The following is a 112,536-nucleotide window of genomic DNA, read 5'->3' on the forward strand; positions in this document are numbered from 1 at the left end:
GGCCGACAGCACCGTGGCGATGGCCGCCGTCAGCGTGGTCTTGCCGTGGTCGACGTGACCGATCGTGCCCACGTTCACGTGCGGCTTGGTGCGGGTGAATTTACCTTTTGCCATTTTCTCGACTCCGAAAAAAACGAGATCAACACATTCACATCAGGCCGCACGCGCGATGGCTGCAACCCCGAAATCTGGTGCCCTTTGCGGGAATCGGACCCGCGACCTCTCCCTTACCAAGGGAGTGCTCTACCACTGAGCCAAAAGGGCATTCAACACCGAAGACACCAACCACGAACCAGGTCCCATGGAGCGGGAGACGGGAATCGAACCCGCGTCATCAGCTTGGAAGGCTGGGGTTCTACCATTGAACTACTCCCGCATCGGGGGCACTTCAAGGCACCCAAAGCGCTAGATCCAATCGCTCCTAGAAACCAAATTCATCGCTGGTGGAGAGGGCTGGATTCGAACCAGCGTACTCGTAAGAGGGCAGATTTACAGTCTGCTGCCATTAACCACTCGGCCACCTCTCCGGCGAACCTCGAAATATAGCACGGTTTGATGTCGGTTCCGAAGACGTCGCATCATGCCAAGGCGTGGAAACCCGTGTTTTCATCCCTGCCACCGTTGCACGCGTGCGACGGGCTACAGAAAAAGGAGCAGCACTTTCAGCCGGCGTGCCGCTCCCGCCAGGCACGCGCCTGGCCGAAGTGACCGCACCCGATGAAAGGCAGCGGCGGCCGCAAGGCCGACAGTGGCGAGGGATGGTTGGCCGTCAGCACGAGATGGCGGTCGGCATCGATCAGCGCCCGCTTGCTCTGCGCGTGCGCGCCCCAGAGCATGAACACGATCGGGCGATCACCGCTGCCGACCTTTCGGATCACCGCATCGGTCAGCACCTCCCAGCCACGCCCCGAATGGCTGGCCGCCTGCCCCTCCTCCACCGTCAGGCAGGTGTTGAGCAACAACACGCCATGCGTGGCCCAGCGCGCCAGGCTGCCGCCCGGCTCCGGGAAGCTGGGAGGCGGCGTGCCGAGGTCGCGCTGCAGTTCCTTGAAGATGTTGCGCAGCGACGGCGGCAGCGGCACGCCGGGCGCCACCGAGAAGGCCAGCCCCTCGGCCTGCCCGCGGCCGTGGTACGGGTCCTGCCCCAGGATCACGACGCGCACCTGCTCGGGCGGCGTGAGTTCGAGCGCGCGCAGCGGCTGCGGCGGGAAGACCACCGCGCCTGCCTCCAGCCGCTCGCGCAGAAAGCCCTGCAACTTGACTCCCACAGGGCTCTCGAAGAAGTCGTCGACCAGCGCCTGCCAGCCCGGCGCGACCGGCCAGTCCGCCGGGTCGGCACCGGCGAGTTGCGTGAGTTGCGTCGCCGCCATCAACGGAACAGATCCGCCAGCGCCTCCCCGGGTTCGGGTGCGCGCATGAAGGCTTCACCGACCAGGAAGGCATGGATGTCCGCAGCACGCAACCGCGCCACGTCCTCGCGTGTCGCGATGCCCGATTCGGCGACCAGCAGGCGCTCGGCCGGCACGCGCGAACGCAGGTCGAGCGTGGTCTGGATCGACACCTCGAAGCTGCGCAGGTTGCGGTTGTTGACGCCGATGAGCGGCGTCTTGAGCTTCAGCGCACGGTCGAGCTCCGCGCCGTCGTGCACCTCGACCAGCACCGCCATGCCCAGGCCGAGCGCGATCGCCTCGAAGTCCTTCATCTGCGCGTCGTCGAGGCAGGCGGCGATCAGCAGCACCGCGTCGGCGCCCATCGCGCGCGACTCGTAGATCTGATACGCATCGACCATGAAATCCTTGCGCAGCACCGGCAGGTCGCACGACGCACGCGCCTGCTTCAGGTAGTCGATGCCGCCCTGGAAGAACTGGCGATCGGTCAGCACCGACAGGCAGGCCGCACTGATGGCGTCGTCGCCCTCCGCGTAGCTCTGCGCGATGTCGGCCGGGATGAAGTCGGCGCGCAGCACGCCCTTGCTCGGACTGGCCTTCTTGACCTCGGCGATGACGGCGGCTTGGCCCGCGGCGATCTTGCTGCGCAGGGCGCCGACGAAGTCGCGGGTGAGGACGCGGCTCTCGGCGTCGAAGCGCACAGCCTCGAGCGGGCTGCGCTTCTTGGCAGCAGCGATCTCCTCGTGCTTGACGGCCACGATCTTGTTCAGGATGTCGGACATGGGTCGGTCTTTCGGTCTCTGGTCAGAAGGCGGCGGTCGTGGCCACGAGTTCGGCCAGTTTGGCCTTGGCCGCGCCGCTGTCGAGCGCAGCGCGCGACTTCGCCACGCCATCGGCGATCGAGGTGGCCACATTGGCCGCATACAGCGCGGCACCCGCGTTGAGCAGCACGATGTCGCGGGCCGCGCCGGTCTCGTTGTCGAGCACGCCGCGCAGCATCGCCATCGACTGCTCGGGCGTCTCGACGCGCAGCGCGCGGTTGCTCGACATCGCGAAGCCGAAGTCCTCAGGATGCAGCTCGTACTCGCGGATCTGTCCGTCCTTGAGTTCGCCGACCATCGTGGCCGCGCCGAGCGAGATCTCGTCCATGCCGTCGCGGCCATAGACCACGAGGGCGTGTTCGGCGCCCAGGCGCTGCAACGCACGCACCTGGATGCCCACGAGGTCGGGGTGGAACACGCCCATCAGGATGTTCGGCGCGCCGGCCGGGTTCGTCAGCGGCCCGAGGATGTTGAAGATGGTCTTGATGCCCAGCTCCTTGCGCACCGGCGCGACGTTCTTCATCGCCGGATGGTGGTTGGGCGCGAACATGAAGCCGATGCCGACGTCGGCGATGCACTTCGCGATCTGCTCGGGCTTCAGGTTGATGTTGACGCCCAGCGCCTCGAGCACGTCGGCACTGCCCGACTTGCTGCTCACGCTGCGCCCGCCGTGCTTGCTCACCTTGGCACCCGCTGCGGCGGCCACGAACATCGAGCAGGTCGAGATGTTGAAGGTGTGCGAGCCGTCGCCACCGGTGCCGACGATGTCGACCAGGTGCGTCGTGTCCGCCACCACCACCTTGGTCGCCACCTCGCGCATCACCTGCGCGGCCGCGGTGATCTCGCCGATGGTCTCTTTCTTCACGCGCAGGCCGGTGATCAGCGCGGCCATCATCACCGGCGAACACTCGCCGCTCATGATGAGGCGCACGATGTGCAGCATCTCGTCGTGGAACACCTCGCGGTGCTCGATGGTGCGCTGCAGCGCTTCCTGGGGGGTGATGGGCATGGTGTCTCCCGTGTCAGTGTGTTGGCGAAGAAAGCGGGTTGTCGGACAGCGCGAGCTTGATGCCGAAGCCGATGAACAGGGCCCCGGCCACCCGGTCGAGCACGCGCATCCAGTGACGCACCGTGCCGCGGCGCGCCAGCCAGCCGGCCGCCACGGCCCAGCCGGTGTTGACCGGGATCGCGTTGAGGTTGAACAGCAGGCCCAGGAGCATGAAGGCCAGCGTCTTGTTGGCAGCGTCGGGTGCGATGAACTGCGGCACGAAGGCCAGGAAGAACAGCGCCACCTTGGGGTTGAGCACGTTCGTCCAGAAACCGCCCATGAAGATGGCCTTCAACCCGCGTGGTGCATCGACCGCCGGTACGGCATCGGTCACCACGTTCGGCGCCGGCTTCGCGAACAGCATGCGCGCGCCCAGGTACAGCAGATAGCCCGCGCCGAGATACTTGAGCACCGCGAAGGCTTCCGTCGAGGCGGCCAGCAAGGTGCCCACGCCCACCGCTGCCGCCACGATGTGCACGAAGCAGCCGGCGGTGATGCCCAGGCCGGCCACGACGCCCGCACGCACGCCTGAGCGCAACGCGTTGCTCACGATGTACAGCACATCGGGGCCTGGCGTCAGGTTGAGCAGCCAGCCGGCGAGGATGAAGCCGATGAGGTGCGCGGTGTCCGGCATGCGCGAGGCCCTCAGTGCGCGAAGAAGTCGCGGATCGCGACCAGCGCGCGATCCACCCCACCCGCGTCCACGTCGAGGTGCGTGACGAAGCGCAGCCGGTACAGGCCCGTCGCCAGGATGCCGCGTGCGTTCAGATGCGCCATCAGCTCGGTAGCGCGCGATGCCGCAGCGCCTTCGAGGTCGACGAAAACGATGTTGGTCTGCGGCGCCTCGACGCGCAGGCCCTCGATGCCGGACAGGCCGGCCGCGAGCCGCTGCGCCAGCGCATGGTCGCTGGCGAGCCGGTCGATGTGGTGGTCGAGCGCATGCGACGCGGCCGCGGCCAGCAGCCCGGCCTGGCGCATGCCGCCGCCCGCCATCTTGCGGATGCGGTGCGCCCGCGCGATCAGCTCGCGCGAGCCGCACAGCGCCGAGCCGACCGGCGCGCCCAGGCCCTTGCTGAAGCACACCGACACGCTGTCGAAGCACTGCGCGATGCGGCGTGCCTCGGCGCGCACGTCGGTGCCCAACGCCGCGGCCTGCGCCGTCGCCGCGTTGAACAGGCGTGCACCGTCGAGATGCCGCTGCAGCCCGCGCGATTGGGCGAGATCGGTGGCCGCCTGCACATAGCCGAAGGGCAGCAGCTTGCCGCCCAGCGTGTTCTCCAGCGCCAGCAGCCGGGTGCGCGCGAAGTGCGCGTCGTCGGGCTTGATGGACGCCTCGATCTGCGACAGCGGCAGCGTCCCGTCGGGCGCATGGTCGAGCGGCTGCGGCTGCACGCTGCCGAAGACCGCCGCACCGCCGCCTTCCCAGCGGTAGCAGTGCGCCTGCTGGCCGACGATGTACTCGTCGCCGCGGCCGCAATGCGCGAGGATCGCGCAGAGGTTGCTCTGCGTGCCGGTGGGCATGAAGAGCGCGGCCTCGAAGCCGAGCATCGCCGCGATCTTCTCTTGCAGCGCATTGACGCTCGGATCGGCCCCGAACACGTCGTCGCCCAGGGGCGCGGCGGCCATCGCCGCGCGCATGGCGGGCGTGGGCTGGGTGACGGTGTCGCTGCGCAGGTCGACGGTGGTATCGGGCATGGGCTAGCTCAGTTCAGAAAGTTCTTCAGCATGGCGTGGCCGTGCTCGGTGAGGATGGATTCGGGATGGAACTGCACGCCCTCGATGCGCACGTCGTGCGCGAAGCCGGTGTGGCGCACGCCCATGATCTCGCCGTCATAGGTGCTTGCCGTGATGGCCAGCTCGGCCGGACAGCTGTCGCGCTCGATCGCCAGCGAGTGGTAGCGGTTGACGACGAACTTCTCGGGCAGCCCGGCGAACACGCCTTCGCGGGTGGTCGTGATCTCGCTGGTCTTGCCGTGCATGAGCTGCTGCGCGCGCACGATCCTGCCGCCGAAGGCCGCGCCGATCGCCTGGTGGCCCAAACACACGCCGAGGATCGGGAGCTTGCCCGCGAAGGCCTGGATCGCCGCCACCGACACGCCCGCCTCCGCCGGCGAGCACGGGCCGGGAGAGATCACCAGCCGCGTCGTGCCAGCCGCGATGCGCTCGCCGATGCCGGCCACGTCGATCTCGTCGTTGCGCACCACCTCCACGTCGGCCCCCAGCTCGCCGAAGTACTGGACGATGTTGTAGGTGAAGGAGTCGTAGTTGTCGACCATCAGCAGCTTCATGGCTTGGCTCCGATCCGATGCACGCCCTTCACCACGGGAAAGACGTTGAAGTTGATGAGCAGGCCGAGCCGGTGGCCCGACAGCCGCACCGCGGCCTGCGCCTGCGCGCGGTGCAGGTCGTCGAGCGCATCGACCGCCCGCACCTGCACCACCATCGCCTGTTCGATGACGAAGTCGGCGCGGCACACGTCGCCCAGGGCGCGGCCCTTGTAGCTCGCGGCAACCGGCACGTCGCGCTCGAAGCCGATCTCGCGCTCGGCCAGCTCGATGGCGAGCGCAGCGGCGTACACCGCCTCGGGCAGGCCGGTGCCGAGCACGCGCTGCACTTCGACGGCGGCGCCGATGATCTCGTGCGAGAAATCGTTGTTCGGGGTGTTGTCGTCGGCCATCATTCCAATCCCTCTTCCACCAGTTCGGCCGCGCGCAGCAGCGCACGGGCCTTGGCTTCGGTTTCTTTCCATTCCAGTTCCGGCACCGAGTCGGCCACCACCCCGGCCGCGGCCTGCACGTGCAGCACCTGGTGCTTGATGACGCCCGCGCGGATCGTGATGGCGACGTCCATGTCGCCCGCGTAGCTGATGTAGCCGCAGGCGCCGCCGTAGAGGCCGCGCTTGATGGGCTCGAGCTGGTCGATGAGTTCCATCGCATGCACCTTGGGCGCGCCGGTCAGCGTGCCGGCCGGGAACGTCGCCTTCAGCACGTCGATGGCGGTCATGCCGTCCTTCAGCGTGCCTTCGACGTTGCTCACGATGTGCATCACATGGCTGTAGCGCTCGACCGCGAAGGCCTCGGTCACCTTCACGGTGCCAGTCTTCGCGATGCGCCCGATGTCGTTGCGCGCCAGGTCGATCAGCATCACGTGCTCGGCGCGCTCCTTCGGGTCGTTGATGAGTTCCTGTTCGGCCGCCTTGTCCAGCTCCATCGACGCGCCGCGCGGCCGCGTGCCGGCCAGCGGGCGGATGGTCACCTTCTGCTCGCCGTCGGCCATGCGCTCCTGGCGCACCAGGATCTCGGGCGACGCCGCCACCACGTGGAAGTCACCCAGGTGGTAATAGAACATGTAGGGCGAGGGGTTGAGCGAACGCAGCGCACGGTAGAGAGACAGCGGCGACTCGGTATAGCGCTTGCTGATGCGCTGGCCGATCTGCACCTGCATGAAGTCGCCGGCGGCGATCAGCTCCTTGGCGCGCTCGACAGCGGCGATGTAGTCGGCCTTGGCGAAGCTGCGTTCCGCCGGGTGCGCCTGCGACGGCTTCACCTGCGGCGCGCTGACCGAATACTTCAGTTGCTCGCGCAGTTCACGCAGGCGGCGCTTGGCCACCGCATACGCCTCGGGCTGCGCCGGGTCGGCGTAGACGATGAGGTAGAGCTTGCCCGACAGGTTGTCGATGACGGCCAGTTCCTCGCACTGCAGCAGCAGGATGTCGGGGCAGCCGAGCGTGTCGGGCGGGCAGCTGGCTTCGAGCTTCTTCTCGACGTAGCGCACCGCGTCGTAGCCGAAGTAGCCCGCCAGGCCGCCGCAGAAGCGCGGCAGGCCGGGCCGTAGCGCGACCTTGAAGCGCTTCTGATAGGCCGCGATGAAGTCCAGCGGGTTGCCTTCGGCCGTCTCGACGACCTGCCCGTCGGTCACGACCTCGGTGCGCGCCGCGGCGCCGAAGCCGCTCGCGCGGATCAGCGTGCGTGCCGGCAGGCCGATGAAGCTGTAGCGGCCGAAGCGCTCGCCGCCGACCACGGATTCGAGCAGGAAGCTGTACTTGCCGCCGTCCTTGGTGTGGGCCAGCTTCAGGTAGAGCGAGAGCGGGGTTTCGAGGTCGGCAAAGGCCTCGGCCATCAGCGGAATGCGGTTGTAGCCCTGCGCGCTGAGGCTTTTGAATTCGAGTTCGGTGATCACGGTGGGGGTCTCCGTCGGCCAGCGGACACTTCATTCGGTCGCTGGCGGGTCATTCAAGGATCTGGCGCCGGGTCGTTCGGACCGGGGCCGCGGGCGCACGGCGTGCGCCGTGACATCAAACAGGCAATGACGATGGCGTGCGCCAAAGCCAGGCTCCCCGGCAGCCTTGCCCTGTCTTGTTGACGTGATGAATGAACATGGAGCGGCGAGTTTAGCCGAGCGTCGCCCCGCCGGCCAACACGGCCAGTTCGGCCAGCGAATCGACGATCGCATCGGCATCGACCTCGCGCACAGGCTGGCCGTGGTTGTAGCCGTAGCTCACCAGCACCACCGGGCAACCGGCCGCGCGCGCGGCCTGCGCGTCGTTGCTCGAATCGCCCACCATCAGCGTGCGGGCCGGTGTCGTGCCGAGCGCCTCGCAGGTCTTCAGGAGCGGCAGCGGGTCGGGCTTCTTGCGCTCGAAGGCATCGCCGCCGAACACCACCTCGAAGAACCCGTCCAGGCCTTTCTGGGCGAGCAGCGGCTGGGCGAACGCGGTCGGCTTGTTGGTCAGGCAGGCTAGCCGCCAGCCGCGGTCGCGCATCGCCTGCAGGCCCTCGTGCACGCCAGCGTAGACCGTCGAGTGCTCGCCGTTGATCTCCAGGTAGTGGTGCTGGTAGCGCGCATAGGCCTGCGGGTAGCGCGTGTCCGGTGCCCCGACGTGATGCAGCACGGCATGGATCAAGTGCTCGGACCCTTTGCCGACCATGCGACCGACGGCAGCAGCGTCCACCGTCGGCAGGCCGAGATCGGCGAGCATGGCGTTCAGGGCCGCGACGAAATCGCCCACGGTGTCGACCAGGGTGCCGTCGAGGTCCACGATGGCCGCGTCGAAGGCCGAGAGTTCGAGTGTCATGCCCGCGAGGATAGCGGGCGCCGGAGGCGCCGCCGGACAGCACGCCTTCAGGTTTCAGGCTTCCGTGAGCGCCTGCGCCGCCACCACCGCCTCGGTGCGGTTGCGCACGTTGAGTGCCCGGAAGATCGCCGCCAGATGGATCTTGACCGTGCCCTCGCTGATGCCCAGGCTGCGCCCGATCAGCTTGTTGGGCTTGCCCTGCGACAGCAGTTGCAGCACCTCGACCTGTCGGTCGGTGAGCACGTTGCGCAGGTGGTCGAGCGTGTGGCCGGCGCCACCCGCTGGCCGCGCCACGTCGGCTGCCGGCACGCCGGCCACGATGCCGGCGGGCACGGCCGACAGCATCATCGGCGGGACGTAGACGCCACCGGCCAGCACCAGCCGCACGGCGGAGATCATCACGTCGGGCGAATAGGCCTTGGGGATGAACCCCAGCACGCCACGCTCGATGGTCGCGCGCATCACCGCCGGGTCTTCCGTGCCCGACAACACGATCACCGGCACGGCGGGGTGGCGTCGGCGCACCTCGTCGACATGGCCATGGCCTTCGGCGCCCGGCATGTTCAGGTCGATCAACGCCAGATCCAGGTCGTCGGATGCCGCCGCCAGCAACTCGTCGACGCTGGTGGCCAGCACGAATTCGATCCCCGGTTCGAGTTCGGCCAGCTTGGCCTTGACCGCTTCCATGACGAGCCGGTGATCGTCGGCGATCAGGATTTTCATGACGTGACCCCAGGGTTCGGGTGAACTCGGAAACGGCAGAAGATAACGGCGTTCGACCGGCACGGCAAGGGATGACCGGCTGCCGAATGGCATAGCCCCCAAGCGGTATTGGCGCGCGTCGAGCCCGGTGGGATGGTTTTCCTCCGAGCCACGAGAACGGGGACAGCATGGGCCATCGATTCCGGCACACGCCTGACCGGCCCTGCGCGCCGGCATGACAGCCGTGGCACGCCTGCTCGACGCGTTTGCCGATTTCTTCGCGTTCGGGTTGCGACGCGCAGCAGCGCGCGAGGCCGGCGCGGCCTTGACAGAACCGGCGGTGGCGCGACAGCAGGCGCGCGCGCTGCTCGATGCCGCGCGCGACGCCGCGCGGTCGGCCGGCTGGGCGGCAGCGTCGGTCGAATCGGCCAGCTTCGCAGCCGTGGCCTGGTTCGATGAACTCATGCACCGGCTGTCCGGTGAAAGCCCCGTCGGCGACACGCTGCAGTCGACGCTCTTCAACTCCGACAACGCGCAGACGGAGTTCTTCCACCACCTCGCCACGCTCGGCCCGAACGACGGGTCGGTGCGGGAGGTGTACTGGTACGCGCTGGCCCTGGGCTTCCGCGGCCAGTACTACTTCGAGGACGCTGACACCGGCGAGTGGGGCAAGCTCAAGCGCCTGCACGGCCAGCAGTTGCCGACGCCACCGATCGAGCGCGACACCCTGGCATGGACGCAGCTCACACCGCAGCCCTATGCCTCGCCAGACCCACCGGCGCGACGTCGGCCCCAGCGTCGTCGCCGCGCGCTGGTGCGGGCCGGTGCTGCCGTCGCGCTGCTCGTGCCCAGCATTCATCTGATCAGCCTGCTGCTCGGCGACCGCGCCGGGCCGCCCCCCGGCCCCTCCGAACGTCTGGCCGAGCAGCTTCAGCGCTACGCGTGCGCCGACCTGACGCTGGCGACCGGTGCCGACGGCAGCGCACACGTCAGCGGCTTCGTCGCCAGCTCCGAAGACGGTGCGCGGGTGCGGGAGGACATCGCCGCCCTGCCCCGGGGCAAGGCGCCGGACGTCGACCTGCAGATCCGCGCCTGGCCTTACTGCGAGGTGGCGGCGATCCTCAAGCCCTACCAGTTGCGCAACCAGGACAGCAAGACCGGGTTGCGGATCGAAGCGCCCTCTGCACCCTCGGGCCGGCTGCGCGAGGGCGACCCGGTGCGCCTGAAGGTCACCGGCCCCGCCTACCCGAGCCACGTGCGCGTCGACTACTACACCAGCGATGGCGCCGTGCTGCACCTGATGTCGGCCTCCCCGCCCATGCGCCTGCCGGCCCGACAACACGTGACGCTGGGCGAGCACATGCCCAGCAGCTGGCTCGTCAGCCCCCCCTTCGGCACGGTGCTGGTGGCCGTGGTCGCCTCGCCCGAGCCCTTCGAGCATCTTGCCGACCGACCGCCTTACGAGCTCGCGTCGACCTATCTGGCCGCGTTGCGGGAATCGATCGCGACGAACTTGGGAAACCAGCGTCTGGTCGCGGATTTCCTGTTTCTCGAAACCACGACGCGCTGAATCGGCGCGACCCAGGAGAACCGCCATGACCACCCTGTCCTCCCTGCCCGTCAGCTTCTGGCAATTGGTGGCCCTCTGCGGCATCGCCTTCCTCGCGCTCTGGTGGTGGCTGCTCGGCGCACCGCAGGCCGCAAGACGACGGGCTTTGCGTGCGCGCATCGCCGCCCTCGGGCCGGCGGAGTCGGCGTCGGAGCTCGCGGCGTTGACGGCCATGCGTGAAGCCATCGCGCAGGCACGAAGCGGGTGGCGCCGGACCGGCACGCCGCACCACGCGTCGCACGACGGGCTCTACGGCATCCCGTGGTTCCTTTTCATCGGCGACACCGCCGCCGACGTGCCCGGCCTGCTGGCGGCGGCGCACAGCGTGTCGCCGCTGCCGGTGGCGCACGACCGCGACACGAGCGGGCGCGCCTTCTGGCGCTGGTGGTTCTTCGAGACGATGACGGCCATCGAGACCAGCTCCGCCGCCGTCTGCGACGCGGGCTCACGCCGCACGCGCAACCTCTGGTACCAGGCCCTCATGGAGCTGGCCGAACAGCGCGAGCGGCTGCCGCTCAACGGCGTGGTGGTCTGCGTCAGCGCGGCCAGCCTGCTGGGCGATGCGGCGGCGGTGATGCCGGGCACGGCGCGCCTGCGGCACGTGGTCGACGAGGCAGCGGAGCATCTGCAATTGCGCCTGCCGGTCTACCTGATCGTCACGGGTCTGGAGGGGCTGTCCGGCTACGACACCGTCTGTGGCGCGCTGCCACCCGAGGTGCTGGCACAGGCCTTGGGCCACCGCCTACCGCTGCAGGACCGCAGCGCACCACCGGCGGCCGGCGATCGCCTCAGCGAGCTGTTCGAGCCCATCGCGGCACGTTTGCAGGCGCTGCGGCTGCGACTGATCGAAGAGGCGACCCGCGACACGGACCGGCTCGCCATCCACGCCTTCTTCGATCAGGTGAGCGCACTGCAGCCGGGGCTGCGCGGCGTTGTCGATCGGATGTTCGAGGAAAGCCGCGGCCGGCGCTCACCGTACTGGCGCGGCCTCTACCTGACCGGGGTGCAGGCCGAGGGCGGCCCGGCGTTCGTGTCGGACCTGTTCCAGCGCTTCCTGCCGGCCGACCAGCCGCTGGCGCACGGCTGAGGCCGACGCACCGACCTATGAACGCGGCGTTCGGGCCGAGCCAGCCACCATGTCGAAGCGGAACAATCGGCATTCGATCGGCCCGTTCCACATCGGCACCCGGCGCGACTCCTTCAGGCGCATGCGCTTGGGCAACTGCAGGTCGGGCGTGAGCATCCACGCGGTCCAGCCGGCGTAATTCTTCTTCCAGTGGCTGGCCAGCTGGCTGAAGAACTCGCCGCCGTCTTCGGTGGCCGCCTGCTCGCGGGCACCGATGCGCGCCACGCCGCCGACCTCGATCCGCTCGCCATAGGGCGGGTTCAGCACGATCACGCCGCCGTGTGCCGCGCCTTCGGGCGGCATGCGCTGCAGCGCGTCGCCGCCGCGGAATTCGATGGCCGCGGCGACCCCGGCGCGTTCGGCGTTGCGCTCGGCGAAGTCGACCATGCGGTGCGACACGTCGCTGCCGAAGATGGCCGGCGCGGTACGGGCCGGCGCGTCCGCCGCCTCGTTCTGGATCGACTCCCACACGTGCGGCTGGAAGGGCAGCAGCTTCTCGAAGCCGAAGCGGCGCAGCGCACCGGCCGGGATGCCCAGGCCGATCTGCGCCGCCTCGATGGCGATGGTGCCGCTGCCGCAGCAGGGGTCGTACAGCGGCGCATCGGACACGGCGCCGGTCTCCGGGTTCCACCAGCCGCTGGCGGCCAGCATGGCCGCAGCCAGGGTTTCCTTCAGCGGCGCGTCGCCGGTGTCCTGGCGCCAGCCGCGCTTGAAGAGCGGCTCGCCCGAGGTGTCGATGTAGAGCGTGCAGGTGTCGGTGGTGAGGTGCGCGAACACGCGCACGTCGGGCCACTGCGTCTCGATGCTCGGCCGCACGCCGCCGGCCTTGGCGCGGAAACGGTCGGCGATGGCGTCCTTGATGCGCAGCGTGGCGAAGTTCAGGCTCTGCAGCGGGCTGTGCTGCGCCGTGGTCTCGATCTTGAAGGTCTGCTTCGGCGTGAACCAGATCTCCCACGCCACGCCGCTGGCGATGGCGTAGAGGTCGTTCTCGCTGCGGTACGGCGCGTGCGCCAGTTCGATCAGCACGCGCTGCGCGAGGCGGCTGTACAGGTTGAGCTTCATGGCGTCGCGCCACGAACCGCGCACGAAGACGCCGCCACGCGAGGCCATCAGGTCGTCGCCGGCCAGGCCGGTGAGGCCGTGCACTTCTTGCGCAAGAAAGTCCTCGACGCCGGCGGCGCAAGGCAGGAAAAGATGGAGCTGGTTCATGAACGGACTTGCTTACAGCGCCTTGCGCAGATTGGCCGGCGCGATGCGCAGCGCCTCGCGGTACTTGGCCACGGTGCGCCGGGCGCATTCGATGCCCTGCTCTTTCAGCATCTCGGAGATCTGGCTGTCCGACAGCGGCTTCTTGATGCTCTCGGAGCCGACGAACTGCTTGATGAGCGCGCGCACCGCAGTGCTGGACGCGTTGCCGCCGGTCTCGGTGCCCAGCGCGGAGCCGAAGAAGTACTTCAGCTCGACCGTGCCATAGGGCGTCGACATGTACTTCGCCGTGGTCACGCGGCTGATGGTGGATTCGTGCAGCCCGAGTTCGTCGGCGATCTCGCGCAGCACCAGCGGCCGCATGGCCAGCTCGCCGTGCACGAAGAAGCTCTTCTGCCGGTCGACGATGGCATTGCTCACGCGCAGGATGGTGTCGAAGCGCTGCTGGATGTTCTTGATGAACCAGCGCGCCTCCTGCAGACGCTGCGACAGCGCCTGGCTGCCCTCGCCCTTGTGCTGCTTGAGCGCGCCGGCGTAGATGTCGTGCACCCGCAGGCGCGGCATCACGTCGGGATTGAGCATCACGCGGAACTTGATGTTGGTGCCAGTGCCGATGCGCGTGACGATCACGTCGGGGATCACGACGTTGCGCTCCACGTCGACGAAGCGCCGACCCGGCTTGGGCTCGAGCGTGGCGATCAATTGCAGCGCGCTGCGCACCTCTTCCTCGTTGCTGCGGGTGAGCGTGGCCAGGCGCTTGAAGTCGCGCCGCGCGAGCAGCTCCATCGGCTGCTTGCAGATCGCGATGGCGGTCTTGCGAATCTGCGCCTCTTCGGCACTTTCGTTCGCACGGGCCAGCGCCTTCAGCTGGATGGCCAGGCATTCGCCGAGGTCGCGCGCGCCCACGCCGACCGGCTCCAGGCTCTGCAGCAGGCCGAGCGCCACCTGGAAGTGGTGCACCAGGCCGTCGAACTCGTCGTTGTCGTCGCCGGCCAGGCCCGAGGCCAGGGCGGGCAGCGACTCTTCGAGGTAGCCGTCGTCGTTGAGCGACTCGATCAGGAAGCGCAGCGCGGCCTGGTCGCTCTCGTTCAGGCGCAGGCTCAGCGCCTGGCGGTGCAGATGCGACTGCAGCGATTCCTGGCTGCGCGCCAGCTCGGTGGCGTCGGCGCGATCGTCGTCGCCCAGGTTGTTGGCGCGCGGAGGCGCGTCGCCGCCCCATTCGCTGTCGTCGGGCGCCATGTCGACGGTGCCGTCGCCTTCCCAGTCGGGCGTGGCTTCGGTCGCGTCGACCGCCGGGGTGTCGGCCTCGGTCGTGCTGGTGGTGCTGTCGCTGGTGGCGGCGGGCCCGGGCGAAAAGTCGTCGTCACGCGGTGGCGGTGCATCGGCGGCGTCGACGCCGAACTCCTCACGGGCGGCCTCTTCGGCGGTGCGCTCGAGAAACGGGTTCTCGTCGAGCATCTGCTCCACTTCCTGGCTCAGTTCGAGCGTGGACAGTTGCAGCAGCCGGATCGACTGCTGCAACTGGGGCGTGAGCGCGAGATGCTGCGAAACGCGCAGCGACAGGCCCTGCTTCATGGAGAGTTCCGTCCTCCCCTTACATGCGGAAGTGTTCGCCCAGGTACACGCGGCGTACCTCGGCGTTGTCGACGATCTCCGAAGGCGTGCCTTGTGCCAGCACTTGCCCGTCGCTGATGATGAACGCGTGATCGCAGATGCCCAGCGTCTCACGCACGTTGTGGTCGGTGATGAGCACGCCGATGCCGCGGCTCTTGAGGAAGCTGACGATGCGCTGGATCTCGATCACGGCGATCGGGTCGATGCCGGCGAAGGGCTCGTCCAGCAGGATGAAGCGCGGCTGCGTGGCCAGGGCGCGGGCGATCTCGACGCGGCGGCGTTCGCCGCCCGACAGCGCCAGCGCCGGCGAATCGCGCAGGTGCTCGACGCGCAGGTCCGACAGCAGCTCGTTCAGGCGATCGTCGGTGCGCTTCTTCGACAGCGGCACCATGCGGCCCTTGTCATCGGGCTCGCGCTGGAGCTCGAGCACCGCGCGCACGTTCTCTTGCACGCTCAGCTTGCGGAAGATCGAGGCCTCCTGCGGCAGGTAGCTCAGGCCCATGCGGGCGCGGCGGTGGATCGGCATGTGCGCGATCGGCTCGCCGTCGATGCTGATCTCGCCGGCGTCGGCCCGCACCAGGCCCACGATCATGTAGAACGAGGTCGTCTTGCCGGCGCCATTGGGCCCGAGCAGACCGACGACTTCGCCCTTCTGCACGTCGAGCGAGACGTTCTTGACGACTTGTCGGCTGCCGTAGCGCTTCTGCAGACCGCGCACCTGGAGCCGGCTGCCTTCGACCGCACCGGCACCGGCCGGGACGGCCTGCTTCGCCATGTCCACGCGGTCGTTCACGGGCGCGCTTCTCCGCCGAGCGTGGTGCTCGGGCGCAGGCCGCGGCCGGGTGCCGGCGCGGCGGGTGCACTCGGCTGGGCGGCATCCGCACCGGCTGACTTGGGCGTCAGGATGGCGCGCACACGGCTGCCCTTGTCGCCGGTCGCCACGCTGGCGCCCGGCGGCAGCGGCGCGCCATTCACGGTGAAGGTGTCGTTGCTCTGGTCGTAGACGATCAGGGCACCCGTTGTCTCGTCGTTGACCTTGGCGCCGATCAGCCGCCGCATGATGGCGCGGCGGATGAACTTGACGTTGTCAGCGCGGCTGTCGTACTCGATCACCTCCGACTCGCCCTCGGTCCATTCGTCGACGCCGGAGTCGCGCTTCTGCTTGTAGTAGGCCAGCTTGCCGGGCGCGGCGGTGACCACGCCGTACTGGTAGCCCTCCGGGTCCTGGCGCACGTCGATGCGCGCACCGCGGATGATGATGGTGCCCTTGGTCACCACCACGTTGCCGGTGAACACGCTGGTCTGCTTCAGGTCGTCGTAGCGCATGGCATCGGCCTCGATGTTCATGGGCTTGGTGCGGTCGGCCCTTTCGGCCAGCGCCGGCACGGTAGCGACGGCGAGCAGCAGCGCGGCAAAGCCGGCGCGCAGGAGGGAGGAGAAGGGAGTGTGGGATCGAAGTGTCATAAAGGCACGAAACTTGCTCGACGATTGTATGCGCCGGACCAGTGCATCCGGTCGCCCGGACGAAAAAGCCCGCCAAGGCGGGCTTTGAGAAGGTGGCACGGCCGGGTCGAACGGCCGCAGGCTCAGCCTTTTCGCGCTTCGGCGGTCAGCAGGCTGACCACCTCGAGGGCGCGGTCGAGCGAACCGGCGGTGTCGCCGTCCACGTACCAGCGGCCCGCCACACCCAGCGCCGGCACGCCGGCCACCTGGTAGTCGCTGGTGAGCTGGGTGGCGCGCTTGGCCTTGCCGGCCACCGAGAAGGACTTGAACAGGTCCGCGAACTTCTTGCCGTCCAGATCGGGCTGCTTCTCGGCCCAGGCCAGGATCGCGGCATCGCCGACCAGCGGCTGGCGCTGCTGGTGGATGGCCTGGAACAGCTTCATCTGGAAGGAGTCGACCTTGCCCATGGCTTCCAGCGTGTAGTAGAGGCGCTGCTTCGCTTCGGTGTCGTTGCCCACGAACGGCACCGGGATCCGCTTGAACACCACGTCGGCCGGCAGCTTCTTGACCCATGAGTCCAGGCGCGGCTCGAAGGCCGCGCAGTGCGGGCAGTTGTACGAGAAGAACTCGACCACTTCGACCTTGCCGGCAGGCGTGTCGACCGGCGCGCGCTTGCCCAGCACGATGTAGTCGGTGCCGGCCTTCGGCGTGCGGGCCTGGGCGTGCACGCCGGTGGCGGCGAGGGGGAGCAGCCCGAGGGAGGCAGCGGTCAGCGAAAAGTCACGGCGGTTCATGGTCATCAAAATTTCTCCTGTGCGGCTGACAGAGCCGGGCAGCGGCTGCGGAGTTCCCGCAGCCAGGGATGGGCGCCCGAGGACGCCGATTCGGTCACGCCCTGTGCGGCGCTCAGCGCTGGACGCGCACGAGGTTGGATTCGAGGCCGCCGCTGTCGAGCCGCGACTTCAGACGGTCGGCGTCGTCCTTCTTGTTGAAGGGGCCCGCGCGCACGCGGTAGACGGTGCGACCGGCCTGCTCGCGCTCGGTGACGCGCGCCTCGACGCCCATCAGCGACAGCTTGGCGCGTTGTGCCTCGGCATCGTCGTTGCTGCGGAAGGCCCCGGCCTGCACGAAGTACACGAAGGGGTCGGCGCCGTCGGCCGCGGCAGTGGTGGTGGCCGGCGCGGTGATGCCGGCACGCGCACGCGCCAGGTCGCCCAGCGGGTCGGACGACGCCGCCGGCACGCTGGTGTCGGGGCGGGCGCGGGCGGCCGAGGCGGCGGCGCTGCGCGCGTCGGGCGCGACCACGGCCGGCACCGGGCTGGCGGGCGCGGCCGGGTTCAGCGGGCCGACCGAGGCGGGCTGCTCGGGCGGGGTGCGCGCCGACGGCTTGCCGGCGAGCGGTGCGTTGGGGTTCCAGTCACGGTTCTTGCGGGCCTCGGCCTCGTCCTGCTCGGCGCCGCCGCGCTGGGTCTTGGTCATGAACGGAATCGGCACCTTGGTGACGTAGACCGCGATGCCGAGCGCCACGCCCAGGCCGAGGACGATGCCGATGATCAGGCCGATGACCGTGTTGCCGCGTTGTCTTGTTTTCATGGTGAGGGAAAGAAGGTCATCACATCTTGCGCGGCGCGCTCACGCCGAGGATCGCGAGGCCATTGTGCAGCACCTGCGCGGTGGCGGCGACCAGCGCCAGGCGCGCCTTTTTCACCGCCTCGTCGTCGACCAGGATGCGTTCGGCGTCGTAGTAGCTGTGGTAGCTGGCGGCCAGCTCGCGCAGGTAGAAGGTCACGTCGTGCGGCGCGAAATCCTTGGCGGCGGCGGTGAGCATCTCGGGGTACTTCGCCAGCATCAGCATCAGCGCCTGCGCGGCCGGGCTCTCGAGCGCCGACAGGTCGACCGCCTTCAGCGCGGCCTCGTCGCCACCCCAGGCCGTCAGCACCGAGCAGATGCGCGCATGCGCGTACTGCACGTAGTAGACCGGGTTGTCGTTGTTCTTCGCGACCGCCAAGTCGACGTCGAAGGTGTATTCGGTGTCGGGCTTGCGCGAGAGCAGAAAGAAACGGACCGCGTCGGTGCTGGTCCATTCGATCAGGTCGCGCAGCGTGACGTAGCTGCCGGCGCGTTTGCTGATCTTCACTTCCTCGCCGCCCTTGACCACCCGCACCATGGTGTGGAGCACGTAGTCGGGATACCCGGCCGGAATGCCGACGCCGGCGGCCTGCAGGCCGGCGCGCACACGGGCGATGGTGCCGTGGTGGTCGGTGCCCTGGATGTTCACCACCCGGTGGAAGCCGCGCTCCCACTTGGCGATGTGGTACGCCACATCGGGCACGAAATAGGTGTACGTGCCGTCCTGCTTGCGCATGACGCGGTCCTTGTCGTCGCCGTAGTCGGTCGACTTGAGCCACAGCGCGCCGTCCTGCTCGTAGGTCTTGCCAGCGTCCACGAGCTTCTGCACCGTCGCCGCCACGCGGCCGCTGGTGTACAGGCTCGACTCCAGGTAGTAGTTGTCGAATTTGACCTGGAAGGCCTTCAGGTCCAGGTCCTGCTCGCGGCGCAGGTAGGCCACGGCGAACTGGCGGATCGAGTCGATATCGTCCACGTCGCCGCTGGCGGTGTATTCGCGGTCGTCGGCGCTGACGGTCTTCTTGGCCTTGAAGTCTTCCGCAATGTCGGCGATGTAGTCGCCGTTGTACGCCGCGGCCTTCTCGCCGCTCGGCCATTGCGCGTCGCCCGGCTTGAAGCCTTGCAGCCGCAGCTGCGTGCTGCTAGCCAGCGTCTGGATCTGCACGCCGGCGTCGTTGTAATAGAACTCGCGGTAGACGTCGGCGCCCTGGGCCGCCAGCAGGTTGCAGATGGCGTCGCCCAGCGCGGCCTGGCGACCGTGGCCCACGTGCAGCGGGCCGGTCGGGTTGGCGGAGACGAACTCCACCAGCACCTTGTCGCCGCGCGCCGGCTGTTGGCCGAAGGTGTCGCCGGCGGCCAGCACCTCGCGCACGATCTGTTGCTTGGCTGCAGTCTTCAGCCGGATGTTGAGGAAACCGGGACCGGCGATCTCGATCGCCTCGACCCACTGTGCGAAAGCCGGCATGGCGAAGAGCGCGGCACTCAACTGCTCCGCCAGTTCGCGCGGCTTGCGGCCGAGCGGTTTGGCCAGCTGCATGGCGGCCGTGCTGGCGAAATCGCCGTGGGCCGCCACCTTGGGCGATTCGAAGGCGGCCTTGGCACCAGCGCCGGGCGAGAAGGATTCGAGCGTGTTCGCGAGTGCCGCGAGCAGCTCCTGTTTGACCAATAGCATCGCGGGATTTTACCGGGGTGAACCCGCAGGGCCGTCTGCCCGGTCATCCGCAGCGTGGGATCGGCCGTTAGCATGAACGGCCCGGCGGTCGCCGGGTTGCTGTCACCCGATCAACCTTCGAGGAACCACATCATGAAAAAAATCCTTTCCCTGATCGCACTGGGCGCCTGCCTGTCCTTCGGCGCCGCACAGGCCCAGGACAAAGCCGCCACGCCCGAGAAAGCGCCGACGGCCCAGCAGGGCAAGATGGCCACCTGCAACAAGGACGCCGGCGACAAGAAGGGCGACGAGCGCAAGGCCTTCATGAAGGGCTGCCTGTCGGCCGACGGCGGCGGCAAGGTGACCCAGCAGGAGAAGATGAAGAACTGCAACGCCGACGCCAAGACCAAGGCGCTGGCCGGCGATGCCCGCAAGGCCTTCATGAAGACCTGCCTCAGCAACAAGCCGGCCTGACCCGCTGCCCACCGAAGAAAAGCCCCGCTCGCGGGGCTTTTCCTATTTGCCGAAGCCGCGCGCGAGAAACACGGCGACCAGCGGGATCAGCGCGATCAGGTGGGCCTGCACCATCACCAGCTTGCGGGTCTTCTGGATATCGTTCTCGGTCGGCAGGGCGCCGTTGGCGCGCAGGGCCTTGCGCCAGCGTAAGTAGGTCAGGGTCGGGAAGATCGAGATCACGCCCACCACGATGAAAAGCGTGAGCTTCACGTGCAGCAGCGGGTTGGTCCAGTACCAGGACGTGCCCTTCACGCCCCAGACGGTGCGCGCCACGCCGGTGAGCAGCACCATGATCGCCGCGATGCCGTAGACCCGATCGACCTTGGCGAGCCGCTCCACCACTGCAGCATTGAGCCACTGCACGCGGCACAGCGCCGCTTCGCTGGAGATGAAGACGACCATCGTGAGGATGGCCAGCAGGTGCAGGTAGGCGAGGATGGCTTCGAAGGTCATGGCGCGATTGTGCCGGCCCAGAACTCCGGGCGCCCGTACTCAGCCTTCAAGAAATCCAGCCAGAGGCGCACCCGCAGAGCCAGGTGCTTGCGCTGCGGAAACACGGCATAGATGCCGTTCGGCGGTGCCGCGAATTCATCAAGCACCGGCACCAGCAGGCCGGCCTCGACCTCGGCCTCGATCTCCCAGCCGCTGCGCCAGGCGATGCCGTGACCGTCCAGGCACCAGTCGTGCAGCACCTGGCCGTCGGAGCAGTCGAGAGGGCCGCTGGGCTTCAGATGGATGGTCTCGGGCTCCCCGCCGGCCGACGGAACGCGGAACGCCCAGCCGCGGGTCTGCGAAGCATCGCTGGACAAGGTGAGGCAGGCGAAGCGCGCGAGGTCGGACGGATGGCGCGGCGTGCCGTGGCGGCGCAGAAATGCCGGCGTCGCCACGCAACGGCGGCGGTTGTCGGCCAGGCGCAGGCTCACCAGCGACGAGTCGGGCATGTCGCCCACCCGCACCGCGCAGTCGAAGCTCTCGCCGGTGACGTCGACCACCCGGTCGCTCAGGTTCAACGAGATCGTCACCTCGGGGTGCAACGCGTGGAAGCGCGGCACCAGCGGCGCGACATGGCGGCGCCCAAAGCCGGCCGGCGCCGTCACCCGCAGGTGGCCGCTGGCCTTGACCCCACCGGCACTCACGCTGGCTTCGGCATTGGCGAATTCGACCAGCAGACGCTGACAGTCCTCGAGGAAGGCGCTGCCCTCGTGCGTGAGCGTGAGGCGCCGCGTGGTGCGCACCAGCAGCTTCACGCCCAGCCGCTCCTCTAGCGCGTCGATGCGCCGGCCGATGACCGCCGGCGCCACGCCCTCGGCCCTGGCCGCCGCGGTCAGGCTGCCGCGGGTGGCGACCGAGACGAAGGATTCGAGTTGGGTGAGGCGGTCCATGCGCGTCCAGGCGCGCTCAGGCGACCGACTTCGCCGCCTTCAACGCCGCGATGGCCGCATCGTCGTAGCCCACCTCGCGCAACAAGGCTTCGGTGTGCTCGCCCAGCAGCGGCGGCTGCAATCGGATGCCGGGGCGCTGGCCGCCGAGCGTGAAGGGCATCAGCGGCACCTTCGATTCGCTGCCGTCGTTCATGCGCACCGGCGCCAGGCCGCCGGTCGCGTTCAGGTGCGGGTCGTCGAACAGGTCCTGCGGACGGGTGATGGGCGCGAAGGGCAGCTCGTTCTTCTCGAACACCGCGCTCAGGTCGGCGGCGCTGGTGTCGGCCAGGTGCGAGCGCAGGATGGGCATCATCCATTCGCGGGCGCGCACGCGGTCGTTGTTGGTGGCCAGGCGCGGGTCGGCGTGCATCTCCTGCAGGCCGAAGGCCTGGCAGAAGATGGCCCATTGCTTGTCGCTCACCACGGCCAGGAAGATCTGCTCGCCGTCCTTCACCGTGAACACGTCGTAGATGCCCCAGGCCGAGATGCGGCTGGGCATCGGGTCGGCCGCGCGGCCGGTGGCGGCGAACTGCATCATGTGCTGCGCGACCAGAAAGATGTTGTTCTCGAACAGCGCCGACTGCACCTCGCAGCCCTCGCCGGTCAGCTCGCGCTGGCGCAGCGCGGCCATCGCGCCGATGGCGCCGAACATGCCACCCATGATGTCGTTCACGCTGGTCCCGGCGCGCAGCGGGTCGCCGGCGCGGCCGGTCATGTAGGCCAGGCCGCCCATCATCTGCACCACCTCGTCCAGCGCGGTGCGGTGGTCGTACGGGCCGGGCAGAAAACCCTTGTGGCTGACGTAGATGAGGCGTGGGTTGAGCTTCTTGAGCGTGTCGTAGTCCAGGCCCAGCTTCTTCATCGTGCCGGGCTTGAAGTTCTCGCTCACGATGTCGGCGCTGGCGACGAGCTTGAGCGCAGCTTCCAGGCCCTCGGGCTTCTTCAGGTCGAGCGCGATGCTCTTCTTGTTGCGGTTGAAGGTCGGGAAGAAGCCCGCGCCCGAGCCGAGCAGGCGGCGCGTGTCGTCGCCGGCGATCGGCTCCACCTTGATGACCTCGGCGCCGAGGTCACCCAGCAGCATGCCGCAGGTCGGGCCCATGACCATGTGGGTGAATTCGACGACACGGATGTTCGCGTAGGGCAGTGGCGTGGGCTCAGACATGCTTCATTTCCTTGGCGAATCCTTGGGCAAAGCCCCTGGGCAGGCCGGCCTCCGGCGTCATGCCGTACACCGATTCGCCCGGCAGGCCGGCCATCAGCGGCGCGCGCGCCGCGATCAGCCGTTCGATGTCGATGCCGGTGCGCACGCCCATGGCCTCGAACATGAAGACCAGGTCTTCGGTGACCACGTTGCCCGACGCGCCGGGCGCATAGGGGCAGCCGCCCAGCCCGCCGAGCGAGGCATCGAAGGTGCGCACGCCCTCCTCGTACGCCGCCAGGCAGTTGGCCAGGCCGAGCCCGCGGGTGTTGTGCATGTGGGCGGCGCCGGCGTGTTCGCCGATCTCCGCGCGCAGGCGGCGGAACAGGCGGCGCACCTGGGCGGGGTTGGCGTAGCCGACGGTGTCCGACAGGCCCGCCTCGTCGGCGCCCGCCTCGATGCACTGCGCGGCCAGGCGGATGACCTCGTCTTCGGGCACCTCGCCCTGCAGTGTGCAGCCGAAGGCCGTCGACAGGCCGGCCTCGAAGCCGACGTGCGGCGCGATGTCGCGACGCAGCGCGGCGATGGCGCGCACTTCGTCGACCATCTGCTCGCGCGTCTTGCGCACGTTGGCGAGCGAATGCGCCTCGCTGGCCGACACCGGCACGGTCAGCTTGTGCACGCCCGCGGCCAGCGCCGCTTCGGCGCCGCGCAGGTTGGGCACCAGCGCCATCACGGTGAGGCCGGGCAAGGTGATGGCGTGGCGCACGACCTCGGCCGCGTCGGCCATCTGCGGCAGCAGCCGCGCGGGCACGAAGGACGCGACCTCGATCTCGCGCACGCCGGCGGCGTGGAGCGCGTCGATCCAGCGCAGCTTGTCCGCCGTGGGCATGGTGGCCTTGACCGATTGCAGGCCGTCGCGCGGGCCGACTTCGCTGATCAGCACATCGGTTGGGGGCATGGCAGGGATATCCGTGAACAATTCGTGGAAAACATCGATTGTCGCCATGCAGTGCCGCCCCGCTGCCAACGATTACCCGCATTTCAGTCATTAATCAAAGGATTTCTGGCGGATTAATCTTTGTCCAGGGATGCAATAAAGTAGATGCCAAGTGCACTGCGCTGCATGCCGACCGTTCCTTCTCCCCACCGTTCCACCGTCGAGGTTTCCATGACCGATCGCACTACCGTCCACGGCCTCCAGGTCGCCAACGAACTCCACCGCTTCATCGAAGACAAGGTCTTGCCCGCCACCGGCGTGGCGAGCGCCAGCTTCTGGAAGGGCTTCGACGCCATCGTGAGCGACCTGGCGCCGAAAAACATCGCGCTGCTGGCCGAGCGCGACCGCCTGCAGACAGAGATGGACGCCTGGCACAAGGCACACCCTGGTCCGATTTCCGACATGCCGGCCTACCGCGCCTTCCTCGAGAAGATCGGCTACCTGCTGCCACAACCGAAGGACGTGCAGACCACGACGTCGAACGTCGACGCCGAACTCGCGCAGCAGGCCGGTCCGCAGCTGGTGGTGCCGATCCTGAACGCGCGCTATGCGCTCAACGCCGCGAACGCGCGCTGGGGTTCGCTGTACGACGCGCTCTACGGCACCGACGCCATCTCCGAGGCCGACGGCGCCGAGAAGGGCAAGGGCTACAACCCGGTGCGCGGCGCCAAGGTCATCGCCTTCGCGCGCAACGTGCTCGACCAGGCGGCGCCGCTGGCCAACGGTTCGCACAAGGACGCGACGGGCTACCGCGTGAAGGACGGCCAGCTGGTCGTCACGCTGCACAGCAGCGATACATCGCTCAAGGACCCGGTTGCCTTCATCGGCTACCAGGGCGACGCGGCGGCACCGTCGTCGGTGCTGCTCAAGCACAACGGCATCCACATCGACATCCAGATCGACCGCAGCACCGTGATCGGCAAGACCGACCCGGCCGGCATCAGCGACGTGATCATGGAAGCCGCGCTCTCGACCATCCTCGACCTCGAAGACTCGGTGGCGGTGGTCGATGCGGCCGACAAGGTCACGGCTTACTCGAACTGGCTGGGCATCGTGCAGGGCACGCTGACCGAGGAAGTCGCCAAGGGCGGCAAGACCTTCACCCGCGGCCTCAACGCCGACCGCGAATACACCGGCGCCGACGGTAAGCCGCTGAAGCTGCACGGCCGCTCGCTCATGTTCCTGCGCAACGTGGGCCACCTGATGACCAATCCGGCCATCCTGTATGCGGGTGGCAAGGAAATCCCCGAAGGCATCCTCGACGCCGTGGTGACCACCACCATCGCCACCATCGACCTGAAGCGCAAGGGCAACTCGCGCACCGGCAGCATCTACATCGTCAAGCCGAAGATGCACGGCCCGGCCGAAGTCGCCTTCGCGAGCGAACTGTTCGGCCGCGTCGAGCAGCTGCTCGGCCTGCCCGCCAACACGGTGAAGCTCGGCATCATGGACGAGGAGCGCCGCACCAGCGTCAACCTCAAGGCCTGCATCGCCGAGGCCGCTGCGCGCGTGGCCTTCATCAACACCGGCTTCCTCGATCGCACCGGCGACGAGATGCACACCGCCATGCAGGCCGGCGCGATGCTGCGCAAGGGCGACATGAAGACGACGCCGTGGATCGCGGCCTACGAGAAGAACAACGTGCTGGTCGGCCTCGCGTGCGGCCTGCGCGGCAAGGCGCAGATCGGCAAGGGCATGTGGGCCATGCCCGACCTGATGGCCGACATGCTCAAGCAGAAGATCGGCCACCCCAAGGCCGGCGCCAACACGGCCTGGGTGCCCTCGCCCACCGCCGCCACGCTGCATGCGCTGCACTACCACCAGGTCAGCGTGGCGGACGTGCAGAAAGAGCTGGAGAAGATCGACGCCAACGCCGAGCGCGACGCCATCCTCAACGACCTGCTGCAGGTGCCGGTGGCGCCGAAGCCGGTGTGGAGCGACGAAGACAAGCAGCAGGAGCTCGACAACAACGTGCAGGGCATCCTGGGCTACGTGGTGCGCTGGATCGACCAGGGCGTCGGCTGCTCGAAGGTGCCCGACATCCACAACGTCGGCCTGATGGAAGACCGCGCAACCCTGCGCATCAGCAGCCAGCACATCGCCAACTGGCTGCTGCACGGTATCGTGACGAAGGAACAGGTCAACGCCACCTTCGAGCGTATGGCCGCGGTGGTCGACGGGCAGAACACAGGCGACGCGATCTACCAGCCGATGGCCGGGCACTTCAAGACCAGCGCCGCCTACCAAGCTGCGCAGGACCTGGTGTTCAAGGGCGTCGAGCAGCCGAGCGGCTACACCGAGCCGCTGCTGCACGCGTGGCGGTTGAAGGTGAAGGGCGAGGCTTGAGCGGCTACGCCGCCCCGGCACGAAAAAGGCACCCACGGGTGCCTTTTTCCATGGTCCGACGTGTGCGCCCTCAGTAGCCGCGCGCCGGGTCGACCAACCCCGCCGGCGCCTCGCCGCGCTGCACCGCCTGGATCTTCTGGACCATCTGCGCAATGGATTCCGACACCACGGTCTGCGCCGAGATATGCGGCGTGATCGTGACCTTCGGGTGTGACCAGAACGGGTGGCCTTCGGGCAGCGGCTCGGTGCGCGTCACGTCGAGCATCGCGCCCGCGAGGTGCCCGCTGTCGAGCAACGCGATCAGGTCGTCCTCGACCAGGTGCGCACCGCGCGCCACGTTGATCAGGTAGCCGCCGGGCTGCAGCTTCGACAACGACGCCCGGCACAGAATGTCGCGCGTATCGGGCGTGAGCGGCACCATGCACACCAGGAAGCGGCTGGCGGCAAGAAAGTCGTCGAACTGTGCGGTGCCGCTGAAGCAGCGCACACCTTCGATCGCCTTCGGCGAACGGCTCCAGCCGCGCACGGGGAAGTCGAAGTGCTGCAACGCGCTCACCACGCGCTGGCCGAGCACGCCCAGGCCCATCACGCCGACAGGGAAGTCGCTGCGCGACCGGTCCGGGCGCTGCACCCACTGGCCAGCGGCCGCCGTGCGGTCGTAAACATCGAACTCGCGGAAGTGCCGCAGCACCGCGTGGCAGACGTAGTCGGCCATCTGCACGGCCATGCCGCCGTCCTCGATGCGCACGATGCGCGCCTTCGGCGGCAGGCGCAGCTTCAGCAGCGCATCGACGCCCGCCCCCATGTTGAAGATCAGTTCAAGCGCCGGGTGCGCGTCCATGAATGCCTGCGTCGGCGTCCAGACGATCGCGTGCCGCGCTTCGGGCGAGGCCTCAGGCCACAGGTCGATCCGCGTGCCGGGCAGCGCCGCACGCAGGCCGTCGGCCCAGGCCGACGCCTGCGCCTGGGCGCAATAAAGGGCGATGCGGTGACCGCTCATTTCGCGAACAGCGATTCGAGGCTCGCGAAGGCCTTGATCTCGACCGCATTGCCCGACGGGTCGCGGAAGAACATCGTGGCCTGTTCGCCCGGCTCGCCCTTGAAGCGGATGTAGGGCTCGATGACGAACTCGGTGCCGGCGGCCTTGAGCTTGGCGGCCAGTGTTTCCCACTGCGGGATCGACAGCACGGCGCCGAAGTGGCGCACCGGCACGCCGTGGCCGTCGACTTGGCTGAGCGCCGAGTTCGCGCACTCGTCGGGCGCCAGGTGGGCCACGATTTGGTGGCCGTAGAAGTTGAAGTCGATCCAGTCCGGCGAGCTGCGGCCCTCGGGGCAGCCGAGCAGTTCGCCGTAGAAGGCGCGCGCGGCCGACAGGTCGTGCACCGGGAAGGCGAGGTGGAATGGCGGGATCGTGGCGGCGATGGTCATGGGGTGTTCGTTGGAAAGGGAAACCGGAAGTCTAGGAAAATCTGTTAACTCTGAAAAACGATATATTTTTCTCTGACTCATCACGTTCATCGATCGGTACCGATGCTCAAGGAACTGCGCACCTTCATCGCCGTGGCGCGCCACGGCACCTTCTCGCGCGCCGGTGAACACATCGGGCTCACGCAGTCGGCTGTGAGCGCGCAGATCCAGCGGCTCGAGGCCTCGCTGGGCTTCGCGCTGTTCGACCGCGCGGGCCGCACCGCCACGCTCAACGACGCCGGCCGCGACACGCTCGCGCGCGCCGAGGCGCTGGTGCTGATGGCCGACCAGCTGCACGCCGGGCCGGGCGCGGCGGACTTCTCGGTGGCGCTGCGCATCGGTGCCATCGCCTCGGTGCAGGCGGGCGGGCTGCCGGCCGCGCTGGTCGCGCTGCGGCGCAGCGTGCCGCAGGTGCGGCTGCGCGTGGTGCCGGGCGTGTCGCTGGCGCTGCTGGGCATGGTGGATGCGGGCGAGCTCGATGCCGCCGTGATGATCCGGCCGCCCTTCAGCCTGCCGCCCGAACTGGTGTGGGAACCGTTGTGGCAGGAACCCTTCGTGCTGCTGGCGCCGCCGCAGGCCCGGGGACGCGACTGGCGCCGCATCCTCGCCAGCGAGCCCTTCCTGCGCTACGACCGCGCGTCCTTCGGCGGCCGGCTGGTCGACCGCTTCCTGCGCAGCGAAGCCATCGAGGTGCAGGACGCCGTGGAGATGGACGAGCTCGAAGGCATCGTGCAGCTGGTGGGCCTGGGCATGGGCGCCGCCCTGCTGCCGCGCGTGCGCGCCAACTGGCGCGTGCCCGAGGGCGTTCGGGTCGTCACGCTGGGCGACGCCACCTTCCACCGCGAGATCGGCATGGTGACCCGCGCACGCCCGGCGCAGGCCGGCATCGTGGGCGGCCTGCGCGATGCGCTGCGCAAACCGCCAAACCGTTAAGCCAGGCTCAGAACGCGTGAAGGAACCGTCGCGAGCGACCCGAGCTTACGTCGAGGACCGGAGCCGCACTCGCGTGCGGTGAGGACCGCAGATGCGAGATCGGGGCGCGCAGCAGGTTCATTCACGCGTTCTCAAGTACCGACGCGCAGCGGTGCGGTCATCTTGCGCAGCGCGGCGATCACACTCAGCGCGGTGATGCGCCCGGTCTTCGGGTTCTCGGTCGGGATGTTGCGGATCTCCATCGAGAAGGACGCCGAGTCGGACACCACCTCGATGCGGTGCGTGTTGCGGTCGATGCCCGGATCGGCCCAGACCTCGAGCACCGTGCGGTCCGGGCCGATGCCGGCGAGCGACAGCGCGACCGCGACATTGAGGTTGGCCGCGAAGCCCACCGCCGCCTCGCGCGGCGAGCCGCTGAAGATGCGCAGCGGCTCGGTGATGTCGTCGATGACGATGTTGTGTTCGACCAGGTAGGGCGCGCCCACCAGGCCGCGCACCGGCTTGCGCGTGACCATGCGGACCGATTCGATGGTGCCTTCGGCCGCGGCGCACACGGCGTCGAGACCCAGCAGCGCACCGGTCGGCACGACGATCGTGCCGCCGTGCTCGCGCGCGATGTCGACCAGTTCCATGTTCGACAGCAGCGCGCCCGCGCTGAGCACCACCATCGTCTTGCCCGCCGTCAGCACCGGCGTGGCGATGCGCCCGAGCAGCGCGCCGGGCGCGCACTCGACGACGATGTCGCAATGTTCCGCGAGGTGGTCGATGTCGGTGAAGCGCGGCATCGCGCGCAGCGACAACGACGCCTTCGCCCGCGCCTCGTCGCGCACCGCGATAGCCGACAGCGTCATGCCGGGGATGCCGCCATCGTCGAGCGCCTGCGCGATCTTCTTGCCGACGGCGCCGAGGCCGGCGATGCCGACGCGGAGGGGGGTGCGGGAAGCGGGCATGTCTTCTTTCTTGGGGATGCGGTGAGGGGAATCTTAGGAACGCCTGGGGCGCGCGACAAACGAGCATTTCTGCCCGCCGCATTGGTCGAACTGATGCATACCCTCAGCCCTTGCGCGACGGCTTCGGTGGCTTGGCGCTTTTCAGGCTCTCGCGGTCGGCCTCCGCCATGAGCAGCGCCCACTTGCGGAACTTGCGCACGGCCGGGTCGTCGGCGCGCGACTCGTGGGTCAACATGTAGTACTCGCCGGCACTCGGCACATCGGCCTCGAAGGGCACCACGAGTTCGGACGATTGCTCGCTGTACATCTGGAACAGCTTGCGCGGCACGATGGCGATGCCCTTGCATTCGCGCGCGGCCTGCAACGCCATGAAGAAGTGGCCGTATTCCGCCGAACGCTTGCGGCTGCGGTAGGGCACGCCGAGGGCCATCAACCAGTCGCGCCACGCGTTCTGGCGGCTGGCCGTGTGGATGAGCGTGTACTTCAACAGGTCGGCGGCGGACTCGATCGCCGCGCCCTGCTTGAGCAGCTTGCTCGCGATGACGGGGATCAGCGTGTCGTCGAACAGCAGGTCGGCCTCGATGCCGTCCCAGCGGTCGGTCATGACCAGGTCGATACCCGGCTGGTCGCGCCCGTAGTGCCGCCCCGGCAGCTTGCCCACGCGCAGCGCGATGTCGACGTCGCTGCCGCGCAGGTCGACCGGTGCGATCGACGTGGCCACGCGCACCTCGATGTCGGGGTAGGCCGAGGTGAAGGCGCCGAGCCGCGGCATGAGCCACAGCGTGGCCAGCGTCGGCAAGGCCGACACGGTGAGGATGGTGTGGTCGCGCTGCGCCAGCATGCGGCGCGTCGCGCGCTCGATCTCGTCCAGCGCGCGCAGGCAGGCGGCGTAGTACTGGCGCCCGTCTTCCGTGAGTTCGACGCGGCGCACCTGGCGCTCGAACAGGCGCTTCTCCAGAAAGTTCTCGAGGTTGCGGATCTGCAGGCTCACCGCACCCTGCGTGAGCGCCAACTCGTCGGCCGCCGCGGTGAACGAGCCCAGCCGGGCCGCCGCCTCGAAGGGGCGCAGCGTGGCGAGCGGCGGGAGCATTCTGCGCATTCAGGCGGGCGGGTGTTCAGTCGATCCCTATTTTCGTCTTCTCGATCACGCCCTTCCACAGCACGTTCTCCTGGCCGACGTACTGCGCCATCTCGGCCGGAGATTTGCGCAGCGGGTCCATGCCCTTCGACGACATGGTCTGCGTGATCTCCGGGTCGCGCAGCGCATCGTTCAAGGCGGCGGTCAGGCGGGCCAGCACCGCGGGCGGCGTCTTCGCTGGCGCGAACAGGCCGAACCAGGTGCTCACCTCGAAGTTCTTCACGCCGAGTTCGATGAAGGTCGGCACGTTGGGCAGCAGCGGCGAGCGCTTCGCGCTGGTGATGGCGATCGGCACCACCTTGCCGGCCTGCACTTGACCGACCGCAGTCGGCACCGGGTCCATCAGGAAATCGATCTGCCCGCCGAGCAGGTCGGCCATGGCCGGGCCGCTCCCCTTGTAGGGCACATGCAGCATGCTGGTGCCCAGTTCGAGGTTGAGGAAGGACATCTGCGTGTGGTGCGAGGTGCCCGGGCCGGCGGAGCCGAAGGTCAGGGCGCCGGGCCGGGCCTTCAGGTCGGCGAGCACGGCGGCGTAGTTCGGGTACTTGTCGAGCCGCCCGCTGACCATCACGCTGGGCACCGAGGCGATGCCGCCGACGGGAACGAAGTCCTGCATCGGCGAATAGGGCACGGTCTTCATCATGTGCGGCACCACGGCCATGGTGCTGGCGGCGCCCAGCAGCAGCGTGTATCCGTCGGGGTCGGCACGCGCTGCGGCGGCGGTGCCGATGGTGCCGCTGGCGCCCGGGCGGTTCTCGATCACGAAACCGATGTCGAGCAGGTCGCCCATCTTCTTGAGCACCGGCCGCGCGACCGTGTCGTTGATGCCGCCAGGCGGGAAGGGGACGATGACCCGGACGGGCTTGGACGGAAACTTGTCCTGTGCGGGGGCCAGTGCAGGCACCAGCAGCACCGTCGTACCGGCCAGTGCGGCAAGCAGGCGTCTGCGGGATGGGAAGGCAGCATGCATGGCGCGAGATCCTCGGAAAAGTGAAATCAGGGTGACCCGGAATGGGGTGTCGGTGCGGGATCGTAGGAGTCACCCGGTGCACCGAACAAACGAGCATTTTTCGAGCCGCGAGCGAGCCCAGCTAATCCATGGTCAGCCCCGGCATGCAGGCATCCGGCGCGGCGCTGCAAGCCCTGGCCGTCAGGGTCGCAGCCCCGTTTGCCACAGCCGTGAGCCCGCCTCTCCTACATGGCGCTGCGAGATGAGACGACGAGGGCAGCGCTCGAGCGCCCTAGGCTGAATTCAGCTGTCCAGAAGCGTCAGCGCCGGTTCACCGGTTCGGTTTCCTCTCATCCCTTCTAGGAGATACATCATGATCAAGCGCACCGCTCCCCTTCTCGCCGCACTGCTGATGGGCGCCGCTGGCGTCGCCATGGCCCAGGGCAATCCGCCGAACCCCAACGTGGCGAACCCTGCCACCGGCGCCGGCCAGCAAACGCAGCAAGGTACGCCGATGGGCACGACCGGCACGCCGACGGCCACGCCCGGCACGGCGGCCCCGATGAACAGCGGCACGTCGACGATGCCGTCGCAAGCGCCCATGGCCCCCGCCGAGCCGGCGATGCGCCCGGCCCGCGCTGACCGCAACTGAGTTCGACGGCAAGACCTGGTCTTGCCAGTCGGCAAGGGCCGCTCATCGCATGCGATGAGCGGCCCTTCGGCCTTTTGAACACGAAAGAATCTCCATGCGCATGCTGCCGTTTCCATGTCTTACCGCCACCCTGCTCATTTGCGCCACCGTGCTGCCAGCCCAGGCGGCGACGACCCGGCAGGACGCTGCCGCGTTCGCGCACCGCGCGGTGGCGGCCGGCGACAACCGCCAGCAGCCGTTCGCGGTCATCGACAAGCAGAATGCGCGGCTCTACGTCTACCGCGGGGACGGCGCGCTGCAGGCGACGTCCCCGGTGCTGCTGGGTCTGGCGCGTGGCGATGCCTCGGTGCCTGGCATCGGCGAGCGACCCATGGCGCAGATCAAGCCGGAGGAGCGCACGACGCCGGCCGGTCGCTTCGTGTCGGAGCCGGGCCGCAACACGACGGGCGAAGACATCGTCTGGGTCGACTACGACGCGGCGATCTCCATGCACCGGGTGCGCGCGTCGAACAAAGCGGAGCGCAGGCTGCAGCGTCTGGCCTCGCCGAGCGTGGCGGACAACCGCATTTCGTATGGTTGCATCAACGTCCCCGCGAGCTTCTACGACACGCACGTCAAGCCGCTGCTCGGCACGCGGCACGGCGTGGTCTACGTGCTGCCGGAATCGAGCCCGATGGCGTCGCACTTCACCTTCCTGGGCGACGACGCCGTTCGCTGAGGCGGCACCGGGCCGCGAACGACAATCGCGCCATGCCCGATTCGCCCATCATCGACCCGACCCGCTGCCCGCTCTGCGGCACGCCGAACGCGTGTGCGATGGAGACGGAGCGGCTGACAGGCGTGGCGCAGGGACCCTGCTGGTGCATGACGGCCGTGTTCGACGATGCGCTGATGGCGCGCATCCCTGCAACCTCACGCGGCGTGGCTTGCATCTGCGCGCGCTGTGCCACGTCGGCTGCGCGCACCGACTGATCGCTCGCCGGCCTCGCGGCGCCGTCAGTGTTGCTGGGTGTTGCCGGGGCTGTTGTCGAACATGCCCTGGTTCTGCTGCAAGCCGGTCTGGAAGAAGGGTTGCTGTGCCTGCGTCTGGCCCTGGCTCTGGCCTTGGCCCTGGCCCTGGGTTGCACCGACGGTCTGGATCGGCGGTGCGGCGATCGGTGCAGGCGCGTCTATCGGCGCGCCGGATTCGGCCGGCTCCAGCGCCACATCGGTGGTCGTGCTCGACGCATTCGTCGCGCCTGTCTGCCTGCGCTGCCGCTGCTCGGTGATCACCTGGTGGATGAACTGGAGTTTCCCTACGGCCGCGCGTGGGAGCACGAAGGGGTAGTAGTCGGGCTGGCCCATGCTGCGGGAGAGCTCGTTGAGCACGTTGGTCAGGCGCACCCAGCCGTTGAGAAAGTCCAGAAACTTGATCGCGCCGGGGTGCTCGGGTTGCCAGAGGTCGGACGGCTCGAACAGGTCGCTCGCCAGTTCGACGTTCTGCGCATCGACACCGAAGCTCATCGCCGTGTCGGCCGTGTCGGCCATGTGCAGGTAGTGCGCCCAGGTCTCGGCCCAGTCTTCCCACGGGTGCGAACTGGCGTAGCTCGTGACGAAGCGGTCCGCCCAGTCGGGCGGCGGGCCGTTTTCGTAATGGGTGCGCAGCGCGGTGGCGTAGTCGGCACGTTCATCGCCGAACAGGGCGCGGTAGTCGTCGACCCACGGGGTCGGGGCGACCAGCAGGTCCCAGTAGTAATGGCCGATCTCGTGGCGGAAGTGGCCGACCAGCGTGCGGTAAGGCTCGCGCATCTCGGCGCGGATGCGCTCGCGCACGGCGTCCTCGGCCTCTTCGGCATTGAGGGTGATCAGTCCCTCTTCGTGGCCTGTCAGCACGTGCGGTCCACCGGGCACGTTGCCGAGGAAGTCGAAGGCCAGGCCATGCACCGGATCGGCATGGCGCGTGACCACCGGCAGCCCGAGCGCCAGCAGCTGCGACATCAGCCGACGCTTGGCCTGCTCCAGCTTGCGCCACAGGTTGCCGTTGCTTTCGATGGACAGATCGGGGATGGTCCGCGTGGCGGTGCACGACAGGCAGAAGCCGGGCGCGAGGCCTTCGGTGTTGAACGACGCGGGGTCGCCATCACGCGGCGCCGGCACCATCCAGTTGCAGCCCGCGGCCGTCAGAAAATTATTGCAGCGGCGCCAGGCCTTGCCGCCAGTGTCGCCGAACACGGTGAAGGTGTCGGGCTCGGCGTTGTCATGGGTGGCGGGCGCCAGCGGTACGACGCCCAGGCGCTCGGTGACGTAGCCCAGCGGCGTGCCGCAGGCCAGGCACTGGCTGTTGCCGAGAAACACAGGACGCCCGCACTGGCATTGGTAGGCGCGGCTGATGGTCGGGGCGCGCAGGTCGGCCGCCAGCGAGTGCATCTCGCCGGTCGGCATGTCGGCCGCGTCGGGCGGCGTGGCGGCGTTGCCGCCGTCGTGAAGGGTGGTAGCCATGGTCGATATTCTTTGGAGGCGGAGAAAGCGCGACCGAAATCGCGGCACCGGCGTGACAGCCCTGACATTCTCCGCACCGACCGCCGACGCTTCGCAGCGCAAAGGCCCGTATCCTTGTAGGACAGGCCAGCCGCGCCGAGCTCCCGCCCCTTTCGATGAACAACACGCCTCTCCATTCGTTGCGCGACCGCTACGGCGAACGTTACCGCTGGCTTCTGCTGCTCTCCGTGATGGTCGGCACGATGGCGTCGATCATGTCGTCGACCATCGTCAACGTGGCCATCCCTGGCATGAGCCAGCACTTCGCCCTCGGCCAGGAGCGCGCGCAGTGGGTGAGCTCCGGCTTCATGGTGGCGATGACGGTGTCGATGCTCACCACGCCCTGGCTGCTGGGCCGCTACGGCTACCGGCGCACCTATGTCGGCACGATGGTGCTGCTGCTGGCGGGCGGCGTGGCCGGCGGGCTGGCCAACGAGTTCTCGCTGGTGCTGCTGGCGCGCGTGGCCGAGGGGCTGGCCGCGGGCGTGGTGCAGCCGATTCCGGCCATCATCATCCTGCGCGCCTTCGAGCCGCACGAACAGGGCCGTGCCAGCGGCATCTTCGGCATGGGCGTGGTGCTGGCGCCCGCCATCGGCCCGAGCATCGGCGGCGTGCTGGTCGACCTGTTCGGCTGGCGCTCCATCTTCTTCATGGTGGTGCCCTTCTGCCTCGCATCGATCTGGCTGGCCTACAAGTTCGTGCCGACCACGGCACCGGGCGACGTCACCGCCACGCGTACGGACGGGCTGGACTGGCGCGGCCTGCTCCTCGGCCTGGTCGGCACGCTGTGCCTGCTCAATGGCCTGGTCGCGCTGCGCGGCGACGCACCCGTCGAGGCCGCCCTGCTGCTGGCGGGCGCCGTGGCGGCACTCGCGGTCTTCGTCTGGTGGCAGAAGCGGCTGGCGGGCCAGGGCGGCGCGCCGCTGATGAACATGGCGCTCTTCGGCTACCGGCAGTTCGCCATGGGCAGCGTGGTGTCCTTCATCTACGGCACGGCGCTGTTCGGCTCGACCTACCTGCTGCCGGTGTACATGCAGGTGGCGCTGCATCTGTCGGCCTCGCATGTCGGCACCATCATGCTGCCGGCCGGCATCGTGTTGGCCATCGCCATCGCCCTGGTCGGCCGGCTGGCCGACCGGCATCCGACCTGGCTGCTGGTCAGCATCGGGCTCGCGCTGCTGGCCGTGTCCTTCGCGCTGATGCAGGTGCTCACGCTGGGCAGCACCTTGTGGCTGCTGGTGGGCTTCGCGATCATCGGGCGCATCGGGCTGGGCTTCATCTTGCCGTCGCTCAACCTCGGCGCGATGCGGCCGCTGGCCACGCCGCTGATTCCGCAGGGCGCCAGCGCCATCAGCTTCCTGCGCATGCTCGGCGGCGCCACCGGTGTGAGCCTGTGCGCCATCGTGCTCGAGTGGCGGCTCGCGGCGCATGGCGATTCGTTGACGCAGGCGGCGACCAGTCCGGCGCGGCTGGCCGCGTTCAACGAGGTCTTCTTCATGCTGTCGACGCTGTGCGCCATCGCCATCCTCGCGGCCCTGCAACTGCGCGTCCGCAACACCCCTCCCCCACCGCCGAAAGAAGCCTGACCATGTGCCAATTGCTCGGCATGAACTGCAACACGCCCACCGACGTGACCTTCAGCTTCACCGGCTTCGCGCAGCGCGGCGGCCGCACCGACCACCATGCCGACGGCTGGGGCATCGCCTTCTTCGAGGACCGCGGGCTGCGCCACTTCGTCGACCACCTGCCGGCCTGTGACTCGCCGGTGGCCGAGCTGATCCGCCGCTACCCGATCAAGAGCCGCAACGTCATCGCGCACATCCGCAAGGCGACCCAGGGCGCGATCAACCTGCAGAACTGCCACCCCTTCGTGCGCGAGCTGTGGGGCCGCTACTGGGTGTTTGCGCACAACGGCGACCTGAAGGACTTTCGGCCGCGGCTGCACGGCAACTTCCACCCGGTGGGCAGCACCGACAGCGAGCACGCCTTCTGCTGGGTGATGCAGGAACTGGCCAAGTCGCATGCCGACGTGCCCAGCGTCGCCGAGCTCACGCTGACGCTGCGCGAGCTGGCGCCGCAGCTCGCGAAGCACGGCACCTTCAACTTCATGCTGTCCAACGGCCAGGCGCTGTGGGCGCATGCGTCGACGAACCTCTGGTACATCGAGCGCCAGCACCCGTTCACGCTGGCGAAGCTGGCCGACGAGGATGTGCAGATGGATTTCGCCCAGCACACGACGCTCGACGACCGGGTTGCCGTGATCGTGACTGCGCCGCTCACGACCAACGAGCAGTGGACGCCGTTCTCGGCGGGCGAGCTGGCAGTGTTCGTGGACGGCCGCCGGGCCGGCTGATTCGCATCGCGCCCGTGGGCGCAAAACAACGTGCGGTCGAGAATCCGCGCGTCGTGAGTTCCACATGGCCGAGTGCAAAGAGATAATAACCATTCTCATTTGCATTCTTCAAACCCATGTCGTCTCTGTCTGTTCCGCTTCGCCCCGTCACTCTCGCCGCGGCGATGACACTCCATGGCATCGCCGCCTTGGCGCAAACGCCGGCGCCGACCGCCGAGAGCACGTCGACCCTGTCGACCGTGACGGTCGAGGCCAGCGCCGACGCATCGGCAGAAGGCCTGGCCAAGCCGTATGCGGGCGGCCAGGTGGCGCGCGGTGGTCGGGTCGGCATCCTGGGCACGCAGGATGTGATGAGCACGCCGTTCTCCACGACGAGCTACACGAGCGAACTGATCCAGAACCAGCAGGCCAAGAGCGTGGCCGACGTGCTGCAGAACGACCCGACCGTGCGTGTCGCCCGCGGCTTCGGCAACTTCCAGGAGTCGTATTTCATCCGCGGCTTCATCGTGAATTCCGACGACATCGCCTACAACGGCCTGTACGGTCTGCTCCCGCGCCAGTACATCTCGTCGGAGCTGTTCGAGCGGGTCGAGGTGCTGCGCGGCGCCAGTGCCTTCCTGAACGGCGCCACGCCCTCCGGCGGCGGCATCGGCGGCAACATCAACCTGCTGCCCAAGCGCGCAGGCAACGATCCGCTGACGCAGGTCACGGCGGGCGTCTCCAGCGGCTCGCAGGGCTATGTGGCCGCCGACATCTCGCGCCGCTTCGGCCCTGACCAGAGCACCGGCATCCGAGTCAACGCCGCACACCGCGAAGGCGGCACCGCCGTCGATGACGAAGACGTGAAGCTCGACGTCCTGTCCGTCGGTCTCGACTGGCGCAGCCGCAACGCCCGCCTCTCCGCGGACATCGGCCACCAGGAACACCGCTTGAGCAACACGCGGCCCAACGTGACGCTGGGCACGGCCGTGACGGCGGTGCCCTCCGCCCCCGACAACAAGACCAACTTCGCCCAGCCCTGGACCTACTCCAACGAGCGCGACACCTTCGGCACGGTGCGCGGCGAATATGACCTCACGTCGGACATCACGGCCTGGGCCGCCGCCGGCGTGCGCAACAGCCACGAAGCCAACTCGCTGGCCAGCGCCACGGTGTCGAACGGCAGCACGGGGGCCTTCACCACGTCACGCTTCGACAACACACGAGAAGACGAGGTGAAGACGGCCGAGGTCGGCCTGCGCGGCAAGCTGCGCACCGGCAGCGTGGGGCACGAATGGGTGCTGGCCGGCTCGTACTTCGGGCTGGAGAAGAAGAACGCCTACGGCCTGAGCACCGGCACCGCGAACTCGATCGCTTCGAACATCTACGCACCCCGCTATTCCCCGCAGACCCGCCTGAACTTCCTGGGCAACGACCTGAGCAGCCCGGCGATCAACGGTGAGACCCGCCTGAACAGCTTCGCCGTCGGCGACACGCTGTCCTTGCTGGACGACCGCGCGCGGCTCACGCTGGGCCTGCGCCACCAGAACATCGCGACGCGCGACACCTCCTACCGCGTCGTCAGCAACGGCGTGCAGACCGCCGCCGGTGGCGTGGAGACGTCGTACAGCGAAAGCCGGACCAGTCCGGTGGTCGGCCTGGTCTTCAAGGCGCGCAGCGACGTGTCGGTGTATGCCAACTACATCGAAGGCCTGTCGCAGGGGGAAACCGCGCCAGCGCTGTCAGCCGGTTCGCCGGTGCGAAACGTCGGCGAGCAACTCAAGCCCTACGTGTCCAAGCAGAAGGAAGTCGGCGTCAAGTACGACGGCGGCAACATCGGCGGCAACGTGGCCTTCTTCTCGACAGAGAAGCCGCGTGCGCTGGTGGACAACGGCTTCTTCCGGTCGGCCGGCAAGGACCGCCACCAAGGCGTCGAGTTCGCCGTCTTCGGCGAGCCGGTGAAGGGCCTTCGCGTGCTCGGCGGCCTGACCTTGCTCGACGCCGAGCAGAAGGAAACCGGCAGCGCCGTCACCGACGGCAAGGACGTCATCGGCGTGCCCAAACGCCAGGGCAGCATCGGCGTCGACTGGCGCGTGCCGGGCGTGACCGGCCTGTCCCTGGACGCCCGCGTGGTCGCCTCGGGGAGCAGCTACGCCAATGCCACCAACACGCTGCGCGTGCCGGGCTGGTCGCGTCTGGACATCGGCGCGCGCTACGTGACGGAGATGGCCGGCAAGCTGGTCACGCTGCGCGCGCGCATCGACAACGTGACCGATCGCGACTACTGGGCTTCGGTCGGCGGCTACCCGGGCTCCGGCTACCTGGTGCTGGGCAACCCACGCACCTTCAGCCTGACCGCCTCGGTGGAATTCTGAGCGGGCGGCCCGGCCGCGCTCACCTCCGAAGGGACCTCACGGTCCCTTTTTCAATTCCGCCTCCAGCGCATCCACGAACATCGCCGGCACGTCGAAGCCGGTCTGCTCGGTGATCTCCTGGAAGCAGGTCGGGCTGGTCACGTTGATCTCGGTAACGCTGTCGCCGATCACGTCCAGGCCAATGAGCAGCAGGCCGCGCGGCGCGAGCGCACGGCCGACGGTTTCGGCGATCTCGCGGTTGCGTTCGGTGAGCGGCTGCGCCACGCCCTTGCCGCCGGCCGCGAGGTTGCCGCGCACCTCGGTGCCCTGCGGGATGCGCGCCAGCACGAAGGGCGCGGGCACACCGCCGATGATCAGGATGCGCTTGTCGCCATCGACGATCTGCGGCACGAAGCGCTGCACCATGATGGTCTCGGCGCCGTCCTTGTTGAGCGTCTCGATGATGGAGCCGAGGTTCATCGCATCCTGCTTCACGCGGAAGATGCCCATGCCGCCCATGCCGTCGAGCGGCTTCAAGATGATGTCGCCGTGCTCGGCGTGGAAGTCGCGCACCGCGCCCGCGCTGCGGGTCACCAGCGTCGGCGTGACGAACTGCGGGAACTCCATGATCGCGAGCTTTTCCGGGTGGTCGCGCAGCGCCCGCGGCTTGTTGACCACGCGCGCGCCTTCGCGCTCGGCCTGCTCGAGCAGGTGGGTGGCGTAGATGTATTCGGCGTCGAAGGGCGGGTCCTTGCGCATGAGCACGACGTCGAAATCCTTCAGCGCCTTCGACTCATCGATGTCGACGTGGTACCAATCGCGTGCGTCGCTGGTCAGCGTGATCTGCTGCACGTTGGCCGTGACCACGCCGCCCGACTTCCAGGTCAGGTCCTGTGGCAGGCAGGCCGCGACGCGCCAGCCCCGGCGCTGCGCCTCGCGCATCATCGAAAAGGTCGTGTCCTTGTAGATCTTGAAGTGCTCGAGCGGGTCGGCGACGAAGAGGATGTTGCGGCTCATGGTGTCTTTCCGGCGGCGCGTTGTGCCGCCTGGGTGTCTTGCTTGATCTTGCAGGCAGGCGCGATGTCCTTGCCTGCGGCGGCCTTTTTCCCGAGCTGCTGGATCGCCAGCGCGACGGCGCCTGCCACCACGCCCCAGAAGGCCGAACCGATGCCGGCGAGGGTCACGCCCGAAAGCGTGACCAGGAAGGTGATGAGCGCGGCCTCGCGGTGCGACTCGTCGCGCAGCGCCGCGGCCAGCCCGCCACCGATGGTGCCCAGCAGCGCCAGCCCGGCGATGGCCGCGACCAGTTCCTTCGGGAAGGCGGTGAGCAGCCCGGTGACGGCCGCGCCGAACAGGCCGATGACGACGTAGATCGCGCCGCAGCTCACGGCCGCGGTGTAGCGCCGCGCCGGGTCTTCGTGCGCCTCGCGGCCCATGCAGATGGCAGCGGTGATGGCGCTCAGATTGAGCGCGTAGCCGCCGAAAGGCGCGAGCACCAGCGTCGTCACGCCGGTGAGCGTGATGAGCTTCGAGATCGGCATGTCGTAGCCGGCCGCGCGGATGGCCGCCACACCCGGCAGGTTCTGCGAGGCCATCGTCACCACGAACAAGGGCAGCGCCAGGCTCACCGCGGCCTGCCAGGTGAAGACCGGCATCGTGAACACCGGCATCGCCAGGCTGAAGTGCACGGCCGACCACGCCAGCTCGCCCCGCAGCGCCGCGTACGCGATGGCGACGCCCAGCGTGAGCGGCACGGCGTAGCGCGGCACCAGCCGCTTGCCGACAAGGTAGGTGCCGAGCATCAGCAGCACCAGTGGCAGGGCGGTCTGTGCCGCCGAGAAGGCCGACAGCCCGAAGCGCGCCAGCACGCCCGCCAGCAGCGCCGAGGCGATCGCCATCGGGATCCGGTTCATCACCCGCTCGAACGCCCCGGTGGCGCCGGCCAGCGTGATGAGCGCGGCGCACACGATGAAGGCGCCGACCGCCTCGCCCATGCCGTAGCCCGCGCCGGCCGTGGCCAGCACGGCCGCGCCGGGCGTGCTCCACGCGACCATCACCGGCTTGCGCAGCCAGAGCGACGGCAGCGCCGACGCCAGCCCCATGCCGAGGCCGAGCGCCCACATCCACGAGGCGATCATCTCCGGCGTGGCGCCGAAGGCCTGCGCGGCCTGGAACACGATGACGACCGAGCTGGTGAAGCCCACGAGCACCGCGACGAAGCCCGCGGTGAAGGCCGAGAGACTCAGGTCCTTGAAGAAACGCATCCGGCGATTGTGCCGGGCAGCGCGCGACCTCAGCCTGCTCCCTGTTGCCAGTTGGTGGCAATCACCTGACCCAGACTCTCCCGGTAGTTGGCAGGCAGCGTGGCCTTGCTGAGCAGGACGCCGTTGTAGACGGCCTCCTGCGTGTCGCCGTGTGCGAGCACGTCGCGCAGCCGATTTATTTTCTGGATCCCGCAGCAGGCTCGAAGCCGACCTGTGCAAGAAACGCACGCACCCTCGGTTGCCAAGTTTCGGGGTGCTGCACAAACAGCGCATGGCCGTCTTCGCCCTGCGGGGGAAACTGCTCGAACTCTCCCATGCCGCCAGCGGCCTTGAATGCCTCGAACCATTCGCGAGGATGGACGGCACCGAGGTACTGATCGTTTTCGGTGTAGATCCAAAGCGTCGGGATTCTTGCGGTGGCACCGTACTGTCCGAACAAGCGCTCCAGCCGCTGGGGGGCGCATGGGCGTCGAGGCTGAGTCTTCGGGTTGCCACCGCCACCGCCTGCGAAGTTGATCGCCGCGACCACGCCTGGAAGGTTGCGCGCTGCCGCGGCGATGGCGGTGGTGCCGCCGAAGGATTGGCCAACGATGACAGCGCGGTCGCGGTCGACGCCAGGTCGACTCCGCACTGCGCCCAGCACGGCTTCGGTTTGCGCCAGCGCCGCGGCGTAGCCAGGCTCGTAGCGCTTCGCGCTGCATCCGCCCGAATCTTCGACGTCCTCGCCACCCGTCACGCCATACCCGATGCGCGTCGGCACGGCGACGATGAAGCCCTGCGCCACGAAGTAGCGCGAAGACTTGAGATAACGTGCGCGTCCCATTTCCGCGCGCTCTACAGCCTCGGCCGAACGCCCATGGTTGAGCACCATCACGGGGGCAGGCCGAGGGTTGGCATCGTCCCAGAACACAGTGACTTTGATCGTCTGCTCGATCGTCTTGCCGTAGGCATCGCTGACTTTGACCGGAAGATCGAACTGCTCCTCCTGTAGCTTTGCGTCGGCAGCGAGCGGTAGTGCCAGGGCGAGGTACGCCATGGCCAAACGTCCGATCCGGCAGAGCTGCTTGTTTTCAATCATTCATGCTCCCCTTGAGCTTGAAGCCGGGCGATGGCGGCACTCGTCCGGCGGATGTCATCGAAGCGGGTGAGCGCTAAGAGCTGCAGCATGCAGCTGATGCCCAGTACTTAGGCCACCAGCCCGGTACTCGTCTTTGCCTCGCACTGGACCGGCAAACTCATCCTGATCGCCAGTCGCGCCAGTCTGGCGGGCGCACTCGCCACGTCGACTTCAGCTGGTTCATCCCCAGCCCGGTGATCCTTCGGCGCCATACGCGGCCGCTGCGATCGCCAGTGTGCCGCCTAAGGTCTGCCCGACGATGACGGGGCGACCGGCGTCCCCGCCACGAGGCGATCATCTCCGGCGTGGCGCCGAAGGCCTGCGCGGCCTGGAACACGATGACGACCGAGCTGGTGAAGCCCACGAGCACCGCGACGAACCCGGCGGTGAAGGCCGAGAGGCTCAGGTCCTTGAAGAAACGCATCCGGTGATTGTGCCGGGCAGCGGCAGGTGCCGCCGGCCGGGCGCCGGAACGATTCAGGCCGCGCCGAGGTAGGCGCGCGCCAGTGCGCCGTCCGCAGCGATCTCGGCCGCGCTGCCCTGCGCCACGATGCGCCCGCCCTCGATCACGTACGCGCGGTCGCACAGCGCCAGCGCGAGCGCGGCCATCTGGTCGACCAGCACGACTGTGAGACCTTCGCTGCGCAACGCGTCGAGCGCCTCGAACAGCTCGGCGATCACCTTGGGCGCGAGGCCCAGCGACGGCTCGTCGAGCAGCAGCACCCGCGGCTTCGACATCAGGCCGCGGGCGATGGCGAGCATCTGCTGCTCCCCGCCCGAGAGCAGCCCCGCGCGCTGGTGCAGCCGCTCGCGCAGCCGCGGAAAGCGCTGCAGCATCGATTCGAGCCGCGCGTCGACGTCGCGGCTGTCGAGAAAGGCGCCGAGCCGGATGTTGTCGCGCACGCTCAGCTCCGGGAACACCTGCCGCCCCTCGGGCACCAGCACCAGGCCGCGCGCGACGATCTGCTCGGCCGGCAGGCCGGTGAGTTCGGTGCCTTCGAGGTGGATGCCGCCCTTCACCGGCCGGTGCAGGCCGGCGAGCGAGCGCATCAGCGTCGACTTGCCCGCGCCGTTGGCGCCCAGCAGCGCGACCAGTTCGCCTCGCTTCACGCGCAGGTCGATGCCGTGCAGCACCGGGCTCGCGCCGTAGCCGGTGACGAGCGCGCCGACGCCCAGTACTTCGGGGGCATCGGCGGGCACGGCGTGGCGCGCGGCCTTGGCATCCCCCGGCACCATCGCCTCGCCGAGGTAGGCCTTGCGCACCGCCGGGTCGGCCTGGATCGCGGCGACATCGCCGACCGCCAGGCGCTGGCCGGCATCGAGCACCACGATGTGCTGCGAGATGCCCATCACCAGTTCCATGTCGTGCTCGACCAGCAGCACGCCGATGCCGGCCGCGGCGATGCGCTGCAGCAGCGCGGCGAGCTGCGCCTTGTCTTCGCGCGACAGGCCGGCCGCGGGTTCGTCCAGCAGCAGCGCCTGCGGTGACGTGGCCAGCGCGCGGGCGATCTCGACCAGGCGGCGGTCGACGTGCGCCAGGTCGGCCGCGGGCGTGTCGGCCGCACCGGTGTAGCCGCAGAAGGCCAGCAGCTGGCGCGCCTGCGCGCGGGCCGACTCGGCGCGAAAGCGCTGCGCGCCGAGCAGCGGCCCGAGCGTGCCGCGGCCCAGGGCGAGCGCCACGTTGTCCTCGACGCTGAGGCTGCCAAAGAGCTGCGAGGTCTGGTACGTGCGCGCCACGCCGGCCCGCGCGATGCGGAAGGCACGCAACCCCTGCAGCGGCGTCGTGCCGAGCCGGAACCCGCCGCCCGTGGGCCGGTAGAAGCCGCTCAGCATGTTGAGCGCCGTGGTCTTGCCGGCACCGTTGGGGCCGATCAGGCTGGTGATGCCGCCAGCGCGCGTCTCGAAGGCGAGATCGCTCACCGCGCGCACGCCACCGAACTGCATCGTCAGCCCGTCGGCCGCCAGGGGCGCGCCGAGCGCACGCGACGGCAGCGCGACGGGCGCGTTCGACAAGGCCGTCGGCATCGACGCCTTCGCCGGCATGAGTCGCCCCATCACGCGGCGCCACAGCCCCGCGGCGCCGTCCGGTGCGGCCCACAGCACGACCAGCAACAGCAGCCCGAAGAACAGCAGCCGGTATTCCTCCAGGCTCGCCAGCGCCTCGGGCAGCAGCCCGACGATCAGCGCACCGACCAGCGGCCCGCCGATGGAACCGGCGCCGCCGATCATCACGACCAGCACGAAGAGGATCGACTGCCCGAAACCGAAGGTGTGCGGCGTGACGAAGCCCGACAGCGGCGCGAACAAGCCGCCCGCCGCGCCCGCGCACAGGGCCGACACGGCGAAGGCCACCGTCTTGACGCGCAGCGGGTCGAGGCCGATCGATTCGGCCGCGGTCTCGCTGTCGCGCACCGCGCGCATCGCCGCACCCCAGCCGCCGCGCGACAGCAGCGCGAAGGCCGCGAGCGCCACGCCTGCCGTGACGACGGCCAGCATCGCCGCCGCCCGCTCGCCCTGCGCGAACCCGCCGAGCACCGGGCCGGCGATGCCCATGATGCCGTTCTGCCCGCCGGTGAGGTCGCGCGCCTCGACGATCGCGTGCTCGACGATGAAGCCGAAGGCGATGGTGATCATCGCGAGGTACGGCCCGCGTGCCCGCAACGCCGGCAGCGCCAGCAGCGCACCCATGGCGCCGGCCAGCAGCGCACCGACCGGCCACGCCGCCCAGAAGCTCCAGCCGGCCTTGCCGGTGAGGATGGCGACCGCGTACGCGCCGATCGCATAGAAGCCAACGTGGCCGAAGGACACCTGCCCCGTCAGCCCCACCAGCACGTTGAGGCCGATGCCGACGATCGCGAACAGCGCGACGTTGGCCAGCACGAAGACGTAGTAGCCGTTTACCGTGGCCGCGAGCGCGACGCCCGCGGCCATCAGCGCGACGAGCCCGATCAGCGCGGGCCAGCGCATGCCTGCAGCGCTCATACCTTCTTCACCGCGGCGCGGCCGAACAGGCCCTGCGGCCGCATCGCGAGCACCACGATCACCAGCGCGAAGGTGAGGATCTGCGTGTAGCCGGAGCCGAGCGTCGAGGTGATCAGCGCCTCGGCCAGGCCGAAGAGCAGCCCGGCGATCATCACGCCCCAGGCGCTGGTGATGCCGCCGAGGATCGCGACCGCGAAGGCCTTGAGCCCGAACAGCGTGCCCATGTCGGCCTGCACGTTGTAGAGCGGCGCGATGAGCACGCCCGCCACGCCGGCGAACACCGCCGACAGCGCGAAGGCCACCGCCACCGCGCGCCGGATCGGGATGCCCATCAGCCGTGCGGCCGCCGGGTTCTGCACCACCGCCAGCATGCCGATGCCCCAGCGCGTGCGCCGCGCGATGACATGCAGGGCAGCCGCCAGCGCCAGGCCGACGACGGGGATGATCAGCTGCAGCGGGTACACGCCCAGGCCGATGTCACCCAGTTGCAGCGGCGTGACCGCCAGCGGCGACGGCAGGCTGCGCGGCTCCTTGCCGAAGGTGAACATCACGAGGTTGTCGACCACGATGCCGAGCGCGACCGTGGCCATGAGCCAGGCGTCGGAGCCGCGGCTCGCAAAGGGCCGCACCGCCGCGAACTCGACCAGCAGCCCGTACACGCCGCACAGCGCCAGCGCCAGCACGATGGCCAGCGGCATCGGCCAGCCCAGCGTCTGCGCGAACCAGAAAGTGAACACCGCCCCCAGCATCATCGCGCTGCCCTGCGCGAAGTTGACGGTGCCCGACACGGCGAAGGTGACGTAGAAGCCCAGGGCGATCAGCCCGTACATGCTCCCGAGCCCCAACCCGCTGATCCACGCAGACAGCAACATGCGCGCCCTTTACTTCGCCGCGACCATGCCCACGGGCAGGATGCGGTTGTCGATGAACTGCGCCCACACGTAGTCGTTGGCGGTCACGGCGTCGTGCACGGTCGGCGAGAAGGGCTTGTCGTAGGTCTTGATGAGGCCGTCGTACTTGCCGATCTTGTAGAAGCCCTGACGCACCGCATCGCCGTCGGTCGAACCGGCCGCCGCGATGGCGAGCGCGGCGAGCTGCATGCCGTCGTAGGCGTTGGCGACGCCCACGGCGGGCGTGATGTCGTCCGGGCCCTTGATGGCCGGGTACTTGGCCTTCAGCGCGGCGATCACCTTCTCACCCACCGGCGACTGCTTGCCGAAGAAGCTGTAGGTCTGCACGAAATGCACGCTCTTGGCCGAGGGGCCGGCCAGTTCGGTGAAGCGGCCACCGGCCGGGCCCCAATGCGAGACGATCGGCACCTGCCAGCCCATGCGGTCGAGCGACTTCACCACCTGCGCCGACGGGCCGACGTTGCCGACCATGAAGAGCGTGTCGGCGCCGGCCGCCTTCAGGCGCGTGAGCTGCGGCACGATGTCGACGTCGCTGCCTTCGAACTTCTCGACGCCCACGGCCTTGAGGCCCTTGGCGGCGAGCGCGGCCTGCAGGCCCTTCTCGTTCGATTCGCCCCACGGGTTGTTCACCAGGATCATCCCGAACTTGGCGGTCTTGAAGTTCTTCTGCGCGTAGTCGAGCATGCCGACGTTGACGATCTCGTCGACCGCCGACACACGGAAGGCGTAGTTGGGGTTGGCGCCGTTCTTGGTGATCGGCGTGCCTGCGGCCCACGGGCCCATGAAAGGCGTCTTCTCCTGGTTGGCGATCGGCACGATGGCCATGGACACCGGCGTGTCGAGCCCGCCGAACAGCACTGCGACCTTCTCCTTGAAGATCAGTTCGCGCGCTGCGACCACGCCCTTGGCGGGGTTGGCCTCGTCGTCGCGGCGCACCAGTTCGAGCTTGCGCCCGCCCAGCAGTCCGCCCTTGGCGTTGATCTCGTCGATGGCCACGGTGAGGCCGCGCGTGATGGCTTCGCCGGCCAGCGCCGACTGGCCCGACAGAGCCGTCACCAGACCGATCTTGATGGGCTCGGCGGCGAGCGCAGCGCCCGAGGTGAGGCAGACGGCCGCCGCGGCGAGGCAAAGCGTGCGGCGGGTGAAGCGCGAGGTGAAGCGGGTCATGGAGGCTCCTGAAATAACCAGTGGATGGGACTGACGTGGCATGACGCACCCAAGTCGGTGCATCGACAGCGCGCCGACTCGGCGTTGAAGGAGCGGATGCAAAGCGCGTGCCAAGTTGACAATCTGTTCAAAGAATTGTCGACAATCGAAAGCGCATCGAGTCGACAATCGGCACGGGACTTGCTGCATCGATGCACACTGAACGGCCATGCACCACGTTGGCCCCTGATGGAGAAAACAATGAACACCACCCTCCCGGCCGACGCTTCGGCCATCACCGACCCCGCCGCCGTGGTCGACGAATTCCTGCGTCTGGTCATGATTCCGGACCCAGCCTCGGCGTCGCGCTACACCGCACCGGACATCCGCATCCGCTTCACCGGCAATCGCCCGATGACGCAGCCCGGCGACACCTCGGCCTTCAATGCCAAGCGCTACGCCTGGGTGAAGAAGAAGATCGAGCGCACCGAGGTGGTGGCCGGCGGCACGCCGGAGGCGACGGTGGTCTACAGCCTCGGCACGCTCTACGGCGCCTGGCCCGACGGCGAGGCCTTCGAGGGCAACCGCTACGTCGACCGCTACGTGGTGCGCCACGGCCTGATCACGCAGATGGACGTGTGGAACGACAGCGCCGAATGGCTGATGGTCCGCGCCGGGCTGGCCACGCTGTGAGAATCGCCGCATGACGACCCGCTGGCCCGACCGGCTCCCCGCGCACGACCGCTTCGACTACCGCCCCATCACCCTGCGCCCTGAATACCTGTGGCCCAACGGCGCGCGGCTGGCGGTGTACCTGGGCTTCAACATCGAGCACTTCGCCTTCGGCGATGGCCTGGGCGCGAACATCGGCCCCGCCTCGCCGCAGCCCGACGTGCTCAACCACGGCTGGCGCGAGTACGGCAACCGCGTGGGCGCCTGGCGCTGCCTCGAACTGTTCGACGCGCTGGGGCTGCCGACGGGTGCACTGATCAACACCGCCCTGTACGACCATTGCCCGGAACTGGTGCAGGCCTGCGTGGCGCGTGGCGACGAACTCATCGGCCACGGCCACAGCAACGCCGAGCGCCAGGGCGTGCTCGACGAAGCACACGAACGCGCCCTGCTGGTGCGCTGCCGCGAACGCATGCAGCGCGAGAGCGGCCAGACCCCGGCGGGCTGGCTGTCGCCCTGGATCTCCGAGACGCACCTGACCCCCGACCTGCTGGCCGAGACCGGCTACGGCTATACGCTCAACTGGTGCCACGACGACCAGCCGGTGCGCATGCGCACGCGCGGCGGTGGCGCGCTGTGGTCGGTGCCGTATCCGCAGGAGCTCAACGACATCCCGATGATCGTCGGCCGCCTGATGGACGCGAAGGACTTCACCGCGATGGTGATCGACAACTTCGACGAGATGCGCGAGCAGTCGCGCGCGCAGCCGCTGGTGATGGGGCTTGCGCTGCACCCGTACATCGTCGGCCAGCCGTACCGGCTGCGGCATCTGCGCACGGCGCTGCAGCACCTGGCGCGCGCGCGTGACCGCGGCGAGGTGTGGTTCACCACGCCGGGCGCGATCGCCGCGCACATGCGGCAACTGGCGGCGGAGCGTCCGGACGACTTCGCATGACAGCCGACGCGAAAGAGGACGACATCGAAGAGCGCATCTACCGCTCGGTCTTCGAGGGTGTGGCCGACCAGCGACTGGCGCCCGGAACCAAGCTGCCCGAGGCTGCGCTGTGCGAGCTCTTCGGCGTGAGCCGCGCGCTCGTGCGCAAGGTGCTGCAGCGCCTCGCGCATGACCACATCGTCGAACTGCGTCCGAACCGCGGCGCCATCGTCGCCATGCCCTCGCCCGAAGAAACGCGGCAGATCTTCGAGGCCCGGCGTGCGCTGGAGGCGGCGCTGGTGCGCATGGCGGTGCGCAACGCGAAGAAGGCCGACATCGCCGAGCTGCGCCGGCACCTCAAGGAAGAGCATGGCGCGATGCACCGCCTCGCCCAGCCCGAGTGGGCGCGGCTGGCGAGCAGCTTTCACCTGCGCGTGGCGCGGCTGGCGCGCAACCCGATCCTCGAGCGCTACCTGACGGAGCTGATGTCGCGCTGCTCGCTGATCGTCGCGTTGTACGAGCCGCCCGGCAATGCGTCCTGCGAGCACGACGAGCATGCCGACCTGGTCGACGCCATCGCGCGTGGCGACGCCGACACCGCGGTGCGGCTCATGGAAGCGCACCTGCTGGTGCTCGAGCGCAACATCGCGCTCGACCGCCCCGCGTCGGAACGCAGCCTGGGTCAGATGCTCGGCCTGTAAGTCGCTACATCGCCATGTAGCGACCGGGCTTGTGGTTGACCGCGAGAAACACGCTCATCACCACGGCCGCGAGCACCGAGTACAGCACCCGGGTCGGCTCGATGACAAGAAAGGCGAGCGCGACGATGCTGCAGTCGATGGCCATCTGCACCTTGCCGGCGCGCCAGCCGTGCTTCTCCTGCATGTAAAGCGACACGATGGTGGCGCCGCCCAGGCTGCCGCGGTGCCGCGCCAGGAAGAGGCAGCCCGCGCCCAGCAGCAACCCGCCGAGCACCGCCGCATAGGCCGGATGCAAGCGGTCGATGGCGAAGAGCGCGGGCGACCATTCCGTCATGGCCGACAGCATCGAGATCGCGATGAAGGTCTTGACCGTGAACTCCCGCCCCATGCGCATCCACGCGAAACCGTAGAAAGGCAGGTTGATCAGGAAGAACAGCTTGCCGAAGCTGATGCCGGTGACGTAGTGCAGCAGGAAGGCCAGCCCCGCCGCGCCGCCGGTCAGCAACCCGACCTGGTTGAACAGGATGAGCGCCAGCGACACGAACAGCGTGCCGGCGAAGATCGCCTGGGCGTCCTCGAAGTGGCTGTGGCGCAGGGAGGGCATGGCGGCGGTGGCGGGGTGGTGCATGGCGAGGCGTCGAGGGCGGGTGACCGCCCAGGCTCAAGCACGAAGCTTGCCGTCGCCGTCCGCCACCTCAGATTTCGATCTTGGACCCCAGCTCCACCACCGCGTTGTTCGGCAGGTTGAGGAAGTTCGCCGCGCCGCTCGCGTTGTGGTGCATCTGCGCGAAGAGCTTCTCGCGCCACGGCGCCATGCCGCTGCCGAGCGTCGGGATGACGACGTCGCGCGACAGGAAGTAGCTGGTCGTCATCGGCTCGAGCTGACAGCCGCGCAACCGCGCGTTGTCGAGCGCGCGCGGCAGGTCGATGTCGTTCTTGAAGCCGTAGTGAACCATCACTTGCCAGCAATGGCGGCCGAGCGATTCCACCTCGATGCGCTTGTCCATCGGGATCCAGGGCACCTCGTGATTGCGCACGGTGACGAACAGGTTCTGCTCGTGCAGCACCTTGTTGTGCTTGAGGTTGTGCAAGAGCGCATTGGGCGTGACGCCCGGCTCGGCCGTGAGGAACACCGCCGTGCCGTCGACCCGTGCCGGCGGGCTCACGAAGACGGCGTCGAGAAAGCTGCGCAGGTCGATCGCGTCGGTGCGCTGCGTCTCGCCCATCAGGCGCCGCCCTTCCTTCCAAGTGATCATCAGCGTGAAGACGAACAGCCCGATCATCACGGTGAACCAGCCACCCTGCGGCAGCTTGAGCATGTTGGACGCGAAGAAGGCGAAGTCGATGACGAAGAAGACGGCGGTGGCGCCAATGCACAGCAAGAGCGGCAGCTTCCAGGCGAAGCGGATCACGAAGAAGGTCAGCACCGTCGTGATGAGCATGTCGGTGGTCACGGCGATGCCGTAGGCCGCGGCCAGGTTGCTCGAATTGCGGAACATCACGACCGCCAGCACGATCGTGACGAACAGGCTCCAGTTGACGAACGGGATGTAGATCTGGCCGGCCGAGCGCACGCTGGTGTGCTCGATGCGCACGCGCGGCAGGTAGCCCAACTGGATGACTTGGCGCGTCACGCTGAAGGCGCCGGTGAGCATGGCCTGCGACGCGATCACGGTGGCGGCCGTGGCCATCAGCACCAGAGGGATGAGCGCCCACTCGGGCGCCATCATGAAGAAGGGGTTCTTCACCGCCGCCGGGTTGCCCAGCAGCAGCGCGCCCTGGCCGAAGTAGTTGAGCACCAGGCAGGGCATCACCACCGAAAACCAGGCCAGGCGGATCGGCCGCTTGCCGAAGTGCCCCATGTCCGCATAGAGCGCCTCGGCGCCGGTCACGCACAGCACGACGGCACCCAACACGATGAAACTGGTGCCGGGGTAGTCCCAGATGAAGCGCACCATGTAATGCGGGCTCACGGCCGCCAGGATTTCGGGGTGCGTGACGATCTGCGAGATGCCCAGTACCGCCAGCACCAGGAACCACGCCAGCGTGATCGGCCCGAAGAACTTGCCGATGCCCGCCGTGCCGCGCTTCTGCACCGCGAACAGGCAGAACAGCACGACCAATGTGATGGGAATGACGTACGACTTGAAGTGCGGCGACACCACCTCCAGGCCCTCGACCGCCGACAGCACCGAAATCGCCGGCGTGATGACACCGTCGCCGTAGAACAGCGCTGTACCGAAGATGCCGATGGACAGCAGCACGTTGCGCAGCTTCGGGCGGTCGACCACGGCGCGTGAGGCGAGCGCCAGCATCGCGACCAGCCCGCCCTCGCCTTCGTTGTCGGCCCGCAGGACCAGCACGACGTACTTGAGGGAGACGATGACGGTCATCGTCCAGAAGATCATCGAGAGCATGCCGTACACGTTCTCGACCGTGAACGGCACATGGCCGTGCCCGAAGATTTCTTTGATGGCGTAGAGAACGCTGGTGCCGATGTCGCCGTAGACGATACCGATGGCACCGAGCACGAGCGCGGCAGAAGACGTTTTAGGAGCGGACACGAGGTCGAATGGAAAAGGCAAAGCGGCGTGATGGACACGCCCTCATGGCGCAACGGCGCGCGTCGGGGCCGCCGTTCAACTCCGCCCTGGGATTTCCGTGGCTGTGGGGACCGCTATTCTGCCGTCGTCGCAAGTCACCGCAAGGCCCCGGAGATGTGCTACGAGCGGGCGCCGCGGCTTACTCGTAGACCTCGGCGTCCGGGTCGGTCGCCTCGAGCTCGTAGCTCGCAGCCACCATGGCTAGGCGGCCGATCACGCCGTACATGTAGAAGCGGTTCGGCGCGCTGGCACCGGGCTTGGCGCCGGGTTGCGGCAGGTGCGCACTGTCGGAAAAAGCCAACGGAACGAAGCTCGCGCCTGGCGACTTGAGGCTTTCGTCGACGCCGCGGCCCGCATGCACCCGGTAGAAGCCGCCCACCACGTAGCGGTCCATCATGTAGACCACGGGCTCGGCCACGCCGTCGTGCACGCGCTCGTTGGTCAGCACGCCCTCCTGGACGATCAGGTCCATCAGCGCCGGGGCACTGCCCTTGGTGCTGGTCTGGCTGTGGGCCTGGGCGCTCAGGGCCGCGACCTCGCGCGCGTCGCGCACCGTCATCACGCTGGTGCCGCCGGGGCCACTGTCGGCCTTCACCACCACGAAGGGCTTCTCGTTGATGCCGTATTCCTTGTACTTGCGGCGCACCTTCGTGAGCATCGCGTCGACATGGCTGGTGATCACATCCACGCCGACACCTTCGCCGAGGTTGACGCCCTGGGCCAGGCTCGACATCGGGTTGATCAGCCACGGGTCGATGCCCAGCAGCTTGCCGAAGCGCTTCGAAATCTCTTCGTAACTACGAAAGTGGTTGCTCTTGCGGCGCACCGACCAGCCCGCGTGCACCGGTGGCAGCAGGTACTGCTCGTGCAGGTCTTCGACGATGCCGGGCGTGCCCGCCGACAGGTCGTTGTTCATGAGGATGGTGCAGGGGTCGAAGTTCTTGATGCCCAGACGACGCTTGGTGCGCACCACCGGCTCGAGCGTCACGGTGTCGCCATTGGGCAGCTCGATCTTCTTGGGCGACTTGATCGCCGGGTCGATCGAGCCGACCCGCACGTTCAACCCGGCCATGTGGAAGATGCGCACCAGTTGCGCGATGTTCGCCAGGTAGAAGGTGTTGCGCGAATGGTTCTCCGGGATGACGAGCAGGTTGCGCGCCTCGGGGCAGATCTTCTCGATGGCCGCCTGCGCCGCCTGCACGGCCAGCGGCAGCATCTGCTGCGTCAGGTTGTTCCAGCCGCCGGGGAAGAGGTTGGTGTCGACCGGCGCCAGCTTGAAGCCCGCGTTGCGGATGTCGACCGAGCTGTAGAACGGCGGCGTGTGCTCCATCCATTCGAGCCGGAACCAGCGTTCGATCGCCGGGGTGGAATCCAGGACACGCTGTTCGAGTTCGTTGATCGGGCCGGTCAGGGCGGTGACGAGATGCGGGACCATGCGGGCGGCCTTCTGGTGCGGATGTCTGCAGAAAGGTCTGCAGAAAGGTGGGTTGCGATTGTAGGATTTGGGGCCACCCGCCCCGATGACAAGCCGAAAACAGTGCGTTTCCGGCTCGGCACCTCAAGTCCGGATCTCGCCCTGCCCCAGGACCACGTATTTGAGCGACGTGAGGCCTTCGATCCCCACCGGCCCTCGCGCATGGAACTTGTCGGTGCTGATGCCGATTTCCGCCCCCAACCCGAACTCGAAGCCGTCTGCGAAGCGCGTGCTCGCATTCACCATGACGCTGGCCGAATCGACCTCGCGCAGGAAGCGCTGCGCATTGATGTGGTCCCGCGTGATGATCGCGTCGGTGTGGTGGCTCGAGTAGCGGTTGATGTGCGCGATGGCCTCGTCCACGCCATCGACCACCTTGATGCTGATCACCGCCGCCAAGTATTCCTCCGACCAGTCCGACTCGACCGCGTCGACGATGGTCCCCGTCTCGCCGTGCAGTGCGCCCTCGGCCCGCAGGATGCGCGCGGCCGCCGGGTCGCAGCGCATCTCGACGCCCTTGGCCGCGAAGACCGCGCCGATCTCGGGCAGAAAGAGTTCGGCCACCGAGGCGGCCACCAGCAGGCCTTCGGCCGCGTTGCAGGGGCTGTACTTCTGGGTCTTGGCGTTGTCGACCACCTTCAGCGCCATGTCCAGCGGCGCGCTGTCGTCGACGTAAACATGGCAGTTGCCGTCGAGGTGTTTGATGACCGGCACCTTGGCGTCGCGGCTGATGCGCTCGATCAGGCCCTTGCCGCCGCGCGGGATGACCACGTCGACGAACTGCGGCATGGCGATGAGCTGGCCCACCGCCTCGCGGTCGGTGGTCTGCACCAGCTGCACCGCATCGACCGGCAGGCCGGCCTCGGCCAGCGAGGCCGACACCAGCGCGGCCAGCGCCTTGTTCGACTCGATGGCTTCCGAGCCGCCACGCAGGATGGCCGCGTTGCCGCTCTTGATCGCCAGGCTCGCCGCCTCGATGGTCACATTGGGCCGGCTCTCGTAGATCATGCCGAAGACGCCGATCGGCACCCGCATCTGCCCCACGCGGATGCCGCTGGGCTGCTGCTTCATGCCGCTGATCTCGCCGATCACATCGGGCATGCCAGCGAGCTGCTCGCAGCCGAGCGCCACCGTCTCGATGACCTTCGGCGTGAGCTTGAGGCGGTCGACCATCGGCGCCGACAAGCCGGCGGCCGTGGCGCGTTCGATGTCGCGCGCATTGGCCGGTGCCAGGTCGGCGGCGCTTTCGCGCAGGCGGCGGGCCAGCGCCTTCAAGGCCTTGTTCTTTGTGGCGGCATCCGCCTTGGCCATCAGGGCCGACGCGGCCTTGGCCTGCAGCCCGAGGGTCTGCACGTATTCCGAAAGATTGAGCGCATTCATCCACGCATTTTGCCGCTGTCGGGTTCGACCGGGGTTGCCAAGGCCCATTGGCTTGGCTAGCCTGCGCCTCGTCACACATTAATGCAAAAGAATACATATGAAGCCGTTTCAACCACGGGCGCTGGCGCTGGCCTGCGCGACGCTTTCCCTGGTGGCCGCTTGCGGCGGTGGTGGGGGCGGTGGCGGTGAACCGGGCAGCACGGCGCCCGGCGGAAGCACCGGCACCGAGGTGATTGCGCCTGCACCCGCTCCATCGCCCGCGCCGTCTCCTGAACCGGTGCCCGCGCCTGCCCCGGCGCCTGCGCCTGCGCCCCAGGCCGCCACACTCCTCAGCCCCAGCGCGCCCAGCAAGCTCACCAGTACGCGCGTGAGCTTCGACTGGACCGCCAGCGACGCCGACGGTTATCGCCTCACGGTCGAGCGGCCCGGTGCCGTGGCGCCCCTCTTCGAGGGCACGACCGCCGACACGCATCTCGTGGTCGCCGGACTGCCGGTCGACGGCGGCGAGCTGATCGCCCGCCTGCAGACCCGCCACGGCGACGCCTGGCTCCCTGCGGTCGACTATCGCTTCACGGCGGCCGGCTACACGGCGGCCCAATCGACCGCCGCAACCCGCCCCTGGACGGACCCGATCGCGCTACCACTGGTGCCCGTCTCTGCGGCCAACCTGCCCGACGGCAAGTTGCTGCTGTGGTCGGCGCAGGGCACCACCTACTTCGGCGCCAACGGCAGCGCGGGTACCCGCACCACCATCTTCGATCCGGCGAGCGGCACTGCCACACCCACCACGACGACCAATCACGGCCAGGAGATGTTCTGCGAAGGACTCAGCATGCTGGCCGACGGCGGCATCCTGGTCAGTGGCGGCAGCGACGCTGGCAAGACCTCGCGCTTCGATCCGAAGACCAGCACCTGGTCGCTGGCGGGCACGCTGAACATTCCGCGGGCCTACAACGCCAGCGCCACGATGTCGGACGGCAGCGTGTTCACCGTCGGCGGCTCCTGGAACGGCGGCTACGGCGGCAAGTTCGGCGAGGTGTGGTCGCCCACGACGCAGGCCTGGCGCACGCTGTCGGCGGTGCCGGCCGACATGCCCACCGCGGCCAACGCCGCCAACCCGCCGCTCAACGCACCGGACAACTGGGGCGTCTACCGCGGCGACACCCACATGTGGTTGTTCGGCGCGGCCGACGGCTGGATCTTCCATGCCGGGCCGAGCGCGGCCATGCACTGGATCGATACCCGCGGTGCCGGTGCCATCGTGCAGGCCGGGCCACGCGGCGACGACCCGTACGCCATGACTGCCAGCGCCGTGATGTACGACGCCGGCAAGATCCTGAAGCTCGGCGGCGCCCCCCAACATGACATCGGCGACGCCTTCAATACCGCCTATGTGATCGACATCAGCGCCGGCCCACCGAAGACGCCCACGGTGCGCAAGGTGGCGCCCATGGCCTACGGCCGCACCTTCGTCAACAGCGTGGCGCTGCCCAACGGCGAAGTCGTCGTGATCGGCGGGCAGACGCAACCGGCAGCCTTCTCCGATGCCTACGGCGTGCTGGCGCCCGAGCTGTGGAGCCCCGTCACCGAGAGCTTCGTCACGCTGCCGCCGATGCAGACGGGCCGCAACTACCACAGCATTGCGCTGCTGCTGCCCGATGGCCGCGTGCTCGCGGGGGGCGGCGGGCTGTGCAACTGCGCCGCTGACCACCCCGACGTGGAGATCCTGACGCCGCCCTACCTGCTCGCGCCGGATGGCGCACCGGCGGCGCGCCCGACGATCAAATCGGCACCGAGCGCCGCCACCTGGGGCGCGCAGATCGCCGTCAGCACCGACCGCGCCATCGGGCAGTTCGCGCTGGTGCGCATGGCCTCGGCGACGCACTCGGTCAACACCGACCAGCGGCGCATTCCCGTGAGCTTCACCGGCAGCGCCGGCCAGTACACGCTGGCCATCCCCACCGACCGCGGGGCACTGCTGACAGGCAACTACATGCTCTTCGCGCTGGACGCGCAGGGCGTGCCGAGCGTGGCGCGGACGGTCAACATCCGTTGACCTGACGGCAACATCCGCCTCGGCCACCAGGGCCGAGGCCGCCGTGGCCGCCAGCGCAGAAGGTCTAGAAATTTTCCGGGCATTCAGCGCATTCATTCACGCTTTCGCCACGGCAGAGGTCGCCCGGGATTGCCACCGCCCCCTGGCATGACTAGTCTGCGCCCTGTCACACATTAAGCCGAAAGAATACATATGAACCCGTTTCAACCACGGGCGCTGGCGCTGGCCTGCGCGACGCTTTTCCTCTTGGCCGCCTGCGGCGGCGGTGGCGGTGGCGGGGAATCCGGCGGCACGGCGGCTGGCGGGAGCACCGGCACCGAGGTGCTTCCGCCCGCACCGGCGCCTTCGCCAGCACCCGCGCCGGTTCCGTCTCCCGCCCCTGCCCCCGCCCCCGCCCCTGCGCCAGCGCCGGCCCCCGCACCCCAGGCCGCCACACTCCTCAGCCCCAGCGCGCCCAGCAAGCTAACCAGTACGCGCGTGAGCTTCGACTGGACCGCCAGCGACGCCGACGCCTACCGCCTCACGGTGGAACGGCCCGGTACCGCGGCGCCGTTGTTCGACAGCACGACCTCCGGCACGCAACTCGCCGTCAGCGGACTGCCGGTCGACGGCGGCGAGCTGATCGCCCGCCTGCAGACCCGCTACGGCGACACCTGGCTCCCCGCGGTGGACTACCGCTTCACGGCCGCGGGTTACACCGCCGCCCAGTCGACCGCCGCGACCCGTCCCTGGACGGACCCGATCACGCTGCCGTTGATCCCCGTGTCGGCGGCCAATCTGCCCGACGGCAAGTTGCTGCTGTGGTCGGCGCAGGGCACCACCTACTTCGGCGGCAACAGTGGCATGGCGACCTACACCACCATCTTCGATCCCGCGAGCGGTACCGCCGCGCCCATGATGAAGACCAACACGGGCCAGGAGATGTTCTGCGAGGGACTCAGCATGCTGGCCGACGGCGGCATCCTGGTCAGCGGCGGCAGCGACGCCGGCAAGACCTCGCGCTTCGATCCGCTCAAAGGCACCTGGTCGGCCGCAGGCACGCTGAACATCCCGCGGGCCTACAACGCCAGCGCCACGATGTCGGACGGCAGCGTGTTCACCGTCGGCGGCTCCTGGAACGGCGGCTACGGCGGCAAGTTCGGCGAGGTGTGGTCGCCCACGACGCAGGCCTGGCGCACGCTGTCGGCGGTGCCGGCCGACATGCCCACCACGGCCAACGCCGCCAACCCGCCGCTCAACGGGCCGGACGCGTCCGGCATCTACCGCGCCGACAACCACATGTGGCTGTTCGGTGCGGCCGACGGCTGGGTCTTCCACGCCGGGCCGAGCGCAGCCATGCATTGGATCGACACCCGTGGTGCCGGCGCCATCGTGCAGGCAGGGCCGCGCGGCGACGACCCCTACGCGATCACCGCCGGGGCCGTGATGTACGACGCCGGCAAGATCCTCAAGCTCGGCGGTGGGTCCAACCACGACGTCGGACCGGCCTTGAAGGGCGCCTATGTCATCGACATCAGCGCCGGCCCTCCCAAGACGCCCACGGTGCGCAAGGTGGCACCCATGGCCTACGGCCGCACCTTCGCCAACAGCGTGGCGCTGCCCAACGGCGAAGTCGTCGTGATCGGCGGCCAAACAGAGCCGGCGGGCTTCTCCGATGCCTACGGCGTGATGGCGCCCGAGCTGTGGAGCCCCGTCACCGAGAGCTTCGTCGCGCTGCCACCGATGCAGAAGGCCCGCAACTACCACAGCATCGCGCTGCTGCTGCCCGATGGCCGCGTGCTCGCGGGCGGCGGCGGGCTGTGCAATTGCGCCGGCGATCACGCCGACGTGGAGATCCTGACGCCGCCCTACCTGCTCGCGCCCGATGGCGCACCGGCGGCGCGCCCGACGATCAAATCGGCACCGAGCGCCGCCACCTGGGGCGCGCAGATCGCCGTCAGCACCGACCGCGCCATCGGGCAGTTCGCGCTGGTGCGCATGGCCTCGGCGACGCACTCGGTCAACACCGACCAGCGGCGCATTCCCGTGAGCTTCACCGGCAGCGCCGGCCAGTACACGCTGGCCATCCCCACCGACCGCGGGGCACTGCTGACAGGCAACTACATGCTCTTCGCGCTGGACGCGCAGGGCGTGCCGAGCGTGGCGCGGACGGTCAACATCCGCTGAGGCCGTGGGATCGCTGCCCAGGGCCGGCGCATGGCGGCGCCGGCCGGCGCTTCTGCTGGCGGCGGCGCTGGTCGCCGTGATCGCCTACGGCGTCGCGTCCCACCGCCCGGGCGCGCGTGTCGACCTGGGCGCGCGGCTCTTCGACGGCCGCGAGGCGCTCGACGCCACGCTGGCCGACCATGCCGTCGCCCTGCCCTCGGGCAGCGTGCGCTGCAGCCAGTGCCACGTCGGTCCTGCCGGCAACGCAGCGGGTGAGACGCCGAAGCTCGGCCCGCCACTGAACCGCGCCTTGCGCGACGCGCTGCCGCGCCGCGGCGGCCCGCCTGCAGCCTACGAGCTCGCCACCTTCTGCCGCACCCTGCGCACCGGCATCGACCCGTCCCACGTGGTGCTCCCGCGCAGCATGCCGCGCTTCGCGATCGACGACGTGCGCTGCGAAGCGCTCTGGACCTACCTCACACAGGCACCCGCATGAATCCGACATCCGTCCCTGTCGACACGCTCGCCCGCCGACGCTTCCTGCAAGCCGGCCTTGCCACGCTCGGCGCTGCGGCGATGGCCGCCCGTGCCGACGACATCGGCCGCGTACGCCCACCCCTCGCCGCGCCGGCATTGCGCCTGGTGGGGCACGACGCACGCCCCACCACCCTGGCGAACGCCTTGCGCCAGCGCATCACCGTCGTCCAATTGATGTTCACGGGCTGCAGCGCGATCTGCCCGCTGCAGGGGATGCAGTTCGCATCGCTGCAGGCCGCGCTGGCGTCGCGCGGCATGGCCGACGTGCAACTGCTCTCCTTGAGCATCGACCCGCTCGGCGACGACCCGAAGGCGCTGAGCACCTGGCTGCGGCGCTTCGGCGCCGGGCCGACGTGGCGTGCCGCGGCGCCGGTGCCGGCCGATCTCGACGCGCTGCTGGGGCTGCTGGGCCGCAACGGCCTGCCGACGACCGCATCGACCGGCGACCGCCACTCCGGTCAGCTGGGCCTGTTCGACCCCGAGGCACGCCTGGTCTGGCGCACTGCCGACCTGCCGCCGGTGAACGAGGTGATGGACGCGCTGCGATGGCTGCGCGGCCCGGGCTGACGGGCCTGCGCTTTCAACCGCGCGCGGGCGCCATGCAGGCGCGGCACAGCATCAGCGCCAGCCGCTGCAGCGCCTGCCAGCCGCTGGCCGGCCAGTCGGGCTGCTTCAGGCCCTTGACGATGCCGTCGACGGTGTGGGCCGCCTTCAGCAGGCGCGCCAGCGCGCGGTCGTCGAGCCGTGGCAGCACGCGCTCGAAGGCCTGCTCCCTGGCACCCCAGATGCGGTTTTCGCGCAGCGCCATCGGCAGCGGCCGCCCGGCGTTCATCGCGTCGCGCACGCGCTTGAGCGCCCGGATGTCCTCGGCCAGCGTGTAGTGCACCAGCACCTCGGCCTCGCCCTCGGCGCGCAGGCCATCGAGCATGCGCGCCACGCGCACCGGGTTGCCGGCCAGCGCCGCGTCGGACAGCTTGAAGACGTCGTAGCGGGCCACGTTGTTGACGGCGGCCTCGACCTGTTCCCAGCCAAGCTCGCCGGCCGGGTGCAGCAGCGCGAGCTTCTGGATTTCCTGGTGCGCCGCGAGCAGGTTGCCTTCGACGCGGTCGGCGAAGAACTGCAGCGTGCGCTGGCCCTCCTCGCCCCCCTTCACGCGCTGACCCTGAAGCGCCAGGCGCTGCGCGATCCACTGCGGCAGCGCGGCGCGCTCGACCGGGTCGACCTGCAGGCTGACGCCGTTGTTCTCGAGCGCGGTGAACCATGCGCCGGTACGGGTGGCGCGGTCCAGGCGCGGCAGGATCACGAGCGTCAACGTGCTGTCGTTGCCGGCAGCGCCTTCGGCGATGCGCTGCAGCGCCGCGCTGCCGTCCTTGCCCGGCTTGCCCGACGGGATGCGGATCTCGACGATCTGCTTGTCTGCGAAGAGGCTCAGCGATCCGCCGGCCGCGAGCACGGCGCTCCAGTCGAAATGCGCGCCGGCCACGGTGTACGAACTGCGCTCGGTGTAGCCCTGCGCGCGCGCGGCGGCGCGGATGGCATCGGCGGCCTCCTGGGCCAGCAGCGGCTCGTCGCCATGGAGGGTGTAGAGCGCGCGCAACCCCTTGCCGAGATGCGCCGACAACTGGGCGGCCGCGAGCTGCATGGGCGCGCTCAGAAGCTGTGAATGAATTGGCCGCGTCCGAGCGGCGTGCCCGGGCGGCGCCCAACGAAGCGCAAAGCGCAGCCATAGCTCGGGCTATGGCGAGCATTTGCAACGACGAGGGGCGTCGTCAGGGCGCGTCGAGCGGGCGTGGATGATTCGTTCACAGCTTCTCAGAGTTCCTTGACCGCCGCCATGCGACGCAGCAGCTGCTGCGCCACGTCGTTCTGCATGTCGCGGTAGAGCAGTTCGGCTTCGCCTTCCTTGGCGAGCGCGTTGGTCTCGCTGTAGGTCAGGTCGCGCTTCTGCGAGAGGTCTGCCAACAGCAGTTCCTTGCCGGCCTGCGTGCGCAGGCGGAAGCGCACCGTCAGGCGCAGCTCCAGCTCGCGCACCTCGCCGGCGGCATTGGTCGACAGCACGACGCGCTCGCGGTTCTCGCCGAGGATGTCGAGCACCGCTTCGGCTTCGGCGGCGCGCTCCGGCGGCATCAACTCGACCGTGCCGGCGGCCGCGATGTTGCGGCGCAGGTAGACGGTGAAGGCCGAGCGGCCCGGCAGCGACAGGCTCTTGAAGGCGAAGACCGGGGCCTTGCGCAGTTCGAAGCCGCAGCCAGCGAGGCCGGCCAGGCCGCCAAGCGCAGCGCCTGTGGCGAGGAAACGGCGGCGGGAAGCAGTTGTGTTGTTCATTCGTTGAGCGTTCACAGCACCACGTTGACGAGCCGGCCTGGCACCACGATCACGCGCTTGGGCGCGGCGCCCTGCGCATGCAGCGCGAAGTCGTCGCTCGCCAGTGCGAGCGCCTCGATCTCGTCCTTCGACGCGCCGGCCGGCACCACCACCTTGCCGCGCAGCTTGCCGTTGACCTGCAGCATGAGTTCGATCTCGTCCTGCACCAGGGCCTCGGTGTCGACCGCCGGCCAGGGCGCGTCGAGCAGTTCGCCGAAGGACTCGACATAACCCAGCTGCGACCAGAGCTGCTGCGCGATGTGCGGCGTGGCCGGGTACAGCACGCGCAGCAGGATGCCGAAGCCTTCGCGCAGCGCGGCGGCATCGCCGGGGGCACCGGTGGGTTTGAAGCCCTCCAGCGCGTTGAGCAGCTTCATCGCGCCCGACACCACCGTGTTGTATTGCATGCGCTGGTAGTCGTAGTCGACCTGGCGCAGCACGGTGTGCACCTCGCGGCGCAGCGCCTTGGCGTCCTTGCCGAACTCGGTAGCGGCACCGGCCTTCGGCGCGGCCTGCAGCGCAACGCCGAAGTTCCACACGCGGCGCAGGAAGCGCGAGCTGCCCTCGACCGCGGCGTCGTTCCACTCCAGCGTGGCTTCGGGCGGCGCGGTGAACATGGTGTACAGGCGCGCGGTGTCGGCGCCGTACTTCTCGATCAGGTCCTGCGGGTCGACGCCGTTGCGCTCGCTCTTGCCCATCTTGCCGACACCGCCGTACTCGACCGACGAGCCGTCGGCCAGCGTGCCGCCCGTGATGCGGCCCTGCGCGTCGAGCACCGGCGTGACTTCGAGCGGCGGGAAGTAGTCCTTGCCGCCCGACGGCCCGCGCCGGTAGTAGATGTGATTGAGCACCATGCCCTGCGTCAGCAGCTTGGCGAAGGGCTCGTCGACCGTCACCAGCCCCAGGTCGCGCATGACCTTGGTCCAGAAGCGCGCGTAGAGCAGGTGAAGAATCGCGTGCTCGATGCCGCCGATGTACTGGTCCATCGGCATCCAGTACTTCGCGCCCTCGCCGACCATGGCCTGGTCGTTCTTGGGATCGCAGTAGCGCATGAAGTACCAGGACGAATCGACGAAGGTGTCCATCGTGTCCGTCTCGCGGCGCGCGGGCTGGCCGCAGACCGGGCAGACGACGCCGGCATGGAAGCCTTCGTGCTTGATCAGCGGGTTGCCCGAGCCGTCGGGCACGCAGTCGGTCGGCAGCACGACCGGCAGATCCTTCTCCGGGACCGGCACCGCGCCGTGCGCGTCGCAATGGATGATCGGGATCGGCGTGCCCCAGTAACGCTGGCGGCTCACGCCCCAATCTCGCAGGCGCCAGGTGGTCTTGAGTTCGCCCAGGCCCTTCTGCGCGAGCGCGTGCGCCACGGCGGCCACGGCCTCCTTGAAGGACATGCCGCTGAAGTTGTCGGAATTGATGGTCACGCCGCGCGTCTTGTCGGCGTACCAGTCCTGCCAGCGGTGGTAGTCGAAGTGCGGCTCACCATCAACCAACACCACCTGGACGATCTCGATGCCGTACTTGTTGGCGAAAGCGAAGTCGCGCTCGTCGTGCGCCGGCACGCCCATCACGGCGCCGTCGCCGTAGCTCATCAGCACGTAGTTGCCGACCCAGACCGGCACGGGCTCGTCGGTGATCGGGTGGGTCACCGTCAGGCCGGTCGGCACGCCCTTCTTCTCCTGCGTGGCGAGTTCGGCTTCGGTCGTGCCGCCGGCCTTCGCTTCGGCGATGAAGGCCGCGACCTTCGGGTCGGTCTTGGCCGCGTGCAGCGCCAGCGGATGTTCCGGCGCCACGGCGCAGAAGGTCACGCCCATGATGGTGTCGGCGCGCGTCGTGAAGACGTACAGGCGGCCGTCCTGGATGGCCTCGCCGTCATCGCCGCGGATGTCGTGCGTGAAGGCGAAGCGCACGCCTTCGCTCTTGCCGATCCAGTTCTCCTGCATCAGCTTGACGCGCTCGGGCCAGCCCGGCAGCTTGTGCTGGGTGTGCTCGAGCAGTTCGGGCGCGTAGTCGCTGATCTTCAGGTAGTAGCCCGGGATTTCGCGGCGCTCGACCGTGGCGCCGGTGCGCCAGCCCTTGCCGTCGATCACCTGCTCGTTGGCCAGCACGGTCATGTCGACCGGGTCCCAGTTGACGACCTGGGTCTTGCGGTAGGCAATGCCCTTCTCGAGCATCTTCAGGAACAGCCACTGGTTCCACTTGTAGTAGGCCGGGTCGCAGGTCGCGACCTCGCGGCTCCAGTCGATCGCCAGGCCCATGGCCTGGAGCTGGCCGCGCATGTAGTCGATGTTCTCGTAGGTCCACTTGGCGGGAGGAACGCCGTTCTTCAGCGCAGCGTTCTCGGCCGGCAGGCCGAAGGCGTCCCAGCCCATGGGCATGAGCACGTTGTAGCCCGACATGCGCAGGTAGCGCGTGAGCATGTCGTTGATGGTGTAGTTGCGCACATGGCCCATGTGCAGCTTGCCGCTGGGGTAAGGCAGCATCGAGCAAGCGTAGTACTTCTTCTTGGGATGGCCCCGCGCGTCGAGCGCGTTTTCGATGACACGATAGGCGTCGGACGCGGTCCAGTGGGCCTGGGCGGCGGACTCGACGTCGGCGGGTTGGTAGCTGGGGTTCATGAGGCTTTGGCAACGGCCCGGCGCTCGGTCGGCCGGGGGAACGCGGATTATCGCGGCTGCGGCGGATGGGGGCTTGGGGCTGGATTCGCATGCACAATGAAAACGTCTGCTGGGAGACGGATGAAGCGATACGTTGTCAGTGTTCTGTTGGCGGTGCCGGGGTCGATCGGCCCGTACCGTCTGCCGGGCGACCCCACCAAAGCGATCGCCGCTTGACCTGAGCAACGACAACACATGCTGACCCCCGGCCTCCCCTTTCCCCTCGGCGCAACGCCCGACCGCTACGGCATCAGCTTCGCCCTCGCGGCCCCGCACGCCAGCCGCGTCGAGCTTTGCCTGTTCGACACGCATGGCCACAGCGAGCAGCAGCGCCTGCCGCTGCCCGCCTGCACCGACGGCGTGTGGCACGGCCGCTTTCCCGGCGCTGTCGCCGGCCTGGTCTACGGCTACCGCGTGCACGGCCCCTGGGCGCCGCACGAGGGGCAGCGCTTCAACCCGGCCAAGGTGCTGCTCGACCCCTACGCCCGCGAGATCGTCGGCCGCTACGACGGCAGCGACCTGTTCCTCGGCCATCGGCCGGGCGATCCGTCGCAGCGGGACACGCGGGACAACGCGGCAGTCGCGCTCAAGGCCCGCGTCAAGGCCGACCTGGGCGCATCGACTGCGACGCGCCCGCGGGTAGCGGCGTCCGAGCGCGTGATCTACGAACTGCACGTGCGAGGCCAGACGCGGCGGCACCCGGGCGTGCCGCCAGAACTGCAAGGCACCTACGCCGGCCTGGCCGAGCCCGCTGTGCTCGATCACCTGCAGCAGCTCGGCGTGACCACCCTGAGCCTGATGCCGGTGCAGCACCGGGCCGACGAGGAGCGGCTGCTCAAGATGGGGCTCAGCAACTACTGGGGCTACACCACCATCGGCTGGTTCGCGCCCGAGGCGCGCTACTGGAGCGGCCGGCCCGGCACCACGCCCGCCAGCGAGTTCCGCGCGATGGCCGACGCCATCCATGCGCGCGGCATGGAGCTGGTGATCGACGTGGTCTACAACCACAGCGCCGAAACCGACGAGCTCGGCCCCACGCTGTCGATGCGCGGCATCGACAACACGCTCTACTACCACCTGCGCCCGGACGACCGCACGCGCTACGAGAACTGGACCGGCTGCGGCAACTGCCTGAACTTCGCCGAGCCGCGCGTGGTGCAGCTCGCCACCGACAGCCTGCGCCACTGGGTGACGGAACTCGGCGTAGACGGCTTCCGCTTCGACCTGGCGACCGTGCTGGCGCGCCGCGCCGGTGGCGCGTTCGATCCGCGCGCGCCCTTCCTGGCCGCCGTCGCGCAAGACCCGGTGCTGTCGCGCGCGCTGCTCATCGCCGAGCCCTGGGACATCGGCCCCGGCGGTTACCGCGTCGGCGAATTTCCCCCTGGCTGGCTCGAATGGAACGACCGCTTTCGCGACACCCAGCGCAGCGTCTGGCTGCGCCACGGCGCCGGGCTGGGCGACTTCGCACACCGCTTCACCGCGTCGAGCGGTCAGTTCCGGCACAGCGGCCGAGCGCCCACGGCCAGTGTCAACTTCGTCACCGCCCACGACGGCTTCACGCTGCGCGACCTGGTCAGCTACAACCAGCGGCACAACCTCGCCAACGGCGAAGGCAACCGCGATGGCAGCGGCAACAACCTCAGCCGCAACTTCGGCGTGGAAGGCGAGACCGACGACCCCGCCGTGCTGGCACTGCGCGCCCGCATGCAGCGCGCGCTGCTCGCCGCCTTGCTGCTGTCACAGGGCACGCCGATGCTGCTGGCCGGCGACGAGATCGGCCACACCCAGCAGGGCAACAACAACGCCTACTGCCAGGACAATGCGACGACCTGGCTCGACTGGGACCAGGCCGACGCCGGGCTGCAACGCTACGTCGCACGCCTGCTGGCCCTGCGCCGCGAAGCCGCCCCGCTGCGCATCGGGCACTGGTGGCCGGCAGATACCCACCATGCACACGGCGGCCTGCGGTGGCTGCGGCCCGAAGGCGAAGACATGGCACCGGCGAACTGGGAGCGGGACGACCGTGCGGCGCTGATGGTGCTGTTCGACGCGCCGCCGAACGAGGTGGCATGGCTCGTGCTGGTCCACGCCGGCACCGACGCCGTCGACTTCGCGCTGCCGCCCGGCCCCTGGAAGCGCCGGCTGGCAAGCGACGACGACGGCGCGCCGGAACGGCCGATGGCGGCGACCGAACGACTGCAACCGGGGTCGCTGTGGCTCGCGCAACGGGTGCGCGGCGACGATCGCGGTGCTACGCTGACCTGAAGACCACGACAACGGAGAGACAAGCGACATGGCCGACGATTCGACAACCCAACACCTGCAGGCCCATCAACTGGTCCGCCGCACCATCGCCGTGGTGCTGGCCGGCGGTCGAGGCTCGCGCCTGAAGCAGCTCACCGACCGGCGCGCCAAGCCGGCCGTGTACTTCGGCGGCAAATTCCGCATCATCGACTTCGCCCTGTCGAACTGCCTGAACTCCGGCATCCGGCGCATGGCGGTGGTCACGCAGTACAAGTCGCATTCGCTGATGCGTCACCTGCAACGCGGCTGGAGCTTCCTGCGGGCCGAACTCAACGAGATGGTCGACGTGCTGCCGGCCCAGCAGCGCACGGGCGACGAGCACTGGTACCGCGGCACGGCCGACGCGATCTACCAGAACCTCGACATCCTGCAGACCCGCTCGACCAAGCACGACTACGTGGTGGTGCTGGCCGGCGACCACATCTACAAGATGGACTACTCGGTCATGCTGATGGACCACGTGAGAAGCGGCCGCGCCTGCACGGTCGGCTGCATCGAGGTGCCGCGCATGGAAGCCACCGCCTTCGGCGTGATGGCGGTCAACGAAGACCGCAGCATCACCGACTTTCTCGAGAAACCCGCCGACCCGCCCGCGATGCCCGGCAAGCCCGACATCGCGCTGGCCAGCATGGGCATCTACGTCTTCGATTCCGCGTACCTGTACCAGCTGCTGGAGGAAGACAACGCCAACCCCGCCTCGAGCCACGACTTCGGCAAGGACGTGATCCCGCGCGCCGTGGCGCAAGGCCGGGCGCAGGCCCACCCGTTCAGCCTGTCGTGCGTGACACGCGGCGCGCGTGGGCCCGAGGCACCGGTGTACTGGCGCGACGTGGGCACGATTGATGCATTCTGGGCGGCCAACCTCGATCTGGCGTCCATCACCCCCGAGCTCGACATCTATGACACCGACTGGCCCATCTGGACCTACCAGCGGCAGCTGCCCCCCGCCAAGTTCGTGCTCGACATCGACGGCAACCACGGCATGACGGTCAACACCATCGTGTCGGGGGGCTGCATCGTCTCGGGTTCGAAGGTGAAGGATTCGGTCCTCTTCTCGAACGTGCGCATCCATTCCTTCTGCGACGTCAAGGAGGCCGTGCTGCTGCCCGACGTCGAAGTCGGCCGCGGTGCCCGGCTGGCGAAGGTGGTGGTCGACCGCGGCTGCATCATCCCCGCGGGCATGGTGGTCGGCGAGGACGCCGCCGCCGACGCGGCACGCTTCGAGCGCACCGACGCTGGCGTGGTGCTGATCACGCGCGAGATGCTCCAGCGCCTCGAGACGCCGGCGTCCTGATGCGCGTCCTCCAGGTCAGCGCCGAGTTCTTTCCCCTTCTCAAGACCGGCGGGCTGGCGGATGTCGCCGGCGCCCTGCCCCTCGCCCTGGCGTCGGCCGGTCAGGACGTGCGGGTGCTGCTGCCCGGGTTCCCGTCGATCCTGGCCGGCTTGAGCGACGCCGCCGACGTGGCCGAGGTCGAAGCGCCCTGGGGCCAGCGTGCCCGGCTGCGCACCGGGCGCATCGTGGTGCCGGGCGGGGCACACGTCACGGCCTACGTGCTCGATGCGCCCGCGCTGTACGACCGCCCCGGCACGCCCTACGAAGACGTCTCGCGCCGGCCCTACGCCGACAACGCGCGCCGTTTCGCGCTGCTCGGCTGGGCGGCAGCCCGCCTGGCCCGCGGCCTCGACCCGCGCTGGCAGCCCGAGGTGGTGCATGCGCACGACTGGCATGCCGGACTGGCCCCGGCGTACCTCGCCTTCGACACCGCGTCGAGTGGTCCGCGCGTGGGCAGCGTCTTCACCGTGCACAACCTGGCCTACCAGGGCGTGTTTTCGCCCTCGGATTTCGCCGGCCTCGGCCTGCCGCCGGCCGCCTTCGACGTGAACGGGCTCGAGTACCACGGGCAGCTGTCGTTCATGAAGGCCGGCCTGTACTTTTCGGACCGCCTCACCACCGTGAGCCCGACTTACGCGCGGGAGATCCAGACACCGGAACAGGGCTGCGGCCTCGACGGCCTGCTGCGCGGGCGCAGCGGCGTGCTCACCGGCATCCTGAACGCGGTCGACGACGCCGTCTGGGACCCGGGCACCGACGCCCTGCTGCCCCATCCCTACGATGTGCACATGCCCGGCGGCAAGGCGCTGTGCAAGGCCGACCTGCAGCAGGAACTCGGCCTGGCCAACGAGCCGGACGCGCCGCTCTTCGTGATGGTCAGTCGCCTGACCGAGCAGAAGGGCCAGCACCTGGTGCTCGACGGGCTCGACGCGCTGATCGCGCAAGGCGGGCAGCTCGCGCTGCTGGGCACCGGCGAGCGCTGGCTCGAAGACGCGTTCCGCGAGCGCGCCGCTGCAGCACCGCAATCGGTGCACGCCACCATCGGCTACAACGAGCGCTTCGCCCACCGGCTCTTCGGCGCCGGCGACGTGACCCTGGTGCCCTCGATGTTCGAGCCCTGCGGACTGACACAGATGTACGGCCTGAAATACGGTAGCCTGCCCCTGGTACACCGCGTGGGCGGGCTGGCCGACACGGTGGTCGACTGCACGCTGGAAGATATCGCCGACGGCCATGCCACCGGCTTCGTCTTCGACGGCTTCGATGCCGACGGTTACGGCCGCGCGCTGCGGCGCGCCTTCGCGCTGTACCGCCGCCCCGCCGACTGGCGCCGCGTCCGGGGCACCGCGATGCAGCAGCCGGCCGACTGGCAGGCCGCCGCGGCGCGGTACATCGGCGTGTACGAGCAATCGCTCGCCTGACCCGATCCTTCTTTCACCTCCAACCTCTCCACCACCACCATGACGATCGAAGAATTCGCCTACGACCATCCCGACCGCGACGTGGCCGCGTTCAAGCGCGCGGTGGCCAACAAGCTGATCTACGCCGTCGGCAAGGACCCGGTCGCCGCCAGCCAGGACGACTGGCTGCAGGCGACCTCGCTGGCGGTGCGCGACCAGCTGGTCGAGCGCTGGATGGCCACCACCCGCGCCAGCTACGCGCAGGACCTCAAGCGCGTCTACTACCTGTCGATGGAATTCCTCATCGGCCGCACCTTCACCAACGCCCTGCTGGCCCTCGAACTGCAGGACATCGTGAAGCAGGCCCTGACGGACTTCGGCGTCGACATCGCAGCCCTCGCCGAACGCGAGCCTGACGCGGCGCTGGGCAACGGCGGCCTCGGCCGGCTGGCGGCCTGCTTCCTCGACTCGATGGCCACGCTCGGCGTGCCGGGCTTCGGCTACGGCATCCGCTACGAATACGGCATGTTCCGCCAGAAGATCGTCGACGGCCAGCAGGTCGAGACGCCCGACTACTGGCTCACGCGCGGCAATCCCTGGGAATTCCAGCGGCCCGAGGTGACCTACCGCGTGCGCTTCGGCGGCCACGTGCAGCGCCGGGAAGATGCCAGCGGCAGCGGCGCGGCCGACTGGGTCGACACGCACGACGTGCTGGCCGTGGCCTACGACACCATCATCCCTGGCTACGGCACGCAGGCCACCAACACGCTGCGACTGTGGTCGGCCCGCGCCACGGAAGAGATCGACCTGTCGGCCTTCAACCGCGGCAACTACATGCAGGCGGTGGAGAGCAAGAACCACTCGGAGAACGTCTCGCGCGTGCTCTACCCCGACGACTCGACCGCCTCGGGCCGCGAGCTGCGGCTGCACCAGGAATACTTCTTCGTCAGCGCCAGCGTGCAAGACCTGCTGCGCCGCTACCTGCGCACCCACACCACCTTCGACGAGCTGCCCGATAAGGTCAGCATCCACCTGAACGACACGCACCCGGTGCTGGCCGTGCCCGAGCTGATGCGCCTGCTGCTCGACGAGCACGGCCTCGACTGGGACAGCGCGTGGGCGCACACGCAGAAGGTGTTCAGCTACACCAACCACACGCTGATGCACGAGGCGCTGGAGACCTGGCCGGTCGAGATGATGGGCCGCATCCTCCCGCGCCACCTGCAGATCCTGTACGAGATGAACTCGCGCTTCCTGGCGACGGTGACGCAGAAGCTGGGCCACGACGTCGAGCTGCTGCGCCGCCTGTCGCTGATCGACGAGACCGGCGAGCGCCGCGTGCGCATGGCCTATGTCGCCGTGCTGGCAAGCCACTCGATCAACGGCGTGTCGGGGCTGCATTCGGAGCTGATGAAGCAGTCGATCTTCGCGGACTTCAACAAGATCTTCCCGGAACGCTTCAACAACAAGACCAACGGCGTCACGCCACGGCGCTGGCTGGCCCAGGCCAACCCGTCACTCGCGGCGCTGCTCGACCAACGCATCGGCCGCGGCTGGCGCCGCGACCTGACGCAGCTCGAGGCCCTGCGCCCGATGGCGCAGCAGGCGCCCTTCGTGCGCGCCTTCCGCCACGCCAAGCGCGAGAACAAGCTGCGCCTGGCCAACTGGATCGAGCAGCACATGGGCATCGTGGTCGACACCGACGCGATGTTCGACGTGCAGGTCAAGCGCATCCACGAATACAAGCGCCAGTTGCTCAACGTGCTGCATGTGGTGTCGCGCTACCAGCGCATCGTCGCCGCGCACGAAGCCGGCCAGGCCAGCGACCTGGTGCCGCGCGTGGTGGTATTCGCCGGCAAGGCGGCGTCGGCGTACCACGCGGCCAAGCTGGTGATCCGCCTGATCAACGACGTGGCGGCGGTCGTCAACAACGACCCGCGCGTGGGCAAGCTGCTGAAGGTCGTCTTCCTGCCGAACTACAGCGTGAGCCTGGCCGAGATCATCATGCCGGCGGCCGACCTGAGCGAACAGATCTCCACCGCCGGCACCGAGGCCTCGGGCACCGGCAACATGAAGTTCGCGCTCAACGGCGCGCTCACCATCGGCACGCTCGACGGCGCCAACGTCGAGATGAAGGACAACGTCGGCGACGACAACATCTTCATCTTCGGCAACACCACGCCGCAGGTGGCCGACATCCGCGCCAGCGGCTACCAGCCGCGCACCTTCTACGAATCGAACCTGGAACTGCAGAAGGTGCTCGACGCGATCCGCGACGGCGTCTTCTCGCCGGGCGAACCATCGCGCTACCAGGGCATCTTCGACACGCTGGTGAACTGGGGCGACCAGTACCTGCTGCTGGCCGACTACGCGAGCTACGTCGCCACGCAGGCGCGCGTCGATGCGCTGTACCGCGACGCCGACGCATGGACGCGCATGGCGATCCTGAACGTGGCCGGCATGGGCGCCTTCTCGTCGGACCGGACCATCGCCGAGTACGCGCATGACATCTGGCACACGAAACCCGTCATGCTGAACTAGCGGGCGGGCGGGGCCTCGGTCACGAACCCGATGCGGCTGAGCCCTGCCTTGTTAGCGATGTCCATCAGCGCGACGATGCGACCGTAGGGCACGGTCTGGTCGGCGCGCAGCTGCACCTCGGTGTCGCGGCTGGCCGCGGCGGCGCTGGTCAGGCGCGTGGCCAGTTCAGCCTCTGTCACGGGCTGGTCGTTAACGAAGAGCTGGCCTTTGGCATCGATTGCCACGCCGACGAACTTCGGCATGTCGCCCGTCTTGCCGGCGTCGGTGCGCGGCAGGTCGAGGCGGATGGAACTCGCCATCAGCGGCGCGGTGATGATGAAGATCACCAGCAGCACCAGCATCACGTCGACCAGCGGCGTCACGTTGATGTCGGACATCGGCCGCTGACCGCCGCCGCCGGTCGCGCGGCTGCCGCTGGCACCGGACCCGAGCGACGCGCGGCCGAAGCTCATGGTGTCCAGCTGATCAGACCGGCAGCGGCCGTGCCGGCGGCAGCGCCGCAGCGGGCGCCTCGCCGAAGACGGCCAGCAGGTCGTGCGCGAAGCCTTCGAGCTCGACCTCGATGCGGCCGATGATCCGGCCGAACACGTTGTAGCCCAGCACCGCCGGGATCGCGACCGCCAGGCCGAAAGCCGTCATCACCAGCGCTTCGCCGACCGGACCGGCCACCTTGTCGATGGTGAAGCCGCCCGCCTCGCCAGCGATGCCCGCCAGCGCCCCATGGATGCCCCACACCGTGCCGAGCAGGCCGACGAAGGGCGCGGTCGCGCCGATGGTCGCCAGCAGGATCTGGCCGGACTGGAGCCGCCGCAGCGCCGCGTGCAGCGCATCGCGCAGGGCGCGCGTGAGGCGCTGATTGCGGTCGCCCGCGTGGCCGAGCGTCGCTCCGCCTTTGTCAGCGGCCAGGGCCTTGAGCGCGACGACCGCCGGCAGCACCAGCCGTGGGCCGTCGAAAGTGCGCAGGCCTTGCTCGGCCTCCGTGATCGACGGTGCCTGCCAGAACGCGGCAATGCTGCGCAGCACCGCGCGCGTTCCGCCACGCAGCAGCCAGGCCTTGAGCAGGATCGCGATCCAGCTCGCCACCGACATCAGCAGCAACAGCGCCGCCACGCTGCGGCTGACGCCATCGCCCTGGGCCAGCAGCTGGACGATGTTCATCGTTGGACTGTTCTCAGCGCAGGCCGAGCACGTCGAACATGTCGAAGAGCCCGGTCTTCTGGTTGCGCAGGAAATGCGCCGCCCGCAGGCTGCCTTGCGCATACGTCGTGCGGCTGGCCGACTTGTGCGTGATCTCGATGCGCTCGCCGGTGCCGGCGAAGAGCACGGTGTGGTCGCCGACGATGTCGCCACCGCGGATGGCCGAGAAGCCGATGGTCGACGGGTCGCGCTCGCCGGTGATGCCCTCGCGGGCGTACACGGCGCATTCCTTCAGGTCGCGGCCGAGCGCATCGGCGATGACTTCGCCCATCTTGAGCGCAGTACCCGAGGGCGCATCGACCTTGTGGCGATGATGGGCCTCGATGATCTCGATGTCGTAGCCGGTCGACAGCGCCTTGGCCGCCATCTCGAGCAGCTTGAAAGTGACATTGACGCCGACGCTCATGTTCGGCGCCATGACGATCGCGATGTCCTTGGCGATCTCGGCGATCTCGGCTTTCTGCGCATCGCTGAAGCCCGTGGTGCCGATGACAGCCTGCACACCCAGTTCGCGGCAGACCGCGAGATGCGCCAGCGTGCCTTCGGGGCGGGTGAAGTCGATCAGCACCTGCGCGTCCTTCAGGCCCGCGCGCAGGTCGGAGGCGATGGCGACTCCGCTCGTGAAGCCGAGGAACGCCGCCGCGTCGGTGCCGACGGCCGCGCTGCCGGGCACATCGAGCGCCCCGGCCAGACGGCAGTGGTCGTCGTTGCGCACGGCCTCGATGAGCATGCGGCCCATGCGGCCGGAAGCCCCGGCAACGGCGATGCGGCGCACGGCCGAGGAAGAAGAAGCAAGAGGTTCGGTCACGCGGATTCAGCCTTCGGTGGGGAGAAACGCTCGACGCCGCCGGACGGCGACCACGCTCAACGCGTGGATTCGAGCGGCGGGTAGCTGGGGGGCAGCGGAGGCAGCGGTGCCGCCGCGGCGCCGGTGGTGGCGTCCTTCTTCGGCGGATCGAATTTCTTCAGCTGCGCTTCGGAGGCTTCCAGCTCGGGCACCTTGCCGCTGAACCGGCGGGCATCCAGGCCGGCCACGAAGTCCTTCTCGCTGGGCATTTCGTCACCGACGAAGCGCTCGAGCAATTCACCGTTGAAGAACACCGTGAGGCGGCGCTGCTGTGCCTCGACGCCCTGGCGACGGATGGTGAAGACGTAGTCCCAGCGGTTGGCATGGAACACGTCCGTCAACAGCGAGGTACCCAGAATCTCGCGCACCTGCTGGCGCGACATGCCGGGCTTGAGTGCGTCGACCTGTTCCTTCGAGACGAAGTTGCCCTGCACCACCTCGACCTTGTAGGGCGTCACGGCGTACAGCATGCTACGGGTGCGGTCGGTCATGCTGCCGCAGGCGCCCAACGACAGGCTCGCGAGAACGGCGAGCGCGAGCAACCACAGGCGCGTTTTGGGATTGGCAAGCATCTGAAAAAGGGGGAGCGATATGATCGACCCATTGTAGCGGCAGGCCTTTTTCAGGCAGGGCCGCCCACACGGCTGGCGCAGGAAAGACCATGGGCAACATCGACGAACTCAAGAACACCGGCCTCAAGGCCACGCTGCCGCGGCTGAAGATCCTCGAGATCTTCCAAGGCGGCGCCCAGCGCCACATGACCGCCGAAGACGTGTTCCGGGTGCTGCTCAACGAGCACTCCGACATCGGCCTGGCCACCGTGTACCGCGTGCTCACCCAGTTCGAGCAGGCGGGCATCCTGGAGCGCAGCAACTTCGAAAGCGGCAAGGCCGTCTACGAACTCAACGAAGGCACGCACCACGACCACCTGATCTGCACCTCGTGCGGCAAGGTCGAGGAGTTCTACGACGCCGAAATCGAACGGCGCCAGCAACTGATCGCCAAGGACAAGGGCTGGATCCTGCAGGACCACGCCATGTCGCTGTACGGCTTGTGCGCCGACTGCGCCAGCCGCCGGTAGCGCCCACAGCCCCACGGTCGAGCCCCGTCAGCGCCCGCTGATGTCGAGGTGGTCGGGCCTCAGACCCGCACGATGCCGGGCCCACATCGCCTCGAATGCCGATTCGATCCGTCGCGCGAACAACGGGGTGTCGAACAGCGGCGACGTGTCGCGGTTTTGGGCGAGCCGCGCTCGCAAGGCCGCGAGCGCCGCTGGCGACCGCGCCAGTGCCAGTGCCATCTGCTCGTAGGCGTCCGGGCTGTCGGTCACCAGCTCCGGCAGGCCCACCGCACGCAGCAGGCTGGCGGACACACGGGAAGCGAAGGTCGTGCCCGCCATGGTGAGCACCGGCAATCCCGCCCACAAAGCGTCGCTGGCCGTCGTGTGCGCGTTGTAATAGAAGGTGTCGAGGAACAGGTCGGCATGGGCATGCCGTGCCAGGTGGTCGGCCATCTGCGGCATGCGTTCTGCCCAGACGAAGCGATCGGCCGTTACCCCGCGGTCGGCCGCCTCCGTCAACAGCGAGGCCCTTGACGCATCACTGCCCTTGAAGAGCCACAAGACGCTGCCGGGCACCTGGCGCAGAAGGCGCATCCAGATGTCGAAGACATCCGGCGTGAGCTTGAAGCTGTTGTTGAAGCATGCGAAAACGAACCCCTCCGCGGGCAGGCCGAGACTGGCACGGTCCGCCGGCACGGGCGCGATTGCCTTGGTGTTGTCGTTGACCTGGAAGGAGCCGGGGAGGCGCACCACCTTTTCGTCGAAATGCACATGGTCCCCCGGCGGAATGACCGTGGCATCGGCGACGATGTAGTCCACGAAGTCGCCACCGGTCGTCCCCGCATAACCCAGATAGCTGACCTGGATCGGCGCCACCCGTCGCGCGAAGATGCCAATGCGCTCCTCACCCGTGAGCCCGTTCAGGTCCACGGCGATGTCCAGGCCCGCGTCGCGCGCGGTGCGCACGAGTTGCTCATCGTCGAGATGTCCGACGTTGTGGAAATGGTCGAAGCCCGCGGCGATGCGTGCGGTCATCGCGTCCGACGGGTTCCGCCCGATCGCGAAGCCGAACCACTCGAAGCGAGAACGGTCATGGCACTCGAACAGCCGCGCGGTCAGGTGCGCGACTGCATGGTCGCGAAAATCGGCGGAGAAATAGCCGACGCGCAATCGGTGGCCAGGCGGCCGCGTCGGGAATCCGATCGGCGCCGCCGACTGCGCGGGGCAATGGTCCTGCATATAGGTCCGCGCAGCCCTGCGTTGTGTCGCCGGGCCTGCAGGCGTGGACAACATCGGCAATGGTGCAGAGGCGCGATCGCCACGATCGATGCGATCGACCAGCACCTCGACCTGCTGATGCCAATCCGCCCATCGGCACAGATGCATGCGCTCGTGCAATGCGGCGCCGCGCAGGTAGTCCATCTCCGGCGCCAGGCGCTCGAGCACTTCGTAGCCGTCCAGCGCGTCCTGCCGGCGACCGAGGAGGGACAGCACGCCGCTACGGCTCCACCACGCACGGTCGAGCCCCCGATCGAGCGACAAGGCGAGGTCGTAATGGGCCAGCGCCTGCGTGAGACGCCGCATCTCTCCGAGGCAATCGCCCAGGTTCAGCTGAAGCGCGGTCGAGCGCGCATTCTTGCGCTCGGCTCGCCGGAACGTCGCCAGCGCGGCTTCGTTCTGCCCCAGCTTGCGCAACGCGACACCCCACTCGTGCAGGACCTCGAAATGCTCGCCCGACAAGGCGACGCATTGCTCGAACGCCTGCGCCGCAAGTGCCGCATCTCCGCGCTGCAGCCTTACACGGCCGAGATAGAACAGGACCTCCGGCGCGCACCCCGGCAGGGCCGCAGCCTTGGCCAGGTGGCCTTCGCAGCCGGCAAGGTCGCCCCGGTTGCCGCAGATGTAGGCCAGCAGCTCGTACGCCTTCGGCATCGCCGCGTCACGCGCAAGAACACGTTGCAGCAGAGCTTCCGCCACCTGCGGCTGGCCGGCACGGAACGCGTGCTCCGCTTGAGAGAGTTGTTGATGCAGGGACGCGTTCATCGGGACGGTATGGAGGGCAGGCGCAACAAGCGTGCGACCGCGAGAGGAGAGAGGCCGAAGCCGTCAGTCCGCGTTGCCGGCTTCCATCGCCTTGTGGTGCCGCGCCACGAAGTCGGCGTAGGTGTCGATGCCGCGCAGTTGCAGGATCGAATTGCGCACGGCCGCCTCGACCAGCACCGCGATGTTGCGGCCAGCGACCACCTGGATGATCACCTTGCGCACCGGGATGCCCAGCACGTCCTGCGTGAGCGGCGCGGCCGGCATGCGCTCGTAGTCGCGCTCGAAGCTGTCGCGGCGCACCAGGTGCACGATCAGCTTCAGGCGCATCTTCCGGCGCACTGCCGTCTCACCGAAGATCGCGCGGATGTCGAGCAGGCCGATGCCGCGCACTTCCAGCAGGTTCTGCAGCAGCTCGGGGCACTTGCCCTCGATGGTGTTCTGGTTGATGCGAAAAAGGTCGACCGCATCGTCGGCCACCAGGCCGTTGCCGCGCGAGATCAGCTCCAGCCCCAGCTCGCTCTTGCCCAGCCCGGACTCGCCGGTGATCATCACGCCCAGGCCCAGGATGTCCATGAACACGCCGTGCATCGAGGTGCGCTCGGCGAAGTGTTTCGACAGGTAGGCGCGCAACAAGTCGATGACATAGGCCGAGCCGTCACGCGTGGCGAAAAGCGGCAACTGCGCCCGTTCGCAGATCGACAGCAGCTCGTCCGGCGCGGCCTGCCCGTCGGCCAGCACCAGCATCGGCGGCTCGAGCGTGACGATGCGCGCGATGCGGCGCGCGCAGTCTTCGGGCGTCCCGCGCGTCAGATAGGCGATTTCGCGCGCGCCCAGGATCTGGACGCGGTACGGGTGGATGTAGTTGAGGTAGCCGACCAGGTCGGCAGCCGATTGCGCCTGGCTGATGACGTCGGCGTCGAACTGCCGCTCGGACGCGCCGAGCCCGGCCAGCCACTCCCAGCGCAGCGGCCCGCGGAACTCCTCGAACATCGCGTCCGCGCTGATGACCGTCGGCTTCATGCGCGGCCCACGGCGATGGTCAGGCGATCTGGGCGGACTGCCAGCCGGCGATCAGGGCGTGCAGCGCGCCCGCGTCGGTGCTCGACTTGATCTGCTCGCGCAGGCCGGCGTCGCTCAGTAGCTCGGCGATTTCCGAGAGGATTTCCAGGTGCTTCTGCGTGGCGGCTTCAGGCACCAGCAGGAAGATCAGCAGCACGACGGGTTGCTCGTCCGGCGCGTCGAAGCCGATGGCTTGCGCGAGCTGGAACACGGCGGCCATGGGCGACTTCAACCCCTTGATGCGGCCGTGCGGGATGGCCACGCCGTGACCCAGGCCGGTCGAGCCCAACCGTTCGCGCGCGAACAGGCTGTCGGTGATGAGCGCACGGCCGAGGCCGTGCAGGTTCTCGAACAGCAAGCCGGCTTCTTCGAAAGCACGTTTCTTGCTGGTGGCGTCGACGCTCACGAGGACTTGAGCGGGTGGGAGGATGGACGCGAGGCGATTCATGTGTGGGGGGCGGAGCGGGGGCGATTATGCACCCGCATCGCAAAAAGCAAAGGGCCACCCGGAGGTGGCCCGCAAGAGTGTTTGCCCGAAGGCGGTCACATCAGGCGTTTGGGCGCGGCGTGATGGTGGTCCTGCAAGCGGTCCTTGTGGCGCACCACCTGGCGGTCGAGCTTGTCGACCAGCTCGTCGACGGCGGCGTAGAGATCAGCATGGCTGGATTCCGCGAACATGTCGCTGCCCTTCACGTGGATGTTGCATTCGGCCTTCTGCCGGCGCTCCTTCTCCTTTTGCTTTTCCACCGTGAGGATCACCTTGACATCGACCACCTGATCGAAGTGCCGGGTGATCCGGTCCAACTTGGTGGTGACGTAGCTGCGCAGGGCAGGCGAAACGTCGAGGTGATGACCGCTGATCGTCAAATTCATGAATGACCTCCAGATTGACGGTTGGGAAAATGCCCAGCGCTCCGGAATTGGGGCGTGAGCGGGGGATTCGGTGCGGGGGTTTGGAACGAAAGAGAAGAAGGTCGGTTCACTATGCCCAAGGCTTCAGCGCATTGCAATGCCCCTGTCACATTCGCTTCCATTTCTTTCGGAACGGGGGCCGCTCAGCTACCAATTGCATAGCATCTCTTCTATCCGCCATCTGCGTTGCGGGATCCGTGAACACCAAAGACCACGGTCGAGCAGCCCTGCTGCCGACCCCGGCATGTCAACGGCGCCGGTGACGATCAGCGCCAGGCCGCGCGCATCCGGGCCAGCAGATCGATGGCCGCCGCCGGTGCCGGGACGTGCGGCGCCTGAACGGGCGGCGGCGGCCAGGTGCACCGCTCGAAGCGGGCAGCATCCGCCTCGGTGATGAAGCGGCTGCGCCCGGCGTAGAGGTGCCGGTCGCCGCGGGCGGACTGCTGCGTCACGTAGAAGCGCTGCGGCACCAGCAGGTGCAGATGGTCCTTGGCACGCGTCATGGCGACGTAGAGCAGGCGGCGCTCCTCTTCCAGTTCCTGTGCACCCTGGGCGACGTCGGCGGGCAGGCAGCCGTCGACGACGTTCAGCACATGCACCGAGGTCCACTCCTGGCCCTTGGCCGAATGGATGGTCGAGAGAATGAGGTAGTCCTCGTCGAGCAAGGGCGGGCCGGCACGGTCGCTGGTCGCCTCGGGCGGGTCGAGCGTGAGTTCGGTGAGGAAGCGTTCGCGCGAGGCGTAGCCCGCCGCCAGGCGCGCAAGCTGCTCGACGTCGCCGCGGCGCACGCCCGCGTCATCGTGCAGCCGTTCCAGATGCGGGAGGTACCAGGCCAGCGCGATCTCCATGTCGGCCGGCCAGGGCAGCGACGGTGCACGCAACGCGGCATAGGTCTCGGCAAATCGCGCCCACTCGACCTGCGCCAACGCCGGCGGCACGAAGTCCTGCACCGCCGCGGCCGGGTCGGCGGCCGTGTCCATCGCATCGAGCAGCCGCGTCGCCGTGGCCGGGCCGATGCCGGGGATGAGCTGCGTCACGCGAAAGCCGGCCATGCGCCCACGCGGGTTCTGCGCGAAGCGCAGCACCGCCAGCAGGTCCTTGACGTGCGAGGCCTCCAGAAACTTGAGGCCACCGTACTTGACGAAGGGGATGTTGCGGCGCGCCAGCTCGAGTTCGAGCGCGGCGCTGTGGTACGAGGTGCGGAACAGCACCGCCTGCGACTTGAGCGCCAGCCCGCCCTCGCGGTGCGCCAGCACCCGGTCGGCAACCCACTGCGCCTGCTGTGCCTCGTCGGGAACCAGCACCAGTTGCGGCCGGCCGGCGGATGGCTTCTCGGTCCACAGCGTCTTGGCATGGCGCTCCGCAGCCGCCGCGATGACGGCATTCGACACGTCGAGGATCGGCTGCGTCGAGCGGTAGTTGCGCTCCAGCGCCACCACGCGCGCGGGCTCGGCGAATTGCGCCGGAAAGTCGAGGATGTTGCGCACCGTGGCGCCGCGGAAGGCATAGATCGACTGCGCATCGTCGCCCACCACCGTGAGCCCGCGCCCGTCGGGCTTGAGCGCCAGCAGGATCGCGGCCTGCAGCCGGTTGGTGTCCTGGTACTCGTCGACCAGCACGTGGTCGAAGCGTGCACCCAGCTGCGCCGCGAGCGCCGGCTCGGCCACCATGCCGGCCCAGTAGAGCAGCAGGTCGTCGTAGTCGAGCACATGCTGCTGCTGCTTGGCCTCGACGTAGGCGGCGAACAGCCGCTTGAGCTCGTTCTCCCACTCGGCGCACCAGGGGAAAGCGTGGGCCAGCACCTCGGCCAGCGGCGCGCAGGTGTTGACGGTGCGCGAGTAGATCGACACGCAGGTCCCCTTGCGCGGGAAGCGCTTGGTCGTCGCCGACAGGCCCAGGTCGTGGCGCACCAGCCCCATCAGGTCCTCGGCGTCGCCGCGGTCGTGGATGGTGAAGTTCTCGTCGAGCCCGATCTGCGCCGCGTACTCGCGCAGCAGCCGTGCACCGACACCATGGAACGTGCCGGCCCAGGGCAAGGCCGGTGCCGCCTCGGAGCGCAGGCCGAGCACCTGCGCGGCGACCTGTCCCGCGCGGCGCGCCATCTCCTGCGCCGCGCGGCGCGAGAAGGTGAGCAGCAGGATGCGCTGCGGATCGGCGCCCTGCGCGATGAGGTTGGCCACGCGGTGCGCCAGCGTGCTGGTCTTGCCCGACCCCGCCCCGGCGATCACCAGCAGCGGCCGCATGTCGCCGAGCGCTGCGCCCACGCCGTGCTCGACCGCGGCACGCTGCGCGTCGTTGAGCGTGGCCAGCGCCGCGGCCAGGCGCTCGGTCTGCGTTGTGGCCGGACGCGTCGTTGAAACAGTGGGGTGAGTCGGCATCGGAGCCCCGCACTTTACTGGATGTCCATCCAGCCGAACAGGCAGCGACGACATGCTGCAGTGCCATAATCGCGCCTCGCTGCAACCCCGGAGATTTCGCATGGACAGCTATCCGTCTCGGCAGCTTTCAACTCCCTTCTGAGCGTCGTTGGCGAGGGTCTTGAAAGCGCCACCTTTCCGCCGCCAACCGCAAGACCCTATCTCCGGGAGTGAGCCATGCTCAACATCTTCTCGCTCGCCAACGGGCGCCTCGTTCAGGAAGAAATCGAGGCCCTCGAAGAGCTGTCCCAGTTCCAGCCCATCTGGGTCGACCTCGAATCGCCGACGGTCGAAGAAAAACGCTGGATCAAGCAGTACTACGGCCTGTCCATTCCCGAAGACGCGATGGACGAGGACATCGAGGAGTCCGCCCGCTTCTATGAAGAGGACAACGGCGAACTGCACATCCGCAGCGACTTTCTGATCGACGACGACGAGAACCCGCGCTCGGTGCGCGTCGCCTTCATCCTGAACCAGCACAACGCCGAGCTGCGCAGCCGCGGTGTGCTGTTCTCGATCCACGACGAAGACGTGCCGGTGTTCCGCCTGCTGCGCATGCGCGCACGCCGGGCGCCGGGCCTCATCGAAGACGCGAAGGAGGTGCTGCTCAAGCTCTTCGACGCCGACGCCGAATACTCGGCCGACACGCTGGAGAACATCTACGACGAGCTCGAAGTGGCCGGCAAGAAGGTGCTCGAAGGCAACGTCAGCGACGAGCTGGCCGGCGAGGTGCTCGGCGCCATCGCGCGCCAGGAAGACTTGAACGGCCGCATCCGCCGCAACGTGATGGACACGCGCCGCGCCGTGAGCTTCATGATGCGCAGCCGCATGCTCAACGCCGAGCAGTTCGAGGAAGCGCGACAGATCCTGCGCGACATCGAATCGCTCGACAACCACACGGCCTTCCTGTTCGACAAGATCAACTTCCTGATGGATGCGACCGTCGGCTTCATCAACATCAACCAGAACAAGACCATCAAGATCTTCTCGGTGGCCAGCGTGGCGCTGCTGCCGCCGACGTTGATCGCCAGCATCTACGGGATGAACATGAACATCCCCGAGGTGCAGGCGCTGGGACGCGGCGCGTACTTCTATGTGCTGGCGCTGATGGCCGCAAGCGCCCTGGGACCGATGTGGTACTTCCGCCGTCGCGGATGGCTGAAGTAGCCCCAGCCTGAGGGCGGTTCAGCCCTTGGGCAGACTGCGCAGCAGCGTCTCGACGATCGCGGCCGAATGCGGGCTGGCGACCGTGCGGATGAACTGCAGGAAGTCGCCATGCGCGGTGTCGTCGGCGCGGTCGGAGATGGTGCGCACGGCCGCGAAGGGCAGGCCGAAATCGTGGCACACCTGCGCGAAGGCCGCGCCTTCCATTTCCACCGCGAGGGCGTCCGGCAACTCGGCCTGCAGCATGCGGGCCTCGGCCGTGGTGGACACGAAGCGGTCGCCGCTGACGACCAGCCCCTGATGCACCCGCGCCTGCGGCAACGCCGTGCGGGCCGCCTCGCACAGTGCCGCGGCCAGATCCGCGTCGGCCACGAAGCGGCTGAGGCCGTAGAGCGGCACCTCGTGGCGCGGAAAGATCGGCGAGGCGTCCATGTCGTGCTGCAAGATGGCGTTGGCCACGACCACGTCGCCCACCTGCACGCCGGCGCCCAGCCCGCCGGCCACGCCCGTGAAGACGACGCGGCCCACCCCGAAGCGTTCAGCCAGCACGGCAGCCGTCGTGGCCGCGGCCACCTTGCCGATGCGCGCGAGCACCGCGACGACATCATGGCCGTGCAGATGTCCCTGCCAGAACTCGCGTCCCGCCACCACGACCTTGCGCTCGTCGGGCATGAGCTCGAGCACCGCCGCCAACTCCTCGTGCATGGCCGAGACGATGGCGATGGGTGCGGCGGCGCGCACCACGGCGCTCACTTCTTCGCGTCGCGCAGTTCGCGCCGCAGGATCTTGCCCACCGGCGTCTTCGGCATGTCGGTGCGGAACTCGATCACCTTCGGCCGCTTGTAGCCGGTGAGGTTCTCGCGGCAGAAGTCGCGCACCTGTTCTTCGGTCAGGGCCGGGTCCTTCTTGACAATGACCAGCTTGACGGCTTCGCCGGTCTTGTCGTCGGCCACGCCGACCGCGGCGCATTCGAGCACGCCCGGCATCATGGACGCCACGTCCTCGATCTCGTTCGGGTACACGTTGAAGCCCGACACCAGGATCATGTCCTTCTTGCGGTCGACGATCTTGAAGAAGCCGCGCTCGTCGACCACGCCGATGTCGCCCGTCTTGAACCAGCCGTCCGGCGTCATGACCTTCGCGGTCTCGTCGGGGCGCTGCCAGTAGCCCGCCATCACCTGCGGGCCCTTGATCGCGATCTCGCCGGGCTGGCCGAGCACGACCGGCTCACCGGCGTCGTCGAGCAGCGTCATGAAGGTGCTCGGCAGCGGCACGCCGATGGTACCGGTGTAGGCCTTGCTGGTGGTCGGGTTGCAGCTCACGGACGGCGAGGTTTCGGACAGCCCATAGCCTTCGCAGATCGGGCAACCGGTCTTCTCGAGCCAGAGCTTGGCCACGGCCGCCTGCACCGCCATGCCGCCGCCCACCGAGACCTTCAGGTTCTTCCAGTCGACGGTGCCGAAATCGGGATGGTTGGCGATGCCGTTGAAGAGCGTGTTGACCGCCGGGAAGCTGTGGAAGGTGTGCTTCGACAGCTCCTTCAGCGTGGCCGCCATGTCGCGCGGATTGGGGATGAGGATCACCTTCCCGCCGGTGCGCAGGCCCAGCATCATGTTCACCGTGAAGGCGAAGATGTGATACAGCGGCAGCGCGCAGACGCTGGTCGGCTGTTCACCGGCCGGCACCTTTTGCATCACCGGCTCGTTCCAGGCTTCGGACTGCAGCACGTTGGCGATCACGTTGCGGTGCAGCAGCACCGCGCCCTTCGACACCCCAGTGGTGCCGCCGGTGTATTGCAGCACCGCCACGTCGTCGGGACCGATGGTCGGCGTCTTCACCCCACGCGCCGCGCCTTCGCCCAGCGCCGCGTTGAAGCGCACCGCCTGCGGCAATGCATAGGCCGGCACCAGCTTTTTGACGCTGCGCACCACATAGTTGACGATGCTGCCTTTCAGCAAGCCCAAGCGGTCGCCCATCGCGCCGAGCACGATGTGCTTGACCGGCGTCGATGCCAGGCAATGCTGCAGTGTGGCGGCGAAGTTTTCCATGATGACGATGGTCTTCGCGCCGCTGTCCTGCAGCTGGTGTTCGAGCTCCCGCGGCGTGTAGAGCGGGTTGACGTTGACCAGGATCAGCCCGGCCCGAAGGATGCCCGCCACCGCGATCGGGTACTGCGGGCAGTTGGGCATCATCACCGCGACCCGGTCGCCCTTGACCAGCCCCAGGCCCTGCAGATAGCCCGCGAAGGCCCGGCTGTGGCGGTCGACGCTGGCGTAGCTCACGTCCTTGCCCATGAAGCTGTAGGCGGTGCGGTCGGCGTACTTCGAGAAGCTCTCGTCCATCAGCCCGACCAGCGAGCTGTACTGCGAGGGATCGATGTCGGCCGGGACACCCGGCGGGTAGCTGCCGAGCCAGGGGCGATCGGTCATGGTCTTGTCTCCATGTCGGAAAAAAAGGGGGGCGCGACACCGTCGCGCACGAGGCCGCGCTTCAGCGCGCGGGACACTTCTACTCGATGGCCTTGCCCATGTCCTCGACCACCTTCTTGGCGTCGCCGAAGACCATCATGGTCTTGTCCATGTAGAAGAGTTCGTTGTCCAGGCCGGCGTAGCCCGCGGCCATGGAGCGCTTGTTCACGATGACGGTCTTGGCCTTGTAGGCCTCCAGGATGGGCATGCCGTAGATCGGGCTGCCCTTGGTGTGCGCGGCCGGGTTCACCACGTCGTTGGCGCCCAGGATGATCGCCACGTCGGCCTGCCCGAACTCGCCGTTGATGTCCTCCATCTCGAAGACCTGGTCGTAGGGCACCTCGGCCTCGGCCAGCAGCACGTTCATGTGGCCCGGCATGCGGCCGGCCACCGGGTGGATCGCGTACTTGACCGTGATGCCCTTTTCGGTGAGCTTCGCCGCGAGTTCCTTCACGGCATGCTGCGCACGCGCCACCGCCAGGCCGTAGCCCGGCACGATGACCACCGTCTCGGCGTTGCTCAGCACGAAGGCCGCGTCGTCGGCGCTGCCGCTCTTCACGCTGCGCTGCACTGCGCCACCTGTGGCCGCCGCGGTCGCATCGCCCCCGAAGCCGCCCAGGATCACGTTGAAGAACGAGCGGTTCATCGCCTTGCACATGATGTAGCTCAGGATCGCGCCCGAGCTGCCGACCAGCGAGCCCGCGATGATCAGCATCGCGTTGTTCAGCGAGAAGCCGATGCCCGCCGCCGCCCAGCCTGAGTAGCTGTTGAGCATCGACACCACCACCGGCATGTCGGCACCGCCGATCGGGATGATCAGCAGCACGCCGAGCGCGAAGCCGAGCGCGATGACCAGCACGATGTCGATCCAGCTCTGCGAATGCCAGAAGCCGAACACGAAGAAGGCCGCCGCCAGGCCGAGCACGGCATTGAGCATGTGCTGGCCCTTGAACTGAACCGGCGCGCCCTGGAACAGGCGGAACTTGTATTTGCCCGAGAGCTTGCCGAACGCGATGATCGAGCCGGTGAAAGTGACCGCGCCGATGAACGCGCCGAGCGCCAGCTCGATGCGGTTGCCGCCCGGGATCGGCGCGCCGTGCGCCGAGATGCCGAAGGCCCAGGGCTCGGCCACCGCCGCTACCGCGATGAACACCGCCGCCAGGCCGATCATGCTGTGCATGAAGGCGACCAGCTCGGGCATCTTGGTCATCTCGACGCGTTGCGCGGCAATGCTGCCGGCCGTGCCGCCGACCAGCAGGCCCAGCAGCACCCAGCCCATGCCGAGCGCCTTGCCGCCGGAGAGCTGCACGATGAGCGCCGCCGTCGTCAGCACGGCGATCGTCATGCCGGCCATGCCGAAGACGTTGCCCCGGATCGACGTGGTCGGGTGGCTCAGGCCCTTGAGCGCCTGGATGAAAAAGACCGACGCCACCAGGTACAGCAGCGTGACGACATTCATGCTCATGCCACGTCTCCCTTGGTGGGCGCGGGCGCCTTCTTCTCTTTCTTCTTGAACATCTCCAGCATGCGCCGCGTGACGAGAAAGCCGCCGAACACGTTGACCGCCGCCAGCGCCACGGCCAGCACGCCCATGGTCTTGCCCAGCGTGGTCTCGGTGAGCGCTGCGGCCAGCATCGCGCCGACGATGACGATCGCCGAGATCGCGTTCGTCACCGCCATCAGCGGCGTGTGCAGAGCGGGTGTGACGGTCCACACCACGTGGTAGCCCACGTAGATGGCCAGCACGAAGATGATCAGGTTGATGACGGTGTGCGAGACGGCGGTGTCCATGGCTTGGCTCCTTTGTTCTTCTACTTGCGTGTGACCTGGCCGTCCTGCGTGACCCGGCACGCAGCCACGATGTCGTCTTCCAGGTCGATCGTCAGGCCGCCGTCCTTCGGCAGGATGAGCTTGAGGAAATCGAGCACGTTGCGCGCATAGAGCGACGACGCATCGGCCGCCACCAGCGCGGGCAGGTTGGTCTCGCCCACGAGCGTGACGCCATGCTTGACCACCGTGCGGTCGGTCTCGGTCAGCGGACAGTTGCCGCCCACGCCACCCGCGCCCTTGCCCGCGGCGATGTCCACGATCACCGAGCCCGGCTTCATGGACTTGACCATCTCTTCGGTGATGAGCGTGGGCGCCGCGCGGCCGGGGATCAACGCCGTGCTGATGACCACGTCGGCCTGCGCCACGCGCTTGGCGACCTCGGCCTGCTGCCGCGCCAGCCAACTGGCCGGCATCGGCTTGGCGTAACCGCCCACGCCCACGGCCGCTTCCTTCTCTTCGTCGGTGTCGTAGGACACCTCGATGAACTTGCCGCCGAGCGACTCGACCTGTTCCTTGACGCTGGGCCGCACGTCGCTCGCCTCGATCACCGCGCCCAGGCGCTTGGCGGTCGCGATGGCCTGCAGGCCGGCCACGCCGACGCCGAGGATGACGACGCGCGCCGCCTTCACCGTGCCGGCCGCCGTCATGAGCATCGGGAAGAAGCGCTGGTAGGCGTTGGCCGCGATCATCACGGCCTTGTAGCCGGCGATGTTGGCCTGGGACGAGAGCACGTCCATGCTCTGCGCGCGCGTGGTGCGCGGCGCGGCCTCGAGGGCGAAGGACGTGACGCTGGCCGCAGCGAGCCGCTGCAGGCCGGTGGCATCGAAGGGATTGAGCATGCCGACGACGACGGCGCCGGGCTTGAGAAGCGGCGCTTCGGCGTCCGACGGCACGCGCACCTTCAAGACGATGTCGGCACCGAAGGCCGCTGCGGCATCCACGATCTGTGCGCCAGCGGCTTCATATGCCGCGTCGGTGACGCTGGCGGCGAGCCCGGCCCCCGACTGCACCACCACCGCGTGCCCCTGCGCCACCAGCTTCTTCGCCGTGTCGGGCGTCACGCTCACTCGGGTCTCGCCAGCCGCTGTCTCGGCCGGAACGCCAATCAACATGGTGAATCTCCTCGGGGCAGCTGCGGGCTGCATTGTTTTTCGTGGCGCAGCTTACCCGAAGAACTTTCCCCGCCCGGTCGCGGATTCCCGCACGCGACAACGCGATCCGCCGGGCTTTCAGCGTGAGGTCACCTCTCTGTGCGACGCGCCATGGACGGCGACAGCCACCGCCCACACTCGTCGGGCTGCCAGTGAAACCGACGCGCGACGTAGGCGGTGTCGAAGAGCACCTTGTAGCGGCAGGTCGTGATGCCACCGCCACTGTAGAAATGCAGGATGTAGTCCCATTCGCGGACGCCCGCGATGCCCTCGCCGAAATGTGGCGGCCCGAACCAATGCAGAAGGTGCGACTTGCGCACGCCCGGCTCGATCTCGTACAACACCTCGCGATCGGGAAAGGCGCCCTCCGGCCGCGTGGCGCTCGCCAAAGGCGGAAACACGACGCGGCGCACTTCGCCATCGTCGGTCAGGCCCTCGCTCACGTGCGTCGCACAACCGGTCGACAACGCAGCGGCCGTCAGAACAGCCGCCACAGCACGGCAGCGGCCGGACATGGAAAACAAAACCTTCAACGCGTCTCTCCCGGATCCGGCACTCGCCGGTGACGGCGCACTTTAAGCAGGCCGTCGGCGGCCTCGGAAACGCCGGAGCGGCAAAAGCGCAAATTTGGCACTTAATGACTCTTGTTGACCATTGAGATTCGGTTCCGAACACTAGTTGACAGTTGCAATCCTTGCCACAATGGTGTCAGACGGTATCGAGCGCCTAGACTCGTGACGTCGATCAAGGGAGTGATAAAAAATGCGCATAGCTGCACTGGACGACGAATCGGGTCAGCTCGACCTGATTCAGTCGACGATGGAGAGCATCGGCCATGAATGCCATGGCTTTTCCGACGGTCGATCCCTGCTGCGCGAGCTTCGCCAGCAGACCTACGATCTGCTCATCCTCGATTGGACCCTGCCCGACGTGCAAGGCCCCGGCGTCGTCAAATGGATCCGGGAAGACCTCAACAGCCGCCTTCCCATCCTGTTCGTGACCAACCGGCGCGAAGAGGCCGACATGGTCGAGGGGCTGAGCGTCGGAGCCGACGACTTCATGGTCAAGCCCATCCGGGTTCCGGAACTCGAGGCCCGGGTCAAGGCGTTGTTGCGGCGGGCGTACCCCGCACAGCATGAACCCGAACTCGCCTTCGGCCCGTATCACTTTTTCCCGCAGTCGCGCATGCTCACGTTCAAGGGGGAACCCGCCGAACTCAAGCATCGGGAGTACGAACTGGCCCTGTTTTTGTTCCAGAACCTGGGGCGCCTGCTGTCCCGCGAGCATCTGCGTGAAGCGGTCTGGGGGCTCGGCGCGGAGAATCCGTCGCGCTCGCTCGACACCCACATTTCGCGCCTTCGCACGAAACTCGACCTTCGACCTTCCAACGGCTTTCTGCTGTCGGCGATCTATGGCCTGGGCTATCGGCTCGAAGCCATCGACGGCACCGACCTTTCCGGCGCACGCGAGCCCTACGACGAGCGCGCATGAAGCCCGCGCGGGTGTTTCGCCGGCATGGGCCGGCTGGGCCGGCGGCGTTGCTGACGGCCGTGTTGTGGTTCGGTGCCCTGGTGCCCACCAGCGTGCAGGCCGCACCGCCCAAGAGCGACCTGCAACACCGCGTCGTGGCCGGCGACACGCTGCAGGGCCTGGGCGAACGCTACCTTCGCGCTCCTTCGCAGTGGCGTGAGCTGCAGACGCTGAACAAGATCGCCGATCCGCAGACCCTGGTGCCCGGCACCGTGATCCGCGTGCCGCGCCGGATGCTGCGGCCCGCCGGCCTCGCGACGGCCAGGGTCGAATTCGTCGAAGGCCTGCCACTGGGCACCACGTCGGGCAGCACGGGTCCTGGCGCAACGCCCGCCGACGATGCGAGCGCTCCGCTGGCCGCAGGCGATGCGATCACCGAAGGCATGCGCATCCAGGTGCCCAAGGATGGCTATCTGCGGTTGCGGCTGGCCGACGGCTCGGTCGTGCGAGTGCTGGCGGAGTCGGACGTGGAGCTCAAGCGGCTGCGCAGCAAGCGGGCGACCGGCCCCTACGAATCGGTGATCGACGTTCGCCGCGGCAAGGTCGAGTCCGATGTCGCCCCGCAGCAGAAGGGGCGGCGCTTCGAAATCCATGCCCCGGGCGCCGTCGCCAGCGTGCGCGGCACGCGCTTCGACGTCACGGTGGCGTCGGATGGCCGCGTTTCCACATCGGTGGCCGAAGGCCTCGTGAAGGTGCAACCGCGCAAGCCCCCGCGCCGTGGGGCGCGCAGTGCCGATGTCCGGGCCGGGCAAGGGGCGGTGGTCGCCACCGACGGCCAGCTGGACAAGCGGCCGTCGCTGCCGGACGCACCCGACCTGTCGACCCTGCCCTCGACCTACGAAGACGCCGCGCTCTTCATCCTCCACCTGCCGACGCCGCCGCCGACCGTTGCCGGCTACGAGGTGCGCATCGCGCGCGACGCGGGCATGCAAGCGGTGGCGCGCAACGGCCTGTTCCCGAGCGAGCGCGTGCAGTTTCCGGCGCTCGACGACGGCGACTACCTGCTCGGCGTGCGCGCGGTCGATGCCGACGGCCTCGCGGGCGCCGAATCGCGCCACGCCATCCGCGTCCATGCCCGCCCGGTCCCGCCGCTCTATCAGGCCCCTGCGCCGGGCGGCCGCATCACCAGCGACCTCGGTCAGCTCGTCTGTTCCGACGTGGCGGGCACCGATGGCGTGCATCTGCAGGTCGCACCGAAGTCCGATTTCACCCGGCCGGTGATCGACGAGGTGCGCCAGGGTCCGTGCCGCTTCGGCGTCGCCGCACTGGCGCCGGGCGACTACGGCTGGCGCACAGCCTCCGTCGTGAAAGACGCGAACGGCGCGCTGCGGCGCGGCCCTTTCGCGGCACCGCAGGCGTTCTCCGTGATCGCCACGCCGAACGTGCTGGGCATCGAATTCGACGACAGCAGCGAGAGCCCCACCCTGCGCTGGCAGGCCGAAGCAGGGCAGACGTTCCGCGCCCAGTTGGCGCGTGACGCCGAATTCACCGCGCCACTGCTCGACGTGGAACTCGACACGCCGAGCTGGACCCTGCGCGATGTCCCGCGCGGCAGCTACAACGTGCGCTTGCAGGCCCGCGATGCCTCGGGGCTGGTCGGGCCGTTCTCGCCAGCCCGTCGCGTTCACGTCGGGCCGGTGGTGCGCACGCTCGACGGCGGCACGCTCGGCGCGAGCGACGGCCTGCCCGTCAGCCGCCCCTGAGCATCGCCATGCCCGCCGACCGCCCGCCTCCACCCAAGGCGCCGCGACCCGCGGGCCGGCGCACGCGCCTGCGCCGGTTGCTGCTCAACCGCCTGCCCTGGCTGCTGCTGGCGACCGGCCTGGTCACGCTGGTCACGCTGTTGACCCTGCAGCAGCCGATGCCGCGCTTCGACCGCATGCTGCAGGACAACGCCCGCGCGGAGATGCGCCAGCCCCCGTCGAAGGACATCGTGATCGTGGCGATCGACGAGGCGAGCATGGCGGCGATCGGTCGTTGGCCGTGGCGGCGGGCGCTGCACGCCGAGCTGTTGCGCCGCATCGCCGCCGACGATCCGCGCTGCATCGGCCTCGACCTGCTGCTCACCGAGCCCGATCAGGCGCATCCGCACGACGACGCGGTGCTGGCGGCCGGCATCGCCGACGCGGGCTGCGTGGTGCTGCCGATGGCGCTGCAATCGCGCAGCCTGCAGGCCAACGCCGAGCTGCTGCCGGTGCCGGTCCTGGCCGACGCGGCGTCGGCCATCGGGCACGCCCACCTGTCGATCGACGAAGACGGCATCGTGCGCAGCGTCTACCTGCGCGAAGGCCTGGCTGGCCGCGCCTGGCCGCACTTCGCGCTGGCCCTGCAGCAGGCGGCCGACGCCTACGGGCGCAACCTCGCAATGCCGACGGCGCCCGACCCGCACACCTCGCCTGCGCCCGGCCCCGGTGCCTGGCTGCGCGGCAACCACGAGGTCGTGATCTTCACCGACGGCACCCCGCCGTTTCCCACCGTGTCGTACATCGACGTGCTGCGCGGCACCGTGCCGGCCGGCACCTTTCGCGACCGCTACGTGCTGGTCGGCTCGACCGCCGCCGGCCTCGGCGACAACTACGCCACCTCGGCGCCCAAACCCACCGGCCTGATGCCTGGCGTCGAGATCTTCGCCAGCGTGCTGCAGGGCCTGACGAGCGACCGCCGCGTGGTGGTCGCCCGCCCTTGGCAGGACCTGGTCTACAACCTGGCGCCGATGGTCATCGCGCTGATGGGGCTGCTGTGGCTGCGGCCCATCGCGGTGGTCGCACTGATCGGCGCGATGCTCGCGCTTCAGCTCGGCCTGCACAACGCGCGGCCCTGGGTCGGGATCCAGTTCGCGCCGGCCGCGGGCTTCCTCGGATTGGCGCTGGTCTATCCGCTGTGGAGCCTCATGCGACTTTCAGCGGCGCTGCGCTACCTGCGCTGGGGCACCGAACAGCTCAACGAAGCTCTCGACGGCCTTCCGGTGCCGCGGCCACCTCACCTCACAGGCGACTTCCTCGACCGCCAGATGGCGGCGACCTCGGCGGCCGGCCTGCGCATGCGCGACCTGCATCGCTTCGTGCGCGACGGCATCGACCACATGGCCGACGCCACACTCGTGCTCGACCGCAATGGTCGTGTCTTCATCGCCAACCTGGCCGCCGCCCGGCACTGGCACACGCCGGCGCCAGACCTCGTCGGGCGGGACGCACACACCTTGCTGGCCGACCTGCGCTGGCGCACCACCGGTGGCCCGATGGTGCTGCCCGGCGCGCTGCGGGCGCCATCGCTGGGGCCGATCCTCGGCGAGGGCGAAGACGCCCACCGCCGCATCCTGTTGCTGCGCTGCGTGCCCTTCTTCGACGCGCGCAACCAGCACGCCGGCTGGATGAGCGTGCTGGTCGACATCACGCGGATGCGCAACGCGCAGAGCCAGCGCGACGAGGCGCTGCGCTTCATCTCGCACGACATTCGGGAGCCGAGTGCGTCGATCCTCACCGCGCTCGAACTGGCACGCACGCGGCCCGACGTGCTGGCCGGCCAAGCCCTGCTCGACCGCGTCGAGCGGCATGCCCGCACCGGGCTCGAACTGGCCGACGGCTTCGTCAATCTCGCACGCGCCGAGGCGCAGCCTTTCCGCGCCGAGATGCTCGATCTGGTGGCATTGATGCAGCAGGCCATGGACAGCGCCTGGGTGATGGCGCGCAAGAAGCAGGTCGAGCTGCAGCTGATCACCACCCTCGAGGAAGCCCCCTGCCTGGCCGACCGCAGCCTGCTGACACGCGCACTGACCAACGTGCTGAGCAACGCCCTCAAGTATTCGCCGCACGGCGCCACGCTGCCCTGCACCGTCGAGGCGCGCGTCGGCGCGTGGGCACTCTCCGTCAAGGACCACGGCCCGGGCATTCCCCCCGAACTACAGTCGCAACTGTTCCAGCCCTTCCACCGACTGCATCGCGAAAGCCATCCGGAGGTCCATGGCGTGGGCCTGGGACTGTTGCTGGTGCGCACCGCCGTGCAGCGGCACGGCGGAACGATCGAAATCGACAGCGCAGCCGATGCCGGCTGCACCGTCACCCTGGTGCTCCCCCAACCCTCCGCGGCCGATATCGAGGCCGCACTCCAACACAAGGAATGAACGACATGATCCGGATGATGAAGCTTCTCTTGGCCGCCAGCCTGGCGGGATGGCTCGGCCTGGCCGCCGCGCAGGACGTGGAACCCAGCGACATGGTGCGCGGCGGGCTGCAGGCGATCCAGATGGTCGACCAGGCCAAGACTGGCGAGCTGTGGGACGGCGCCGCGGCCGGGGCGCGCAAGCGCGTGAAGCGCGCCGACTTCATCAGCCAGGTCGCCAAGGCGCGCGAGCCACTGGGCGCGGCGCAGCAGCGCACCTGGGTCTCCGTCAACCGGCAGGTGGCGAACGATGCGGATGCCGAGCTGGCCGGCCAGTACGTCAGCGTCGAGTACGAGACGCGCTTCGCCAACAAGCCGACCACGCTGGTGCGCGAGCTGGTCAGCTTCCGTCTCGACCGCGACGGGGTCTGGCGCTTCAGCGGCTACGTGCTGCGCTGAGCCGAGGCCCAGGCACCATGTCCAACCTGCGCTGGCGGCCCCACGTCACCGTCGCGGCGGTGATCGAACGCGACGGCCGCTTCCTGCTGGTCGAGGAACACACCGCGCACGGCCTCAAGCTCAACACGCCGGCCGGCCATCTCGACCCCGGGGAATCGCCGGCCGAAGGCTGCGCCCGCGAGGCGCTGGAAGAAACCGCCCACCACTTCGTCCCCACCGCGCTGGTCGGCGTGTACATGGCGCGCTTCCAGCGGCCACCGACGACGAGCGCCGAGCGGCGGGACAGCGAAGAAGACGTCACCTACCTGCGCTTCGCCTTCGCGGGCACGCTCGGCGATTTCGTGCAGGGGCGTGCGCTCGACGAAGGCATCGTGCGCACGCTGTGGATGACGCCCGACGAGATCCGCGCCAGCGTGGATCGGCACCGCAGCCCGCTGCTCCTGCAGTGCATCGAGGACTACCTGGGCGGCGCGCGCCATCCGCTGTCGCTGATCCACACCGACGCTTCGGTGTACGGGCCGCCGGGGCCCTGATCGGGCTGCGCGGTCCTCAGTCAGCGGTGGCGGTCGCAGAAGCGATCACGCCGCCGCCCAGGCACACCTCGCCGTCGTACAGCACCGCCGACTGGCCCGGCGTGACGGCCCATTGCGCTTCGGGGAAGTCGAGCGCGAACGTGCCATCGGCATCCGCCGTCAGCGTGCATGCCGCATCGGTCTGGCGATAGCGCGACTTCGCGGCATAGTCGCCGGCGACCGGCGCCTCGCCCGCCACCCAGCTCGCGTCGTCGGCCGTCAGCGCCTGCGACAGCAGCCACGGATGGTCGTGGCCTTGCACCACCCACAGCGTGTTGGCCGCCATGTCCTTGCGCGCAACGAACCAGGGCGAATGGTCGCCCGCCCCACGCTGGGCGCCGCGCGCTTTCACCCCGCCGATGCCCAGGCCCTGCCGCTGGCCCAGCGTGTAGAAGCTCAGGCCCTGGTGCTCGCCCAGCGTGCGGCCGCGCTCGTCCTTGATCGGACCGGGTTCCTTGGAGATGTAGCGGTTGAGGAACTCGCGAAACGGCCGCTCGCCGATGAAGCAGATGCCGGTCGAGTCCTTCTTCTTGGCATTCGGCAGGCCGATGGCGTCGGCGATGCGGCGCACCTCGGTCTTGTGCAGCTCGCCGACCGGGAACAGCGTCTTCGACAGCTGTGCCTGGTTCAGGCGGTGCAGGAAATAGCTCTGGTCCTTGGCCGGGTCGAGGCCCTTGAGCAGCTCGTGGCGCCCCGTGCCGTCGTTCAGGCGAACGCGGGCATAGTGCCCCGTGGCGATCTTCTCGGCCCCCAGTCGCATCGCGTGGTCGAGGAAGGCCTTGAACTTGATCTCGGCGTTGCACAGCACGTCGGGGTTCGGCGTGCGGCCGGCCTGGTATTCGCGCAGGAACTCGGCGAAGACCCGGTCCTTGTAGTCGGCCGCGAAGTTGACATGCTCGATCTCGATGCCCAGCACGTCGGCCACGCTGGCCGCGTCGACGAAGTCGATGTTCGACGAGCAGTACTCGCTGTCGTCGTCGTCTTCCCAGTTCTTCATGAAGATGCCGACCACCTCGTGGCCCTGCTGCTGAAGCAGATGCGCGGTGACGGCGGAGTCGACCCCGCCGCTCAGGCCGACCACGATGCGTTGCTTTTTCATAGGGCCGCCATTGTCCCCGCCCGGGCCGGCCGGTGCCCGTCTACGGGAAATCCCCAAGACGGCGGCGACAGCATCGACGAGCCCACGCTTCCACAATGCGGTGACAAACATCACAACAGGAGCGTCCATGCCCGTCCCATTCGACCCGCCGAGCGGCGGTCTCGTGTCGCGTCGCCGAATCTGTCAATCGATCGCGCTGCTGGCGGCCGGCGGGACCGGCACGCTGCATGCCCAGGGCGCCTGGCCGCAGAAATCGATCCGGCTGGTCGTGCCCTTCGCGCCGGGCGGCTCCAGCGAGGTGGTGGCGCGCTCGGTGGCGGGCGAACTCACCAAGCTGCTCGGCCAGAGCGTCTTCGTCGAGAACAAGCCCGGCGCGGCCGGCACCATCGCGATGCAGGACGTGGCCAAGGCCGGCGCCGACGGCTACACGCTGATCCTCGGCCACGTCGGCACGCTGGCGGTCAACCCCTACATGCTGACGAACCAGCCCTACGACGTGAACAAGGACTTCGTGCCCGTCACGCTGCTGGCCAAGGTGCCCAACGTGCTGGTGGTCCACCCCGACGTGCCGGTGAGGAACTTCAAGGAGTTCATCGCCTACGCCAAGGCGAACCCGGCCAAGCTCAACTACTCCTCGGCCGGCAATGGCAGCTCGGGCCACCTGAGCATGGAATACCTCAAGCTCACGGCCGGCTTCTTCATGACGCACATCCCCTACCGCGGCAGCGGCCCGCAGATGACCGACCTGCTGGCCGGGCGCACCCAGGTGGCGATGAACGGGCTGCCCAGCATCTCGGCCTTCATCAAGAGCGGCAAGCTGCGCGCGCTGGCGGTCGGTTCGGCCCAGCGCATCGGGGCCCTGCCCGACGTGCCGACCATCGCCGAGAGCGGCTACAAGGGCTTCGAGACCTCCCAGTGGTACGGCCTGCTGGCCCCGGCCGGCACGCCCGCGCCGGTGGTCAAGCGCCTGCAGGAAGAAAGTCTCAAGGCGCTGCGCACCGGTCCCGTGACCGAGCGCTTTGCGCACGACTCGGCGCAGGGCGTGGGCGACACACCCGAGCAGTTCGGCGCCTTCATCGCCGCGCAGCAGAAGGTCTGGAAAGAAATCGTGGTCAAGGCCGGCATCAAGCCGGACTGATCGGCAACAAACGGAGAACAACATGCCCTGGCAACAAATCTACGACCCCTTCGGCAACATGATCATCTCGACCGCGCTGGCGGCGATCCCGGTGGTCGTGATGCTGGCCGCACTCGGCTTCTTCCACATCAAGGCGCACATCGCCGCCGGCATGGGCCTGATCGCCGCGATCGTCGTGGCGGTGTTCGCCTACGGCATGCCCGCGGAGATGGCCGGGCGCGCGGCGCTGTTCGGCGGCTTCACCGGCCTGCTGCCGATCGGCTGGATCGTGCTGAACATCATCTTCCTGCACCAGCTGACCGAGCAGAACGGCAGCTTCAAGGTACTGCAGGATTCGCTCTCGGGCATCACCGAAGACCGGCGCATCCAACTGCTCTTGATCGCCTTCTGCTTCGGCGCCTTCTTCGAGGGTGCGGCCGGTTTCGGCACGCCGGTGGCGGTCACGGCCGCCATCCTGATCGGCCTGGGCTTCTCGCCGCTGGCGGCTTCGGGGCTCTCGCTGATCGCCAACACCGCGCCGGTGGCCTTCGGCGCGCTGGGCACGCCGGTGATCACGCTGGCCAAGGTGCACGGCTACGACCTGATGGAGGTCACCGCGATGATCGGCCGCCAGTTGCCCTTCTTCTCGCTGCTGGTGCCCTTCTGGCTCATCTGGGCCTTCGCCGGCCGCAAGGGCATGGCGGAGATCTGGCCGGCCATTTTGGTGGCGGGTCTGTCCTTCGCGATCCCGCAGTACCTGGTGTCGAACTTCATCGGGCCGGAGCTGGTGGACATCATCGCGGCCATCGTCTCGATGGCCTGTCTGGTCGCCTTCCTGCGCGTGTGGAAGCCCAGAACCATCTGGACCTCGGCGTCGCTGCGCGGCAAGGACATCAGCGCCCACGAAGCCAAGCCGCCACAGCCGCTCACGCAGCACAGCCGTGCCGACCTGATGCGCGCCTGGATGCCCTGGGTCATCCTGTCGGTCTTCGTCTTCATCTGGGGCCTGCCGGTGGTCAAGACCTGGCTCAACGGCCTGTTCGCGCCCGCGTTCCCGATGGGCGGGCTGCACAACCTGATCGAGAAGATGCCGCCGGTGGTGCCGCAGCCGACGAAGGAAAGCGCCGTCTACACGCTCAACATCCTGTCGGCCACCGGCACCGCGATCCTGCTGTCGGCGGTGGTGAGCGCGTTTCTCATGAAGTACAACCCGGTCGCCATCGTGCGCACCTTCTTCAACACGGTCTGGCTGGTGAAGTACTCGCTGCTGACCATCGTGTTGATGCTGGCCCTGGGCACGCTCACCCGCTACTCGGGCACCGACACCACGCTGGGCCTGGCCTTCGCCAACACCGGCGTGTTCTACCCCTTCTTCGGCACGCTGATGGGCTGGCTGGGCGTGGCGCTCACGGGCTCCGACACCGCGTCGAACGTGCTCTTCGGTGGCATGCAGCGGGTGGCGGCCGAGCAACTGGGCCTGTCGCCCAACCTGATGGGCGCGGCCAACAGCTCGGGCGGCGTGATGGGCAAGATGATCGACGCGCAGTCGATCGTCGTGGCGTCCACCGCCACGCGCTGGTTCAACCACGAAGGCGATATCCTCCGCTACGTGTTCTTCCACTCCATTGCGCTGGCCTGCCTGGTCGGCCTCTACGTCACCATGCAAGCCTACGTCTGGCCCTTCACCCTGATGGTCGTCAAATGACCGTGATCACGACCATCGAGGACCTGCGCGTGCTCGCCGAGAAGCGCGTGCCGCGCATGTTCTACGACTACGCCGACTCGGGCTCCTGGACCGAGAGCACCTACCGCGCGAACAGCGACGACTTCAAGAAGATCAAGCTGCGCCAGCGCGTGGCCGTGAACATGGAAGGCCGCACGCTGGCCACCCCGATGGTCGGCCAGATGGCGAAGATGCCGGTGGCGATCGCGCCGGTGGGGCTGACCGGCATGCAGCACGCCGACGGCGAGATCCACGCGGCGCGCGCAGCCGAGAAGTTCGGCATCCCGTTCACGCTCTCGACCATGAGCATCTGCTCCATCGAGGACATCGCGGCGAACACCAGCGCGCCCTTCTGGTTCCAGCTCTACATGATGCGCGACCGCGAATCGATGGCCCGCATGATCGAGCGCGCCCGCGTCGCCAAGTGCAGCGCGCTGGTGCTCACGCTCGACCTGCAGGTGATCGGCCAGCGCCACAAGGACCTGAAGAACGGCCTGACCGCGCCGCCGCGCCCGACGCTGCGCAACATGATCAACCTCGCCACCAAGCCCGGCTGGTGCCTGGGCATGCTGGGCACCAAGCGCCGCACCTTCGGCAACCTGGTGGGCCACGTGAAGGGCGTGAGCGACATGAACTCGCTCTCGGCCTGGACCAACGAGCAGTTCGACCCGACGCTGTCGTGGGCCGACATCGCGTGGGTCAAGCAGCAATGGGGCGGCAAGCTGATCCTCAAGGGGATCATGGTGGAAGAGGACGCACGGCTGGCGGTCGACGTGGGCGCGGATGCCATCGTCGTGAGCAACCACGGCGGCCGCCAGCTCGACGGTGCCCCGTCGAGCATCGAGGCGCTGCCGCCCATCGTGGATGCGGTCGGCGACAAGCTCGAAGTGTGGATGGACGGCGGCATCCGCAGCGGCCAGGACGTGCTCAAGGCCTGGGCGCTCGGCGCCCGCGGCACGATGATCGGCCGGGCGATGGCCTACGGCCTGGGCGCGATGGGCGAGGCCGGCGTGACCAAGGCGCTGCAGCTCATCCACAAGGAACTGGACGTGACCATGGCCTTCTGCGGGCACACGGACATCCGGAACGTCGACAAGCGGATCTTGCTGCCGGGCACCTTCCCGGTCTGAGAGTGCGACGGGGGTCGTCGTCGCCTGACATCGGCGCACTCGCGACAGTGCGCGGCCCGTTTCGAACAATGCCGCCTTCGACGCGGTGAAAGAATGGTCCCCATGCACCCAACCACCCCCGACCTCGTGGCGGACGAAGCCGCCATCGCCGCCGCCGCCCATGCCCTGCGGGGCGAGGCCGTCGCCATGCTGAGCGAACTGGTCACGCACCCGTCGCTGCTCGGCCACGAGCAGAGCGCCCAGACCTTCATGGCGAAGGCCTTCGCCGGCCTCGGGCTGCAGGTGGACGAATTCCAGATCGACGAGGAGAAGCTGAAGGCCCACCCGGGCTACTCGCCCTCCATCGTCTCGTACGAAGGCCGCACCAACGTGGTCGGCATCCACCGCCCGGGCGGCCCGTTCAAGGGCAACTCGCTGATCTTCAACGGCCACATCGACGTGGTGCCCACGGGCGCCGAGGTGCTGTGGACCGACTCGCCCTTCTCCGGCAAGGTCGACGGCGACCGGCTGTACGGCCGCGGTGCGTCGGACATGAAGGCGGGCATCGTGGCCTACACGATGGCCTTCCAGGCGTTGAAGTCGCTGGGGCTCGAACCCGCGTCGCCGGTGTATTTCCAGTCGGTGATCGAAGAGGAATGCACCGGCAACGGCGCGCTCGCCTGCCTGGTCGAAGGCTACCGCGCCGATGCAGCCGTCATCCCCGAGCCGATTGCCGAGAACGGCGTCATGACCTGCCAGATGGGCGTGCTGTGGCTGGCCATCGAGGTCTTGGGCAAGCCGGTGCACGCCTCGGTCGCGCAGACCGGCGTGGGCGCCATCGACTTCACGATGTACCTCTTCGGCGAGCTGAAGAAGCTGGAAGAAAAATGGAACGCGCCGAGCGCCCGCTACCGCAGCTACGCGCACCACAACCACCCGGTGAACTTCAACCTCGGCAAGATCAGCGGCGGTGAGTGGGCCTCGTCGGTGCCCTCGGCCTGCCGCGCCGACGTGCGCATCGGCTTCTACCCCGACATGAAGGTCGCGCAGGCCAAGCAGCAGGTCGAAGCCGTGCTGGCCGCCGCCTACGAAGCCCACCCTGCCCATGCGGCGCTGAGCTACAAGCTCGTCTACGAAGGCTTCCAGGCCGACGGCTGCCATGTGCCGGACGACGCGCCCATCGTCGTGGCCATCTCGCAGTGCCACAAGGACGTGGTCGGCCAGACGCTGGTGCCGACCGCCTTCACCGGCACCACGGACGCGAAGTTCTTCAACCTCTACGGCGAGACGCCCGCCATCTGCTATGGCCCCTCGGGCGGCGCCAACATCCACGGCATCGACGAGTGGGTGTCGATCGACAGCCTGATGCAGACGACCGCGGTGCTGGCGGTGTTCATGGCGCGCTGGTGCGGGGTGAACCAGCGGGCCTGATGCCACCGAAGGTCCGGCGAGCCGGTCATTCCGCGTCGATGTCGTTTCTGCCCAGGTAATGCTTGGGCGTCTTGCCCATCACGCGGCGAAACATCGCGGTGAAGGCGCTGGGGCTTTCGTAGCCCAGGTCCATTGCCACGGTGGTGACGGCGGTGCCCATCGAGAGGCGACGCAACGCCTCCATCAGGCGCAGTTGCTGGCGCCACATCGTGAAGGTGATGCCGGTTTCGTCGCGAAACAGCCGCGTGAGCGTGCGGCGGCCCAGCGCCCCGAAGCGCGCCCAGTCTTCCAGGTCGCCATCGCGCCCCGGGTCGGCCAAGAGCGCCTTGCAAATGCGCAGCAGCCGCGGGTCGTTGGGCATGGGCACATGCAGCGGCACCTTGGGTGCGGCGCAGATCTCGTCGAGGATGAGCCGCATCACCCGGCCGTCGCGGCCGGCCTCGTCGTAGAGCAGCGGGATGTCGATGGCCTCGATGATGAGCTGGCGCATCAGCGGCGACACCTCGATCACGCAGCATTCGTCGGGCAGATCGGGTGAGGCGTCGGGCTGGATGTAGAGCGAGCGGTTCGACACGGTCTGGCCGCGTGCGTGCATTTCGTGCTCGATGCCGCCGGGCACCCAGACGGCACGGTTGGGCGGCACCAGCCAGGCGCCTTCCTGGGTGTGCAGCGTGAACATGCCCTTGACCGCATAGGCCAGCTGCGCACGCGGGTGCGAGTGGCGCGGCACGATCATCGACGGCTCGGGATCGTGCTCCACGATGATCATCGACACGGGCCGCGGGATGTCCTGGTAGTCCTGGAAGACCTGGCTGCGAACGGGGTTCAGACGGGGCATCACCCTGTTCTCGCACGCAAGAAATGCGCCACACGAGATCAAGCACCGCCGGATCGCGCCAGCGAAAAGGTCAAGCCATCGCCACGATGGCCCGTGCGAAACAGAACTCGGCTCGAACCGTGCAATCGGCGCGCCGACCCGTCCCTACACTGAATTCGCCTTTCGACGCGCACACCGCGCTGCCCCTGCGGCGGCCCCACCCTTCTCTCCGAGGACCCCTCATGAAGAAACGCGAGTTCCACAAGTTTTTGCTTGCCGCCAGTGCCATGGGCCTGGTGGAGATTCCTCTGGGCATCACCAAGGCACATGGCCAGACGCGCGGGGGCACGCTCAATTCGATCCTGCAGCCCGAGCCGCCGATGCTCAACATCGCGGTGAACCAGCAGACGCCGACGCAGACGGTGTCGGGCAAGATGTTCCTCGGCCTGCTGACCTACGGCTTCGACCTCAAGCCCATGCCCAGCCTGGCGAAGAGCTGGACCGTGTCGCCCGACGGCCTGACCTACACCTTCAACCTCGAGCCCGAGGCCAAGTGGCACGACGGCAAGCCGCTCACGTCCGAGGACGTGCTCTACACGGTCAAGGAATTCCTGCCGACCACGCACCCACGCGCCAAGGCCGTGTTCGGCCACTGCGAATCGATCACCGCGCCCGACGCGCACACGGTAGTGTTCAAGCTCAAGGCGCCGTTCGGACCCTTCATGGGCGCCTTCGACGTGTCGAACCTGCCGGTGATGCCCAAGCACATCTACGCGGGCACCGACATCGTCAAGAACCCGGCCAACCTCAAGCCGGTCGGCTCGGGCCCCTACAAGTTCAAGGAATGGGTGCGCGGCTCGCACATTCACCTGGTGCGGAACGACGACTACTTCAAGAAGGGCAAGCCCTACCTGGACGCGATCATCTACCGCATCGTGCCCGACGGCGCCTCGCGCGCCCTCGCCCTGGAAAACGGCACGGTGCAGATGACGCAGTGGACCGACCTCGAGCTCTTCGACGCGCAGCGCCTGGGCAAGAGCAGCAACCTCGCGATGACCACCAAGGGTTACGAGTACTTCGCGCCCATCATGTGGCTGGAGCTGAACAACCGCGTGAAGCCGCTGGACGACAAGCGCTTCCGGCAGGCGATCATGCATGCGATCGACCGCAACTTCATCAAGGACAAGATCCTCTACGGCTTCGGCAAGGTCGCGACCGGGCCGATCAACTCGAAGACCAAGTTCTACGAACCCAACGTCAAGAAGTACGACTTCTCGCTCGCCAAGGCCAATGCCCTGCTCGACGAGATGGGCCTGAAGGCCGACGGCGCAGGCGTTCGCACCAAGCTGCGTCTGCTGGTGTCGCCGTATGGCGAGATGCCGGCCCGCGCCTGCGAGTACGTGCGCCAGTGCCTGTCGAAAGTGGGCATCGCGCTCACCCTGGAGACCAGCGACCCGGGCGGGTGGGCGCAGCGCGTGGCCAACTGGGACTACGACATCACGCTCAGCTGGCTCTACCAGTTCGGCGACCCGGCCCTGGGCGTGACGCGCAACTACGTGTCGACCAACATCCGCAAGCTGCTGTTCACCAACACCGGCGGCTACAGCAACCCCGAAGTCGACCGGCTGGCCCTCGCAGCCGAGAACGAAGTCACCGACGCCAAGCGCCAACCGCTTTACAGCGAGATGCAGAAGATCCTGGTGGAAGACGTACCGATCGCGTGGCTGTGCGAGATGGAGTTCCCCACCATCTACGACAAGCGCATCCAGGACCTGGTGACGACGGCCATCGGCATCCACGAGAGTTTCGACGCGGTGCACTTCAAGGCATGACGCTGAAGTGGCTGTCCGTCGCGGGCGCGCTGGGCACGCGTGTCGGCAAGATGGTGTTGGTGGTGATCCTGATCGCCATCTTCAACTTCATGCTGGTGCGCGCTGCGCCGGGTGACCCCGCGCTCGTCATCGCCGGGCAGTCCGGCGCGACCGACGAGGCCTTCATCGCCCGCGTGCGGTCCGAGTACGGGCTGGACAAGCCCCTGGTCACGCAGCTGGGCACCTACCTCGGCAAGGTGGTCACGCTCGACCTCGGCTTTTCCTACCGGCAGCAGCGGCCGGTGCTCGACGTGATCCTCGAGCGCCTGCCGGCCACGCTGCTGCTGACCCTCACCGCCTTCGTCGTCTCGCTGGCGGGCGGCATCGTGCTGGGCAGCCTGGCCGGCGTGCGCGCGGGCCGGTTGTCCGACACCCTCATCACGCTGCTGTCGCTGGTGGTCTACGCCACGCCGGTGTTCTGGATGGGGTTGATGCTGGTGCTGCTCTTTTCGGTGCAGCTCGGATGGCTGCCCGCCTTCGGCTACGGCACGGTGGGCACCAGCCTGACCGGCCTGGCCGCGGTGCTCGACAAGGCCCAGTACCTCGTGTTGCCCGGCGTCACGCTGGGCCTGCTGTACCTCGCCATCTACGCGCGGCTCATGCGCTCGTCGATCATCGAGGTGAGCCACCAGGACTACGTCAAGACCGCGCGCGCCAAGGGCGCCTCCGAGAGCCGCATCCTCTGGCGCCACATGCTGCGCAACGCGCTGCTGCCGGTCGTCACCATGGCCGGCGTGCAGGCCGGCACGCTGATCGGCGGCTCGGTCGTGATCGAGACGGTGTTCGCCTGGCCGGGCCTGGGTCGCCTGACCTACGAAGCGGTGCTGCAGCGCGACTACCAGGTGATGCTGGGCGTGTTCCTGGTGCTGTCGGTGCTGGTGATCTTCTTCAACTGGATCACGGACTTCATCTACCGCCTGGTCGATCCGCGCATCAAGGCCGCATGACATGAAAGACATGGCCCGATCTTTTCTGCGCCACCCGAGCGGCATGCTCGGCCTGGCGATCCTGCTCGCGGTGATCGCGCTCGCCATCACCGCGCCGCTGCTCTACCCCGGCAACCCCTGGGACACCGTGGCCGCGCCCTTCACGCCGCCGCGCACCGACGGCATGCTGCTGGGCAGCGACAGCCTGGGCCGCGACATCGCCGCGGGCATCGCGCACGGCACGCGCGTGTCGCTGATGATCGGCGTGGTCTCGACGCTGGTCGCGCTGCTGATCGGCGTGGTGGTGGGCGCGCTGTCGGGCTACCTCGGCGGGCGCATCGGCGAGCTGCTGATGCGCTTCACCGAGCTGTTCCAGACCATTCCCGCCTTCCTGCTGGCGATCCTGCTGGTCGCCATCCTGACGCCGTCGATCCGCACCATCGTCATCGCGATCGCGGTGGTGAGCTGGCCGCAGGTCGCGCGGCTCACGCGCGGCGAGTTCCTGGCGCTGAAGGAGCGCGAGTTCGTGCAGGCGGCGCGCTGTCAGGGCGAGTCGGCGCTGGCGCTGATCGTGCGGCACATCCTGCCGAACGCACTGTCGCCGATCATCGTGACCGGCTCGCTGGCCATCGCCACCGCGATCCTGATCGAGAGCGCGCTGAGCTTCATGGGCCTGGGCGACCCGAACCTGATGAGCTGGGGCTTCATGATCGGCGCGGCCCGCACCATGATCCGCACGGCCTGGTGGATGAGCGTCTTCCCGGGCGTCGCGATCCTCCTGACCGTGCTGGCCATCAACCTCGTCGGCGAAGGCCTCAACGACGTGCTCAACCCACGGATCTCCCGCCAATGACAGCATCCACACCGCTGCTCTCGATCCAGAACCTGTCGGTCGTGCTGCCGACTTCGGGCGATCGCAACTACGCGGTCGACCGGCTGTCGCTGGACATCGGCGAGAACGAGATCGTCTGCCTGGTCGGCGAGTCCGGCTCGGGCAAGTCGATGACGGCGCACGCCATCCTCGGCCTGCTGCCGCCGCGCGTGTCGATCGACCGCATGAGCCGTATCGAGATGATGGGCACCGACCTCACCCGCCTCGACGCGCAAGCCATGCGGCAGTGGCGCGGCGAGCGCATCTCGATGGTGTTCCAGGAACCGATGAGCGCGCTCAATCCGCTGCAGCGCGTGGGCGTTCAGGTGGCCGAAGCGCTGCAGCTGCACAACGACGCCGGCGTCTCGCGCGGCGAGATCGACGAGCGCGTCGTGGCGATCATCGATGCGGTCGGCCTGCCGTCGCCCAAACAGATCGTGCGCAGCTACCCGTTCCAGCTCTCGGGCGGCCAGCGCCAGCGCGTGATGATCGCGATGGCGCTGTTGAACAACCCACGCCTGCTACTGGCCGACGAGCCGACTACGGCGCTCGACGTGACCACGCAGCGCCAGATCCTCGACCTGATCCAGTCGCTGCAGGCGCAACGCCAGATGGGCGTGCTCTTCATCACCCACGACTTCGGCGTGGTGGCGGACATCGCCGACCGCGTGGTCGTCATGCAGCACGGCATCGTGGTCGAGCAGGGCACGCGCGACGAGGTGCTGCGCCACCCGCAGCACGCCTACACGCGCGCGCTCATCGAGGCCGTGCCCGGCCGCAAGGCCCGCGCCACCGCACGCGGCGCGGTCGATGCACAGCCACTGCTCGCGATCGAAGGGTTGAACAAAACCTTCGTGACCCGATCGGGCCTCTTCACCCCGCCGCGCACCGTGGTCGCGGCCGACAGCATCGACTTGACCATCACCGAGGGCGAGACGGTGTCGGTGGTGGGCGAGTCGGGTTCCGGCAAGTCCACGCTCGGGCGCATGGTGATGCGGCTGATCGAGCCCGACAGCGGCAGCATCCTGTTCGCAGGCAAGCCGGTGGGGCACAGCGTGGCCGAAGTGCGCGAGTACCGGCGCCAGGTGCAGATCATCTTCCAGGACCCGTTCGCTTCCCTGAACCCGCGCCAGAAGGTCGGCGAGGCCATCGCCCGCGGGCCGATCATCTTCGGCATGCCGCGCGCCGAAGCGCTGAAGATCGCCGCCGCCCTGCTCGATCGCGTGGGGCTGAGCGCGGCGGCGGTCGACCGCTTTCCGCACGAGTTCTCCGGCGGGCAGCGCCAGCGCATCTCGATCGCGCGGGCGCTCGCCCTGAAGCCGCGGCTGCTGATCGCCGACGAGGCGGTGTCGGCGCTCGACGTGTCGGTGCAGGCGCAGGTGCTGGCCTTGCTCGCCGAGTTGAAGACCGAGTTCGGGCTCACCATGATGTTCATCACGCACGACCTGCGGGTGGCGGCGGAGATCTCGAATTCGGTGGTCGTCATGCAGAAGGGCCGCATCGTCGAGCGCGGCGCGCCGGCCCAGCTCTTCAGCAACCCGCAGCATGACTACACCCGCCAGTTGCTGGGTGCGATGCCGGGGCTGGATTTTTTCGAGCACCGCATCGCGGCCTGATGGGGGCCACGGAAGTCCGTCGCGTGGCAGGTGCGGACAAAATACCCCGATCCGACCACCCCGCCCGCAGACCACACGCTGGCACAGCATCTTCTTGCTCCTTCATGACCCTCGTCGCCCTCCTCAGCCAATCCGCCAACCTCGACTTCCTGCGCCCCATGCTGACCGCCGCCAACCCATCGCTCGACGTGGCGACCTGGCCCGATCCGCGCTGCCTCGACGCGGAGGTCGCCGTCTGCTGGAACGCCCCGCCCGGCGTGTACGCGAAGATGCCCCGGCTGCGCCTGGTGCACAGCATCGCGGCCGGCGTCGACAACGTGGTCGCCGGGCAGGACGTGAGCGCGTTGCCGGTCTGCCGCGTGGTCGACCCGATGCTCGCCGAAGGCATGCTGCAGTTCGTGTTGTGGGGCGTGCTGCACTTCCACCGCAAGCTCGACCAGGCGATGGCCAGCCAGCGCATCCACGAATGGAAGCGCCCGCGGCAGACGCCGGCCTCGGCCTGCCGCATCGGGCTGATGGGCATGGGCGAACTCGGCGGCCACATCGCCCGGCGCCTGCCCTTGCTGGGCTACCCGGTGAGCGGCTGGGCACGCACGCCCCGCGACATTCCCGGTGTGACGATGTTCAGCGGCGATGCGGGCTACGACGCCTTCCTCGCGCAGACCGACGTGCTGGTGTGCCTGCTGCCGCTGACGGCGCAGACACGCGGCATCCTCGGCGAGCGCACCTTCTCGGCGCTGCCCAAGGGCGCGGCGCTGATCCACTGCGGCCGCGGCGAGCACCTGGTCGAGGACGACCTGGTCGCGGCGCTCGGCAGCGGCCAGTTGCGCGGCGCCATCGTCGACGTGTTCGAGCAGGAACCGCTGCCCGCCGACCACCCGTTGTGGACCACGCCGGGCCTGGTCGTCACGCCGCACATGGCAACCATGGCGACCTACGACGTGGTGGTGCAACAGGTGGTGCGCAACATCGCGCAGATGCACGAAGGCGCGCCGTACTTCAATCAAGTCGACATGGCGCGCGGGTATTGATGAAACACCCCCGAAGCGCCTTCGGCGCCTCCCCCTCAAGGGGGCGACACCAGCGGCCTGGCGAGGCCAGTTCCGCGGTGTCCCTGGCATTTGCTGCATGCGCCTTGACGCCCCGGAATCTTCACTCGTCATACCCATCGCCATGAACCAGCTCGACCCCGCCTTCGCCGCATCGACCCAGGGCGCCAAACCGGCGCCGCTCGACCCGCAGATTCAGCTCTTCGTGCGGCGCATGAGTGCGGACGCGTCGAAGTTCCCACGTCGCGACACGGTGTCGATCGCCGAGGGCCGCGCCATCGCGGAGCAGGTGCGCGCGCCCTGGGCGGCCGGCGGCCCGGTGATGGCACGCACGACGGAGCAGCGTGTGCCCACGCGCCACGGCGACGTGCTGATCCGCACCTATGTGCCGAAGGAACGCCGCATGCCGGGCGCCTTCTTCTACATCCACGGTGGCGGCTTCGTGCTCTTCAGCATCGACACGCACGACCGGCTGATGCGCGAGTACGCCGAGCGTGCCGGCATCGTGGTGATCGGCATCAATTACACGCGCGCGCCCGAAGCCAAGTTCCCGCAGCCGATCGAGGAGTGCATCGACACGGTGGGCTGGCTCATCGCCAACGCAGCCGACATCGGCTTCGACCCGCAGCAGTTCTTCATCGGTGGCGACTCGGCCGGCGGCAACCTGTCGCTGTGCACCGCGATGCACTTTCGCGATGTCGGCCACAGCCCGATCCGCGGCATGGTGCTCAACTACGCGGGCTGCAGCACCGACCTGTACCAGGACTCGGTGGTGCGCTACGGCGCGGGCGACTACGGCCTGTCGCTGCACATGATGGTGTGGTTCTACCGGAACTACCTGGGCCGCAAGGCCGACTACACCGACCCGCGCATGAACCTGCTGGACGCCGACCTGCACGACATCCCGCCGGCCTTCCTGGTCATTGCGGAATGCGACCCGCTGTACGACGGTCAGATCGAGATGGTCGACGCGATGAAGGCCGCCGGCGTCGATGTCGACGCAAAGGTCTACCAAGGCACGGTCCACAGCTTCCTCGAAGCCGTCTCGGTCGCCGACGTGGCAGGCATCGCCTTCGACGACACGGTACGCTGGCTGCAGGAACACGCCTGAGCCCTTGCCGCCCGCAGAACACCACCAGAACAACACTCAGAGCCATCCGACATGCCCACCCTCACCGACGCCGAACTCCAGACCCGCCGCGACCTCGCGTCGCTCTACCGCCTGGTCGCCCACTTCCGGATGACCGACCTGATCGACACGCACATCAGTGCGCGCATCCCGGGCACACCCGACCACTTCCTCATCAACCGCTACGGCGTGCTGTTCCACGAGATGCGGCCGGAAGACCTGGTGAAGATCGACCCGACCGGTGCGGCGGTCGAGGCCAAGGACACGAGCGAGCGCGTCAACGCCGCCGGCTTCACCATCCACTCGGCCGTGCACATGGCGCGCCACGACCTGGCCTGCGTGATCCACACGCACACGGCCGACGGCATCGCGGTGTCGTGCCAGGAGGAAGGCCTGCTGCCCATCTCGCAGCACGCGTTGAAGTTCTACGGCCACCTCGCGTACCACGACTACGAAGGCATCGCGCTCGACCTGGACGAGCGCGACCGCCTGGTCGCGAGCCTGGGGGAACACCGCGCGATGATCCTGCGCAACCACGGCCTGCTGGCGGCCGGCCGCACCATTGCCGAAGCCTTTCTCAACATCTATTTTCTGGAACGCGCCTGCCAGGCGCAGACCCGGGCGCTGAGCGGCGGGCAGAAGATCATCTACCCGCCCGTGGCCGTGCGCGAACGCACCGCCGACCAGTTCAACCGCGAGGAAGGACTGGAGCATGCGCAGATGGCGTGGGAGTCGGCGCTGCGGCTGATCGCCTGACAGCGCGGGAACTGGAAAGGTCCGGCCAACGAAAAAGGCCACCGGGTGAGGTGGCCTTTTCGTTGTCGAATGTGGAGCGGGATAAGAGACTCGAACTCTCGACCTATACCTTGGCAAGGTATCGCTCTACCAACTGAGCTAATCCCGCATTTGCAGCCCACGATTATAGCCCAAGAATCAGCAGGCGCACGGCGAGCGGTCGCGGTCGGCGAACCGCGGTGCTCAGAAGCGGTAGAGATAGCCGATGGCGACGGCCGGCACAGTCTTCTTGTCGACCAGCGGGCTGTCCTTGATCTCCTTGCCGAGCGCCGTGGCGCTGACATCGAGGAAGAGCGACTGGCGTGGGTCCAGCACATACGCGGTCCGCAGCCCGGCCTGGACATTGACCGTCGACTTGCCCTCGTACGCGGCGCGTGACGCCGTGGCTTCGGCGCCGGTCACGCCGTAGTAGTAGTCGACGTATTGCTTGTCGGCCCACAGCACCGAAGCGCGCGGCGTGAAGACGAAGCGGCCGGACGTGAAGCTACGTTCGATGCCGAGCCTGGCCTGCGTGCCCTTGCTGTGGCCCGACACGTCGCCCAGCAGCTCGAGCGACAGCTTGGCGACATCGGCGTTCCAGGTGGCCGCGCCGCCGACCCAGAAGCCGGCCTTGCGCTTGTCCATGCCGGCAAGGACGGGCGCGTCGTCGGCCTCGTAGCCGTCGCCGAGCGCGTACTTGCCACGCAGCGCGAAGGCGAAGCGTTCGGTCCTGGCGAACTTCCAGTCGGCGGTCAGGCCGGCGAAGCGAAAGTATTCGCTGTCGTAGGTCAGCAGCGGCAGCAGGCGCTTGTTGTTGTCGATGCCGGTGTAGGGCTGGCGCTCGACGCCGGCGCCGATGCCCAGGCCCCACACGCCGGGCGCGCCGGGTTTCCATTCCTGGCCGACCGCCGCGCAGGACACGGCGAGCGCGCAGAGCGACAGAGCAAGAGGTGCGAAGCGGCGAGGAGAGGACGAAGGCATGTGGATTCCGGAAGGCGATGGAGAGAAAGAAGGATGAGGCCACAGGGCCTCGAACCGGGCTTTATGGCGGCCTTGGCGGCCCTTGGCGGGCGAAGGTCAATCGGGCACGAACTTCGCCTTGAACTTGGCCTCGTCCCCCGCGTCCTCGAAGGTGGCGAGCTGGCCGGCCTTGTTGTCCGCGATACGGTGGGCCGCGAACAGGCTGTAGCGGCCCTTCAGGTAGTAGCTCTCCATCTCGATGAACATGTACGGGTAGGGCACGAACACCTGGTGTGCGAACACCACCCGATGAAGGTTGCGCGGGTTGGGAAAGAGCTTGTACTCCCCCGTGGTGATGGCTTGGGCGGTGGCCATGGCGCGTGCTCAGGCGGGGTCGCGCACGTCGGCGGTCGGCTTGCTGCCGAAGTCCGCGCGGGCCAGGTAGGCCAGCACCTTGCCGGCGGCCGTGGCGGGCGAGTCGAGCAGGCCGTCGGCCTTGAGCTTCTCGAAGCGGCCGCGGTCGGGGAACAGCGCCGCGTCGGTGCCGCGCATGGCGATCTGCATGTCGGTGTCGATCACGCCGGGCGCCAGCGACACGATCTTCGCGCCGTTGGGGCGCAGCGCTTCTTCCAGCGCGACGGCGCGCGAGAAGTGGTCCATGCCGGCCTTGGCCGCGCAGTACGGCGCCTGGCTGG

General features: G+C 68.4%; 102 protein-coding genes, 4 tRNA genes and 1 pseudogene (1 of these 107 only partly in view). 40 read left to right on the top strand and 67 right to left on the bottom strand.

Annotated elements, in window-relative coordinates; all coding sequences use genetic code 11:
- The 14 genes from ACSFA0_RS20950 to ACSFA0_RS21015 form a co-directional block, all read right to left on the bottom strand.
- Positions 1-114: GTP-binding protein (locus ACSFA0_RS20950; RefSeq protein WP_296316415.1), on the bottom strand; the 114-nt coding region annotated here is incomplete at its 3' end.
- Positions 115-189: 75 nt separating this feature from the next.
- Positions 190-264, bottom strand: a tRNA-Thr gene (locus ACSFA0_RS20955).
- Positions 265-302: 38 nt separating this feature from the next.
- Positions 303-376, bottom strand: a tRNA-Gly gene (locus ACSFA0_RS20960).
- A 65-nt stretch (positions 377-441) separates the two neighbouring features.
- Positions 442-527: transfer RNA gene (locus ACSFA0_RS20965), tRNA-Tyr, on the bottom strand.
- Between the two features lie 135 nt (positions 528-662).
- Complete coding sequence (locus ACSFA0_RS20970) at positions 663-1,370, bottom strand: uracil-DNA glycosylase (RefSeq protein ID WP_435452223.1); 708 nt, start codon at positions 1,368-1,370, stop codon at positions 663-665.
- Positions 1,370-2,170: an indole-3-glycerol phosphate synthase TrpC gene (gene trpC, locus ACSFA0_RS20975; RefSeq protein ID WP_435452224.1), complete on the bottom strand. Its 801-nt coding sequence runs from the start codon at positions 2,168-2,170 to the stop codon at positions 1,370-1,372. Before trpC ends, ACSFA0_RS20970 begins: the two co-directional genes overlap by 1 nt.
- Positions 2,171-2,192: 22 nt before the next feature.
- On the bottom strand, positions 2,193-3,218 hold the full coding sequence (gene trpD, locus ACSFA0_RS20980; protein WP_435452225.1) for an anthranilate phosphoribosyltransferase: 1,026 nt from the start codon (positions 3,216-3,218) through the stop codon (positions 2,193-2,195).
- A gap of 13 nt (positions 3,219-3,231) precedes the next feature.
- Positions 3,232-3,891 (bottom strand): LysE family translocator, encoded by a 660-nt coding sequence (locus tag ACSFA0_RS20985; RefSeq protein WP_435452226.1) that lies wholly within the window; start codon positions 3,889-3,891, stop codon positions 3,232-3,234.
- Positions 3,892-3,902: 11 nt separating this feature from the next.
- Positions 3,903-4,952 (bottom strand): low-specificity L-threonine aldolase, encoded by a 1,050-nt coding sequence (gene ltaE / locus ACSFA0_RS20990; protein WP_435452227.1) that lies wholly within the window; start codon positions 4,950-4,952, stop codon positions 3,903-3,905.
- An 8-nt stretch (positions 4,953-4,960) separates the two neighbouring features.
- On the bottom strand, positions 4,961-5,545 hold the full coding sequence (locus ACSFA0_RS20995) for an anthranilate synthase component II (RefSeq protein WP_435452228.1): 585 nt from the start codon (positions 5,543-5,545) through the stop codon (positions 4,961-4,963).
- Positions 5,542-5,934 carry a GxxExxY protein gene (locus tag ACSFA0_RS21000; RefSeq protein WP_435452229.1) on the bottom strand — a complete coding sequence of 131 codons (393 nt, stop codon included), beginning with the start codon at positions 5,932-5,934 and terminating at the stop codon, positions 5,542-5,544. Before ACSFA0_RS21000 ends, ACSFA0_RS20995 begins: the two co-directional genes overlap by 4 nt.
- Positions 5,934-7,436, bottom strand: coding sequence for an anthranilate synthase component I (gene trpE / locus ACSFA0_RS21005; RefSeq protein ID WP_435452230.1), 1,503 nt, complete (start codon positions 7,434-7,436; stop codon positions 5,934-5,936). Before trpE ends, ACSFA0_RS21000 begins: the two co-directional genes overlap by 1 nt.
- A 211-nt stretch (positions 7,437-7,647) precedes the next feature.
- Positions 7,648-8,331, bottom strand: a complete 684-nt coding sequence (locus ACSFA0_RS21010) for a phosphoglycolate phosphatase (RefSeq protein ID WP_435452231.1) — start codon at positions 8,329-8,331, stop codon at positions 7,648-7,650.
- Between the two features lie 54 nt (positions 8,332-8,385).
- Positions 8,386-9,054, bottom strand: a complete 669-nt coding sequence (locus tag ACSFA0_RS21015) for a LuxR C-terminal-related transcriptional regulator (RefSeq protein WP_435452232.1) — start codon at positions 9,052-9,054, stop codon at positions 8,386-8,388.
- 214 nt (positions 9,055-9,268) lie between these two features.
- On the opposite strand from ACSFA0_RS21015, the gene ACSFA0_RS21020 reads away from it, so the two are divergent.
- Together ACSFA0_RS21020 and ACSFA0_RS21025 are read left to right on the top strand one after the other, a co-directional pair.
- Positions 9,269-10,603, top strand: a complete 1,335-nt coding sequence (locus ACSFA0_RS21020; protein ID WP_435452233.1) for a DotU family type IV/VI secretion system protein — start codon at positions 9,269-9,271, stop codon at positions 10,601-10,603.
- A gap of 25 nt (positions 10,604-10,628) precedes the next feature.
- Complete coding sequence (locus ACSFA0_RS21025; protein WP_435452234.1) at positions 10,629-11,729, top strand: type VI secretion system protein; 1,101 nt, start codon at positions 10,629-10,631, stop codon at positions 11,727-11,729.
- Between the two features lie 15 nt (positions 11,730-11,744).
- Here the strand turns inward: ACSFA0_RS21025 and ACSFA0_RS21030 are convergent, their stop codons facing one another.
- The 7 genes from ACSFA0_RS21030 to argS form a co-directional block, all read right to left on the bottom strand.
- A complete protein-coding gene (locus tag ACSFA0_RS21030; protein WP_435452235.1) occupies positions 11,745-12,977 on the bottom strand; it encodes a THUMP domain-containing class I SAM-dependent RNA methyltransferase in 1,233 nt (410 codons plus the stop codon).
- Positions 12,978-12,989: 12 nt separating this feature from the next.
- A complete protein-coding gene (locus ACSFA0_RS21035; protein WP_435452236.1) occupies positions 12,990-14,549 on the bottom strand; it encodes an RNA polymerase factor sigma-54 in 1,560 nt (519 codons plus the stop codon).
- 19 nt (positions 14,550-14,568) lie between these two features.
- The gene (lptB, locus tag ACSFA0_RS21040) at positions 14,569-15,363 is read right to left on the bottom strand and encodes an LPS export ABC transporter ATP-binding protein (protein ID WP_435452469.1); all 795 of its coding nucleotides are present in this window, start codon (positions 15,361-15,363) and stop codon (positions 14,569-14,571) included.
- Positions 15,364-15,377: 14 nt separating this feature from the next.
- Positions 15,378-16,052 (bottom strand): lipopolysaccharide transport periplasmic protein LptA, encoded by a 675-nt coding sequence (gene lptA, locus ACSFA0_RS21045; protein ID WP_435452237.1) that lies wholly within the window; start codon positions 16,050-16,052, stop codon positions 15,378-15,380.
- A gap of 122 nt (positions 16,053-16,174) precedes the next feature.
- Positions 16,175-16,825, bottom strand: a complete 651-nt coding sequence (locus ACSFA0_RS21050; protein WP_435452470.1) for a thiol:disulfide interchange protein DsbA/DsbL — start codon at positions 16,823-16,825, stop codon at positions 16,175-16,177.
- 112 nt (positions 16,826-16,937) lie between these two features.
- Complete coding sequence (locus ACSFA0_RS21055; RefSeq protein WP_435452238.1) at positions 16,938-17,624, bottom strand: SPOR domain-containing protein; 687 nt, start codon at positions 17,622-17,624, stop codon at positions 16,938-16,940.
- 19 nt (positions 17,625-17,643) lie between these two features.
- The gene (gene argS / locus ACSFA0_RS21060; protein ID WP_435452239.1) at positions 17,644-19,329 is read right to left on the bottom strand and encodes an arginine--tRNA ligase; all 1,686 of its coding nucleotides are present in this window, start codon (positions 19,327-19,329) and stop codon (positions 17,644-17,646) included.
- Between the two features lie 132 nt (positions 19,330-19,461).
- Here argS and ACSFA0_RS21065 point away from each other — a divergent pair, with 132 nt between their 5' ends.
- A complete protein-coding gene (locus ACSFA0_RS21065) occupies positions 19,462-19,782 on the top strand; it encodes a PsiF family protein (protein WP_435452240.1) in 321 nt (106 codons plus the stop codon).
- A gap of 42 nt (positions 19,783-19,824) precedes the next feature.
- Here the strand turns inward: ACSFA0_RS21065 and ACSFA0_RS21070 are convergent, their stop codons facing one another.
- The 4 genes from ACSFA0_RS21070 to ACSFA0_RS21085 are packed head-to-tail and all read right to left on the bottom strand — an operon-like array spanning position 19,825 to position 23,344.
- Positions 19,825-20,277, bottom strand: coding sequence for a DUF2214 family protein (locus ACSFA0_RS21070; RefSeq protein WP_435452241.1), 453 nt, complete (start codon positions 20,275-20,277; stop codon positions 19,825-19,827).
- Positions 20,274-21,206: a LysR family transcriptional regulator gene (locus ACSFA0_RS21075; RefSeq protein WP_435452242.1), complete on the bottom strand. Its 933-nt coding sequence runs from the start codon at positions 21,204-21,206 to the stop codon at positions 20,274-20,276. Before ACSFA0_RS21075 ends, ACSFA0_RS21070 begins: the two co-directional genes overlap by 4 nt.
- 16 nt (positions 21,207-21,222) lie before the next feature.
- On the bottom strand, positions 21,223-22,407 hold the full coding sequence (locus ACSFA0_RS21080; RefSeq protein ID WP_435452243.1) for a CaiB/BaiF CoA transferase family protein: 1,185 nt from the start codon (positions 22,405-22,407) through the stop codon (positions 21,223-21,225).
- Entirely contained in the window at positions 22,400-23,344 is a 945-nt protein-coding gene (locus tag ACSFA0_RS21085) for a hydroxymethylglutaryl-CoA lyase (protein WP_435452244.1), read from the bottom strand. Before ACSFA0_RS21085 ends, ACSFA0_RS21080 begins: the two co-directional genes overlap by 8 nt.
- A 210-nt stretch (positions 23,345-23,554) precedes the next feature.
- Between ACSFA0_RS21085 and ACSFA0_RS21090 the strand changes: the two genes are divergently transcribed.
- Positions 23,555-25,729: a malate synthase G gene (locus ACSFA0_RS21090; RefSeq protein ID WP_435452245.1), complete on the top strand. Its 2,175-nt coding sequence runs from the start codon at positions 23,555-23,557 to the stop codon at positions 25,727-25,729.
- 70 nt (positions 25,730-25,799) lie between these two features.
- Here the strand turns inward: ACSFA0_RS21090 and ACSFA0_RS21095 are convergent, their stop codons facing one another.
- Both ACSFA0_RS21095 and ACSFA0_RS21100 read right to left on the bottom strand, forming a co-directional pair.
- The gene (locus ACSFA0_RS21095; RefSeq protein WP_435452246.1) at positions 25,800-26,729 is read right to left on the bottom strand and encodes a 2-hydroxyacid dehydrogenase; all 930 of its coding nucleotides are present in this window, start codon (positions 26,727-26,729) and stop codon (positions 25,800-25,802) included.
- A complete protein-coding gene (locus ACSFA0_RS21100; RefSeq protein ID WP_435452247.1) occupies positions 26,726-27,157 on the bottom strand; it encodes a VOC family protein in 432 nt (143 codons plus the stop codon). Before ACSFA0_RS21100 ends, ACSFA0_RS21095 begins: the two co-directional genes overlap by 4 nt.
- 102 nt (positions 27,158-27,259) lie before the next feature.
- On the opposite strand from ACSFA0_RS21100, the gene ACSFA0_RS21105 reads away from it, so the two are divergent.
- Positions 27,260-28,129 (top strand): LysR family transcriptional regulator, encoded by an 870-nt coding sequence (locus tag ACSFA0_RS21105; protein ID WP_435452248.1) that lies wholly within the window; start codon positions 27,260-27,262, stop codon positions 28,127-28,129.
- Between the two features lie 131 nt (positions 28,130-28,260).
- Here ACSFA0_RS21105 and ACSFA0_RS21110 read toward each other — a convergent pair whose 3' ends face one another.
- The 3 genes from ACSFA0_RS21110 to ACSFA0_RS21120 all read right to left on the bottom strand — a co-directional run bounded on the left by ACSFA0_RS21110 (position 28,261) and on the right by ACSFA0_RS21120 (position 31,187).
- The gene (locus ACSFA0_RS21110) at positions 28,261-29,079 is read right to left on the bottom strand and encodes an aspartate dehydrogenase (protein WP_435452249.1); all 819 of its coding nucleotides are present in this window, start codon (positions 29,077-29,079) and stop codon (positions 28,261-28,263) included.
- Positions 29,080-29,182: 103 nt separating this feature from the next.
- A complete protein-coding gene (locus tag ACSFA0_RS21115; protein ID WP_435452250.1) occupies positions 29,183-30,169 on the bottom strand; it encodes a LysR substrate-binding domain-containing protein in 987 nt (328 codons plus the stop codon).
- Between the two features lie 25 nt (positions 30,170-30,194).
- Positions 30,195-31,187, bottom strand: a complete 993-nt coding sequence (locus ACSFA0_RS21120) for a Bug family tripartite tricarboxylate transporter substrate binding protein (protein WP_435452251.1) — start codon at positions 31,185-31,187, stop codon at positions 30,195-30,197.
- A 352-nt stretch (positions 31,188-31,539) separates the two neighbouring features.
- On the opposite strand from ACSFA0_RS21120, the gene ACSFA0_RS21125 reads away from it, so the two are divergent.
- The 3 genes from ACSFA0_RS21125 to ACSFA0_RS21135 all read left to right on the top strand — a co-directional run bounded on the left by ACSFA0_RS21125 (position 31,540) and on the right by ACSFA0_RS21135 (position 32,790).
- Entirely contained in the window at positions 31,540-31,818 is a 279-nt protein-coding gene (locus tag ACSFA0_RS21125; protein WP_435452252.1) for a proteophosphoglycan ppg4, read from the top strand.
- A 100-nt stretch (positions 31,819-31,918) separates the two neighbouring features.
- Positions 31,919-32,536 (top strand): L,D-transpeptidase, encoded by a 618-nt coding sequence (locus ACSFA0_RS21130; protein WP_435452253.1) that lies wholly within the window; start codon positions 31,919-31,921, stop codon positions 32,534-32,536.
- A 32-nt stretch (positions 32,537-32,568) separates the two neighbouring features.
- Positions 32,569-32,790, top strand: coding sequence for a cysteine-rich CWC family protein (locus ACSFA0_RS21135; RefSeq protein WP_435452254.1), 222 nt, complete (start codon positions 32,569-32,571; stop codon positions 32,788-32,790).
- A gap of 24 nt (positions 32,791-32,814) precedes the next feature.
- Here the strand turns inward: ACSFA0_RS21135 and ACSFA0_RS21140 are convergent, their stop codons facing one another.
- Complete coding sequence (locus tag ACSFA0_RS21140; RefSeq protein ID WP_435452255.1) at positions 32,815-34,296, bottom strand: zinc-binding metallopeptidase family protein; 1,482 nt, start codon at positions 34,294-34,296, stop codon at positions 32,815-32,817.
- A gap of 155 nt (positions 34,297-34,451) precedes the next feature.
- On the opposite strand from ACSFA0_RS21140, the gene ACSFA0_RS21145 reads away from it, so the two are divergent.
- From ACSFA0_RS21145 to ACSFA0_RS21155, 3 genes are all read left to right on the top strand, one after another.
- Positions 34,452-35,921, top strand: coding sequence for a DHA2 family efflux MFS transporter permease subunit (locus ACSFA0_RS21145; protein WP_435452256.1), 1,470 nt, complete (start codon positions 34,452-34,454; stop codon positions 35,919-35,921).
- A 2-nt stretch (positions 35,922-35,923) separates the two neighbouring features.
- Positions 35,924-36,688 (top strand): class II glutamine amidotransferase, encoded by a 765-nt coding sequence (locus ACSFA0_RS21150; protein ID WP_435452257.1) that lies wholly within the window; start codon positions 35,924-35,926, stop codon positions 36,686-36,688.
- Positions 36,689-36,804: 116 nt separating this feature from the next.
- The gene (locus ACSFA0_RS21155; protein WP_435452258.1) at positions 36,805-39,042 is read left to right on the top strand and encodes a TonB-dependent receptor; all 2,238 of its coding nucleotides are present in this window, start codon (positions 36,805-36,807) and stop codon (positions 39,040-39,042) included.
- 36 nt (positions 39,043-39,078) lie between these two features.
- Here the strand turns inward: ACSFA0_RS21155 and gshB are convergent, their stop codons facing one another.
- The 8 genes and pseudogenes from gshB to ACSFA0_RS21195 form a co-directional block, all read right to left on the bottom strand.
- Entirely contained in the window at positions 39,079-40,038 is a 960-nt protein-coding gene (gene gshB / locus ACSFA0_RS21160; protein ID WP_435452259.1) for a glutathione synthase, read from the bottom strand.
- Positions 40,035-41,285: a benzoate/H(+) symporter BenE family transporter gene (locus ACSFA0_RS21165; protein WP_435452260.1), complete on the bottom strand. Its 1,251-nt coding sequence runs from the start codon at positions 41,283-41,285 to the stop codon at positions 40,035-40,037. The genes gshB and ACSFA0_RS21165 overlap by 4 nt, the downstream gene beginning before the upstream one ends.
- A gap of 29 nt (positions 41,286-41,314) precedes the next feature.
- Complete coding sequence (locus ACSFA0_RS21170) at positions 41,315-41,446, bottom strand: hypothetical protein (RefSeq protein WP_435452261.1); 132 nt, start codon at positions 41,444-41,446, stop codon at positions 41,315-41,317.
- Positions 41,447-41,460: 14 nt separating this feature from the next.
- The gene (locus tag ACSFA0_RS21175) at positions 41,461-42,363 is read right to left on the bottom strand and encodes a dienelactone hydrolase family protein (protein ID WP_435452262.1); all 903 of its coding nucleotides are present in this window, start codon (positions 42,361-42,363) and stop codon (positions 41,461-41,463) included.
- A 322-nt stretch (positions 42,364-42,685) separates the two neighbouring features.
- A pseudogene (locus ACSFA0_RS21180) lies at positions 42,686-42,826 on the bottom strand (benzoate/H(+) symporter BenE family transporter); the annotation flags it as partial.
- Positions 42,827-42,879: 53 nt separating this feature from the next.
- Positions 42,880-45,384: a branched-chain amino acid ABC transporter ATP-binding protein/permease gene (locus ACSFA0_RS21185; protein ID WP_435452263.1), complete on the bottom strand. Its 2,505-nt coding sequence runs from the start codon at positions 45,382-45,384 to the stop codon at positions 42,880-42,882.
- Entirely contained in the window at positions 45,381-46,256 is an 876-nt protein-coding gene (locus ACSFA0_RS21190; protein WP_435452264.1) for a branched-chain amino acid ABC transporter permease, read from the bottom strand. Before ACSFA0_RS21190 ends, ACSFA0_RS21185 begins: the two co-directional genes overlap by 4 nt.
- 9 nt (positions 46,257-46,265) lie before the next feature.
- Complete coding sequence (locus tag ACSFA0_RS21195) at positions 46,266-47,462, bottom strand: ABC transporter substrate-binding protein (RefSeq protein ID WP_435452265.1); 1,197 nt, start codon at positions 47,460-47,462, stop codon at positions 46,266-46,268.
- Positions 47,463-47,702: 240 nt separating this feature from the next.
- Between ACSFA0_RS21195 and ACSFA0_RS21200 the strand changes: the two genes are divergently transcribed.
- From ACSFA0_RS21200 to ACSFA0_RS21210, 3 genes are read left to right on the top strand one after another with little or no spacing between them, the layout of a single operon-like run.
- Positions 47,703-48,134 carry a nuclear transport factor 2 family protein gene (locus ACSFA0_RS21200; RefSeq protein WP_435452266.1) on the top strand — a complete coding sequence of 144 codons (432 nt, stop codon included), beginning with the start codon at positions 47,703-47,705 and terminating at the stop codon, positions 48,132-48,134.
- A 10-nt stretch (positions 48,135-48,144) separates the two neighbouring features.
- Positions 48,145-49,068 carry a polysaccharide deacetylase family protein gene (locus ACSFA0_RS21205; protein WP_435452267.1) on the top strand — a complete coding sequence of 308 codons (924 nt, stop codon included), beginning with the start codon at positions 48,145-48,147 and terminating at the stop codon, positions 49,066-49,068.
- The gene (locus ACSFA0_RS21210; protein ID WP_435452268.1) at positions 49,065-49,748 is read left to right on the top strand and encodes a GntR family transcriptional regulator; all 684 of its coding nucleotides are present in this window, start codon (positions 49,065-49,067) and stop codon (positions 49,746-49,748) included. The genes ACSFA0_RS21205 and ACSFA0_RS21210 overlap by 4 nt, the downstream gene beginning before the upstream one ends.
- A 4-nt stretch (positions 49,749-49,752) precedes the next feature.
- On the opposite strand, the gene ACSFA0_RS21215 is transcribed toward ACSFA0_RS21210, so the two are convergent.
- The 4 genes from ACSFA0_RS21215 to ACSFA0_RS21230 all read right to left on the bottom strand — a co-directional run bounded on the left by ACSFA0_RS21215 (position 49,753) and on the right by ACSFA0_RS21230 (position 55,205).
- Positions 49,753-50,376 carry a YitT family protein gene (locus ACSFA0_RS21215; RefSeq protein WP_435452269.1) on the bottom strand — a complete coding sequence of 208 codons (624 nt, stop codon included), beginning with the start codon at positions 50,374-50,376 and terminating at the stop codon, positions 49,753-49,755.
- A 67-nt stretch (positions 50,377-50,443) separates the two neighbouring features.
- Complete coding sequence (locus ACSFA0_RS21220; protein WP_435452270.1) at positions 50,444-52,312, bottom strand: potassium transporter Kup; 1,869 nt, start codon at positions 52,310-52,312, stop codon at positions 50,444-50,446.
- Between the two features lie 178 nt (positions 52,313-52,490).
- Complete coding sequence (gene gshA, locus ACSFA0_RS21225) at positions 52,491-53,786, bottom strand: glutamate--cysteine ligase (RefSeq protein WP_435452271.1); 1,296 nt, start codon at positions 53,784-53,786, stop codon at positions 52,491-52,493.
- Between the two features lie 123 nt (positions 53,787-53,909).
- Positions 53,910-55,205, bottom strand: coding sequence for a glutamate-5-semialdehyde dehydrogenase (locus tag ACSFA0_RS21230; protein ID WP_435452272.1), 1,296 nt, complete (start codon positions 55,203-55,205; stop codon positions 53,910-53,912).
- 97 nt (positions 55,206-55,302) lie between these two features.
- On the opposite strand from ACSFA0_RS21230, the gene ACSFA0_RS21235 reads away from it, so the two are divergent.
- From ACSFA0_RS21235 to ACSFA0_RS21250, 4 genes are all read left to right on the top strand, one after another.
- On the top strand, positions 55,303-57,261 hold the full coding sequence (locus ACSFA0_RS21235; RefSeq protein WP_435452273.1) for a galactose oxidase early set domain-containing protein: 1,959 nt from the start codon (positions 55,303-55,305) through the stop codon (positions 57,259-57,261).
- Positions 57,262-57,453: 192 nt separating this feature from the next.
- Entirely contained in the window at positions 57,454-59,427 is a 1,974-nt protein-coding gene (locus ACSFA0_RS21240; protein WP_435452274.1) for a galactose oxidase early set domain-containing protein, read from the top strand.
- 4 nt (positions 59,428-59,431) lie between these two features.
- Entirely contained in the window at positions 59,432-59,902 is a 471-nt protein-coding gene (locus ACSFA0_RS21245) for a hypothetical protein (RefSeq protein WP_435452275.1), read from the top strand.
- Entirely contained in the window at positions 59,899-60,510 is a 612-nt protein-coding gene (locus tag ACSFA0_RS21250; RefSeq protein ID WP_435452276.1) for an SCO family protein, read from the top strand. The genes ACSFA0_RS21245 and ACSFA0_RS21250 overlap by 4 nt, the downstream gene beginning before the upstream one ends.
- Positions 60,511-60,523: 13 nt before the next feature.
- Here ACSFA0_RS21250 and holA read toward each other — a convergent pair whose 3' ends face one another.
- The 3 genes from holA to leuS all read right to left on the bottom strand — a co-directional run bounded on the left by holA (position 60,524) and on the right by leuS (position 64,925).
- A complete protein-coding gene (holA, locus tag ACSFA0_RS21255; RefSeq protein ID WP_435452277.1) occupies positions 60,524-61,585 on the bottom strand; it encodes a DNA polymerase III subunit delta in 1,062 nt (353 codons plus the stop codon).
- 170 nt (positions 61,586-61,755) lie between these two features.
- Positions 61,756-62,268 (bottom strand): LPS-assembly lipoprotein LptE, encoded by a 513-nt coding sequence (locus ACSFA0_RS21260; RefSeq protein WP_435452278.1) that lies wholly within the window; start codon positions 62,266-62,268, stop codon positions 61,756-61,758.
- Between the two features lie 11 nt (positions 62,269-62,279).
- Complete coding sequence (gene leuS / locus ACSFA0_RS21265) at positions 62,280-64,925, bottom strand: leucine--tRNA ligase (protein ID WP_435452279.1); 2,646 nt, start codon at positions 64,923-64,925, stop codon at positions 62,280-62,282.
- 234 nt (positions 64,926-65,159) lie between these two features.
- Here leuS and glgX point away from each other — a divergent pair, with 234 nt between their 5' ends.
- From glgX to ACSFA0_RS21285, 4 genes are read left to right on the top strand one after another with little or no spacing between them, the layout of a single operon-like run.
- Complete coding sequence (glgX, locus tag ACSFA0_RS21270) at positions 65,160-67,229, top strand: glycogen debranching protein GlgX (protein WP_435452280.1); 2,070 nt, start codon at positions 65,160-65,162, stop codon at positions 67,227-67,229.
- 28 nt (positions 67,230-67,257) lie between these two features.
- Positions 67,258-68,562 (top strand): glucose-1-phosphate adenylyltransferase, encoded by a 1,305-nt coding sequence (gene glgC / locus ACSFA0_RS21275; protein WP_435452281.1) that lies wholly within the window; start codon positions 67,258-67,260, stop codon positions 68,560-68,562.
- Positions 68,562-70,022, top strand: a complete 1,461-nt coding sequence (glgA, locus tag ACSFA0_RS21280; RefSeq protein ID WP_435452282.1) for a glycogen synthase GlgA — start codon at positions 68,562-68,564, stop codon at positions 70,020-70,022. The genes glgC and glgA overlap by 1 nt, the downstream gene beginning before the upstream one ends.
- A 39-nt stretch (positions 70,023-70,061) precedes the next feature.
- A complete protein-coding gene (locus ACSFA0_RS21285) occupies positions 70,062-72,542 on the top strand; it encodes a glycogen/starch/alpha-glucan phosphorylase (protein WP_435452283.1) in 2,481 nt (826 codons plus the stop codon).
- Here the strand turns inward: ACSFA0_RS21285 and ACSFA0_RS21290 are convergent.
- The 4 genes from ACSFA0_RS21290 to ACSFA0_RS21305 all read right to left on the bottom strand — a co-directional run bounded on the left by ACSFA0_RS21290 (position 72,539) and on the right by ACSFA0_RS21305 (position 75,158).
- Positions 72,539-72,994, bottom strand: coding sequence for an ExbD/TolR family protein (locus ACSFA0_RS21290; protein ID WP_435452284.1), 456 nt, complete (start codon positions 72,992-72,994; stop codon positions 72,539-72,541). The genes ACSFA0_RS21285 and ACSFA0_RS21290 overlap by 4 nt on opposite strands.
- A gap of 13 nt (positions 72,995-73,007) precedes the next feature.
- Positions 73,008-73,700 carry a MotA/TolQ/ExbB proton channel family protein gene (locus ACSFA0_RS21295; protein WP_435452285.1) on the bottom strand — a complete coding sequence of 231 codons (693 nt, stop codon included), beginning with the start codon at positions 73,698-73,700 and terminating at the stop codon, positions 73,008-73,010.
- Between the two features lie 13 nt (positions 73,701-73,713).
- On the bottom strand, positions 73,714-74,514 hold the full coding sequence (gene dapB / locus ACSFA0_RS21300) for a 4-hydroxy-tetrahydrodipicolinate reductase (RefSeq protein WP_435452471.1): 801 nt from the start codon (positions 74,512-74,514) through the stop codon (positions 73,714-73,716).
- A gap of 89 nt (positions 74,515-74,603) precedes the next feature.
- Positions 74,604-75,158: an outer membrane protein assembly factor BamE gene (locus ACSFA0_RS21305; protein WP_435452286.1), complete on the bottom strand. Its 555-nt coding sequence runs from the start codon at positions 75,156-75,158 to the stop codon at positions 74,604-74,606.
- A gap of 89 nt (positions 75,159-75,247) precedes the next feature.
- Between ACSFA0_RS21305 and fur the strand changes: the two genes are divergently transcribed.
- Positions 75,248-75,667, top strand: a complete 420-nt coding sequence (fur, locus tag ACSFA0_RS21310) for a ferric iron uptake transcriptional regulator (RefSeq protein WP_435452287.1) — start codon at positions 75,248-75,250, stop codon at positions 75,665-75,667.
- A gap of 27 nt (positions 75,668-75,694) precedes the next feature.
- Here the strand turns inward: fur and ACSFA0_RS21315 are convergent, their stop codons facing one another.
- The 5 genes from ACSFA0_RS21315 to ACSFA0_RS21335 form a co-directional block, all read right to left on the bottom strand.
- The gene (locus tag ACSFA0_RS21315; protein ID WP_435452288.1) at positions 75,695-77,689 is read right to left on the bottom strand and encodes an O-linked N-acetylglucosamine transferase, SPINDLY family protein; all 1,995 of its coding nucleotides are present in this window, start codon (positions 77,687-77,689) and stop codon (positions 75,695-75,697) included.
- A gap of 63 nt (positions 77,690-77,752) precedes the next feature.
- Complete coding sequence (hprK, locus tag ACSFA0_RS21320; protein WP_435452289.1) at positions 77,753-78,709, bottom strand: HPr(Ser) kinase/phosphatase; 957 nt, start codon at positions 78,707-78,709, stop codon at positions 77,753-77,755.
- Between the two features lie 19 nt (positions 78,710-78,728).
- Positions 78,729-79,196 carry a PTS sugar transporter subunit IIA gene (locus tag ACSFA0_RS21325; protein WP_286647887.1) on the bottom strand — a complete coding sequence of 156 codons (468 nt, stop codon included), beginning with the start codon at positions 79,194-79,196 and terminating at the stop codon, positions 78,729-78,731.
- Positions 79,197-79,291: 95 nt separating this feature from the next.
- Positions 79,292-79,621 carry a ribosome hibernation-promoting factor, HPF/YfiA family gene (hpf, locus tag ACSFA0_RS21330; RefSeq protein WP_435452290.1) on the bottom strand — a complete coding sequence of 110 codons (330 nt, stop codon included), beginning with the start codon at positions 79,619-79,621 and terminating at the stop codon, positions 79,292-79,294.
- 305 nt (positions 79,622-79,926) lie between these two features.
- Positions 79,927-82,038 carry an ATP-dependent helicase gene (locus tag ACSFA0_RS21335; protein ID WP_435452291.1) on the bottom strand — a complete coding sequence of 704 codons (2,112 nt, stop codon included), beginning with the start codon at positions 82,036-82,038 and terminating at the stop codon, positions 79,927-79,929.
- 216 nt (positions 82,039-82,254) lie between these two features.
- On the opposite strand from ACSFA0_RS21335, the gene ACSFA0_RS21340 reads away from it, so the two are divergent.
- Positions 82,255-83,244, top strand: a complete 990-nt coding sequence (locus tag ACSFA0_RS21340) for a magnesium and cobalt transport protein CorA (RefSeq protein ID WP_435452292.1) — start codon at positions 82,255-82,257, stop codon at positions 83,242-83,244.
- Positions 83,245-83,262: 18 nt separating this feature from the next.
- Here the strand turns inward: ACSFA0_RS21340 and ACSFA0_RS21345 are convergent, their stop codons facing one another.
- The 6 genes from ACSFA0_RS21345 to bamE all read right to left on the bottom strand — a co-directional run bounded on the left by ACSFA0_RS21345 (position 83,263) and on the right by bamE (position 89,205).
- Positions 83,263-83,994, bottom strand: coding sequence for a 5'-methylthioadenosine/adenosylhomocysteine nucleosidase (locus ACSFA0_RS21345; protein WP_475539784.1), 732 nt, complete (start codon positions 83,992-83,994; stop codon positions 83,263-83,265).
- Positions 83,991-85,670, bottom strand: a complete 1,680-nt coding sequence (locus tag ACSFA0_RS21350; protein WP_435452294.1) for a long-chain-fatty-acid--CoA ligase — start codon at positions 85,668-85,670, stop codon at positions 83,991-83,993. Before ACSFA0_RS21350 ends, ACSFA0_RS21345 begins: the two co-directional genes overlap by 4 nt.
- 79 nt (positions 85,671-85,749) lie before the next feature.
- A complete protein-coding gene (locus ACSFA0_RS21355) occupies positions 85,750-87,174 on the bottom strand; it encodes an NAD(P)(+) transhydrogenase (Re/Si-specific) subunit beta (protein WP_435452295.1) in 1,425 nt (474 codons plus the stop codon).
- Positions 87,171-87,500: an NAD(P) transhydrogenase subunit alpha part 2 gene (locus tag ACSFA0_RS21360; protein ID WP_435452296.1), complete on the bottom strand. Its 330-nt coding sequence runs from the start codon at positions 87,498-87,500 to the stop codon at positions 87,171-87,173. The genes ACSFA0_RS21355 and ACSFA0_RS21360 overlap by 4 nt, the downstream gene beginning before the upstream one ends.
- A gap of 20 nt (positions 87,501-87,520) precedes the next feature.
- Positions 87,521-88,651 (bottom strand): Re/Si-specific NAD(P)(+) transhydrogenase subunit alpha, encoded by a 1,131-nt coding sequence (locus ACSFA0_RS21365; protein ID WP_435452297.1) that lies wholly within the window; start codon positions 88,649-88,651, stop codon positions 87,521-87,523.
- 128 nt (positions 88,652-88,779) lie between these two features.
- Positions 88,780-89,205, bottom strand: a complete 426-nt coding sequence (bamE, locus tag ACSFA0_RS21370) for an outer membrane protein assembly factor BamE domain-containing protein (RefSeq protein ID WP_435452298.1) — start codon at positions 89,203-89,205, stop codon at positions 88,780-88,782.
- Positions 89,206-89,452: 247 nt separating this feature from the next.
- On the opposite strand from bamE, the gene ACSFA0_RS21375 reads away from it, so the two are divergent.
- The 5 genes from ACSFA0_RS21375 to ACSFA0_RS21395 are packed head-to-tail and all read left to right on the top strand — an operon-like array spanning position 89,453 to position 95,310.
- Entirely contained in the window at positions 89,453-90,181 is a 729-nt protein-coding gene (locus ACSFA0_RS21375) for a response regulator transcription factor (RefSeq protein ID WP_435452299.1), read from the top strand.
- Positions 90,178-91,923: a FecR family protein gene (locus tag ACSFA0_RS21380; protein ID WP_435452300.1), complete on the top strand. Its 1,746-nt coding sequence runs from the start codon at positions 90,178-90,180 to the stop codon at positions 91,921-91,923. The genes ACSFA0_RS21375 and ACSFA0_RS21380 overlap by 4 nt, the downstream gene beginning before the upstream one ends.
- A gap of 8 nt (positions 91,924-91,931) precedes the next feature.
- Entirely contained in the window at positions 91,932-94,340 is a 2,409-nt protein-coding gene (locus ACSFA0_RS21385; RefSeq protein WP_435452301.1) for a CHASE2 domain-containing protein, read from the top strand.
- 17 nt (positions 94,341-94,357) lie between these two features.
- Positions 94,358-94,777 (top strand): DUF4019 domain-containing protein, encoded by a 420-nt coding sequence (locus ACSFA0_RS21390; RefSeq protein WP_435452302.1) that lies wholly within the window; start codon positions 94,358-94,360, stop codon positions 94,775-94,777.
- A gap of 17 nt (positions 94,778-94,794) precedes the next feature.
- Positions 94,795-95,310 carry an NUDIX hydrolase gene (locus ACSFA0_RS21395; protein WP_435452303.1) on the top strand — a complete coding sequence of 172 codons (516 nt, stop codon included), beginning with the start codon at positions 94,795-94,797 and terminating at the stop codon, positions 95,308-95,310.
- A gap of 16 nt (positions 95,311-95,326) precedes the next feature.
- On the opposite strand, the gene mnmA is transcribed toward ACSFA0_RS21395, so the two are convergent.
- On the bottom strand, positions 95,327-96,448 hold the full coding sequence (mnmA, locus tag ACSFA0_RS21400) for a tRNA 2-thiouridine(34) synthase MnmA (protein WP_435452304.1): 1,122 nt from the start codon (positions 96,446-96,448) through the stop codon (positions 95,327-95,329).
- Positions 96,449-96,575: 127 nt separating this feature from the next.
- On the opposite strand from mnmA, the gene ACSFA0_RS21405 reads away from it, so the two are divergent.
- From ACSFA0_RS21405 to ACSFA0_RS21420, 4 genes are all read left to right on the top strand, one after another.
- Entirely contained in the window at positions 96,576-97,586 is a 1,011-nt protein-coding gene (locus ACSFA0_RS21405; protein WP_435452305.1) for a Bug family tripartite tricarboxylate transporter substrate binding protein, read from the top strand.
- A gap of 22 nt (positions 97,587-97,608) precedes the next feature.
- Entirely contained in the window at positions 97,609-99,270 is a 1,662-nt protein-coding gene (locus ACSFA0_RS21410) for an L-lactate permease (protein ID WP_435452306.1), read from the top strand.
- On the top strand, positions 99,267-100,418 hold the full coding sequence (locus ACSFA0_RS21415; RefSeq protein WP_435452307.1) for an alpha-hydroxy acid oxidase: 1,152 nt from the start codon (positions 99,267-99,269) through the stop codon (positions 100,416-100,418). The genes ACSFA0_RS21410 and ACSFA0_RS21415 overlap by 4 nt, the downstream gene beginning before the upstream one ends.
- Before the next feature lie 102 nt (positions 100,419-100,520).
- Entirely contained in the window at positions 100,521-101,828 is a 1,308-nt protein-coding gene (locus tag ACSFA0_RS21420) for an ArgE/DapE family deacylase (protein WP_435452308.1), read from the top strand.
- Positions 101,829-101,853: 25 nt separating this feature from the next.
- Here the strand turns inward: ACSFA0_RS21420 and ACSFA0_RS21425 are convergent, their stop codons facing one another.
- Positions 101,854-102,666, bottom strand: a complete 813-nt coding sequence (locus tag ACSFA0_RS21425; RefSeq protein WP_435452309.1) for an AraC family transcriptional regulator — start codon at positions 102,664-102,666, stop codon at positions 101,854-101,856.
- A 221-nt stretch (positions 102,667-102,887) separates the two neighbouring features.
- On the opposite strand from ACSFA0_RS21425, the gene ACSFA0_RS21430 reads away from it, so the two are divergent.
- The 7 genes from ACSFA0_RS21430 to ACSFA0_RS21460 all read left to right on the top strand — a co-directional run bounded on the left by ACSFA0_RS21430 (position 102,888) and on the right by ACSFA0_RS21460 (position 110,863).
- Complete coding sequence (locus ACSFA0_RS21430) at positions 102,888-104,477, top strand: ABC transporter substrate-binding protein (protein ID WP_435452310.1); 1,590 nt, start codon at positions 102,888-102,890, stop codon at positions 104,475-104,477.
- Entirely contained in the window at positions 104,474-105,463 is a 990-nt protein-coding gene (locus ACSFA0_RS21435) for an ABC transporter permease (protein ID WP_435452311.1), read from the top strand. Before ACSFA0_RS21430 ends, ACSFA0_RS21435 begins: the two co-directional genes overlap by 4 nt.
- Position 105,464: 1 nt before the next feature.
- The gene (locus ACSFA0_RS21440) at positions 105,465-106,295 is read left to right on the top strand and encodes an ABC transporter permease (RefSeq protein ID WP_435452312.1); all 831 of its coding nucleotides are present in this window, start codon (positions 105,465-105,467) and stop codon (positions 106,293-106,295) included.
- Positions 106,292-107,929 carry an ABC transporter ATP-binding protein gene (locus ACSFA0_RS21445; protein WP_435452313.1) on the top strand — a complete coding sequence of 546 codons (1,638 nt, stop codon included), beginning with the start codon at positions 106,292-106,294 and terminating at the stop codon, positions 107,927-107,929. The genes ACSFA0_RS21440 and ACSFA0_RS21445 overlap by 4 nt, the downstream gene beginning before the upstream one ends.
- Positions 107,930-108,033: 104 nt before the next feature.
- Entirely contained in the window at positions 108,034-108,960 is a 927-nt protein-coding gene (locus ACSFA0_RS21450) for a 2-hydroxyacid dehydrogenase (protein WP_435452314.1), read from the top strand.
- A gap of 142 nt (positions 108,961-109,102) precedes the next feature.
- Positions 109,103-110,089, top strand: a complete 987-nt coding sequence (locus ACSFA0_RS21455; protein WP_435452315.1) for an alpha/beta hydrolase — start codon at positions 109,103-109,105, stop codon at positions 110,087-110,089.
- A gap of 51 nt (positions 110,090-110,140) precedes the next feature.
- The gene (locus ACSFA0_RS21460; RefSeq protein WP_435452316.1) at positions 110,141-110,863 is read left to right on the top strand and encodes a class II aldolase/adducin family protein; all 723 of its coding nucleotides are present in this window, start codon (positions 110,141-110,143) and stop codon (positions 110,861-110,863) included.
- Positions 110,864-110,935: 72 nt separating this feature from the next.
- On the opposite strand, the gene ACSFA0_RS21465 is transcribed toward ACSFA0_RS21460, so the two are convergent.
- The 4 genes from ACSFA0_RS21465 to ACSFA0_RS21480 form a co-directional block, all read right to left on the bottom strand.
- A tRNA-Gly gene (locus ACSFA0_RS21465) sits at positions 110,936-111,011 on the bottom strand.
- Positions 111,012-111,085: 74 nt separating this feature from the next.
- The gene (locus ACSFA0_RS21470; protein ID WP_435452317.1) at positions 111,086-111,862 is read right to left on the bottom strand and encodes a MipA/OmpV family protein; all 777 of its coding nucleotides are present in this window, start codon (positions 111,860-111,862) and stop codon (positions 111,086-111,088) included.
- A gap of 96 nt (positions 111,863-111,958) precedes the next feature.
- On the bottom strand, positions 111,959-112,216 hold the full coding sequence (locus ACSFA0_RS21475; RefSeq protein ID WP_435452318.1) for a hypothetical protein: 258 nt from the start codon (positions 112,214-112,216) through the stop codon (positions 111,959-111,961).
- A gap of 9 nt (positions 112,217-112,225) precedes the next feature.
- Positions 112,226-112,536, bottom strand: the final stretch of a protein-coding gene (locus ACSFA0_RS21480) for an SDR family NAD(P)-dependent oxidoreductase (protein WP_435452319.1). 466 nt of this gene lie beyond the right edge of the window; only the last 311 of its 777 coding nucleotides appear in the window; its start codon lies beyond the right edge, outside the window; the stop codon is at positions 112,226-112,228.

This window comes from Variovorax restrictus (assembly GCF_051216715.1).
Lineage (GTDB): Bacteria > Pseudomonadota > Gammaproteobacteria > Burkholderiales > Burkholderiaceae_C > Variovorax.

Coding starts and splice junctions, on each gene's coding strand:
- ACSFA0_RS20970 (WP_435452223.1), bottom strand. CDS start 1,370: ATGGCGGCGACGCAACTCACGCAACTCGCCGGTGCCGACCCGGCGGAC.
- trpC (WP_435452224.1), bottom strand. CDS start 2,170: ATGTCCGACATCCTGAACAAGATCGTGGCCGTCAAGCACGAGGAGATC.
- trpD (WP_435452225.1), bottom strand. CDS start 3,218: ATGCCCATCACCCCCCAGGAAGCGCTGCAGCGCACCATCGAGCACCGC.
- ACSFA0_RS20985 (WP_435452226.1), bottom strand. CDS start 3,891: ATGCCGGACACCGCGCACCTCATCGGCTTCATCCTCGCCGGCTGGCTG.
- ltaE (WP_435452227.1), bottom strand. CDS start 4,952: ATGCCCGATACCACCGTCGACCTGCGCAGCGACACCGTCACCCAGCCC.
- ACSFA0_RS20995 (WP_435452228.1), bottom strand. CDS start 5,545: ATGAAGCTGCTGATGGTCGACAACTACGACTCCTTCACCTACAACATC.
- ACSFA0_RS21000 (WP_435452229.1), bottom strand. CDS start 5,934: ATGGCCGACGACAACACCCCGAACAACGATTTCTCGCACGAGATCATC.
- ACSFA0_RS21010 (WP_435452231.1), bottom strand. CDS start 8,331: ATGACACTCGAACTCTCGGCCTTCGACGCGGCCATCGTGGACCTCGAC.
- ACSFA0_RS21015 (WP_435452232.1), bottom strand. CDS start 9,054: ATGAAAATCCTGATCGCCGACGATCACCGGCTCGTCATGGAAGCGGTC.
- ACSFA0_RS21020 (WP_435452233.1), top strand. CDS start 9,269: ATGACAGCCGTGGCACGCCTGCTCGACGCGTTTGCCGATTTCTTCGCG.
- ACSFA0_RS21025 (WP_435452234.1), top strand. CDS start 10,629: ATGACCACCCTGTCCTCCCTGCCCGTCAGCTTCTGGCAATTGGTGGCC.
- ACSFA0_RS21030 (WP_435452235.1), bottom strand. CDS start 12,977: ATGAACCAGCTCCATCTTTTCCTGCCTTGCGCCGCCGGCGTCGAGGAC.
- ACSFA0_RS21035 (WP_435452236.1), bottom strand. CDS start 14,549: ATGAAGCAGGGCCTGTCGCTGCGCGTTTCGCAGCATCTCGCGCTCACG.
- lptB (WP_435452469.1), bottom strand. CDS start 15,363: ATGGCGAAGCAGGCCGTCCCGGCCGGTGCCGGTGCGGTCGAAGGCAGC.
- lptA (WP_435452237.1), bottom strand. CDS start 16,052: ATGACACTTCGATCCCACACTCCCTTCTCCTCCCTCCTGCGCGCCGGC.
- ACSFA0_RS21050 (WP_435452470.1), bottom strand. CDS start 16,825: ATGAACCGCCGTGACTTTTCGCTGACCGCTGCCTCCCTCGGGCTGCTC.
- ACSFA0_RS21055 (WP_435452238.1), bottom strand. CDS start 17,624: ATGAAAACAAGACAACGCGGCAACACGGTCATCGGCCTGATCATCGGC.
- argS (WP_435452239.1), bottom strand. CDS start 19,329: ATGCTATTGGTCAAACAGGAGCTGCTCGCGGCACTCGCGAACACGCTC.
- ACSFA0_RS21065 (WP_435452240.1), top strand. CDS start 19,462: ATGAAAAAAATCCTTTCCCTGATCGCACTGGGCGCCTGCCTGTCCTTC.
- ACSFA0_RS21070 (WP_435452241.1), bottom strand. CDS start 20,277: ATGACCTTCGAAGCCATCCTCGCCTACCTGCACCTGCTGGCCATCCTC.
- ACSFA0_RS21075 (WP_435452242.1), bottom strand. CDS start 21,206: ATGGACCGCCTCACCCAACTCGAATCCTTCGTCTCGGTCGCCACCCGC.
- ACSFA0_RS21080 (WP_435452243.1), bottom strand. CDS start 22,407: ATGTCTGAGCCCACGCCACTGCCCTACGCGAACATCCGTGTCGTCGAA.
- ACSFA0_RS21085 (WP_435452244.1), bottom strand. CDS start 23,344: ATGCCCCCAACCGATGTGCTGATCAGCGAAGTCGGCCCGCGCGACGGC.
- ACSFA0_RS21090 (WP_435452245.1), top strand. CDS start 23,555: ATGACCGATCGCACTACCGTCCACGGCCTCCAGGTCGCCAACGAACTC.
- ACSFA0_RS21095 (WP_435452246.1), bottom strand. CDS start 26,729: ATGAGCGGTCACCGCATCGCCCTTTATTGCGCCCAGGCGCAGGCGTCG.
- ACSFA0_RS21100 (WP_435452247.1), bottom strand. CDS start 27,157: ATGACCATCGCCGCCACGATCCCGCCATTCCACCTCGCCTTCCCGGTG.
- ACSFA0_RS21105 (WP_435452248.1), top strand. CDS start 27,260: ATGCTCAAGGAACTGCGCACCTTCATCGCCGTGGCGCGCCACGGCACC.
- ACSFA0_RS21110 (WP_435452249.1), bottom strand. CDS start 29,079: ATGCCCGCTTCCCGCACCCCCCTCCGCGTCGGCATCGCCGGCCTCGGC.
- ACSFA0_RS21115 (WP_435452250.1), bottom strand. CDS start 30,169: ATGCTCCCGCCGCTCGCCACGCTGCGCCCCTTCGAGGCGGCGGCCCGG.
- ACSFA0_RS21120 (WP_435452251.1), bottom strand. CDS start 31,187: ATGCATGCTGCCTTCCCATCCCGCAGACGCCTGCTTGCCGCACTGGCC.
- ACSFA0_RS21125 (WP_435452252.1), top strand. CDS start 31,540: ATGATCAAGCGCACCGCTCCCCTTCTCGCCGCACTGCTGATGGGCGCC.
- ACSFA0_RS21130 (WP_435452253.1), top strand. CDS start 31,919: ATGCTGCCGTTTCCATGTCTTACCGCCACCCTGCTCATTTGCGCCACC.
- ACSFA0_RS21135 (WP_435452254.1), top strand. CDS start 32,569: ATGCCCGATTCGCCCATCATCGACCCGACCCGCTGCCCGCTCTGCGGC.
- ACSFA0_RS21140 (WP_435452255.1), bottom strand. CDS start 34,296: ATGGCTACCACCCTTCACGACGGCGGCAACGCCGCCACGCCGCCCGAC.
- ACSFA0_RS21145 (WP_435452256.1), top strand. CDS start 34,452: ATGAACAACACGCCTCTCCATTCGTTGCGCGACCGCTACGGCGAACGT.
- ACSFA0_RS21150 (WP_435452257.1), top strand. CDS start 35,924: ATGTGCCAATTGCTCGGCATGAACTGCAACACGCCCACCGACGTGACC.
- ACSFA0_RS21155 (WP_435452258.1), top strand. CDS start 36,805: ATGTCGTCTCTGTCTGTTCCGCTTCGCCCCGTCACTCTCGCCGCGGCG.
- gshB (WP_435452259.1), bottom strand. CDS start 40,038: ATGAGCCGCAACATCCTCTTCGTCGCCGACCCGCTCGAGCACTTCAAG.
- ACSFA0_RS21165 (WP_435452260.1), bottom strand. CDS start 41,285: ATGCGTTTCTTCAAGGACCTGAGTCTCTCGGCCTTCACCGCGGGCTTC.
- ACSFA0_RS21175 (WP_435452262.1), bottom strand. CDS start 42,363: ATGATTGAAAACAAGCAGCTCTGCCGGATCGGACGTTTGGCCATGGCG.
- ACSFA0_RS21185 (WP_435452263.1), bottom strand. CDS start 45,384: ATGAGCGCTGCAGGCATGCGCTGGCCCGCGCTGATCGGGCTCGTCGCG.
- ACSFA0_RS21190 (WP_435452264.1), bottom strand. CDS start 46,256: ATGTTGCTGTCTGCGTGGATCAGCGGGTTGGGGCTCGGGAGCATGTAC.
- ACSFA0_RS21195 (WP_435452265.1), bottom strand. CDS start 47,462: ATGACCCGCTTCACCTCGCGCTTCACCCGCCGCACGCTTTGCCTCGCC.
- ACSFA0_RS21200 (WP_435452266.1), top strand. CDS start 47,703: ATGAACACCACCCTCCCGGCCGACGCTTCGGCCATCACCGACCCCGCC.
- ACSFA0_RS21205 (WP_435452267.1), top strand. CDS start 48,145: ATGACGACCCGCTGGCCCGACCGGCTCCCCGCGCACGACCGCTTCGAC.
- ACSFA0_RS21210 (WP_435452268.1), top strand. CDS start 49,065: ATGACAGCCGACGCGAAAGAGGACGACATCGAAGAGCGCATCTACCGC.
- ACSFA0_RS21215 (WP_435452269.1), bottom strand. CDS start 50,376: ATGCACCACCCCGCCACCGCCGCCATGCCCTCCCTGCGCCACAGCCAC.
- gshA (WP_435452271.1), bottom strand. CDS start 53,786: ATGGTCCCGCATCTCGTCACCGCCCTGACCGGCCCGATCAACGAACTC.
- ACSFA0_RS21230 (WP_435452272.1), bottom strand. CDS start 55,205: ATGAATGCGCTCAATCTTTCGGAATACGTGCAGACCCTCGGGCTGCAG.
- ACSFA0_RS21235 (WP_435452273.1), top strand. CDS start 55,303: ATGAAGCCGTTTCAACCACGGGCGCTGGCGCTGGCCTGCGCGACGCTT.
- ACSFA0_RS21240 (WP_435452274.1), top strand. CDS start 57,454: ATGAACCCGTTTCAACCACGGGCGCTGGCGCTGGCCTGCGCGACGCTT.
- ACSFA0_RS21250 (WP_435452276.1), top strand. CDS start 59,899: ATGAATCCGACATCCGTCCCTGTCGACACGCTCGCCCGCCGACGCTTC.
- holA (WP_435452277.1), bottom strand. CDS start 61,585: ATGCAGCTCGCGGCCGCCCAGTTGTCGGCGCATCTCGGCAAGGGGTTG.
- ACSFA0_RS21260 (WP_435452278.1), bottom strand. CDS start 62,268: ATGAACAACACAACTGCTTCCCGCCGCCGTTTCCTCGCCACAGGCGCT.
- leuS (WP_435452279.1), bottom strand. CDS start 64,925: ATGAACCCCAGCTACCAACCCGCCGACGTCGAGTCCGCCGCCCAGGCC.
- glgX (WP_435452280.1), top strand. CDS start 65,160: ATGCTGACCCCCGGCCTCCCCTTTCCCCTCGGCGCAACGCCCGACCGC.
- glgC (WP_435452281.1), top strand. CDS start 67,258: ATGGCCGACGATTCGACAACCCAACACCTGCAGGCCCATCAACTGGTC.
- glgA (WP_435452282.1), top strand. CDS start 68,562: ATGCGCGTCCTCCAGGTCAGCGCCGAGTTCTTTCCCCTTCTCAAGACC.
- ACSFA0_RS21285 (WP_435452283.1), top strand. CDS start 70,062: ATGACGATCGAAGAATTCGCCTACGACCATCCCGACCGCGACGTGGCC.
- ACSFA0_RS21290 (WP_435452284.1), bottom strand. CDS start 72,994: ATGAGCTTCGGCCGCGCGTCGCTCGGGTCCGGTGCCAGCGGCAGCCGC.
- ACSFA0_RS21295 (WP_435452285.1), bottom strand. CDS start 73,700: ATGAACATCGTCCAGCTGCTGGCCCAGGGCGATGGCGTCAGCCGCAGC.
- ACSFA0_RS21305 (WP_435452286.1), bottom strand. CDS start 75,158: ATGCTTGCCAATCCCAAAACGCGCCTGTGGTTGCTCGCGCTCGCCGTT.
- fur (WP_435452287.1), top strand. CDS start 75,248: ATGGGCAACATCGACGAACTCAAGAACACCGGCCTCAAGGCCACGCTG.
- ACSFA0_RS21315 (WP_435452288.1), bottom strand. CDS start 77,689: ATGAACGCGTCCCTGCATCAACAACTCTCTCAAGCGGAGCACGCGTTC.
- hprK (WP_435452289.1), bottom strand. CDS start 78,709: ATGAAGCCGACGGTCATCAGCGCGGACGCGATGTTCGAGGAGTTCCGC.
- ACSFA0_RS21325 (WP_286647887.1), bottom strand. CDS start 79,196: ATGAATCGCCTCGCGTCCATCCTCCCACCCGCTCAAGTCCTCGTGAGC.
- hpf (WP_435452290.1), bottom strand. CDS start 79,621: ATGAATTTGACGATCAGCGGTCATCACCTCGACGTTTCGCCTGCCCTG.
- ACSFA0_RS21335 (WP_435452291.1), bottom strand. CDS start 82,038: ATGCCGACTCACCCCACTGTTTCAACGACGCGTCCGGCCACAACGCAG.
- ACSFA0_RS21340 (WP_435452292.1), top strand. CDS start 82,255: ATGCTCAACATCTTCTCGCTCGCCAACGGGCGCCTCGTTCAGGAAGAA.
- ACSFA0_RS21350 (WP_435452294.1), bottom strand. CDS start 85,670: ATGACCGATCGCCCCTGGCTCGGCAGCTACCCGCCGGGTGTCCCGGCC.
- ACSFA0_RS21355 (WP_435452295.1), bottom strand. CDS start 87,174: ATGAGCATGAATGTCGTCACGCTGCTGTACCTGGTGGCGTCGGTCTTT.
- ACSFA0_RS21360 (WP_435452296.1), bottom strand. CDS start 87,500: ATGGACACCGCCGTCTCGCACACCGTCATCAACCTGATCATCTTCGTG.
- ACSFA0_RS21365 (WP_435452297.1), bottom strand. CDS start 88,651: ATGTTGATTGGCGTTCCGGCCGAGACAGCGGCTGGCGAGACCCGAGTG.
- bamE (WP_435452298.1), bottom strand. CDS start 89,205: ATGTCCGGCCGCTGCCGTGCTGTGGCGGCTGTTCTGACGGCCGCTGCG.
- ACSFA0_RS21375 (WP_435452299.1), top strand. CDS start 89,453: ATGCGCATAGCTGCACTGGACGACGAATCGGGTCAGCTCGACCTGATT.
- ACSFA0_RS21380 (WP_435452300.1), top strand. CDS start 90,178: ATGAAGCCCGCGCGGGTGTTTCGCCGGCATGGGCCGGCTGGGCCGGCG.
- ACSFA0_RS21385 (WP_435452301.1), top strand. CDS start 91,932: ATGCCCGCCGACCGCCCGCCTCCACCCAAGGCGCCGCGACCCGCGGGC.
- ACSFA0_RS21390 (WP_435452302.1), top strand. CDS start 94,358: ATGAAGCTTCTCTTGGCCGCCAGCCTGGCGGGATGGCTCGGCCTGGCC.
- ACSFA0_RS21395 (WP_435452303.1), top strand. CDS start 94,795: ATGTCCAACCTGCGCTGGCGGCCCCACGTCACCGTCGCGGCGGTGATC.
- mnmA (WP_435452304.1), bottom strand. CDS start 96,448: ATGAAAAAGCAACGCATCGTGGTCGGCCTGAGCGGCGGGGTCGACTCC.
- ACSFA0_RS21405 (WP_435452305.1), top strand. CDS start 96,576: ATGCCCGTCCCATTCGACCCGCCGAGCGGCGGTCTCGTGTCGCGTCGC.
- ACSFA0_RS21410 (WP_435452306.1), top strand. CDS start 97,609: ATGCCCTGGCAACAAATCTACGACCCCTTCGGCAACATGATCATCTCG.
- ACSFA0_RS21415 (WP_435452307.1), top strand. CDS start 99,267: ATGACCGTGATCACGACCATCGAGGACCTGCGCGTGCTCGCCGAGAAG.
- ACSFA0_RS21420 (WP_435452308.1), top strand. CDS start 100,521: ATGCACCCAACCACCCCCGACCTCGTGGCGGACGAAGCCGCCATCGCC.
- ACSFA0_RS21425 (WP_435452309.1), bottom strand. CDS start 102,666: ATGCCCCGTCTGAACCCCGTTCGCAGCCAGGTCTTCCAGGACTACCAG.
- ACSFA0_RS21430 (WP_435452310.1), top strand. CDS start 102,888: ATGAAGAAACGCGAGTTCCACAAGTTTTTGCTTGCCGCCAGTGCCATG.
- ACSFA0_RS21435 (WP_435452311.1), top strand. CDS start 104,474: ATGACGCTGAAGTGGCTGTCCGTCGCGGGCGCGCTGGGCACGCGTGTC.
- ACSFA0_RS21440 (WP_435452312.1), top strand. CDS start 105,465: ATGAAAGACATGGCCCGATCTTTTCTGCGCCACCCGAGCGGCATGCTC.
- ACSFA0_RS21445 (WP_435452313.1), top strand. CDS start 106,292: ATGACAGCATCCACACCGCTGCTCTCGATCCAGAACCTGTCGGTCGTG.
- ACSFA0_RS21450 (WP_435452314.1), top strand. CDS start 108,034: ATGACCCTCGTCGCCCTCCTCAGCCAATCCGCCAACCTCGACTTCCTG.
- ACSFA0_RS21455 (WP_435452315.1), top strand. CDS start 109,103: ATGAACCAGCTCGACCCCGCCTTCGCCGCATCGACCCAGGGCGCCAAA.
- ACSFA0_RS21460 (WP_435452316.1), top strand. CDS start 110,141: ATGCCCACCCTCACCGACGCCGAACTCCAGACCCGCCGCGACCTCGCG.
- ACSFA0_RS21470 (WP_435452317.1), bottom strand. CDS start 111,862: ATGCCTTCGTCCTCTCCTCGCCGCTTCGCACCTCTTGCTCTGTCGCTC.
- ACSFA0_RS21475 (WP_435452318.1), bottom strand. CDS start 112,216: ATGGCCACCGCCCAAGCCATCACCACGGGGGAGTACAAGCTCTTTCCC.